Genomic DNA, 115,343 nt, shown 5'->3' with positions numbered 1-115,343 from the left:
CCGTTATCATGCTTAAAACTAAAACGCTCTACACCAACCGGATCTTCTTGTGAAGCCAAATGTTTGGCAGCAGCAATCATTTCATCCACTTTTTTATCATCTGCTTTTAAGCGATCGAACATAGAAATATCATCTCCTTTATAAGCTTCTAAATCTTTTTTGTTAATGCTGATAATGCCTGCTCTTTCTTTCTCAAGAAGTTCTGCCATTGTAAGTAAAACAGCATTTCTAGTTTCAATTGATAACAACGTATTCATTTTTTTGTATTCTTTATGGTTACAAATTTTCAGAGTAGCAAAGTTACAAAGTGAACACTCAAACTCACTTTGCAACTTTGTCGCTTTGCGCCTTTTTTTAAAACTAATTATTCCCCTAAAGCATCAACCAAAGCTTCAAAAAACTGATTGATATGCTCTTTCTTTAAAGTTAAAGGAGGTAGTATTCTTAAAAGGTTTTTATTCATAGCTCCACCTGTAAAAATATGATAGTCGTAAATTAATTTCTTACGTAAATCTCCAACCTCAAAGTCGAATTCTAAACCAAGCATTAACCCTTTTCCTTTAATATTTTTTATTTCAGGAATTGTCTTTGCAATTTTCATGAAATAGCAAGACATTTCATTTACATTGTCTATAAGGTTTTCTTCTTCAATTACCTTTAATACAGATAAACCAGCAGCACAAGCTAAGTGATTTCCTCCAAAAGTAGTCCCTAACATTCCGAATTTAGCTTCAATATCTGGGTGGATTAAAATTCCTCCAATCGGGAAACCATTTCCCATTCCTTTTGCTATAGAAATAACATCTGGAGTTACATTATAATGTTGATAAGCAAAAAACTTTCCAGATCTTCCGTATCCAGACTGAACTTCATCAGCAATAAAAAACGTGTTGTTTGCTTTACAAAGAACATCTACTTGTTCAAAAAACTCAGCAGTTGCTTGGTCTAATCCACCAACACCTTGTATAAACTCTACAATAACTGCACAAACATCACCTTTTTCTAGTTCTGTTTTTACAGCATCAATATCATTTAAATCTAAAATAGTAACCTTTTGTTGTGCGTTAATTGGTGCAATAATATTTTTATTATCTGTTGCAGCAACGGCTGCAGAAGTTCTACCATGAAAACCATTTTTAAAGGCAATAACTCTAGATTTATTGGTTTTAAAAGAAGCTAATTTTAACGCATTTTCATTTGCTTCTGCACCAGAATTACATAAAAATAATTCGTAGTCTTTACAACCTGAAAGTGCTTCTAATTTATCTGCTAATTGAACTTGTAAAGGATTCTGAATAGCATTCGAATAAAAACCTAGTTTTTCAACCTGATTAGTTATCGCTTTTACGTATTTAGGATGTGCATGACCTATAGAAATTACAGCATGTCCACCATATAAATCTAAATATTCCGTTTTGTTTTCGTCATAAACATAAACTCCTTTAGCTTTTACAGGAGTAACATTGTACAGTGGATAAACGTTAAATAATGGCATAATGATAGTTTTTAGTAACAATGGGTTTACACCCGTTGATTAGTTTTTAATTTGGTTAATTTTATCAAAAGATTTGTTGATTCCTTTAATTAAAGAAGAGCTTAAACCTTGGTGTTCCATTTCGTTTAATCCTTCAATTGTACAACCACCAGGAGTGGTAACTCTGTCTATTTCTGCTTCTGGATGATTGCCTGATTCTTTTAATAAACTAGCCGCACCAAAACAAGTTTGCATGGCTAATTTATGTGCTTCATCGGCTTCAAAACCTAACTGAATTGCGCCTTGTGTAGTGGCACGAATTAAGCGCATCCAAAAAGCAATTCCGCTTGCACAAATAACTGTTGCCGCTTGTAATTGTTCTTCCGGAATTTCCATAGACTGACCTAAGCTATTAAAAATAGTTTTGGCTAATTCCACTTTTTCTTTTCCTTTAGTATTTGGTGAAAGACAAGTCATAGATTGGCCAACAGCAGCTGCAGTATTTGGCATAGAGCGAATAATAAATTTATCGGCTCCAATAATAGCTTCTATTTTTTCTATAGAAAAACCTGTAATTACTGTAATGATCACATGGTTTTCTTTTAAAAGAGGTTTTAAATCTTTTAAAATCTTATCTAAATGTCTTGGTTGAACGGCAAATATTAGAATGTCAGAATTTTTAACAGCTTCTTCATTATCAGTAGTTAAAACTACTTCATTATAGGTATTAAAACTTGCTATTGAATTTGTATTTCGTTTTGTTAAATACAAAGAACTCACCACCTTGTTTTTTAATAAACCTTTGGCAATAGACTGTCCTAAACTTCCTGCTCCAATAATTGCTGCTTTCATAATTAATATTTTTTTGCGTTCCTAAAGGTTGCGCTTTACACTATATCTTATTTTGTTCTCGATACAAATTTTTTCAAACTGACACCAAAAAAGATGGAGCTTGTCTTGAGCGCAGTCGAAAGGTTTCAATTGCTAACGCAAGCTAGTGACTACTAGAAATAATTCGCTTTTAAATTTAAACCTAATGTTTCTTCATAACCATGCATTAAGTTTAAATTCTGAATTGCTGCACCAGAAGCACCTTTTAATAGATTATCAATAGTGGTAGTAATTAACAACTTATTGCCGTGTTTTTCCAATTGTACCAAACATTTGTTGGTGTTTACGACTTGTTTCATAAAAATGCTTTCATCAGAAACGAATGTAAAAGCTGCATCTTTATAAAACGCTTTATACATTTCTTTTGCTTCTTCAAGAGTGCCATCATACTTTGTGTACGTAGTTGCAAAAATTCCTCTAGAAAAATCACCACGATTTGGCATAAAATTAATTTCAGAATTAAAACTAGGTTGTAATTGGTTCACCGTTTGGTTGTATTCTCCTAAATGTTGGTGATTAAACGCTTTATAGTGAGAAAAGTTATTATCTCTCCAAGTAAAATGTGTGGTTGCAGATAAAGAAGTTCCTGCACCAGTTGCACCTGTTACTGCATTAATATGTACATCATCTTTTAACAAACCATTTGCTGCTAAAGGCAAAATAGCCAACTGTATTGCAGTTGCAAAACAACCAGGGTTTGCAATGTATTTTGCTGTTTTTATACTTTCTTTATCTAATTCTGGTAAACCATATACAAAATCTTTACCTTCAAAATTCTTGTCTGCAAGTAATCTAAAATCGTTACTTAGATCAATAATTTTCGTGTTATCAGAAAAACTGTTTTTTTGTAAAAAGGCAGTTGAATTTCCGTGTCCTAAGCATAAAAATAAAACATCTACATCAGCATTTATTTCACTAGTAAAAGATATTTCTGTATCACCAATTAAATCTTGATGCACTTTATACAATTTGTTACCAGCATTAGAAGTACTGTACACAAAATTGATATTTGTCTTTGGATGATTTAATAATAATCTAATTAATTCACCAGCAGTATAACCAGCTCCTCCTATAATTCCTACTTCTAATTTTTTCATACTTTTGAAAATGTTTAACTGTGTAATTGTTTAATCGTGTAATTGTTACGTTGTGTAATCGTTGTGAAAATTACCACTTAAACAATTACAAGGTTAAAAAAGTGTAACTGTTTAATTATTTAATCGTGTAAACTCAGTTACACATTTAAACAATTACACGATTCAACATTATTTGTTATTTACTTGTCTGTATATTTTATTCTGATTTCCTAAAATTTTAATAAATCCTTTTGCGTCATCTGCTGTCCAAGCTTTATTTTCTTCACCATAGGTGCTAAATGCGCTAGACATTAAATCATGGTCAGAAATAATTCCGTCTAAAGAAAAATGATAAGGCTTTAAAGAAACCACAACATTACCAGAAACCATTTTTTGAGAACTTTGTAAAAAAGCTTCTGTATCTCTCATTACAGGATCTAAATACTGACCTTCGTGTAAATGCATTCCGTAGAAACTAGATAAATACTCTTTGTGTTGTAATTGCCATTTTGTTAAGTTGTGTTTCTCTAACAAATGGTGTGCTTTTACGGTAATTAAAGCCGCTGCAGCTTCAAAACCAACTCTTCCTTTTGTACCAACAATAGTATCTCCTACATGAATATCTCTACCAATTGCATACGCAGAAGCGATGTCGTTTAATTTTTCGATATTTACTTCTGGTGCATTTTCTTGTCCATTTAAAGCAACAAATTCACCATTTTTAAAAGTTAGGGTTACTTTTTCTTCGCCTTCTTTTTCTAATTGAGAAGGATATGCTTCACTAGGTAAAGGCAATTCAGATTTTAAAGTCTCAACACCACCAACACTAGTTCCCCAAAGACCTTTGTTTACAGAGTATTTAGATTTCTCCCAAGGCATATCAATACCTTCAGATTTTAAATAATCGATTTCTTCTTGTCTTGTTAATTTTTGGTCTCTAATTGGCGTAATAATTTTGATGCCAGGAGCCAAGGTTTGAAAAATCATATCAAAACGAACTTGGTCATTTCCTGCACCTGTACTTCCGTGTGCAATATATTCTGCGCCAATACTCTTTGCATATTCTACAATTTCTATTGCCTGAATAATTCTTTCTGCACTTACAGATAAAGGATATGTAGCGTTTTTTAATACGTTACCAAAAATTAAATACTTTACTACTTTGTTGTAGAATGTAGCAACTGCATCAATATTTTTGTATGTAGAAACTCCCATTTTATAGGCGTTACTTTCAATGTGTTTTATCTCTTCTGTTGTAAATCCGCCTGTGTTAACACTTACGGCGTGTACATCATATTCTTTAGATAAACTAACTGCACAATAAGATGTGTCTAAACCTCCACTATAAGCTATTACTAATTTTTTCATAATATTATTCTTTATTTTTTTTAAGAAACAATGCTTGTTTTATTCGTTTTAATCTTTGAAATGTTTTTTCTTTAAAAGGAGTTTTCTCTTCTTTTTTTATTTTTGCAGGATCAAAAAGCATCCCCGTACACAAACACATTTTTCTGTCTGTTCTTGTTAAAACATCATAGTTTCTACAAGTTTGGCAGCCATCCCAAAAGGATTGATCGTCTGTTAACTCAGAAAAAGGTACAGGTTTGTAGCCTAAATCGCTATTTAATTTCATTACAGCAAAACCCGTTGTAATACTAAAAACTTTTGCATCTGGAAATTTAGTTCTAGAATGCTCAAATATTTTTTGTTTTATTTTTTTTGATAACCCAATATTTCTATAATTAGGGTGTACAATTAAACCAGAGTTGGCAACAAATTTTCCATGTCCCCATTGTTCTATATAGCAAAACCCTGCAAATTCACCATTTTCTAGGGCAATTACAGCATTACCGTTTTCCATTTTAGTGGCAACGTATTCTGGTTTTCTTTTTGCGATACCAGTACCTCTTACTTGTGCAGCATCTTCTATAGTTTTGCAGATAATTTCTGCGTAAACAATATGTGACTTGTTAGCAATTACAATTTCCATTGCATTGTGTTTTTTATTTGATTAAAGTTGTTGTTTGTTCTTTTTGAATGTAGAATCGGACTCACCTAAACTCTATAATTATCTAAACACCCAAAGGGCGAAAAGAAAAACTACGTCGTAAATTGTTATTGTTTAAAATAACGAAATATTGTAAGTAAGTTTTGTAAGAATTGTTCACGATAAAATAAATAAATGGATAAATACTATAATAAGTAGACTTGTAGCTAAAGTAGAATATTAGCGACGGCGGTTGCGCAAGCGCAAGCTGGGACTTATTGTAGTACATAAATTATTTATTCTTGTAGTAATCATACTGCTAAAGTAAATATTTTTTAAAAAGTATGGTCAAAAATGTAGCGCTTTTTTATCAGTTTTATCAAATTTAAACAAATTTATAGTTTGCGTTAAAAATTAATCAACAGATATCTTAAAAAATCTTTTTTTCATAATTTTTATGGTATTTAAATTAGTGCTTTTTATTTATTACTTATTATTTTATGTGAAAACTACAATTCATCCTTAAAAAATTACAACTCGGTATTCTTAAATTTATAGAACTAGGGTTGTGTTGCATCTTTGTATCATAATTAACCACTTAAACAACTTATTATGAAACTTATCTTAAGAATTTTAACAACGGCAATGTTATGTGTTACAAACTTCGTAACCGCTCAAAACAAAACAATTACAGCAACTGTTGTAAATATAACCTCAGATTCTGGTAAAGTTGGTTTTGCTTTATATGACAAAACTAATTTTAGATTGAAATCTATACAAAGTACTAATGCTACAATTGAAGCAGGGAAAAGTACAGTGATCTTTGAAGACGTAGAAGCAGGCGAATATGCAATTATTTGTTATCATGATAAAAATGATAATGATAAAATGGATTTTAAAGCGAATGGAATGCCTTTAGAAGATTATGGTGCTTCTAACAATAACATGACTTTTGGTCCGCCAAGATTTGAAGATGCAAAATTTAAGGTTAACGATAAAAATGTATCTTTAGAAATTAAATTTTAGTACGTATTTTTTACAAGAACAATTTCCCAAAATGAAGACACCTACCAACCATATTTATAATAAAATTAAAAATGATTTTATACTTTGTACAAAACTGACCATAGTTATAGGGATCGTTTTTATAATTATAAATCAACAATTTAGTTTTAAAGGTGCAGGTATAACCTTTTTAATTTCGGGAATGTATTCTTTTACTTTAGGGCTTGGAAATGGAATTATTAATGAATACTTAAATACCAAATGGGATTGGGTTAAAGAAACCAACAAAAGAGTTTGGGCAGGAATTATAACTACCGTAATTTATACAATACTTGCCGTTTTAATCATTCATTTTATACAATATGTATTACTTTTTGGGTATAAAGTAGAAAACTTCTTTCAAGGATATTTAGTTTGGGTCCATTTATTTGCAATCATATTTTCATTAGGAGTCGCTGCTTTTTTTCACGCCAAAGGTTTTATGGTGAACTGGAAATCTGCCATGACCCAAGAGACAACCAAACAAGAAATTGTTGCAAAAACAGAAACAGCAAAATTTGAGTCTTTAAAAAATCAATTAGACCCACATTTTTTATTCAATAGTTTAAATGTGTTAACTAGTTTGATTGGCGAAAATCCTGCGCAAGCAGAAAAATTTACAACTAAATTATCTAAGGTATACAGATATGTTTTAGAGCAAAGAAACAAAGATTTAGTGCCTATTGAAGAAGAATTGAAATTTGCAAAAACGTATATGCAATTGTTAGAAATGCGTTTTGAAGATGCCGTGAAATTTAATATTCCGGATACCATAAGTAATAACGACTTAAAAATCGTGCCACTGTCTTTGCAACTTTTGTTAGAAAATGCGGTAAAACACAATGTGGTTTCATCTTCTAAACCTTTAACAGTTAGTATTTATGAAGAAGATACTTATTTAATTATAGAAAATAATGTAAATCCTAAAGAGGCAATAGGGAAAAGTACCAAAGTTGGGTTGCAGAATATTGCGGATAGATATGGATTGATCACTCAAAAAGGAGTGAAAATAGAAAACAATAACAAAACTTTTAAGGTGAGTTTACCTCTCTTATATAAAATGAACGACATTATGTACAACGACGATTTAGAAAACAGCAGATATGTAAAAGCAGTAGAACGAGTAGAAAAATTAAAAGAATTTTATCAGAATTTAGCAGCTTACTGTATTGTAATTCCTTTTTTAATTTTTATCAATTTAAGGTTCTCTTCAGGATTTCACTGGTTTTGGTTTCCAATTTTTGGATGGGGAATGGGATTGGCGTTTCACTTTTTAGAAGTAAATAACTACAATATTTTCTTAGGGAATAATTGGGAGGAAAGAAAGATAAAAGAAATGATGGAAAAGGAGAATCAGCATAAAAACAGAAGATAATGGAAAAGGACCTTACACAAGAACAAAAATATATTTTAGCAAAGAAAAGAGTTGAAAAGATTAGTAAATTCTATAAACACCTGGCGACTTATGTTATTGTAAACAGCTTTTTAAGTGCTATTTTTATAGTTGGAGACATGAATGATGGAGACACGTTTATGGAAGCTTTTTCTAATTATTATAATTATAAAATTTGGTTTTTTTGGGGAATCGGAATTGCTTTTCAGGCTTTGAATACTTTTGGATTGAGTTTGTTTATGAATAAAGATTGGGAACAAAAGAAGATTCAGAAGTATATGGATGAACAAAATTATAGAAGATAATTATGGGTACAGATACTACGCAAAAACAACAATACATTAGAGCCCAGAAAAGAGTAAAAAAGATAAAAGGGTTTTACACACATTTAAGTATTTATTGTATTGTGATACCGATTATCATTTTTGTGAATTTAAAATTCGAACCTCATTTTCATTGGTTTTGGTTCTCTTTATGTGGCTGGGGAACAGGACTTTTCTTTCACTGGTTGTCCGTTTTTGGACTAAAGCTATTAGGTTTGGGAAATGATCGGGAAGAAAAGAAAATTAAAGAATTTATGAACCAAAAATAACTGTTATGGAAAGAGATTTTACAAAAGAACAAAATTATATTAAAGCTAAAAAACGTGTAAAAGCTATTAAAGGTTTTTATGTTCACTTAATGGTATTTGTTATTGTTAACATTTTTATAAGTGGAGTTGTTATATTTGGGCTGTTACAAAGTGATTATTCTTTTTATGATGCAATTACTAATTTTGGCGTGTATTCTACTTGGCTTTTCTGGGGAATCGGAATGTTTTTTCATTGGATGGGAGTTTTTGGATTCAAATCGATTGGGTTTGGTAAAGATTGGGAAGAGAAGAAAATTAAAGAATTTATGGAAAAGTAATGTTGTTACACAGAGATTCATGGAGAAAAAGAAGGGTTTCGCAGACTTTTTTGGCACAGAAGTTTTTGCTTTACACTCTTTGCGAAAATACTTTGTATTAATCTTTTTTCATATAATAAACCACAAACCACTAACTACAATTTTATGAACGTATTAATAATTGAAGACGAAAAGCCGGCAGCAAGAAGGTTAAACAGAATGTTGGCAGTATTAGGTTTAGAAGTTCAGCAAATGTTGCACTCGGTAGAAGAGTCTTTAAATTGGTTACAAAACAATGAACATCCAGATTTAATTTTTTTAGATATTCAGCTTTCAGACGGATTATCATTTGAGATTTTTGAAGAAATTGAAGTGAAATCTGCTATTATTTTTACTACTGCCTATGATGAATATGCGTTAAAAGCATTCAAATTAAATAGTATTGATTATTTGCTAAAGCCATTAGATGAAGACGAACTGAAAGTTGCCGTAGATAAGTTTAAAAAATATCAACCAAAACAAATAGATGTTCAAGTAAACTTAGATGATATCCGTAAATTATTAGTAAATCCGGTAGATCGGAAGTTTAAAAAACGCCTGACAATTAAAGTTGGTCAGCATATAAAAATTATAAATATTGATGAGGTTGAGTGTTTTTATAGTGAGAATAAATCTACTTATATTCATACTAAAGAAAACCGAAATTACTTGCTAGATAATTCTTTAGAAACTTGGCAAGAACAATTAAATCCAGAACATTTTTTTAGAGTCAACCGAACTTTTATTGTGCACATAAATGCGATAAAAGATATTATTGCCTATTCTAATTCTCGTTTAAAATTGATTTTACATTCTTATTCTGATAGTGAAATTATTGTGAGTAGGGATAGGGTTAAGGATTTTAAGAGTTGGATAGATTAGTCTTAATTATAAAGTAAGTAAAATATGTAACTGGACTGTTTTCTGAGTGATGAAGAAAACTAGTACTTTGCTAACTTAAGAATACAAAAACATTTTAAATTCTGATTTTAGAAAAATATTTGGATTAAAAAATACAATTTGCCATTAATACACATGAAAAACAATCATCAAAATGAGTCGACTGATAAAAAGAATCAAACAAACCAACTTTTAGATACAGAGTCCAATCCCCAAGAGAATGAAGAATTGGCTGAAGAGAAAACACTTAAACGAAAAAGAAGAAAAGCCACTGAAGAACAATTAAACAATCCGTTTCATGGAGTGAAACTAGTCCAGGTTTTAGAGCGTTTGGTTGCTCATTATGGTTGGGAATATCTAGGGGAACGTGTAAATATTCGTTGTTTCAAAAATAACCCTACTATGAAATCAAGTCTCGGATTTTTAAGAAGAACAACTTGGGCTCGAGAACATGTTGAGGACGTTTATTTGGAGATGCTAGAAGAGAAAAAGAACCAAATTGAATAGTGAAAAAGTAAAAGGGTTTTAAATGTAAAAAAAAACTATAAAAGATATTATTGTATATTCTAATTCTCATTTAAAGTTGATTTTAAATTCTTATAACGAAACTTAAATTATTGTGAGTAGAGAACGTGTAAAAGACTTTAAGAACTGGATTGATTGATGCAGTTACTTTTGGTATTTCAAAGGCGTAATGTTCTTACGATTATTATTCCGAACGAAGAATGAGGAGGGATTACACTCTCAGTTATTTTGATGAGATTTCTCAATCGCTGAAAAAGCTCATTTCGAAATGACAATTGTTAATGTTTCACTTAGCTGAAATAACAATTTATCTTGCTTTTTTTCATTATTGATGAATGTTAACACTTGTCATTCCGAACGAAGAATGAGAAGGAGTCTCATAATCTGTTTATTTGATAAGATTTCTCAATCTCTGAAAAAGTTCTTTTCGAAATGACAATTGACATATTATTAAGTTTTTACCTCGTAAAGAAAATTGCACATTAAGGAAATTAAACATATATTTGCAATCGAAATGAAAAAATTGAACAACATATTACGCCTTCCTTTTTTCAGCACTTATTATTATCAAATAATAACTGCTCGGAATGGCTATGTATATACTTCAAGTAAAATCTGATAATAAATAATAATATAACATAACTTATAAAGCCCGAGCATTTGCTCGGGCTTTTTTTATTTAAAAAAAAATGGAAACAATCAATAAGTTAAAAGAAAATGTAGAAATTATTCTTCCTCAAAACGGACTGGAAGAAAAATTAGAATTAGCAAAAAAAGAGAACCGAAAGCTAATAATTAAGCTTGGTTTTGATCCGACAGCACCAGACTTACATTTGGGTCATGCTGTTGTTTTAAAGAAGTTAAAAGAGTTTCAAGATCTAGGTCACCAAATTGTAATTTTGGTTGGAAATTTTACTGCTCGAATAGGGGATCCTACAGGGAAAAATAAAAGTAGAAAACCTTTATCTTTAGAAGAGGTGCAGCACAATGCAGAAACCTACATTAATCAATTATCTAAAGTTATAGATGTTGATAAAGTTAAAATCGTTTTTAACTCAGAATGGTTAGACAAACTATCATTTACAGAGGTTATTCAGATTTTATCTAAAGTTACCGTTGCTCAGTTAATGCATAGAAACGACTTTAATAAAAGGTTTACGGAAAATACGCCAATTGCAATGCATGAATTAGTATACCCGATACTTCAAGGATTTGACTCTGTAGAAATTAAAGCGGACATAGAAATGGGTGGTACAGATCAACTTTTTAATTGTACTATGGGGAGAAAGTTACAAGAAACTTTTGAAATGAGTCCGCAAATAGTAATGTGTATGCCATTACTAAAAGGTCTAGATGGTAAAGAGAAAATGAGTAAATCTCTGCACAATATTATAGGAATTACAGATGAACCTAACGAAATGTTTGGAAAAACAATGTCTATTCCAGATAGTTTGATAGAAGAGTTTTTACAATTAACAACAGATTTTTCTTTAAGTGAAAAAGAAGTTATTCAAAATAAGTTAGCTAGCGGAGAAAATCCGATGGAGATAAAAAAGCTAATTGCTAAAAACATCATTACCCAATACCATAGTAGCAATCAAGCAGAAGAAGCAGAAGAGTACTTTGTCAATCAATTTCAAAGTAAAAAATTAGAAGAAAAAGAATTTGAATCTGTTTTGATTAAAGAGATTCAACATAAGGAGAATACAATTAGTTTAATAGACTTATGTGTTCATCTTAAAAAAGGACTTTCTAAATCTGCTTTACGAAGGTTAATTGAAAGTGGAGCTGTACAAATTGATAGCGTAAAAAATAAAGAGGTTTATGCTGAAATTGTTATCAAGGACGGTATGAAAGTAAAAATAGGGAAAAGAGCATTTTATGAATTAAAAGAATAAGATTGTTAAATATTAAAGAGCTAAATTAATTATTGTTTTGGGTTATGTTTAAAAGTAGACTAGTATTTTTACAACTAGTTTAAAACAATAATTACTTTATAGATATGAAAAGAACCTTATTAATACTTTTATTTCTATGCTCAAATATAAGTTTTGCGCAAAATAAATCAGTTTATAGTAAAAAATTATCTGCAGAAGAAGTGAATGCTATTTTTTCTGAAGACCTTAAAAATGACCTTAAAATAGAATATTCTATAAATAGAGTTTATGAGTTTAATGATAATTTAGGAAAACACTATTTAGTCTTAACGGTAAAAGAAACAAAATGTGGTAATGAGTATGTTAATTGTAATAAGGCTATAAAAGCATATTGTATAGATTATAAAAATAATAATTATCATTTAAAATGGAATTTAAATGATTTTATACTTCCAAATGGAAATGAAGTGTCAGATGAGTTTTCAATTTCATTTTGGACCAAATTTCTTAATTTAAGTGATGTTGATGCTAATGGAATTATTGATCCGATAATTGTGTACGGTACAAAAGGCTTAAATGATTTTAGTGATGGTAGAATAAAAATAGTAGTTTATAATAGAGGCAAAAAGGATGTAATTAGACATCAAAATGGAATTTCAGATTATGAAAGAACTGCAAAAGTAGATGCTAGTTTTTATAAGTTACCTTATAAAATTCAATTAAAAGTAAAAGAAATAATGAATAATATAGAGGAAAATAATTTTGGGATTTTCCCTTATAAATGGCAAAGTAACATGAAGAGTAAGAAACTAATACTTGATGAATCTTAGTGCAAATTTTTAAAATAGAATAAAAAGTAATGTATTTATAATAAAAACTAGATTCGTTTTTACGCTCCACAATAATAAACTTAACTTTACAGCTTCTTAAAAAGATACAATTGCGATTATAAATGGCAATTACAAAAACACACTACATGAATATTTATAAAGAAATAGAAGCAGAAATTTTAGCTGCTTCAAATATTGTTATTACTGCACACAAATCTGCAGACGGAGACTCAATTGGTTCATCTTTAGGTTTGCTTTATTTTATAGAAAAATTAGGTAAAAAGGCTGTGGTTTGTCATCCAGATAAAGCACCAGATTTTTTATATTGGTTAGATACTTCTGCTATTATTTTAATGGAAGAAAATCCAGAAGAAGTAACAGCACAAATGCAAAATGCAGATTTAATTTTCTGTTTAGATTACAATGCAACCAATAGAGTAGGACCAGAAATGCAAGAACTGTTAGAAGCAGCAACTTGCAAGAAAATAATGATAGATCATCATTTAAATCCGGAAGAGTTTCCTGCAATTACAGTTTCAGAAACTACAGCATCATCAACATCACAATTAATTGTAGATTTAATTGAAGAGTCTGGTCATTTAGAATTGTTAGACGAAAAAATAGGAACTCCTTTATATTTAGGGATTTTAACAGATACAGGGAGTTTTAGATTTAATTCTGTAAAACCAAGAACACATGAGGTTTTGTCGAAGATATTAGCAGCAGGAGTAGAACATCATTTAATTCACGAAAAATTAAGTGATAATAATACAGAAACTCGTTTGCGTTTGCAAGGATATGCAATGAGCGAAAAGTTAGAGATTTTGTACGATTATAATGTTGCTATCATTTCTTTATCTAAAGAAGAATTAGCAAAATATCACTATAAAAAAGGAGATACAGATAGTTTGGCAAACTTGGTTCTATCAATCAAAGGGATGAAAGCAGCTATTGTATTTACAGAAAGAGATGGGATTATGAAAATTTCTTTCCGTTCTAAAGGAGCAGAAAATCCGGTTAATATGTTAGCAAAAGAACATTTTAATGGAGGAGGACATGCAAATGCTTCTGGAGGAATGAGTGATTTAACTGTTGATGAAACTTTAGAAAAGTTAAAAGGATTAATTCCTCAGTATTTTCAAAAACAGTAAGAATAGTCTTGTAAAATAGATTAAAAATAAATACAAGACTCTGCATGAAAGAAACACTTTCTCCAATAGAAGCCCAAAAGATAGTCTTGCTTTCTCAACGTGTTTTTCCTGGTAAGTTAAAAGGTACATCATTAGCTAATACACTTGCCAGTATTGAACATCTTGGTTATTTGCAGATAGATACTATTTCGGTTATTCAACGTGCTCATCATCATACGTTATGGAATAGAAATCCGGAATATCAACTTTCTCATATTGATACATTAATTGAAACCAAACAGATTTTCGAATATTGGTCGCACGCGGCAGCATATCTGCCAATTCGAGACTATAAATATTCACTTCCCCGTAAACATGCCATTCTAAAGAATGAACAAAATCATTGGTTTCAGAAAGATGCGAAACTCATGGATGCTATACTAAAACGGATAGATAACGAAGGTCCTTTAATGGCAAAGGATTTTGCTCATACAGCTAAAGTTGGGGAATGGGAAAGTAAACCGGCAAAACAAGCTTTAGAGAATTTGTTTATGCAAGGAGATTTGATGATTTCTAGTCGTAAGAATTTTCATAAAGTATATGACCTTACGGAGCGCGTTTTACCAGATAATATTGATGCGAAATGCCCTACTGCACAAGAGCATATTCGGTTTTTAATTACAAGTTATCTAAGAGCTAATGGTATTGGTCAAGCAGGTGAAATGGCCTATTTACTTAAAAATACCAAAGCACTTGTTACTGCTGTATTGAAGGAGATGTATTTTAATAAAGAATTACTAGAAGTGCATGTTAGCGGACAAATATATTACGCCTTGCCTAATGCTTTGAGTTTGTTAAGTAAGCCAATGAATAGTCAACTGAAAATTCTTTCTCCTTTTGATAATTTATTGATTCAGCGTAAACGCATGCAGCATTTATTTAATTTTGATTACAAAATAGAATGTTATACTCCAGCTGTAAAACGGAAGTATGGTTATTTTTCATTACCAATTCTTTGGGATGGTAAATTAGTAGCAAGAATGGATTGTAAGGCAGATAAAAAAAGTGCTACGCTTCATATTCATCATTTATTTTTTGAAGAAAACTTTTCTTTTAACGAATCTTTTAAAGCAGCTTTTATTAAAGAGATAGAGGCGTTCAAAAGTTTTAATAATTGTTCAGGTGTAGAAGTACATAAAACAACACCAAGCTCATTATTAAATACCATTAAATCCATTTTTTAGCAAATATCAACGATTATTTTCTTGAGGTTGATTTTAATCTTTTTCAAAACTAGTTCAAAGAATTATTTACGTTCAATAAAACTTTGATTATTTTTATCAAAAATTAGATAAACATGATACAACATTACGAGTTTGTTAATAGAAAAGGCATAACAAAAAGAATTTTTAATCTGTTAGTAGTGGTTTCTTTTCTAACCATATTATTTTCTTGTAATAGTACCGATGATGATTTATTTAACGAGGAAGAAATTATACAAAAAGATGCTAAAATAGAAGATTTAGCGGGTGCTTGGTCTATTTATAAAGTAGCATCTAATGGAAATGAAGCTTCTGTACCTGCAACAACTGAAGAGTGTGGTAGAGATTTTTTTATTTACAATAGTTCTGGTACTTATGAAGAATTTCTGTATCAAGAATCTTTTACTTGTCAGCCCGTACAAAATAAATTAAAATGGACTTTAAATAACGGCATAATTACGTTAAGTACTATCGATAATAGCAATTCGGATATTATAAAAATTGTAAACTTAAGCAAAGATAATTTTGTTTTCATTGCCAGTGTAGACACAGATGGAGACGCTATTAAAGAGGAATTTACTTTTACAGCTTACAGGTATTTACCTCCAAATGAAATGGACTTATATACAAGTACTTTTCAAAAAAAGGAAGAGGCGCCATTTGAAAATCACATAGAATTTGGTTGGGACGCTTATGACGGATACAATACGTTTGAAAAGTACGAGATTTATAGAAGTGGTAAAGATTGTAATATAGATTCAGCTACTTTATTAAAGACAATTACAGATGGTAATTTAAATACTTTTATAGATGAAGATCCTTTGCCTAATAGCGAAGCGTGTTATTTCTTAAAAATTTACACAAACAAAGGTCTTTTGGGAGAAAGTGATCCTAGATATATAAACCCTGAATTTATATTTCCAGAAAATGTTCTTTTTAAAAATGCCGAAGTAATTGAAAATGAGATTTCTTTATCTTGGGAAAAATATTCTGGTTATTATTTTTCTCATTATGAGATAAGAGTGCAAGATCAGAATGAAAATTCGGCACCTAACATAGAAAGCGTTAAAATTATTACAGATATCAATACCACCACTTTTACAGATACGAATCCACCGTATGTAAATAATCCTATTTACTCCATTTATGTGTACAATATATTCGGGAATATTAGTAACTTAAATGATGAGAAATCTGTTGTAGAAACAGCTTTTACAAGACCAGAATTGTTAGACGCTGATTATATTAAATATTTAAGTTTTGATGCTGAAGATCAATCTTTTTTCTTTTATTTAAGAAATACCAAAAACGAGCCGCGATTGGTAAAATATGATTATATCAAGCAAGAAATAACTGCAGAAGCTTTTAAACTACCAACGTCGTACACGGAAGTGGAAATGAAATTAATTAATTCAGAAAATGGAAAAGAACTAGTTTTTTCTCAAAGTGATGACCTTTTTATTTACGACGCAGAAACCTTAAATTATAAATATTCTTTAGCTGCATCCTATAGGGCAATGGGTAGTTTTGATTATTTTGATGATAATATCTGGGTTTTATCTGACAGTGATGATGTTTTTACTTACAAAAGAGATGGAGATCAATTTGTACAAATTGATAAAAAACCACATTTCCCCGATCATCAAGGAGGTCAGAATTATGAAATTACAAAATTAGATAAAAACAACTTCTTTTTAAGTCATAATAACGAGGGTAGAGCAATACATTACAGCATTAGTGATGCCGGAGAAATTACGAATAATGGAATAAAAGAAATTCCTTTAAAATTCAAGTATAATAGTGATGTATCAGTAAATACAAGAAGTTCTTATTTACTAAACAAAAAAAGAAATACGGTTTATTCTTTAGATGACTTTTCTAAAACGGTAACTTATTCTACTCCAATAGTTACATCAAATTTTAGTAAAAATGGCACTGAAATTTACGGGACAAATAATGATCCAGAAGTTTATGATAATCATAAAAATTTCAAAAAAGAAATTATAGTGTATAGCATTTTAAATAAAAATTTTAGAACAATTGCCACGAAAGGATTTCCGCTATATGTTACAGAAGATAATTTTGGAAACATCATTAGTCTGTCTTCTGGTTTTCCTAGAGATTCTTATTATGATGGTTATAATGGCAATGTAGCAGATATGTTTGTAGAAATTATCAAATAAGTAAAACAAACTCTTTAAATAATTTTTAAACTCTTAAACTTTGATTATTTTTATCGAAATTTAGTTTTAAATGAGTCAGAAAGAAGAGTTTTTCGAGTACATAAATAATGGTTACAAAACAAAAGGTGATTTTATAGCATTAGGTGCCGCCATGTTAGGTGAAGAAACCATTACAGATGCCATTGTAAAAGTACCTTTAAAAACTTTAAATAGACACGGTTTAATTGCTGGAGCTACAGGAACAGGAAAAACTAAAACATTACAAATTTTAGCTGAAAACTTATCTGAAAAAGGAGTTCCGGTTTTGTTAATGGATATTAAAGGTGATTTATCAGGATTGGCACAACCAGGTGCAGATCATCCAAAGATAGACGAACGTCATGCAAAAATTGGTTTTCCGTTTACTTCACAAAAATTTCCTATAGAAGTTTTAACCATTTCTGAACAAGACGGAACAAGAATGCGTGCCACGATTTCAGAATTCGGGCCTGTTTTATTATCAAGAATTTTAGACTTAACAGAAACTCAAAGCGGAATTGTTGCCATCATTTTTAAATATTGTGATGACAATAAATTTGCACTTTTAGATATTAAAGATTTCAAAAAAGTTTTACAATATGTTACCAATGAAGGTAAAGAAGAAATTCAAGCAGAATATGGGCGAATCTCATCATCTTCTACAGGAGCAATTTTACGTAAAATTGTAGAAATAGAACAACAAGGTGGAGATTTATTCTTCGGTGAAAAATCTTTTGAAGTAGAAGATTTAACACGAGTAGATGAAGACGGAAAAGGAATTATTTCTGTATTGCGTTTAACAGATATTCAAGACAAACCAAAGTTGTTTTCAACATTTATGTTACAATTATTAGCTGAGGTATATGAAACTTTCCCAGAGCAAGGAGATAGCGACAAACCAGAGTTAATTATTTTTATTGACGAAGCACATTTGGTGTTTGAAGAAGCTTCTAAGGCTTTATTAAATCAGATAGAAAGTATTGTAAAGTTAATTCGTTCTAAAGGAATTGGGTTGTATTTTGTTACGCAAAACCCTAAAGATGTGCCAGAAGATATTTTAGCACAATTAGGTTTAAAAATTCAACATGCCTTAAGAGCTTTTACAGCAAAAGATAGAAAAGCAATTAAGTTGGCAGCAGAAAATTATCCTTCTTCAGATTATTATGATACTAAAGAAGTGTTGACGCAATTAGGAATTGGAGAGGCATTTGTATCCGTTTTAAACGAAAAAGGAATTCCAACTCCTTTGGCAAGAACCATGTTACGCGCACCAATGAGTAGAATGGATGTTTTAACTGATAAAGAGTTAAAAAACGTAATTAACAACTCACGTCTTTTCTATAAATATAATGAAAATTTAGACAGAGAAAGTGCATACGAATTGTTGAATGAAAAGATAGAAAAGGTTAATATTGCAGAAGCAAAAGCTATACAAGCAGAAGCCGATGAAAAGGAAAGAGTAAAAATAGCAAAAGCAAGAGAGAAGGAAAGAATAAGAGAAGAAAGAGCAGCTAGAAGTACTACCAGACGCAGAAGTACGGCACAAAACCCGTTAATAAAAGTTTTAACAAGTGCCACTTTTATTAGAGCGGCATTTGGGATTTTAAAAAAAGTATTAAAATAAGAAATAAATAAAAAGAACATTTAAATAACAAACATACTATAATGATTAAAAAAAATATCCTTCCAATTATTGCAATCGCATTTTCACTATTTGTAATTAGCTGTGATAATACTAGTAAATTTAAAATAGAAAAAGGTAAAGTTGGAGCGCTTACAACCACAACTACAATAAAAGAATTAAGTACTATTTTTAAAAACGATTCTATTGTTAAAAATTTAAGTGAAGGTGCACAAGGAGATAATTATTTTCAAGAAGACGATGAATATTTTATTTTTGAAAAAGGAGGAAAGTTGTTACTTACAATTTTGCCAAAACAACAATTAGATTCTACCTCTACCATAAAAAGTATAGAAATTAATGATGTGCGTTATACAACTGCATCTGGAATTAATTTAAATTCTAGTTTCTCAGAAATAAATGCCAATAACAATATTAACAGAATAGAGACTACTTTAACGTCTGCAACGCTTTTTTTAAACGACTTAAATGCAACAGTTGCTATAGATAAAGAAGAGTTAGGTCTAAAAGAATTGATTACTCAAAAAGTAACAAAAGAGCAAATTCCAGATTTAGCAAAAATGAAATCTTTTATCGTTTGGTTTAATTAAATTTTAGGGCAAATTTTGTCGCTTTATTTTTTTAACAAAACCGCGCTTGAAATTTATCTTGAGCGAAGTCGAAAGGCTATATCTTTTTATGTAGAAATAAATTGATATTTTAAAAACTCCTATTTAATAAATAATATTTTGTTATATTTATTAAATAGGAGTTTTTACATAAAAAGGATGCCGTTTCAATCGCTTTCGCAAAACCAATATTTATGAAGAAAAAATATACCATTCAAAAAGCACCCTTTGTGGTTCCAACCACAGACGGTAAAGTAATAGAAGAACATTTCGGACAAGCAACCGATGGAAATTCTCAAATAAGTATTGCGCATATGATTGCGCCTTCTGGTTGGAATGAACCTTTTCAAACGCCAGAATTTGAAGAATACACATATATTATCAAAGGAAAAAAACAATTTATAATAGACGGGGAAACCATTATTTTATCTGCAGGAGAATCTATTAAAATAGAAAAAAATACGAGAGTTCAATATTCAAACCCTTTTATAGAACCATGTGAGTATATGGCTGTTTGTTTGCCTGCTTTTTCTATAGATTTGGTACATAGAGAAGAGGTTTAAATTACATTTGTGTTAATTTCTAAATTGATTGTTATAATATTAACATTACATTATTCCTAAATTGCGATAAACTACTAACTATGAAAGATACTATTGCACCAAGAATAATAAGACAAATATTTGTTTTATTACTTATTTTATTTATTTTAATTCTAATTTTCAAGGAGTTAATCCCATACTTATCAGGTGTTTTAGGGGCAATAACTATTTTTGTTTTATTAAGAAAAGCAATGCTTTTTTTGGTTAATAAAAATTGGAAACCAAATATTGCCGCAGCTTTTTTAATCGTAGTTTCCTTTATAGGTATACTTTTACCAATTTCGGGTATTTTATTAATGTTGGCAAATAAAGTGCGTGATGTAGTTGGAAATTCAGAAGAGGTTGTATCAAAGTTTAAAACACAAATGACTTCTTTAGAAAGTAAAGTAGGTTATAATTTTACAGATAGTATAGACGCGGAAGAAGTGTCTAGTTGGATAACAGATAACTTACAAGGTTTTGTAGGTAGTACCTTTAATATATTTATATCCATTGGTTTAATGTACTTCTTATTATACTTTATGTTGGTAAATGAAAAAATCTTAAGACAATCTTTATACAAATATCTACCAATAAACGAAGTGAATTTAAAGATAATAGGATCTGAAGCGAAGTCTATGGTTCGTTCTAATACCATAGGAATTCCTTTAGTAGCTATTGCACAAGGTATTATTGCCTTAATAGGTTTTCTAATTTTCGATATAAATAACCCATTTTTTTGGTTTACAATTGTTACAGTAGGTTCTATGATTCCTTTTATAGGAACCTTTGTAGGTATATTACCTGTTTTTATTTTAACGTTAGCTTCTGGAGACAGTGTTGCTGCTTGGGGAATCTTAATTTATGGGATAGTTGTAGTTGGTTCTACAGATAATATTATTAGGCTTTTGGTATTAAAAAAATTAGATGATGTACACCCTTTAATTACCTTAATTGGTGTTATTGTTGGGGTACCTTTATTTGGGTTTATTGGTTTAATTTTCGGACCATTATTAATCAGTTTATTTTTAGTAATTGTAAAAATTTACAGAAAAGAATTTGCCGAAAATAATATTTAATCAATACATTTTTAAGCAAAAAAAAGCGATGCATTTAATGCATCGCTTTTTTTTATACCTTATAAAAAATTAGCTTTTTCTTTGGCAAGCTAATAATGTGTTTTTTAATAACATGGCAATAGTCATTGGACCAACTCCACCAGGAACAGGAGTAATAAAATCAGATTTTTTAGAAACTTCATCAAAAGCGACATCACCAACTAATTTATATCCGCTTTTTTTAGTAGCATCTTCTAAACGAGTAATACCAACATCTATTACAGTAACATGGTCTTTTACCATATCAGCTTTTAAAAACTCTGGAATACCAATTGCAGCAATAATAATATCTGCCTGTAAGGTTATTTCTTTTAAGTTTTTAGTTCTACTATGGCACATCGTTACGGTTGCATTACCAACCTTTCTTTTTTGCGATAACAAAATACTCATTGGGCTACCAACAATATGACTTCTACCTAAAACAACTACGTGTTTTCCTGAAGTTTCAACCTTGTATCTTTCTAGTAATTCTAAAATTCCGAAAGGTGTTGCTGAAATAAAAGTAGGTAAGTTTAAAGCCATTTTTCCAACGTTTGTTGGATGAAACCCGTCTACATCCTTGTCAGGATCTATAGCCATTAATATTTTTTGCTCATCTATGTGTTTTGGTAACGGAAGTTGAACAATAAAACCATCAATATCTTTATCAATATTTAAAATAGCAATTTCATTTAATAAATCTTCTTCGGTAGTATCATCTGGTAATCTAATTAAAGTAGATTCGAAACCAACAAGCTCACAGGCTTTTACTTTTGCATTCACATAAGTGATACTTGCACCGTCATCTCCAACGATTATCGCTGCTAAATGAGGCGTATCAGCTCCTTTACTTTTTAAATCTCTTACTTCTAAAGCAATTTCTTCTTTAATGTCTGCAGATGTTTTTTTTCCGTCTAATAAAATCATATTTTCAGTATTCAGTCGCAGTTTTCAGTCACAGTTTGTACGCTGTAAATTTAACGGCAAATATTTATTTTCTTTAATTTAATTAATTTCAACTCCAAATTTACCTGGATTATTAATCATATAATTTATTAATTTCCCAATCTCTTTACTTTGATTAGAAAAATTATTGTGATCATTATCGGAAATATATTTACAAGCTAATGCAAAATCTAACCAAGTATTTGTTTCTGAATTTTCACCATCAGAATCTGTCAGTTTACTTATAAAATGTTTCGGATATCTTCTTTTTCTATAGGCTTCAGCAATATTTGCACAAACAGAGCGTGAACTTCTTCTTACTTGATCTGTTAATGAATATTTTTCTTCTTTTGGAAAAGATTTAGACAATTCAAAGATTTTCATTGATAAATCAAATGCCTTTTTATAAGCCAATAATTCTTTAAAATCCATAATTTTACTGTGAACTGTTACTGAAAACTGAGACTAAAAAAATTACTTCATTCCTTTCATCATTTGCATCATCTTTTTGCCGCCGCCGCCTTGCATCATCTTCATCATTTTACTCATTTGGTTAAATTGCTTCATTAATTGATTAACTTCATTAACCGAAGTTCCAGAACCTTTTGCAATTCTCTTTTTTCTACTGGCATTTATTGTTGTTGGTGTACTTCTTTCTTCTGGCGTCATAGAATGAATAATAGCTTCGATACCTTTAAAAGCATCATCATCTATATCTACATCTTTCATTGCTTTACCAGCACCAGGAATCATACCAACTAAATCTTTCATGCTACCCATTTTTTTGATTTGTTGAATCTGACTTAAAAAGTCATCAAAACCAAATTGATTTTTAGCAATCTTTTTCTGTAATTTTCTAGCTTCTTCTTCATCGTATTGGTCTTGTGCTCTTTCTACTAAAGAAACAACATCTCCCATCCCTAAAATACGATCTGCCATTCTATCTGGATGGAATACATCTATTGCATCCATTTTTTCTCCAGTACCAATAAACTTAATAGGTTTATCAACAACAGATTTAATAGACAATGCAGCTCCACCACGAGTATCTCCATCTAATTTTGTAAGAACAACTCCATCAAAATTTAAGATATCATTAAAAGCTTTTGCAGTATTTACTGCATCTTGCCCTGTCATAGAATCTACTACAAATAAAGTTTCTTGTGGACTTACAGCTTTATGAATGTTAGAAATTTCATTCATCATTTCTGTATCCACAGCTAAACGACCAGCAGTATCAATAATAACTACGTTTTTACCGTTTGCTTTTGCATGTTTTATTGCGTTTTGTGAAATTTCAACAGGATTGTTATTTCCAACTTCTGCATATACCTCAACACCAATTTGTTCTCCAACAACTTGTAATTGATTTATTGCAGCAGGTCTATAAACATCACAACCAACTAATAAAACTTGTTTAGATTTTTTATCTTTAAGAAAGTTAGCTAATTTTCCTGAAAAAGTAGTTTTACCAGAACCTTGTAAACCAGACATTAAAATTACAGTTGGCGAACCACCTAAATTAACACCTACAGTTTCTCCACCCATTAATTCTGTTAGTTCATCTTTAACTAACTTTACCATTAATTGCCCTGGGTTTAACGTAGTTAAAACGTCTTGCCCTAATGCTTTGGTTTGAACTCTTTTAGTAAATTCTTTGGCTATTTTAAAGTTAACATCGGCGTCTAACAACGCTCTTCTAACTTCTTTTAATGTTTCTGCAACATTTACCTCTGTAATTTTACCATGACCTTTTAAGGTGTGTAAAGCTTTATCTAATTTATCGCTTAAATTATTAAACATAATTCGTCTTCTTTTTTAGGAAACACAAATATATGAATTAGAATAGTTTTTTATTGAATCAGAATTAGAAAATATGTGGTTAAAGATATTTATTAATTGATTTGAGATCAATTAAAGGTAAATAAGTTAAGTAAAAACGAAGTTTCTTATTAAAATCTTGAATAATATGAATTTAAAACTTGTGATTTTATTTTTATCACGAAGTGAAGTTGAATTTTTTAAATCCTAATAAGGTTAGCAATAAGTCTCTTCACCATAATTCATTATTAATATTTTGGTATGATGTTCTGTGTGATATGCTGTCCACATAATAATTTCTCTAATAGTCATTTTACCCATTAAAGGATGCGGAAGTACCAACGTGTCTAAATTAACATCACTAATTTTTTTGATTTTAAATTGTAGTTTTTTACTCTGTATTTGCAGTTTTGTTAATAGACGTTCTCTATCTTTCAGTAATGGTTTTTTTAACTTTTGATTGTATTTCTTTGTTTTATCTTTATTGTCAACTAATTCTTGACAGTACTTACTTACAATCGTTTTGTAATCTCTAGGTTCTCTATTACACAACCCAAATTTGTATTTTAAAAAAAAGCGAGGATAACTTAAAGCGTTATTTAAAAGTTGTAAGCTGTTTACTAAATGCAATATTTGTTGTCCTACAGTCCATTTTCCATCGGGGCCTTTTTCCCAGTTTTCATTTGGTTGATCTTCTAACCATTTAAATAAAGTATTGTGATTTTCTTCTAATAAATCTGCAATTTCCTCTTTTTCCATCAATAATAAATTATGTAAGTAAGATACAAAAAAATACGTTATAAACTGTTGAGGCTTAATATGACTTTTAGTGTTTTTTAAGTGTGAATGGTTGTATATTTTAGCGAATACTCTCTCGTATTCTACAATAATAGATATCCTGAAAACTGTAAATGATTATAGCCAAATTAGCAAGTAAAATCGCTTTATAAAAGGATAAAGTGTTTCGTTTTCTTCTTAATTAATTTTTTCAATAGTTAACATAGTTCCTTCAGGGAGTATGCTTAAACTATCTGGAGTTCCACGATCACTTTCGTAAACTCTACCTTCAACTCCAATTTTATCATTTACAATTAAGTCTAAAATTTTTACCATTGTTACAGTACTTTTATTTACCAAACTACTTGTTTGATAGCTATAAGCTCTTGTATTATTTACCGATATCGTATTTTTTGTGAGCTGAAATTCTCCTCCAACTCGAACATTATTTATTGCTTCGGATGTAATTCTGTAAGTAATTTTATAACGTCCCGCTTTAAGTACAATAATTCCGTTAGAAGTATTGGTGTAATCTGAATTATTAGGCGTGAAGTCTTGAGATTGAAAGTTGATGGTTGTAAAATTGGAAGATTCTGCAATTGTTTGTATTGCATTTGGGTAGCGCTCGCTTACTGTAGGTGTAAAAGTTTTTTTAGGTATATATTGAGATGAAGTATTATCATAAACTAAAGTTTGTCCGTCTGTTGGAGATATGTACGAAACATCTATGTTTTGTATTCTTTCAACGGTTGTTGAAGCTAAGGTTCCTGAAACATCACCTGTAATTTTTAATGCTGATAAATCTGTTTGTTTTGTTGTTTCTCCATCATTTTCTAATGAGATTTCTAAATTTTTACCATCTGCATTTAAAGTATAAATATTAATTTTTTGAGTATCTGTATTTATAGCAGAAGTATCTATCCAAATTGTTCCAGTATTGGTTGCTGATAAAATTTGTCCATAAGTGCCTGCTGAATTATTTTCATCTAGAATATGACCATCTAATTTTAATGTTTGTTTTATTGTTACAGTTGTATTATTAGATATTTCATCTATGTTTAGAGCTTCAATACCACCAACTGAAAAGCTAATTTCATCTGCGACAGGGCTGTACATTCCAGTATCTGTATCATTTTTAAATCTGTATGATGGTCGGCCTATAGTACCATCAGAGTTTAAAATGCCTTCCGTTCTCATGGCTCCCGTAACATGAAACTTATTTGTAGGAGAACTTGTTCCTATACCCAATCTATTATTGGTGCTATCCCAGAATAATTGAGTATTGTCTTCTGTAGGTATCCCAGTAGCACCTGCAAAAAATACAGATCCTTCCGTAGCTGTTGGCGATAATTTTTCCCAAGAAGTACCATTATAAATTTTAATAGTAGTGGGTGAGGAAGAAGTATCAAACCAAATATCGTTTTCTACTGGATTTGAATTGCTCGTGTTAGCAGTTGTAACTGTATTATTTCTTATGTTAAGTATAGTTCCTTTGTTATTGATAACGCTAACTTCTTGCGCATATATACTAGTCACTAATAGTAGTAAAAAAGAGATAATATGTTGCTTTAGAAAGTGCTGCATTTTTTATTTATAAAATAGAGTTATAAAGTTAAAAAGTTAAGAAAGTTGATTTTGAAAATAAGAGAGTTTTATTTTAAGACAAGGACAAGTAAAATTATGGCTTGTAATTTTACAAACCATAATTTATAAAGATGCTATTTTTACTTAATAAAGTGTACTTCAAAAACATCTCCAGTATAAGCAGTACCGCCTAATGAAGCAACAACTATGTTCACTTCATTAACGGTTGTAATTGTATAGTCTGTACCAGATCTTAATTTTGCTCCATTTCTATACACAGATACACGATTAACGTTTGTAGTTGCTAAGATACCAACGGCATCCACAGTAAAGTCAGTTGTTACATCTGCAGTTAATTCTGTTTCATCCCATAGAACATCAATGAAATTAGTCATTAAAAGTTTTTTTGTTTCACCAGTAGCTTCATCCCTAACTAATAATGAATATCCTGTAGTGTCAAAAGCTGTGGCAGCAGAGTTTTCAGCATCTCCAGCGGTTGAGTCAATTCCATCAATTCCTGTAATAGCAAAAATAGCTCCGGATGCGTCTATATATGTGTCATCTGTTAAAGTACCACCTAATTGCCAGGTTGTAATTACACCTCCATCGGGTGCAGTATCAGTAAACATTGTTACACCATTATTAGATTGTAAATACTTAATTGTACCCTTATTATCAATCACTTTAATAGAGCCGCCGGCCTCACCTAAAACAGTATTTGCTTGTTTTGTGAAATCGGTTGCAGCATTAGTTGAGGTCTCTGTTCTTTGGGCATTCATGGCGCTACCTACCATAATCATAATTCCTAATACTGTTAATTTTAAATAATTCGTTTTCATAGTTTTCATTTTTAATTAATTTAATTGTTATTTTTCTTTTTTAATTGTTTTTATTCATAGGCTTTTCAGTTTTTTATGAGTGATGTATTAATATAGTTGGACTATTCTAACTTTATCATCTTGGTAACATTTCGCTTCTTGTTCTAGTTTTATAGTAGTATTGTTAATTGCAACAAAATTGATACGAACACCGTTTCTAAATACATCTATTTTATCAGAATTTGTAATGTTTAGGGGAGTGGTAAATTCTAATTGACCATCAGAAGCAATAATAATTACTTGTTTTTTTTGATGGAGAGTAGAACTAGCTTTTTGCCTTAAAACACCTGTACTTTTATCCATAACGACTATTTGATCTTCAGTATTTGTGCTTTCTTGCAAACCTGCAAAGGCAAATGTGTTTGTTGAGCTTGTGGTAATTAAAGTCGGTTCAATTAAAATACCACCTAGTTTTACTTTGTTGTCACTTATGTAAAGACCATTTTGTGCTTTCATGTTTTTAAATGAAACCCAATGAGTACCATTGTATATTTCTATACAGTTACAAGTCTGATTCCAAACTTGATCTCCAATATCAGGACTTTCAAATTGAGTAGCTCTAATATTTTCGTTTGCTACTACTATAAGTCCAAATTCATTAGTAGGATCAAAATCTGCATTTACAGGAAGCCAACCTGTATTATCCCAAATCATTAATGATGGGTTGTTATTTATACCATATTCTGTGAGCCAAATGATATCTCCTAATTGATAAGGAGGAGATAGGTCTCCTAAAGAATTCACTATTTTTATGTTTCCATTACCGTTTCCACTACCAGGTTGAGGTATGTATAATATTTTTTGACTGTCTAAAAAGACAAAACCGTCGTTATCATTTAGAATATTTAGTTCAACATTTAAATGTTTTAACTTTCCATCCCAATTAATATCATAAAATGTATTACTTATGGGAGTACCTTCGCCTACAATAAGGGAAACCATTCCGTTTTCATCTGTACTAATTGCATGTTCTTCTATGTATTCTACAGCGGTTTCATTTGTTATAGTAAAACGTAGGGTAATTTCCTCTAGACCTAAAGGAACTTTATTTTCTAACACGTTTGTTCCAGGAATCTGAATTTCTTCGTTATTTAAAATTAACGCCTGATAATTAAAACCAGGTGTTTGACCAAACAGAAACGTGTTTGTTAGTAAAAATAAAAAGAGCTGTATTTTATGTGAAAATTTCATATTTATTTTTTAGAACCTTCTGTTATTTAATCTTAAAATATAGAATAACAATCCAAATGAAAATGCCTTGGTGTGAAATGAATATGATTCTTCTATATTACTGTCTTGGCTTTTTTCTTTAAAACTATCGGCTACATTATATTTTATATAGGTAGATAGATTATCATGAATAACATATTCTACACTTATTCCTCTGTGTATTCTGATTAAATTTTTGTCAAAAGTATTTTCCTTGTATAAATTTACTATTTTGTCTTTATATGTTCTTGTGCCTGCAATAAGCCTATCGTAAGAAATATGTGTGTGTACCTGCATTTTTAACCGCCTTTCATTAACAATTGCAAAGTTAATTCCTGGTTTTAAGGTTACATAACTTAAATTATAGGTTGTAGGTATGCTAATATTACCAGAATAGAAACCAGTATTAATTTTATACTTGTTGTATCCAAGGCCTATGTCCCAAGTAAAACGTTCTTCATCTAATTTAAATCTAAAACCGCTTTCAATAAAAAATTCTTGTGCTTTTGAGTAACTTAAATCTAAAGTGTTATTTCCTAAATTATTTACATAATCTTTAAAGTAGGCGTTTTCAAAACCAGTTTCTAAATAGGCCTGTTGTGCTTTTGTTGTATTATTTATCAAAATAAATACAACAGTTATAATTATAATATTTGAGATATTTTTCCACATCTCTTATTCTGTTTTTAGTATTTTTTCTGTAAACGTATTATTACCACTTTGTATGCGTATAATATAGGTACCTATACTATAATTTTTCAGGGGAATTAGTAAATTGTCTGTGGTGGAGTATTCTTTTTTAAAGATGATTTTCCTATTAATATCATATATGTGTATATGAATTTTATGCTTAGTCTCTTTGGAGAAATTAAGTGTTAGATATTCTATAAAAGGATTTGGAGAAATGACAATGCTAAGAGATTCATCAATAATATCTTTGTTCGAATTATTGATACTAAATTCTTTAATATTATTTAAAAAACCTTGTTGTACATTTCTTTTAGTAGTAATTTTTGTGCCAATAATACTAGATTGACCAATGCTTTGTAAAACTGTATACCTTATTTTATTGCTAGAAATAGGGTATACAGATGTACTACCTACTGTAGATATTGTAGATTTTAAAAGAGTTTGTTTTGTTTGTTGAGAATGCGTTTCAATTACAAGCAAAACAAGTATTATTAAAAGTAGTTCTTTAATCAATGAAAATTTCTTTTTAATTATAATGCAGTTTTTTCTTAAATATATGCATTTTTAACAAGAAATTAACTTTAATTTGGTTTTTTGTTTATGATTGTTGCTTATTTGGTTGTGAATTTTAAGGCGTCTCCATTAATACAATGACGTTTTCCAGTAGTGTTTTTAGGACCATCATCAAAAGAATGCCCTAAGTGACCTCCACAAGTATTGCATTTTAATTCTGTTCTTGCATATCCAATTTTATAATCAACATCTAACTCTACATTTTTCTTTATTGCTCGGTCAAAAGAAGGCCAACCAGAACCAGAATCATATTTGTATTCAGATTTATAAAGTGGTGTTTCACAAGCAGCGCAAACGTAAGTTCCTTTTGTTTTGTTTGTATTAAAAGAACTAGAAAAAGGTTTTTCTGTACCTGCTTCTCGTAATATATAATACTGTTTAGCTGTCAATTCTTTTTTCCATTCAGCATTTGTTTTTTCAATGGTGTATGTTTTTTTTTCTTTGGATGATGTCTGAGCTATACCATTACAGCTAATCATTAAAATAACAACTAGTAAAGAGAAAATATTTTTCATAAATTTTAAATGTTTTTAAGTTAGACGAAAACTTTGTGACATAATTACATATTTAACTTTCGTCAATAAATTGTTTTTTTGATTAAGATAGAATATGTAATTTTATAGAATTGTAAACAATCAACCAATAGTGACAATTTAGAAATAGATGTGTCTTATTAATTAGTGATCATAAAAAATAAATAGATGAAAAAAATAGCAGTTTTAGTTTTAACGGTTTTACTTTTTGTAGAGTGTAGTACAGTACCAATTACGGGTAGAAGCCGTGTCAATTTTGTGAGTGATGCGCAAGTTTTACCTACTAGTTTTGCCCAATACAGTACTTTTTTAGAAGAAAATAAATTATCTACAAATACTGCAATGTCTAATCAAATTAAAAATGTTGGTAAAAATATTTCTGCAGCTGTAGATCGTTTTATGCGAGCAAACAATATGAGCTCAGAAGCAGATTCTTATAGATGGGAATTTAATTTAGTAGATGATGAAACCGTAAATGCTTGGTGTATGCCAGGAGGGAAAGTTGTTTTTTACACTGGTATTATGCCAATTTGTGCTAATGAAAATGGAGTTGCAGCAGTAATGGGGCACGAAGTTGCACATGCTTTTGCTAAACACGGACAAGAAAGAATGTCTCAAGGACAATTACAACAATTAGGTGGTGTTGCCGTAGCATTGGGTACTTCTGGTAAAAGTGAAGAATCTCAACAATTATGGAATACTGCATTTGGTGTTACTACTGGTTTAGGAATGTTAAAATTTAGTAGAGTTCATGAGCAGGAAGCAGATAGGTTAGGTTTGGTTTTTATGATTATGGCTGGGTATGATGGTACTGAAGCTGCTGAGGTTTGGGTAAGAATGAGTAATTTATCTAACGGAAGTTCTCAACCAGAAATTTTAAGTACTCACCCTTCTAATGAATCTAGAATACAAGATTTAAGAAATTATTTACCAACGGCTAAAAAATATGCTGCAGAGTATAATGCAAAGTAAAAGCTATAAATAAAAAATAAGGAAACAAATAGATTTCCTATATTGTAACCGTTCAAAAAAAGATGTTTTTTTGAACGGTTTTTTTATAAAATAGATTTTATGTTAAAAATTGGAGATAAAAAATTAATCAATGCTTGGGCTTTTTATGATTGGGCAAACTCAGTATATTCTTTAGTAATTAGTACCGCTGTTTTTCCTATTTATTATGCCGGCTTAACGGCTTCGGAAGGTTTTGCAAATGCAGAAGGAAAAATCACCTTTTTAGGCACACTTTGGAATCCGACAACCTTGTATAATTATGCAATGGCATTTTCTTTTTTAGTAGTGGCTTTTATATCACCTATGCTTTCTGGTATTGCAGATTATGCTGGTAATAAAAAGAAGTTTTTAAAAGGTTTCTGTTTATTAGGTGCGCTCTCTGTAATGAGTTTATATTTTTTTACAGGAAAGGAAACGCTTTGGGTGGGAATCCTTTTTACCATTTTAGCGAGTATAGGTTTTTGGGGAAGTATCGTGTTTTATAATGCTTATTTGCCAGAAGTTGCTTTACCAGAACAACAAGACAATGCAAGTGCAAAAGGGTTTATGTTAGGGTATTTAGGCTCTATTTTATTATTGCTTTTGTGTTTAGTTTTAATAGAAACTGAAGTTTTTGGTTTTTATGATAAACAATTTGGCTCACAATTATCTTTTGTCTTAGTCGGTTTGTGGTGGCTTGGTTTTGCACAAATAACCTATGCTAAATTACCTAATGAAGAGAAAAAAGAAATCCCTAAAGACAATTATTTTGCGAAAGGATTAAAAGAAATAAAAAAAGTTGCTAAAGAATTATTTGCTTATAGAGAATTAAAAATATTTTTAATTTCATTCTTTTTATGGAGTATCGGCGTGCAGACTATTATTTTAATGGCAGGTATTTTTGGTACTATTTTAGGCTTAGAAACTTTAAACTTAATTGCAACAATTTTATTAGTTCAGTTTGTAGGAATTATTGGCGCTTTTTTGTTTTCTAGATTGTCAAATAAAATAGGGAATATAAAAACATTAAAAATTACCATTGCTATTTGGGGATTGGTTTGTTTTATAGGTTTTAACTTAACTAAAGACACTCCGAATATAGAAATGTACTTTTATATTTTAGGAGCCTTAATAGGTTTGGTAATGGGGGCTATACAGTCTTTAGCAAGATCTACGTACTCGAAAATGCTACCAAAAACAGAAGATAATGCGTCCTATTTTAGCTTTTTTGATGTGACAGAAAAAATAGCCTTAGTTGTAGGTATGGTAACTTTCGGAATTTTAAATTCTATGATATCTATACAATCTAGTGTATTGGCTTTAGCTGTTTTCTTTTTAGCAGCTTTTATTTCTTTAAGTTTTATTAAGAAAACAAAATACGTGAAATAAAAAAAAGTGCTGAGTTTTATAACTCAGCACTTTTTTTTAATTTCTTTGTACTCTTTTATATACTAAAATTAATCCCTAAGATTATATTTCTTCCTTGATTTAAAATTTCATCAGATTTTAATCTAGACAAATGGTTTATATATTTTGTGTCTAATAGGTTGTTTACAGATAAACTTGTAGAAAACTTAATATCATTTAAAGTGATGTCTCCACCAAGACCAAAATTGATTAGGTTATAGCTAGGTGAGTAGGTTTCAAATGGACCAATGTTATTTTGAGAAAATGTACTTTTTAAAGTTACTGAAGCGTAACCTTGTTGCATCCAGTTTTTTATGTCAAACTCAGTTCTTAACGTGTTTTTCCAAGAATTGGCTGGAATTAAAGGTAGGTAATCTCCATTATCTTGTTCGCCAATTACGGTTTCAAAAGAACTTTCTAAATGCAACCAATCTAAAGGGTGAGGGTGTAAGTGAAAACCAAATTCACCACCATATAATTTTGCATCTTCTTGTAAGTAACTATAAACAGGCTCTCCGTCTTCAACTTCTCCTGTTGGAGAAATAAAAATATAATCGTTTAATAAATTATAGAATCCGTTTGCAAACAACTCAAAATGTTCTGTTTTATACTCTAAAGAAAGATCAAACTGAGTATTTTTCTCATTGGTAAGATTGTTGTTTCCTTTTTCAAATCTATTGGTACCATGATGCACTCCGTTAGAAGATAATTCTGCTAAAGTTGGTGCTCTAAAACCAGTTGCTATATTTATTCTTGCTACAAAATTGTCTGTTATAGAGGTTTTAAAACCTAATGAAGATGTAAAACTATTATAAGATTTATCAACTGCTTCAAAAATATGGATTTCCTCTTCATGTGCAACTTCGTGTCTTTCTGTTTCTATATTTCTATTATCATAACGCACTCCTGCTTGTAATGTATTTCTATTCCAAGAATAGTAAGCCGTGGTAAAAACTCCGAAATCGTTTATAGTCGCATCAGGAATTAATATCTCTTCTCCAAAGTTGGTATTTGTTTGATGTAATCCTTGTACTCCGGTTAAAATTTCAACATTTCCTATTTTAGGAAAATGATATTTAGCATTATAACTAAATGTTTTTAATTTCATTCTTAAAGCAGCTTCTTCATGTTCTTCTTCTCCATGATCATGATCATGATCATCTTCATGTTCATCATGATGCTCTTCAAATTCTTGTCTATCATTAAAAGTATACCCTAAGTCTAAATCTATTTTAGAATCGCCCAAAAAGAAATGATTATGAGAGCTTATAATATGATTGTCTATTGCTTGATAAGGTTCTAAAAGCGTTCTACTGGTAGATTGTTCTGCAACACCTTCTTCTGGCAAGCCTAATTTAGATCGGTTAAAATTATAACGAACCTCTGATGTAAAATTATTTTTAGAATAAGCAATTCCTGTTTTAAAATCTTTTTCGTTAAAACGGGTGTTGGTAACTCTTTCATCCGTAGGGATTTTATAATCTACATGATTTGCATACGTTCCTCTTGCTAAAAATTTCCAGCTTTCTGAAGATAATTTAGCACCAACAGATGTATTTGTTCCTAATGTATTACCAAAAAAACGATGACTAACATTTAGTTCTTTAGAGTTTTCTGCCGCAAATTTTTCTGGAATTAGATATAAAACACCACCTAGTGCATCGGATCCATAAAGTAGAGATGCAGGTCCTTTTATTACCTCAATATTACTTATTCCAGCATCGTTAATACCTAAGCCGTGTTCACCACCAAATTGCTGATTTTCTAAACGAATACCTTGCGTATAGACTAAAACTCTATTACCGCTTAAACCTCTAATTACAGGTTTTCCTATAGAACCTCCCGTAGATATTTGCGAAACTCCAGGGATATTTGTAATTCCTTCTACAAGGGAAGTAGCGCCAGATTTAATAATAGATTTAGCAGAAAGGCTTTCTATTTTCATTACATTTTCTGACTGTAATTTATTAAAAGGAGCAGATATTACAACTTCATCCATGTGAAATGGACTTTCTTGTAATTGAATGTCTAGAGTTATGTTTTCTTTGTTAAATTCAATTATTTTATAAAATGTTTTAAACCCTAAATAGCTAAAAGTTATTTTTATTTTCCCCTTCGGAATGTTTCTTAAAATATAGCTTCCGTCTTCTTTGGTTGTGGTTCCTTTATGCAATTCTTGTGCATAAATTTGTACTTGTTCTAATGGGGTATTGTTGCTATCTGTAATAGTTCCTGAAATGCTGTTTTGTGCATTCACAGAAAACCCTGCTACTAAAAGTAGCAATTTTATAAATGTTTTCATTGATGTTATTTTACTATTAAAATTAATTTAGACCCTTAGGTATTTTTAACACAAAGGGTTTTAATACAGTACACTGCAAAAGGGAAATAATAGATGTTTTCAATTTTTTCTCTTTCACAATGATATATTTAAATAGTAAAGTAGGGAGGGCCTCTAGGAGGTTTTATAGATCGATAAACCTTTTTAATTCTCTGTGGTTTATCAATAAAAGTTGAAGCGTAAAAGTGTTTGGGAATTACATCATAATTAGATGTAAAGTCCATAGAGAATATGGTTAATTGCTTGTGGAATTCAGCACAGTCTAAATGCTGTTTATGTATGTGATGATCTGTAATAGAGGTACAAACAGCATGCTCATGATTTGCTAAATCATGCAGTATTTCTATTGAAGTTGGTATCATCAATAAAATAAGGAAAAAAATGCTGAGTATTCTTTTAAACAAGAGTTTTTGTTTTCTATTTCACCTTATAAATAGTACCATCTGTAGCAAATTTACTAAAGCCAATTTTTGCAGAAAAACTAAAAGAACTATCTGTTACTTTCGTAATTTGAACATAGATAGGTTCTTTATCAATTTCCTTTTTTGGAGATTTCATTTTTAAAGTATAGAAGAAATTATTTTTCCATTTGATATATAATGTATCAATATGTTTTATCTTTTTTTCTCCATAAGTACTATCATTAGAGATGCTTATGATTTTATCATACTCTTCAATTTGAAGACTATCTTTTCTAGTGATCGTTGTTTTACTATATCCATCTCCTGCAGGAATCTCAAAAACCCCTTTTTTAAAGCGATCTGAGTTATCTTTTATATCTGACTGACAAGAGAAAAATATAATACTGAATAAAACCAAGAAACAAGATACAAGAGGATACTGTTTTTTAGCATCCTTTTGTCTTGATTCTTGATTCTTGTTTCTTGGTTCTGTTTTTAACATAGCTTAAATACCTGTATAATTACTTGGTGTAATTGCTTTTAATTCTTCTTTAATTTCTGATGAAACTTCTAAAGTATCAATAAAGTCTGCAATAGATTTTTGGTTGATTTTAGCATTCGTTCTCGTCAATCCTTTTAATGCTTCATAAGGATTTGGATATGCCTCACGTCTTAAAATTGTTTGAATTGCTTCTGCAACAACCGCCCAATTGTTTTCTAAATCTTGCGCAAACTTTTCTTTGTTTAACAATAATTTATTCAATCCTTTTAAGGTAGATGTAAATGCAATAATTGTATGACCAAATGGTACACCAACGTTACGTAAAACAGTACTATCCGTTAAATCACGTTGTAAACGAGATACTGGTAATTTAGCTGAAAGGTGTTCGAAAATTGCATTTGCTAAACCTAAGTTTCCTTCTGAATTTTCAAAATCAATAGGATTTACTTTATGTGGCATTGCAGAAGAACCAACTTCACCTGCTTTAATTTTTTGTTTAAAATAATCTGTAGAAACGTATGTCCAGAAATCTCTATCTAAATCTAAAATAATAGTGTTTATACGTTTTAAATTATCAAATAAAGCAGCTAAATGATCGTAGTGTTCTATTTGAGTTGTAGGAAAAGAATGGTGTAGACCTAATTTTCCTTGTACAAAAGTACTTCCAAATTCTTTCCAGTCTATACTTGGGTATGCAACTTTGTGTGCGTTGTAATTACCTGTTGCTCCACCAAATTTTGCAGCACTTGGTATGTCATTTAATAATTCGAATTGCGCTTTTAAACGCACCACAAAAACTTCTATTTCTTTTCCTAATCTTGTTGGAGATGCTGGCTGACCATGTGTTCTTGCCAACATAGAAATGTCTTTCCACTCAATAACTAATTCTTGTAATTTTTCTAAAAGCTCAGTATAATGAGGTACATAAACATCGTTCATAGCCTCTTTAATAGAAAGCGGAACAGCGGTGTTGTTGATATCTTGAGAAGTCAATCCAAAATGGATAAACTCTTTATGTTTTTGTAAACCTAAAGCGTCAAATTTTTCTTTGATAAAATATTCAACAGCTTTTACATCGTGGTTTGTAATGCTTTCAATATCTTTTATTTTCTGAGCGTCTTCTGTAGTAAAATCAATATAAATTTTACGTAAATCGTCAAATAAATCGTTGTTAAAATCTACTAATTGCGGTAAAGGAATTTCACACAAAGCAATAAAATATTCAATTTCTACTCGAACTCTGTATTTTATTAAAGCTTCTTCCGAAAAATAATCTGATAATTTTGATATTTTACCTCTATAGCGACCATCAATAGGAGAGATGGCATTTAATTGTGTTAATTCCATTTTTTCGTTATGTTGTTAAATGCAAAAATAGTGAATTTAGCAGATTTATGATGTTTTTTGTACACGAATTTCAAGGATTAACACAAATAGATAGTTGAATTTTTAAAACTTAACAGCCCTTAATTCACTGTTTTTTTATTTTTAATTCTGTTGGTGCTATTTTTTTAATTCAAAACAAATATTTTATGATTATTCAGTATCAACCAAAATAATTAAAACGCAATTGTTAACAATCAAATTTGTGGAATCTGTGAAATTCGTGTCTTTTTAACCTCTTTTTTCTATCAATTCTAAAATGATTCTTCCACGTGCTTTACAACCTTTACTTTCATGGATAATTTTAGTTTCTATTAAATGTTTTAATTCTGGATGAATCCATTCTTTTTCCAATCCAAAAAAATACAAAGTATTCATTGTATAGGCTCTTACTGCAATTTTTTGTGGTGTTATTAACCAATCGAAACCTGTTTCTATTATCTTGTCTATGTGGTTATTTGTAAGTTTCTTTTGTACAGTATTTTCTTTTTTAGAATAATAAGCAGTAGCTAAATGTTCGCAAATTTTAGCACATGGTCTAATAGCACTATCAAATTTTAAGGTTTTAATTTTTAGAGTGAATTCATCTAAATGAGGTAAAATCCATTCTAAATGATGGTGTGTACAAATCCATTCTAAAACCCAAGCAGCCTTTATAGATACTTTATTTTCGGTATCAAACGTAATAGTAACCAGTTCTTTAAATAATTGTGGATTTTCTAAAATAATATTAGCAACTCTTTGTCGGTTTTCCCTTTTAGGGTTTTCCATGTTGTGGAGTTCTTCGGTAACGAAAAGAAGATTTGTTTTTGGCACTATTAATGTATCTTTGTTTTAAAATTATATTTGAATGATAAAGATAAAAAGACTGTTTTTTATTTTACTATTTTTTGCTTGTTTTTTTACAAGTGAAAATTTTAATGCACAAAAAATTAATCAAGTAAATGCTAACAATGAAAAGGTAGGTGTTTGGAAAAAATATTATCCAAATAAACGAATTCGTTATGTTGGTCAATTTAAAAATGGAAAAGAAGTAGGTGTTTTTAAGTTTTATGACATTACAACATCTAAACATCCAGTAGTTATAAAAACTTTTTTTGATAATTCAGATTCTTTATATGTTCAGTTTTTCACTCTAAAAGGAAAAATAGAAACTGAAGGTGTTATAAAAGGTAGAAAACGAGTTGGTAATTGGAAATATTTTTATCCTGATGGTATAATTATGTCGGAAGAAAATTATAAAAATGGAAAATTAGATGGATCGCAAATAATTTATTATCAAGATGGTCAAGTTACAGAGTTTGCTGCCTACAAAAACGGATTGTTAAACGGTACTGTTAGTAAATATTCTAATAAAGGAGTCTTAATTGAAGAGGTTACGTATGAAAACGGGGCTTTAAATGGATTGGCAAAATATTTTGAATTAGACGGTGTTTTAAAAGAAACTGGAAATTATAAAAATGGATTAAGAGTAGGTAATTGGGAGTATTATATGGATGGAGAAGTGGCTTCAGAAAAAGAAATTAGAAAGAAAAACACATTTTCTCGTAAAAAAGAAGATTAATTCTCGGTTTGTTACGTGTATTGTTAAAAAGAACTTGTTATATAAAACAAAACAATGGCTTTATCAATTCTTTCAATCTGTTAAAACCATTTCTAATGTGTACCTTTGCATCCTCAAAAATTAAAAATGAAACGAGTAGTTGTTGGTCTTTCGGGTGGTGTAGATAGTAGTGTTACTGCACATTTATTAAAGGAACAAGGGTATGATGTAATTGGGCTATTTATGAAAAATTGGCACGATGATTCTGTTACTATTTCTAATGAATGTCCTTGGTTAGAAGATTCTAATGATGCAATGATTGTTGCAGAAAAATTAGGAATTCCTTTTCAGGTAGTAGATTTAAGTGAGCAATATAAAGAACGTATTGTAGATTATATGTTCGATGAATATTCTAAAGGTAGAACGCCAAACCCAGATGTACTTTGTAACCGAGAAATTAAGTTTGATGTTTTTATGGACATCGCTTTAAAGTTAGGTGCAGATTATGTTGCTACAGGTCATTATTGTAGAAAAGGTGAAGAAATTATAGACGGAAAACCAGTTTATAAATTATTGGCTGGTAAGGATAATAATAAAGATCAATCTTATTTTTTATGTCAATTATCTCAACAACAATTGGTAAAAGCATTATTTCCAATAGGTGAATTAACAAAACCAGAAGTTAGGGAAATAGCGAAAGAAGCAGATTTAATTACGGCAGAAAAGAAAGATTCTCAAGGTTTATGTTTTATTGGTAAAGTTCGTTTGCCTGAATTTTTACAACAAAAATTACAACCTAAAGAAGGGGTAATTGTAACGATTCCTACGGATTTTGAGCAATACACAAAACAAACTCCTACTTTTGAAAACAAAGAAGAAGAATTAAAATATTACGCTACCAAATTTACTTACAATAAAGAAGATGGTAAAGTGGTTGGTAAGCATCAAGGAGCACACTATTTTACAAAAGGACAACGTAAAGGTTTAAATGTTGGTGGTACAAAAGAAGGTTTATATGTGATAGAAACCAATGTTGTAGAAAACGTAATTTATACCGGAGAAGGCAAAAATCACCCAGGACTGTATAGAAATGTATTGTTTGTTTCTAATGAAGAAATGCACTGGATTCGTGAAGACTTAACTTTAAAAGTTGGAGAAACCATGCAAGTAGATGCAAGAATTAGATACAGACAACCTTTAGAAAATGCTGTTTTACACAAAGTAGCATCTGGTTTGTATGTTGAATTCGAGAACAAACAATCTGCCATACAAGAAGGGCAATTTGTCGCTTGGTATAAAGAGGAAGAATTATTAGGCTCTGGAGTTATCTCTTAAAACATTTATAAAATCATAAAAAAGTAGTAATTTCGGAATATGAAGAAATTACTACTTTTTTTATGTCTAATTTTTTGTTTTCAAGTTTCAGCACAAGAAGATGTTTGGGTTTTTATAAAAGATAAACCTCAAGAAACTAGTTTTTTAAGTAATCCTACTTTAATGCTTACTCAAAGAGCATTAGATAGAAGGTCTAAACTCAATATTCCTTTAGATTCTAAAGATGTTCCTGTTGATGAAGCGTATTATAATCAACTTAATAATGATAAAACGGTTACTGTTTTAGGGAAATCTAAATGGTTAAACGCTGTTCATGTTCAAGGAGAAGTAGCAGCTATTAATACTTTAATGTCTAATTATAGTTTTATAGCATCTATAGAATTTGCCAATAAATCGTTGAATCTAAACGGTAAATCAAAAGGAAAAACAATAACTCCAAATCATTATAATAAGTTGAATGAAACCCTAACTGATTTTAATTATGGTGCAACCGATAATCAAATTAAAATGTTAAAAGGAGATTATTTGCATCAACAAGAATTAACTGGGGAAGGGCAAATAATAGCAATTATAGATGCGGGGTTTCCTAATGTAAATACCTTAGATGCTTTTAGTAGAATTAGAGATAATAATCAAATTTTAGGAGGTTATAACTTTGCTGATAGAAATGATAATTTCTACACAAGAAATAGTCACGGAACCCATGTTTTGTCTTCAATTGCTGCGTATATTAAGGATGAATATGTTGGTACGGCTCCAGATGCAAAATTTTATTTATTTATATCAGAAATTTCAGAAACAGAAACAGTTTTAGAAGAGACACTTTGGGTAGAAGCGGCAGAACGAGCAGATAGTTTGGGAGTTGACGTAATAAACACTTCTTTAGGATATACTACGTATGACAATCCTAATCACAACCATACCTATGCAGATATGGATGGTAAAACTACTTTTATTTCTAGAGGAGCAGAAATTGGTGCTTCACGTGGTTTGCTTTTGGTAAATGCCGTTGGTAATGATGGGACTCAGTCATGGAAGTATATGGGAGCACCTGCAGATGCAGCTTCTGTGATTTCGGTTGGAGCGGTAAATTCTTCTGGAAATATTGCAAGTTTTAGTTCTTTCGGACCAACATCCGATGGAAGAGTAAAACCAGAAATTTTAGGTCAAGGACAAAACCCAGCATTGATAGATTATAGTTCAGGAGAAATCACAACTTCATCTAGCGGAACGTCTTTTTCATCGCCCATAATGGCAGGTTTAATTGCTTGTTTAAATCAGAATGAAGGATTTCTTTTAAAAGCATCCTTAAAAAAATCTGGTGAAAATTATAATGATTATCTAAAAACTGCTATTTACGAATCTGCGGATAAATTTAAGAATCCAACAGACCAACACGGTTATGGAATTCCGAATTTTGAAACAGCACTGAATAGTTATATTGCTAGTTTATCTTTAATACAAGATGAACTTATCAATTTTAAGATATCTCCAAACCCTGTTCAAGATCGTTTTACCATTTCTACGGATGATTTTGAGGATGTGTCAATTCAAATTTATACGATTTTAGGAAAAAAAGTATTTGAAAAAGCAGTAGTAACTTCCAAAAATATTGATATTTCGTTTTTGAATACAGGTATTTATATGTTGAAAATATCAAAAGGAAATCAGCAAAAAAATATTAAAATTATAAAGCAATAATGATAAATAAAATAACAACTCTTTTCAATATAAAATATCCCATTGTTCAAGGAGGTATGATTTGGGTTTCTGGATGGAAGTTAGCCTCAGCGGTTTCTAATGCCGGTGGTTTAGGTTTAATTGGTGCAGGTTCTATGTATCCAGATGTTTTAAGAAAACACATTATTAAATGTAAAAAAGCAACCTCCAAGCCTTTTGGAATAAATGTGCCAATGCTGTATCCAGATATTGAAAAAATAATGGATATTATTGTAGAAGAAGGCGTAAAGATTGTTTTTACTTCTGCAGGAAATCCAAAAACTTGGACGTCCTTTTTAAAGGAGAAAGGAATTAAGGTTGTACATGTTGTAAGTTCGGTTAAGTTTGCTTTAAAAGCAGAAGCGGCAGGTGTAGATGCTGTTGTTTGTGAAGGTTTTGAGGCAGGCGGACACAATGGGAGGGAAGAAACAACCACTTTTACTTTAATTCCCATGGTAAAGGAGCAAGTTAAAATTCCTGTAATTGCTGCTGGAGGCATTGGAACCGGAAGAGGCATGTTGGCGGCTATGGTTTTAGGTGCAGACGGTGTACAGATAGGAAGTCGATTTGTAGCTACAGTAGAATCTTCTGCTCATATTAATTTTAAAAATACCATTGTTGCTGTTAAAGATGGAGATACACAGTTAACGTTAAAAGAATTAGCGCCAGTTCGTTTGGTGAAAAATAAGTTTTATAATGATGTACAAGAATTATATAAACAAAACCCAACAAAAGAAAATTTAATAGAATTACTAGGTAGAGCAAGATCTAAAAAAGGAATGTTTGAGGGAGATTTAGATGAAGGTGAGTTAGAAATTGGTCAAATTGCTGGTTTAATTCATGAAATAAAACCAGTAAAAGACGTTCTAAGAGAGATTATTGATGAATTTAATGCAGTTAAGTTGCTGGTAATTAATACTTAGTGTTGTCCTTCTCAAAATAACTTAATTATTTTGATAGGTTTGTTAATTTTTGGCATTACATTTGCAATTCAATAAACGTTGTTAGGAATTAATTTAACAACACAATATTTTTTTATTATGAATAAAGGTACCGTAAAATTTTTCAACGAATCTAAAGGATTTGGATTTATCACTGAAGAAGGATCAAACAAAGAACATTTTGTACATGTTTCAGGATTAATCGATGAAATTCGTGAAAACGATGAAGTTGAATTCGACTTACAAGATGGAAAAAAAGGATTAAACGCAGTAAACGTAAGAGTATTATAATATATATTTATTACTAGTTAATTTTTTATCTAAAAGCCTATCAATTTATTGATAGGCTTTTTTTATGTTGTTATAATTCAGAATAAATAAAGTATCATAAAAATTTGCTCCGTTATTCAAATTTTGGCATTACATTTGTTATTATATAAATGTTGTTAGTAATTAAATTGACAACAAATAATTTTTATTATGAATAAAGGAACAGTAAAATTTTTCAATGAATCTAAAGGATTTGGATTTATCACTGAAGAAGGATCAAACAAAGAACATTTTGTACATGTATCAGGATTAATCGATGAAATTCGTGAAAACGATGAAGTTGAATTCGACTTACAAGATGGAAAAAAAGGATTAAACGCAGTAAACGTAAGAGTATTATAATATATATTTATTACTAGTTAATTTTTTATCTAAAAGCCTATCAATATTGATAGGCTTTTTTTATTTTAGTATTTTAAAACTGTATTTATGATAGACGGAAGACAAAGAAAAAATGTTAAGATTGGCTTATTTGTAGAAATTATTCAAAAACCGCATCAACGAAGTGGAGAATTAACAGAAGGTGTTATAGCAAAAATTCTAACTAAAGCTCAAAACCATCCGTATGGTATTAAAGTTCAGTTAGAATCTGGTTTGGTAGGTAGAATTAAAAATATTATTGAATAATAACTATTTTAGTTAATAGGTACTTTAATCTCGTACACTTTTCTACTTTTATTGTTTAGTTTATTTTCTCTTAACCAAGGGTTATGAATTTTAAACTCTTTATAATTCATTCCAAATTTTTTGGCAAAATGCGTAATGTTAGATATTGCTGTATCAACTTTTATAGTTCTTGTTTCTGGTAAGGTATATAAGTCTTCATTTTCAAAGACAAAACCATATTTTTTTGGATTGCTTATTACTTCTTTTAAAGCAATAATTCTTAATACATATCTTTCGGTTTCATCTGGTAATTTAGCATCGTAATAATTAGTTACTTCTTGCTCATCTAATCTTCTACTAACACCATAGTTTCCTGCATTATATGCAGCGGCAGCTAAAGTCCAAGAATTAAAACGTTTTTGAGATTTTTTTAAGTATTCAGCAGCTACTTTTGTCGATTTTTCAATATCGTAACGCTCGTCTACATTACTATTAATCTCTAATCCGTATTCTTTACCTGTTGCTTTCATAAAATGCCACATACCTGCTGCACCTACGTTAGACGTTTCGTCTATGAAAGCACTTTCTGCCAAGGCTAAAAATTTAAAATCGTCTGGTAAACCATATTTTTTAAGCAATGGCTCTAGAATAGGGAAGTACTTATTAGCTCTCTTTATCAATAATAACCCATTAGATTGCCAATAAGTATTAACTAACAGCTCTCTCTCCATTCTTTCTTTAACATCAGGAATTTCTAAAGGAACCCTTTCACCTGCAAGATTTAAATTGTTAGGTAGTTTTAACGCTTTTATTTTATAAGTTGCATGCGTGCTTGTTTGTGGGTCGGTTTCATTTTTATTAATGCCATTATAAAATAAAAAAGCAATAATTAAGATGCTAAGTAGTGAAAGAAAACGGAGTGATTTATTCATGAGATTGCAATTTTTTTATGATTTAAAAATAAGGAATACCTTTGTTTTAACTAGTTAAAGTATCGTTAATGATTTTAGTTAATTTTTTGGCTTTAGTGATAATCATAATATGGCTACCACCTTCTATTTGTATACAATTGTTTATGTTTTTTATAGGAAATACATGGTCACTTGTGCCATGAATATGAGTAATGTTTTGGTCTTTTTTTGTTTGTTCCCATCTAATAATGGTGCCAATAGACCAGTTTAAATACAGTTCACTTCTAACAGAAAGGTACTTTTTGTAAATATCGGCTCTCTTCTTTAACGATTTTCCTAAAAAATATTGCGCATAATCTTCAAAATTTGAAACAACTTTTGTTGGAAAGAATTTGTAAGCTTTTGTAAATTTTACAAATTCAAATCTCTTAGGAAGTTCTTTATGGTGTTTTACACTAGATATAATAATAACTTTTTTAACATCTAAATATTTACTCATTTCTTGTACCATAATTCCGCCAAAAGAAACACCTACTAAAACAGGGTTTTCTTCTTTTACTTCTTCGCTCATTCTCATGGCGTAATTAGCAATAGACTCTTCTTGTGCTATGGGTGTTATCCATTCTAAATAATGAACGTCATATTTATCTTTTGATAATTCTAAGTTTTCAAAAATTTCTGGTCCAGCTGCTAAACCAGGCACCAAGTATATTGGAATCTTTTTCATATCTATTTATTTTAATGTAGCAATTACATTTTAAATTGTAACGCTATTGTTTTCAAAATTAAACCTTACCAGACCATCTTCATCAATTTCAGTAAGTGTAATAGTATGTAACGTATTTACTAACTCTGGGTTCCAAGGTGTTTTAACTTTAACGTAATTTTCTGTAAAACCGTTTATATACCCCTCTTTATTTTCGTTTTCAAATAAAACGGTTAGGGTGTTTCCTAACTGACTTTCATAAAAAGCACGTCTTTTTTTAGCGGATAAACCACGCAACATTTTACTACGTTTTGCACGTACCTTTTTAGACACGACACCTTCTAGATGCACTGCTTCTGTATTCGGTCTTTCAGAATAGGTGAAAACATGTAAATAAGAAATGTCCATCTCGTTTAAATAGTTGTACGTTTCTAAAAACAGCTCTTCTGTTTCTCCAGGAAAACCAACTATAACGTCTACACCAATACAGGCGTTAGGCATTACTTCTTTAATTCTTGTTACTCTGTTTGTATATGTATTGGTTAAATACCTACGCTTCATTTTTTTTAGTAACTCATCGCTACCAGATTGCAAAGGAATATGAAAATGAGGTACAAAAGAATCTGATTTTGATACAAATTCTATCGTTTCATCTCTTAGTAAATTAGGTTCTATAGATGAAATTCGTAAGCGATGTATACCGTCTACTTTATCTAATTCCTTTACGAGTTCTAAGAACGTATGTTCGTGCTTTTTGTTACCAAATTCACCTTTACCATAATCGCCAATATTAACACCTGTTAAAACAATTTCTTTAATTCCTTTTGAGGATATTTCTTTGGCGTTTTCAAGAACATTTTCTAAAGTATCACTTCTAGAAATTCCACGTGCTAAAGGTATTGTACAATAGGTACATTTATAATCGCAACCATCTTGTACTTTTAAAAATGCACGCGTTCTATCTCCAATAGAATAAGAACCTACATAAAAATCTGCATCAGAAATTTCACATGAGTGAACTTCACCAACATTATTTTTAGTTAAATCGTTTATATAACTGGTAACATTAAACTTTTCTGTAGCTCCTAAAACTAAATCTACACCATCTACTGCAGCTAATTCTTCTGGTTTTAATTGCGCATAACAACCAACTGCTATTAAAAAAGCATCTTCGTTTTTCTTTAAAGCATTTTTTACAATGGTTTTAAAGCGTTTATCGGCATTATCTGTAACAGAACAGGTATTTATAACATACACGTCTGCTTTTTCTTCAAAATCGACACGATTAAAACCTTCGCTCACAAAATTACGAGCAATAGTAGACGTTTCTGAAAAATTTAATTTGCATCCTAAAGTGTAAAAGGCAACTTTTTTTTCTGCATTCATTCTAATAAGTGTGTTTAACTAAAAAAACAAAACTTTAAAAAAGGATTTATTTCTTAAAGTTCAAATTGTATATTTACAAATACTGTATAAAACAGTTTAGAAGAGCAAAAGTACGATATTATTGATGATTTTTGAAACGGAAAGGTTAATTATTAGAAGGCTGTGTGTAGAGGATATAGATGCATTTCATAAACTAGAAAGTAATGCGAATGTTTTAAAATATGCTACCGGAAACCCAAAGAGCTATATTGAAAATGAAACTGAGTTAAAAACGTTAATTTTAAAATATAATACCTCTAAAAACAACTTTTGGATTTACGCTATTATCAGAAAATTAGACAATCAATTTATAGGAACATTAGCCTTAGTTAAAGACAATCTAGACGATGAAATTGGTTATCGATTTTTAGAAGAATTTTGGAAACTAGGCTATGGCGCAGAAGCTTGTGTAGGTCTAATTGCCTACTGTAAGAAACTTAAAATGGATAAAATTGTAGGCTATGTGGTAGATGAAAATATCGCTTCTGCAAAGATTTTAAAAAACAATAATTTTAAAATAAAAAATACTTTTATAAATGATGAAGGTATGGCAGAAACTAAATACGAATTGTATTTATAATTAGAAAACCATTTTGGCTTGCATTACTATATTGGGTTTGGTCTGTATTTTTATTTAAAATAACTTCTCTTTAATTTTAGCTTTTAATTTTTCTGAAACATTTGTTGGAAACGGTTTATCTCCATGTAAAATGTCTACCATTAAATCGCTAAAATGCTGCCCGTATTTTTTTAGTATATAATTTCTAACCGGATTGTTATTATAAAAGAATTTAGACAAAGTGGCTCCGGAGTTTAATTCCGGTAACAACTTAATATTTAATTTTTCTATATACAGTTTTTCAGCTAAAGATTTCTCTAATTTACTTTCAATAAGTGCTTCTGCAACATATTTTCCGCTTAAAATAGCGTTCGATATTCCTTCTGCAGTTATTGGTTCTGCAAAACCAGCAGCATCTCCAATTAAGAAAACATTATTTTTAACAAAACCATCTGTTCTTGGAGCAATCGGAATTTTAAAACCGTGAGCATCTTCTTTTATTACTTCATTAATACCCAAAGTTTTTAAGTATTCTCTGTAGTATTCTTTTAAGTTTATTTTACCTTTTTTAGTGGTTAACACACCTAATGATAAATGATTTTTCTTAGGAAAACTCCATGCGTAGCCATAAGGAACTGCATCAATATCAAAACGTACACTTGTAGATAATCGTTTAAAATCTTCTTCATAAACTTCTACTTCGTACTCTAAAGCAGGTATTAGTTTTCTAGTGTCTTCTTTCCAACCAGCCATTTTTGCTGTCTGACTTAAAACACCGTCTGCAGCAATTACAAAATTTGCAGTAATTTCTCCTTTAGAAGTATGTAATATAGATTTGTTATCTTTAAAATCAATACTTTTTAATGTATGGTTTTCTAATAAAGTAACGCCAAATTCTTTTGCTTTTTCTACAATTAAATTATCAAAAGCATCTCTCATAATCATTGTTATGATTGGCTTTTCTTTAGAAGATTGGTAATAAATTTCACCCTCATTAAAATAACTGTCAACAGTAAAGAACTCACTTTCAATAACTTCATTAATCTCAAAAGGCATGTCTTTTCTTCCTCTATTAACAAAACCACCACCACACGTTTTGTAACGTGGTAAAGTTTCTTTTTCTATGATAACGGTAGAGATACCTTGTTTACCTAAATAAAAAGCGGTTGAAGCTCCAGAAGGTCCGCTTCCAATAATCGCTACATCAAAATGTTTCATAGAATTAGATAATTTAATTTTATAAGTACGAATATAGAAAAACTTACCAGTTAATTTTTGCCATAACAGGAAAATGGTCTGAGTACTTTTCTGTATAGGTAGTAAACTTGTTGCTAATGGCGTTATTGTCGGTTAAAATGAAATCTATTCTCATTGGAAACCAATAATTGTAGGTCTTACCAAAACCTTTACCAGATTCTATATAAGTATCTTTTTTATCTTTTGCAATTTGGTTGTATACCCATGAGTAACTAGTATTATTAAAGTCTCCACAAACAATTTTTTTTCCTTTCCACTGTTGCTCATGCGCTAAAAATTGAACGGTTTGCTCTGCTTGTTCTTTAAAAGAATTAGAAACTCTTTCTATTAATTTTTCTGAATTTTCTTCGCCAAAATTCTCTTCATTTGGCTTTATTCTTAAAGATTCTAGATGGATATTATAAATTCTGATGGTATCCTTTTTCTTTAATATATCAGCAAAAATAATATTATTACCAGTACTTTTTAAATCTAAAGATCCAGAATTAATAATCTTATGTTTAGAGTAAATCGCCATTCCGTATTTTTTACTATTCGGACGAAGTTTTACGTATTTGTATGGAAAAGAGAAGTTGTTTTTATTTGACTTATAGTATTCTTGTATGCTAATAATGTCTGGGTCTTTTTCAGTGATAAATTCGTACCCATCTTGTACTATTGAGTCCTTTTTTTTATGAAAAAGATCGAAGCTTTTTACATTATAACTCATTACTTTTAAATCGCTGTTTAAAGAAGAGCTGTTCCCTGAAATTTTGAAAAAAGGAGAGGAGAAAAAGACTCCAATAATAAAAACAGTAACAGATAATAAAAATTGTTTTTTTAACTTAATTAACCAGTAAATAGCAAAAAGCAGGTTAATTATCATTAAGAAAGGTACAAATAGGCTTATAATTGCAACAAATGGTATGGTAATGGGAGATATAAAATGTAGTATATAAGATAACAATAATAGGGTTGCTAATATTGAATTTAGAAAAAATAAAACCTTATCTATGGGGGACAAATTTTTCATACTATTACCTTCCTTGTTTAAATAAGAATTCTTTTTCTTCTTTTGTTAAAGTATCATAACCAGACTTGCTAATTTTATCTAAAATAGCATCTATTTGTTGTTGGTTTATAGAAGTGCCTTTATTTGTTTTCACTGTTTTTTTTGGCGATTTATAAACTGTTTTTAAAGGTTTCTTTTTTGTTGAAAATAGGGCTGCTATTTTATCGAAAATAAGTATTTCTTTATTGGCTGCTTTCTGAACATATAAAAAGCCAAATAATGCACCTCCTAAATGTGCAAAATGTCCACCAGCATTTCCTCCAGACAATGCTAATATATCTAAACCTACCCAAATAGCGCCCAAATACCATAGTTTAACAAAACCAATAAAACGTATTTTTAATTGATAGTTTGGTATGTACGTGGTAATTCCTATAAAAATAGCTGAAATTCCTGCAGAAGCTCCTACTAATATAGAAGATTGATCTTGAAATAAAGGAAAGTAGTTGTGGCTTAAAATAAATAATGCGCCACCAAAAAAAGTACCTAATAGGTAGAACGTTAATAGTTGCTTTTGTGTGAAATACTCGATGAATAAGTTACCTACAAAGTATAAAGTTATTAGGTTTAAAAGAATGTGTAGAAAGTCGGCATGTAAAAAACCATAAGTAATAATAGTCCAAGGTTTGGTGAGTAAAGATGTAAAATTATCATCCAAAGAAAACCAGGTTACTACCCAATTTATTTCGCCTTTATATAAATCTTGAAAAACAGATGTTAACAAGGTAAATACAAAGATAGCAAGGTTTATGTAGATTAATTTTTCTACAATATTTCCGCTTTTATAGCGGTTTTTTATGTCGTCTATAAAACTCATTAATATGTTTTAAATTCATTCTTTTTCCAGTACCAAGCTATAATAAAACCTATTAGAGCTCCACCAACGTGTGCAAAATGAGCTATGTTTCCAATAGAATATTTAGTCATTCCAAAGAATAAATCTCCTAGAATCATTACAGGTATAAAGTATTTTGCAGCAATAGGAACAGGGAAAAATATCAATGCTAATTTTGCATCTTTAAAATAAAGACCAAAAGCTACTAAAACACCATATACAGCTCCAGAGGCTCCAACAGCAGGAGTATTGTATAAAGAGGTTATTTGATTAAATTGATCTTGCGTAATGGCTCCTATAATACGAGCATCATTGGTGCTACCAGATTTTAAGATAGATAAAACTTCAGAATTATTTAAACCTGCATTTATAAAAAGTTCGTAGATACCATTAAATTGATAATAATTGACCAATGTGTAAATTACTCCAGCTCCAATACCTGCAGAAAAATAGAAAAATATAAATTTCTTTTTTCCCCATATTTGTTCTAAAGGAGTACCAAAAGCCCATAAACCGTACATGTTAAACAATATATGACTAAAACCACCGTGCATAAACATGTGTGTTACGTACTGCCAAATTCCGAAATGTTCATTTTCAGGAAAATGTAAAGCCAAGATATTTGTAAAATCTAACTTTAAGAGTTGTGGTGCAACAAATAAAATTACATTTATAATAATTATATGTTTTATGGCATCTGTAAGTTTTGTATTCATTTTTAACTGTTAAATAGATTGTCTATTTCGTTTAATGTTAATGTTTTAAAAATTGGTTTTCCGAAAGGAGATACCGTTGGTTCTTTACAAGAAAATAAATCATTTACCAATCCTTCTTGTTCTCGTTCAGAAAGTTGTGTGCCTGTTTTTATAGACAATGTTTTTGCAAACGATTTTGCCATGACATCAAAATGACTAAAACTAGCATCTGGTACTTCTAAATCTATATCGCTTAATAACTCTTCTAATATAATCGTTATTTTACTTTCTGTAACCGAAACCGGAATTCCTTTTATAGTAACACTGTCTTTTGTAAATTCATCAAAAGAAAAACCAGCATTTTCTAATTCGGTTTTAATCGTGTAAATCATTTCTATTTCTGCAGATGTATAAGAAATTTTAACAGGAAACAATAATTGCTGACTGTTGGCTTCTTTTACAGTAATACTTTCTAAGAAATCTTCGTATAAAATACGCTGATGCGCTAAAGATTGATTGATTAAAACCACACCAGATTTTATAGAACTTAGTAAATACTTTCGCTGAATTTGAAATGTTTTCTGTGTTTTTATTTCTTGTTGATTGTCAAATAATTCCGATTGTATCTCTTCTTCTGTATCTGCAATAGTAGGAGTATATAAAGACTCCCAACTTTCTGTTTTTGGTTCGCTTTTAAACGGTGTATGTATTTCTCTGCTTGCTTCTTCTTTAAACGGATTAAAATCTGGATCTACAGATATTTTAGGAGTAGAAGTAGATTTTGGTTTGGAATTAAAATGATACGGTGTATCTAAATTTGCATCTCTATTAAAGTCTAAAACAGGCGCTACATTGTATTGGCCTAAACTGTGTTTTACAGTAGCTCTTAACATGGCATACAAAGCTTTTTCATTATCAAACTTTATCTCTGTTTTAGTAGGATGAATGTTAATGTCAATAGTATTTGCAGGCACTGTTAAATATAGAAAATAGGAGGGATGTGACCCTGATTCTAACAAACCATCATAAGCATTTACCACTGCATGATTTAAGTATGAGCTTTTTATAAAACGATCATTCACAAAAAAGAATTGTTCTCCTCTTTTTCTTTTAGAAAATTCTGGTTTCGCAACAAAACCTTCTATACCTACAATATCAGTATACTCGTTTATAGGAACTAATTTTTCATTCATTTTAGTGCCAAAAACACTCACAATTCGTTTTCTTAAATTACTGCTTTTTAAATGATAAACTTCATTATCATTATGATGCATTAAAAAAGCAATATTTGGATGCGCTAAAGCAACTCTTTGAAATTCATCTATAATATGACGCGTTTCTACGGTATCCGACTTTAAAAAATTTCTTCTTGCAGGAATATTGTAAAACAAGTTTTTTACAGCAATACTGGTTCCTTTACTAGTAGAAACAAAATCTTGTGATACAATTTTACTTCCTTCAATTTTTATGCAAGTACCTAGCTCTTCGTCGTCTTGTTTTGTTTTTAATTCTACATGCGCAATGGCAGCAATAGATGCTAAAGCTTCTCCTCTAAAACCTTTGGTGTTCAGGTTAAATAAATCTTCGGCTTTTTGTATTTTAGAAGTTGCATGACGTTCAAAACTCATTCTAGCGTCTGTGGTACTCATTCCTTTTCCGTTATCAATTACTTGAATTAACGTTTTACCAGCATCCTTTAATAAAAGTTTTATGTTATTTGATCCAGCATCAATGGCGTTTTCTAGCAACTCTTTTACAACAGAAGCAGGGCGTTGAACGACTTCTCCTGCAGCAATTTGGTTAGCAACATGATCTGGTAATAATTGAATAATATCCGACATTAATTTTTATTGAAAAATGGATAAATCGAAATCTATGATGTACAAAAAGATAAGTACCAAAATTGCGATAATATAAAAAAGTGTTTTGTTTACGCTTCTGTCTGAATTTTTTAAATCATCAAAAGCATCACTAAATTTACCTTTAATTCCTTTATTTTTACCAGTGGTTGTTCTAAACTGATCTAATTTGTGTTCTATTTTAAAAGGGCTACCTTCTCCTTTGTAAAAACGAGGTTGGTAATCAAATTTTTTATTAGTACGTTTTAAAAATCCCATAGTTTTAGTATTATTGGTTTATAAATTCTAGAATAAATCAAGGATTATACCAACTTATATAAGTGTTTCAAATTTACAGAATTAAAAGGAATTCTTCAAACAAAGATGTTAAAAGAGTTCTTAATTTTTCTTGCAAACTTTTTAAAAAGGGTGTAGAGAGAACTTTAGGGGAAATAAAAGAATACCTACAAGGTTAGAGAAACCTTGTAGGAAAATGGTTATCATTAATAACCAATACTTTCTGAAGTAGCATCAATATTTTTAAGTGCAGCCATTTTTATAGCTGCTACGGCACATTCGGTTCCCTTGTTACCTAATTTACCACCAGATCTGTCTAGAGATTGTTGTTTTGTATTATCTGTTAAGACACAGAAAATTACAGGAACATCGTATTTTACATTTAAATCTACAATACCTTGGGTAACACCTTCACAAACAAAATCGAAATGTTTAGTTTCTCCTTGTATTACGTTTCCTATGGCAATAATTGCATCAACTTGTTGCGTTGCAATCATTTTCTTGCAACCATAAACTAATTCAAAACTTCCAGGAACATCCCAAGAAATAATGTTTTCTTTAGTTGCACCGCAATCTAATAAAGTTTCAATTGCACCTTTTTGTAAATTTCCTGTAATTTCAGGATTCCATTCTGAAACAACAATCCCAAATCGAAAAGATTTCGCATTTGGGATTGTTGTTTTATCGTAAACTGATAAATTGGTTGTAGCCATGTTTTTAGTTTTCAGTCTGCAGTTATCAGTTTTCAGTTAGTTATTTACTGCCAACTGTACTGTTTTACTGCGAACTATTTTAGTTAGCGTATTTAGCTGCTGCTATATATTTTTCTATATCTCTACCTTGGTCAGATTTAGAATAGTTTTCTTTAATTTTTGTAAATAATGTTTCTGCTTTACCAAAATCCTTTAATTCCATAGCAATTTGACCTGCTTTAAATAAGTATAATGGAGTTGTAAAATCATTACTTTTTTTGTTTGCTGCTTTTTCGTAGTAACTTAAAGCATCTTCTGATTGATTGATGTCTGCAAAAGCATCTCCAATAGCTCCAATAGAAACTGGCCCTAATAACTCATCATCAGAATCAAATTTACTTAAGTGCTCAATTGCTTTATCGTATTTCTTCATTTGTAAATAAGAAACACCTGCATAATAGTTTGCTAAATTTCCAGCATCCGTTCCGCTAAAAGAATCTGCAATGTCTAAGAAACCATAATTACCATCTGCACCTTCTAAACCTAAAGTTAATAAAGAATCTATTCCAGAACCTGCAACTGATGCTTCGTTAAAATATTTTCTAGGAAAAGCTAACTCGTTAGAAGCTTTTGTTTCATTTGGCTCCACTACATATTTAGTGTACCCCATATAAGCTAAAAACAATACTACTACTGCTATTAAAGCTAAAAACAATGGTTTGTTGTTTTTCTCAATCCATTGCTCAGATTTAGACGCTGTTTCGTCTAAAGTATTTAATACTCCAGCTGTTTCAAATTCAGATTCATCAATTTGATTTTCTACTTGTTTACTTTCTGCCTTGTATTTTTTCTTGTATGTAGCCATTGTTTCCTTAAAAATTAGTGGCGACAAAAATAGTTTTTTTAATTGGATTTTAAAAGCGGATAATTCGCTAAATTTTCAATAATTTGCAAAACGTTTTCAATATCAAAATTTATCCATGTATTTACAGAAAATTTCTTTACTTAATTTTAAAAATATTGAGTCGCAAACTTTTGATTTTCAGAAGAAAATAAATTGTTTTGTGGGTAATAATGGTATTGGAAAAACCAATGTTCTAGATGCTATTTATTACCTGTCTTTTACAAAAAGTTACTTTAATTCTGTCGCTTTGCAGAATATTAGACATGGAGAAGGTTTTTTTATGATAGAGGGAGACTATCTTTTAAACGATAGAAATGAAAAAATTGTTTGTAGTTTAAAAAAAGGTCAAAAAAAGGTTTTAAAACGAAACGGAAAAAGTTACGAGAAGTTTTCTGAACATATTGGTCAGTTGCCATTGGTTATTATTTCTCCTGCGGATAGAGATTTGGTTACCGAAGGGAGTGATACAAGAAGAAAGTTTATTGATGGCGTAATTTCTCAACAAAACAAAACCTACTTAAAGGATTTGTTGTCTTATAATAAAGTGTTGAGTCAGAGAAATGCGTTGTTAAAATATTTTGCAGCAAATAGAACTTTTGATGCTTTAAATTTAAGTGTTTATGACGAGCAACTTTCTGAATTTGGAACCCGTATTTATGAAGTTAGAAAACAATTCTTAGAAGGCTTTATTCCAATTTTTAATGAGAAATATCAAATAATTTCTGGTGATAAAGAGCTTGTGAATTTAGGTTATAAAAGTCAGTTACACGATTTTTCAATGAAGCATTTATTAGAAAAATCATTAACAAAAGATAAAATTATACAATACACTACTTCTGGTATACATAAAGATGATTTAAGTTTTGATATTGGTGATTATCCTATTAAAAAATTTGGTTCTCAAGGGCAACAAAAATCATATTTAATCGCTTTAAAATTGGCGCAGTTTGAGTTTATTAAGCAACAATCTAAAGTGACTCCTATTTTATTGTTAGATGATATTTTTGATAAGTTAGATGAAAATAGAGTGTCTCAAATTATAGATTTGGTAAACAATGACGAATTCGGACAGATATTTATTACAGATACGCATTTTGAAAGAACAGAGAATATATTAAAGCAAGGGAGTAAAGAATATCAGATTTTTAAATTGTAATATTAGTTTTAAAGTTTCAAAAAATCCAATAATCTAATAATCTATTATATAATGGCAAAAAGAGAAAATGATTCCTTTTCTATTGAAGATTTAATGAAAAGTTTTATCAAGGAAAATAACTTGAGTAAAGGAATGCAAAAAATTAAAATAGAAGAAACTTGGAATAAAATGATGGGACCAGGTGTTGCTAATCATACCACTTCTGTTAAGCTGCAGAACAAAACATTAGTTATTCAGTTAACGTCTTCTGTTTTACGTGAAGAATTAAGTTACGGTAAAGATAAGATTGTAAAAATGATGAATGAAGAAATTGGTGATGATGTGATTTCTAAATTATTGTTAGTGTAGCGTTTTATTAACGATCTAAATAATAAAGTAAAGCAAAATATAGTGATTATATTTTGCTTTTTTATTTTCTAAAAAAAAACAGAAGTTTATAAATTGTTTTTAAAAATAATAGGATGACATTTTTCGATAAACAAGTCCACTTCTTTTAAAGAGATATTATCTGGATATGACATTAGTAGAAGTTCTACGGCAGGTTGCTTTTTTCTTAAAGGAGGCATTTTATACGGGTGCTGATTTAATTTAAACCCCACATTCTCATAAAATTGTATTCTCCGTTTATTTAGGTCGCAAATAGGTAGTTCTACTTCTAGAATAATTGGTTTGCTATTGCTTTCTATAAAATTATTTAGAATTGCTTTTCCGAGACCTTTGTTTCTCTGTGCTACAGCGGTTGCAAAGTGGTCTATGTATCTATTTGTGTCAAAATCCCACCATAATATAAATCCTATAAACTGGTTATTATCTATGATAACATCAAAATGATATTGCTCGTTTTGTAAGACCAAAGATTGATCTTCTAATAACCTTCGCTCTTCAATAGGGAACGCATCTTCGTACAATTGCCATGCTTCCGAGAAATAGGTGTCTGAAGTATTTTTAATCCTTAAAAGTTTCATTGGGTGTTGTGATCTGTGTTTTTGTAATTAATTTGGTGTTGCTTTTTCATATTTGTGCTAACGATTTTGTATGTGTTTCGTTATGTATAAATTAGCGGTTTATCTTGGTGAAGCGCGAGTCGATTTTTTTTAACTTCGACTGTTCAACTAATTAGATAAGAGGTTTATGTGGTTTTGTGTGCAGGCATTTTATTCCTCATAGTTCTTTAGATATTCCATTATTTTCGGATAGAAATCGGTAATTGATTTATATTTATTCCTGTTTAAACTGTAATTCTCAAAAAAAGCATATAATGGCTTTGCTAATTTATAACGTCGAGATTGATTTTCTATTTCTTCTAGCCCTTTTTCTTTCCCAAATTTCTGTTCTAATATTTTAGCTGTGCAAACTCTTACTATTAACTCGTCCAATTCATTTTCCCATTCCGATTCATTAAGTTTTTCTCCTCTACTTGTCGTTAGAAAAATATTTTTGATTTCAGACAAGTCTTTTTTGTTGTCTTTTAAAAAATCTTGCACAAAAAGATGGCTAATCTCGTGTGTAACTACATTTAAATATGGTGTAAAAAATACAGGACTTTCATCGATTAGATTTTTACTTACATCATTCAAATATGCAAGTCGAAACATTCTATTGCCGTTGAATTTAATATTATTTGAAGGAATTGCATTGTTCCCCATATTATTTAATAAATCTACATAGATTATAAATTTACCGGCCGTGGGTTTTCGATAAAATCCTTGAATTTCTTTCAGAATTCCAGAGTATTTAACAGATTTTTTTGCAGTTTTACAAACCGATTTGTATAGTTTTTTATGCTTTTCAATGAACTCTTTTACTTTACAGTCTTTGTAAAATTCATTGAAATGAAATAAGAAAGTGTCTTTAGAGGAACTTCTGATGTAGTTAACTTTAGGTTTTATTTTTATTTCAAACGGATAATTTTCAGATAAGAAAAGACCTAATGAAGTAATATCATATCCATCCCAAGATTCTAAATTTCTATACCAATTTAATGATTTATGATTTTTATAAGGCTTGAAGTGTGTTTTGAAATCTTTGTAATAAATTGATGGTGTTGGTTTTATGTCCATTGTGTCAACAGTTGCCAGCGTGTAAAAAATGCTCAAAGCTTCCATTCTTTGATCAACTTTTACACTTAAGTTTTCCTGAGCTTTTGTGCTATTATAGATAATAACAAATATTCCAAATATGATAAATTTTAATTTCATAGACGTTTTTTGCTTGCGTTCGTTGTTGTGTAAGCTTTGTTACGTTGTTTAATTAGTGAATTTACTAAATAAAGTACGAACGTCGAAATTCTGGAGGAATTTCCCAGGTGAGACGTAAATAGCAATAAAGTTTATACTTTGTTGTGCGTAGGCTTTGTTAAAATGGTAAATCTGAATTTGAATTATCCACTTTATTTCTTCTTTTAATTCCTTTTGGTAATTCTTCTGAATTCATTAATTCAGTGTACGATTTTAAATATTTGTCAGAAAGTTTTTTAGTCAATCGGTCGGGTTTTGGATTAAGAACATTTTCAGTTACACTGATATATTCAAAATTTAAATCTGCAAATTTAACCATCATATATTCAAAAACCATACATTGAAAATCAAGAATTTTTAATAAGACAAATGCAGATTGAAATGATTGAGAAACTGACTTATAATTCACATAATATTCTTGAGTATCTTCTTCAAGTTCTATGTATTCACCTACTTGATTATAATCTAAATGTGCAACTTCACTTAAATATGAATAGAAACTGCCTAATTCAGCGTTTGGAAATAACTTTTTCAAGTTATTAATATTCGTAGATTTTAATTTTTTTCTAATATTGTTCTTTGTTAAATCTGAAAAATCACTATTTTTCATTAATGATAAATTATAACAATAGTTTATTTGTTCAAATATCATTCTGCTAATAGAAATACTTTCAAAGAAAAATTGATTTTTTATTAGAAATAAACAAGATTCGTAACTGTTTTCAAGTCGCATTAAATTAGTTACTATTCCTAAAGTTATATTTGATTTATTCTCTATTATTAAATTGTCTAACCTTTTACTCAACTGTTCAGAAATATTCCAAATGTCGCTTGTAAAATCTTCAAGTAGTTTATAATATAATCCATTTTCAGGAATTTTGTTTATGCCATATTTCTTTTTTGTGTAATCGACAGACTTTAAACCTATAAAATTTTTCGCAAAACAAGCCCTAATATCTGTTTGTATTTCTTCATCATAATTATCTGGCACTAAAGCGAAATAATGGTTAAAGGAAATGGTTTTTAGATTATAAATTCGTTTTTCAATTTGGATTTTCAATTTGTTTTTTTTCAGTTTAAGTTCAATATTTTTAGATATAAATTCTTTCGTTATTCCCTCGGTTTTTAGAGTTGTCTAATTTCTGTTTTCCTAATTTTTAAATTTTAACGCTCTGGTTTTTAGCTTACACACAACGTTTTTGTATAAGCTTTGTTGCGTTTTTAAACACTAAAGTTAGTAAATAAATTACAGATAGAAAGTCCGCGAGGACTTTCGTAAATTGGCTAAAACCAGCAATTAATTTTACACGGTGTTGTAGCACGTTATTTTTTTATCAAAGCGTTTTCAATTTCTTTTTCAGCTGCAATTGAAGGTTCGTTAATATTCGAGTTAATTATTTTTCCATCTTTTCCAATAAGAATATATCTCGGAATTGATTTAATATTATAATTATTTCCGAATTCGGTTCCTATACCGTTTTTTATAAATAGATTTTTACCAAATTCTTGATTTTCCTTATCTAAAAACGATAACCATTTGTCTTTTGAAGAATCTACAGAAATAAGTAAAATTTCTACATCACCGTTGTCTTTATATTTTTTAGCAAATTCAATAACTTTTGGTCTATGACTTAAACAAGGTCCGCACCAAGTAGCCCAAGTATCAATAAAAATGACCTTTCCAATTAAATTTTCTAAATTAAATTGATTTCCAAATTTATCTTCTGCCTGAAATAAATATGCTTTTTCTCCATTTTGTGAGGAGTAAAAAGACGAAGATGGTTGTTCTATTAAACTGTAATAAATATTAGTTTTTTCAGAATTTAAAGTTTGAGTTAAAACTTCTGTATTGAATAGTTTTTCGTGTTTTTCCCAATATGAAGGATCTTCTATCAATGATTTGATGTAGTTTGCTTTCAAATAATCTGCTAAATCTTTACTGTTTGTCTTTTTTTCAATAAACCGTAAAAAATCAGTGATACTTTCTAAGGATTTATTTTTCCTTAAATACTCTACTTCGTATTTATAAAGATAGATATCGGGAAGAGATTTTAATGTTTTAGAAGCTTTTGGAATCTTCTCGATAAAATCAAAATAATTATCATTAGGTTTTAAGCCTTTCGAAATTCTACCAAAGAAAAACAAAAAAGAATAAATACGAGCATCATTTTGAAAATCAAGCACTTCTAGTGTTTTTGAACTGAATTGGTCTTTGAATTTGTTAATTTCGGTTTCTCTTTTTACTCTAAATCTTTCAAACAAAATAGGTATAGAATCTGTATTTTGAGTTGTAAATATGAATGAACTATTTTCTTGGATGAATTTTAAGTTACTTTTCCAGAGGTAATTAACTAAAGAGTCGCTTTTGTCATTTGTTGTTAGTGTAGAATCCTTTAGAACAGAAATGTTCAGATTTTTATTTTGCTCCAGTATTGTAAGGTATATTTTGTCATTTTTTTTTGTGTGTATTCTCGCTACTGTTGGATAATCTAATGGAATGTTTTTTATTTCTTTATTCTCGTAAATTTTAGTAATTGGTTTTCTAGTAATCAATTCTGAAATATAGATTGTATCTAATTCAATTTCTGAATTGAGACTAATATTAAATCCAGTACTTTTTTCTTTGCAGCTATGGAACAGGCATAAAGTTGTAAATAATAATATGTATTTTGATTTCATTTAGTAGTTTTTTTTAATCTGCTACAACTAGTTATATAGTAACTTTTATTAGTCATATCCGTAAAATTATCTAGATATAGTGTCAATATATATTACTGTTATCTTGTAAAGATAATTTATTTATTGAATTATCTAAAAATTCGTTTAGATGCAAACTAAAAGTTTCAAACAAAAAAAACTCGTAACAATTACGTTACGAGTTTCTTTAAAATATTTGATTAAGAATTTTGTAAATCCTTAAAATTGCTCTCTTCCAGAAAAGTGAAAGTTTCCTTCAATTTGTGCATTTTCATCAGAATCAGAACCATGTACAGCATTTTCTCCCATAGAAGTTGCGTATAATTTTCTAATAGTTCCTTCTGCAGCATCAGCAGGATTTGTAGCACCAATTAAGGTTCTAAAATCTTCTACAGCGTTGTCTTTTTCTAAGATTGCAGCTACAATTGGTCCACGTGTCATGAACTCTACTAACTCACCAAAAAACGGACGCTCATTATGCACAGCATAAAAAGTTTCAGCATCTGCTTGTGTCATTTGAGTTTTCTTTAAAGCTACAATTCTAAATCCAGCAGCGTTAATTTTGTCTAAAATTGCTCCAGTATGTCCGTTTTCTACAGCATCTGGTTTAAGCATTGTAAATGTTCTATTTGTTGCCATTCTATTTTTTATATTTTTGCAAAAGTACATTATTTAATGTTAACTGCAAGTTAAGGGTAAACTTGTGTGAATTCTTGTTGTAATTTATTGTTTTTACTCCGCATTTCTAGGGCGATTTCTTTTTTAAAAAATTCAATTTTAAAAGTCTAAAACTAATTTATGAAACTACATTTTTACAATCTGTGTTTGTCCGTTTTTTTAGTGAAATTACTGTATGGATTTATAAGTTGGTTAGAAGTGAAAGCATTGGAGTTATTGTGGTAAGTTTCTTTAGAAGGTGCCCAATATTATAAATAAAAAGGACTAAAAGGTAGATTTCAAATGTTAAATTTTAAGACTAAATGGGTTTATTTTAACAGAAATGTAAAAGAAAATATATTTTGAACAATGTTATTAAATTGTATCTTCGCATCTTATGATTTTAAAAGGATTTGAAGAGTTAAAAAGCTTTCTTGACACATCGAGAAATATTGTAATTGTAGGGCATAGAAATCCAGATGGGGATGCTATGGGATCTACATTAGCTTTAAAACATTATTTAGGTAAAAAAGGACACAATGCAACTGTTGTTGTGCCTAATGAATATCCAGAGTTTTTACATTGGTTACCAGGTTCAGAAACTACCTATCGTTTCGATTGGCAAAATAATCAATCTCAAAAAGCTATAAAATCATCAGATATTATTTTTCTTTTAGATTTTAATACGTTGCATAGAGTAGGTACTGACATGCAAAAGACGTTAGAGAAATATCCCAACGATTTTGCGATGATAGACCATCATCAACAACCAGATGATGTAAAATATATGTATTCTGATGTTACTATTTGCTCTACAAGCCAAATGGTGTATCAATTTATAGAAATGAATGCCGATTTAGATTTAATTGATGCAGATATTGCTACGTGTTTATATACAGGTATTATGACAGATACTGGATCTTTTCGTTTTAGGTCTACCACAAGTACTACGCACAGAATTATTGCCGCTTTAATAGATAAAGGTGCAAAAAATGATAAAATACATAATAATGTATACGATGCCAATTCTTATAACAGATTGTTGTTATTAGGACAAGCGTTAAGTAATTTACAAATTTTACCAATGTACAATACTGCGTATATTACATTGTCTTCGGAAGAAAAAAAGAGATTCGATTTTCAGAAAGGAGATACAGAAGGTGTTGTAAACTATGCACTTTCTTTAAAAGGAATTATTTTTGCAGCAATTTTTATAGAAGATAGTGAGCAAGGGATGGTAAAAATATCTTTCCGTTCTAAAGGAACTTTTTCTGTAAATCAGTTTTCAAGAAATCATTTTTCTGGAGGCGGACATGACAATGCAGCAGGAGGAAGGTCTGATACTTCCATGGCAGATACCGTGACCAAATTTGTTAGTTTATTACCACAATATCAAAAAGAATTAGAAGCTTCTTATGAAAATTAAAATTTTAGTTCTTGCATCAATCTTATGTATAGGTTGCTCTAAAGTAGCGCCTAGAAAACCGATTAATCCTAAAGCCTCTACAACGGTATTAAAGGAAACTATTAAGGAGTCTATAAAGTTAAATGCTATAGAAGAAGCTAAGATTTTAGACGTAATTAAAAAAGATTCTGTAAATACATTTCAAGTTTCTCCTAATGGATTTTGGTATGCCTACATCAACAAAATAGAAGAAAACGCTCCAACTCCAAAAGAAGGAGATGTTGCAGTGATATCGTATAATGTTTCTGATTTACAAGGGAATATAATTTATAGTAAGGAAGAATTAGGTGTAAAAAATTACAGAGTAGATAAAGAAGATTTTATTTCTGCACTTCAAGTAGGAATAAAGTTGATGAAAGTTGGAGAAACCATTACATTTGTGATTCCGTCTTATAGTGCTTATGGCATTTCTGGAGATGGAAATAAAATAGGAATTAATCAATCAATTAAGAGTACAGTAACATTAATCAATATAAATAATTAAAAATGAAAGTAGTAAAAAGTGTATTAGCATTAGCAGTTGTTGCATCTATGGTATCTTGTGATAGCAAAGTAAAAGAAGTAAAATCTTTAGAAACAGAAATAGACTCTGTTAGTTATGCAATTGGTTTAAGTATGTCTGGTCAATTAAGATCTGGTTTTAAAGATGTAAATAAAGACATTCTTACACAAGCTATTAGAAATGGTTTAGATTCTACTAATTTATTAATAGATATTAAAGATATTCAGAGTGTAATTAGCCCTTATTTTCAAAAGAAACAAGCAGAAGAAATGCAAGCGCAGCAAGCAAAAGCAGCTAGTGAAGCAGAAGCTAAGTTTGGAGAAAATAAAAAAGCAGGAATTGACTTTTTAGCAGAAAACAAAACAAAAGAAGGTGTAATTACTACAGATAGTGGTTTACAGTACATTGTTTTAAAAGAAGGTAACGGAGACAAGCCAGAAGGACCAACTACAAAAGTTAAAGTTCATTATCATGGAACTAACATAGAAGGAAAAGTTTTTGATAGCTCTGTAGATAGAGGTACGCCAGCAGAATTTGGATTAAACCAAGTAATTAAAGGTTGGACAGAAGGTGTGCAATTAATGAATGTTGGTTCTAAATATAAATTTTTCATACCGCAAGAATTAGCTTACGGAGCACAACAAAAAGGTGCAGATATTAAGCCATTTTCTACATTAATTTTTGAAGTAGAATTATTAGAAATTACAAAATAATATCCTTGATGAAGAATTTAAAATACTTAATTGCATTTGTTGTTTTATTAACTGCATGCAGCACTACACCAGAAAAGTACAAAGGACTTGATGATGGAGTTTATGCTGAAATTTTAACCAATAAAGGGGAGATTTTAGTAGAATTATATGCAGAAGATGTACCAATGACAGTTGCAAATTTTGTTTCTCTTGTAGAAGGAACAAATAGCAAGTTAGTAGATTCTTTAAAAGGTAAAGACTTTTATGAAGGTGTTATTTTTCATAGAGTGGTAGATAACTTTGTAATTCAGGGTGGTGGTTTTACTGCTAGTGGAAGAAAAGATGCAGGTTATGTTTTTGGTGACGAATTTCCGAAGAGTGAAGATGGAGATTTAATGTACAGACATAATGATAAAGGGATTCTTTCTATGGCAAATGCAGGACCAACAACCAACAATACTCAGTTTTTTATTACTCATAAACCAATTCCGCATTTAGATGGTAAACATGCTGTGTTTGGTAAAACAATAATAAACGCACTTCAATTAAAAGAATTAAAAAGTAAAATTAAAGATTCTTTACAGTTAAATAAAGCAATAGATTCTATAAGAATGTCTGTTGTAAATAGTATTGTACAAAAAGATACTATTTTATCTGTAAAGATTCTTAAACTTGGCGCTGAAGCAAATAGCTTTAATGCTGCAGAAGTTTTTGATACTCAATTAGGAGATTTCGCAAATTTAGAAAACGATAAAAAGAAAGCTGAAGATGAAGTTGAAAAAGCAAGATATGCTAACTATTTAGTAGAAAAAGAAGCTTTTTTAGCGGAAATGGATGAAGCTAAAGCAGAAAAAACATCTTCTGGACTTCGCATTTTAAAATTAAAAGAAACTTCTGGAAAAAAAATAGTTGATAACAAACCTTTAACTATTAATTATACCTTGTATACTGCAGATGGTAAAAAAATTCAATCTACAGCAGAAACTAGTGGAGCACCTTTTGTTTGTCAGTTAAATGATACTCAAAGACCTATGATTGCAGGTTTTAAAGAAGGTGTCTTAACGATGAAAGAAGGAGAAAAAGTACGTTTATTTATCCCTTATTATTTAGGGTACGGTGAAGAAAAATATGGTCCTTTCCCTGCAAAATCTGATTTAGTTTTTGAAGTTGAAGTATTAAAAATTGGAAAATAATTTGTTAGAAAATATTATACATTTAGATAAAGAATTATTAATTTTTCTAAACAGTTTAGGGAGTGAGCAATGGGATCCGTTTTGGTTGGTAATTACCAATCAACTTTATTGGAGCCCATTGTTTATTCTTATCTTTTATTTAACCATTAAAGCTTATGGTTGGAAACAAGGTGGATTTATGATTCTTACCATGATTTTATTGGTGGCATTTTCAGACCAATTTACCAACCTAATAAAAAATTCTGTTCAACGTTTACGTCCTAATAACGATCCAGAAATAAAGCACTTATTAAGAACGCTAATTACGCCTCAGAGTTTTAGTTTTACCTCTGGTCATGCTTCTACATCAACATTTTTCTCTGTTTTTGTAGTATTACTTTTAAGAGATAAATACAAGTACATTTACTTTGTTTTATTTTGGCCATTAATTTTCGCTTATAGTAGGTTGTATTTAGGAGTACACTTTCCTCTAGATATTATTGTAGGCGCTTTAGTAGGTGTCACTTTTGCTAATATTTATTACTACTTTTTTAAGAAGGTTGATCAAAAAATATTTCAATAAAATTAGACAACATCTTTACTTTATTTTTCGATAATTATCGGATTAAAATACATGTAATAAATTCTTCAATTTAAAATATTACAAACCAGTTTTGTAAATACATAATTAGTGATGTAATTAAGTTATTCTAACTTTTTTCACGCACTAATTTTTTGTTTTTAATAAAAAAATGTAATCAAAATACATTTAAACTTTAGAAGTAGCATTTTTTTTTAATTACAGATCTTAAACTAAAAAAAGAGGCTACAATTGGTGCTCTTCAGAAATAAAATATTTGCTAGAAAGTAGTTGATAATTCTGTGTTTTCTACAACATTATTCAGATTTAAAGACGCATCATAATTTATTTTAGAAATATTAAAAATAAACTTGCTTTTTAGAATTAAAAAGGATGATAAAAAGTAGATTTTAAGTAAATTTGCAGTTAACAAACCCGGAAAAAAATAATATGAAAATATCATACAATTGGTTACAACAATTTTTGCAGATAGATTGGGAGCCTGTTAAAACAGGAGAATTGTTAACTGATTTAGGTTTAGAGGTGGAAGGAATTGACACCAAAGAATCTATAAAAGGAAGTTTAAAAGGAATTGTTGTTGGTAAGGTTTTAACTTGTATACAGCATCCTAACGCAGATCGTTTAAAAGTAACTACCGTAGATTTAGGTCTAGAAAATCCCGTACAAATTGTGTGTGGTGCCCCTAATGTTGCTGCAGGACAAAAAGTACCAGTTGCAACTATTGGAACTACTTTATATGACGAGAAGGGTGACGGCTTTAAAATAAAAAAAGGTAAGATAAGAGGAGAGGAGAGTCATGGAATGATTTGTGCTGAAGACGAATTAGGTTTAGGTAAAGGTCATGACGGAATTTTAGTCTTAGATAAAAAACTAAAAGCGGGTACACCAGTTGCAGAAGTTTTTAAAATAGAAACAGATCATGTTTTCGAAATAGGCTTAACACCTAATAGATCTGATGCAATGAGCCATTTTGGTGTTGCAAGAGATTTACGTGCAGGTTTAATTCAACAAGATATTAAATTAGAATTGATATCTCCTTCTGTAAGTAATTTTCATGTAGATGAAAGAACGTTACGTGTAGATGTAGAAGTAGAAAGCAAAGAAGCGACTCCTCGTTATTGTGGTATTACGATTACAGATATAGAAGTTAAAGATTCGCCAGAATGGATTCAAAATAGGTTAAAGGCAATTGGCTTAACACCTAAAAACAATATTGTAGATATTACAAATTACGTTTTACATGAATTAGGGCAGCCTTTACACGCCTTTGATGCGCAGAAAATAAAAGGAAATAAAATTCTTGTAAAAACATTAGAAGAAGGGACAAAGTTTACCACTTTAGATGAAGTTGAAAGAGAATTATCATCCGAAGATATCATGATTTGTGATGGAGATTCTAATCCGCTTTGTATTGCAGGTGTTTTTGGAGGTTTACATTCTGGAGTTACAAAATATACAAAATCTATATTTTTAGAAAGTGCTTATTTTAATCCGGTTAGTGTTCGTAAAACAGCCAAAAGACATGCATTAAATACAGATGCATCTTTCCGTTTTGAGCGTGGTATAGATATAAATACAACAGAATACGCTTTAAAAAGAGCAGCATTGTTAATTGAAGAATATGCAGGTGGTAAATTAGCTTCAGATGTTTCTGATTTTTATCCTGTTAAGATAGAAGATTTTCAAGTATTTTTGTCTTTTGAACATGTGTATAGATTAATAGGACAAGAGATTCCGAAAGAAACCATTAAAAATATTTTAGCTTCTTTAGAAATTAAAATAAACAGTGTAACTAATGGTGGTCTTGGTTTAACGATACCTTCTTACAGAACAGATGTACAGCGTGAAGCAGATATTATTGAAGAAATTTTAAGAGTATACGGTTACAATAATATTGAGTTTTCTCACAAACTAAATACTTCAATTTCTTTTGATTCTAATAAAGAAACTAAGATAGAAAACGTTATTGCAAACCAATTAAGTGCTTTAGGTTTTAACGAAACTATGGCAAATTCTTTAACAAAGCCAGAGTACAGCACTTTGTCTGAGAATATTAGTGAAGAGGCAAATGTAGAAATGTTAAATCCGTTAAGTAACGATTTAAAAGTGCTACGTCAATCTTTATTGTTTAGTGGTTTAGAATCTGTTGCATATAATATCAATAGAAAAAACAACTCATTACAGTTTTATGAGTTTGGTAAAACATATCATAAGTACAACGAGAAATACGAAGAAAACAAACATTTAACGCTTTTTGTTACTGGTAACAGAACTAAAGAAAGTTGGAGTGTTGCTAGTAAATCAACTGATTTCTTTTACTTAAAAGGTGTTATTACTTCTTTATTAAGTAGATTAGGAATAGATAAAGTAAAATCGTCACCATCTAAACAAGATGTTTTTTCTGAAGGAATTTCTTTTGGTTTAGGAAAAATAAAATTAGTAGAATTTGGAGTTGTGAAAGCTTCTTTATTAAAAGAATTCGGAATTAAGCAAGAGGTTTTATTTGCTGATTTTAATTGGGATACTATTTTAAAATTAGTAGGAAATAAGAATATTAAAGTAAGTGAGTTATCTAAATTCCCAATTGTAAAACGTGATTTAGCCTTATTATTAGATTCTAAAGTTTCTTTTAACGAAGTATACAATTTAGCTTTTCAAGCTGAAAAAAAGCTACTAAAAGAGGTTGATTTATTTGATGTTTACGAAGGTGATAAATTACCAGAAGGAAAAAAATCGTATGCAGTTAGTTTCTTATTACAAGATGAAACAAAAACTTTAGCAGACAAACAAATAGATAAAATAATGCAAAAATTACAGCAATCATTCGAAAAGAATTTAGAAGCTGTATTAAGGTAATTTAAAAATTACTTTTATTAATTTTCATAAAAAAACCATCTCATTTGAGATGGTTTTTTTTACTTACTAATTCAAATATTTATCTCAAAAACAGTTTACAAAGTTGCTTTCAATAGTGCTTTTTCAAACACGGTGCAAAAATAGTATATTATTTGAGAATATGTTAATTAAATCTAATTTTTATATTAATTTAATAAAAAAACGACTCTCAATTGAGAATCGTTAAATTTTATTCGTTTTTGATGTAAAAATATAAGTGTTTATGATAATCTATTATCAACTTAAAAATATTTATACAGCGTGTTTATGTGCCTTGTAAGAAGAACGCACTAAAGCACCGCTTTCTACATACATAAAGCCCATTTCTAAACCTAATGTTTCGTATTTTTTAAACTGATCTGGAGTGATAAATTCTTTAACCGGTAAATGCTTTTTTGTAGGTTGTAAATACTGACCAATCGTAATAATATCACAATTTACTGCACGTAAATCTTTCATGGTTTGTATAACTTCTTCTTCCTTTTCTCCTAAACCTAGCATTAAACCAGTTTTAGTTCGCATTCCGTTTTCTTTTAAGTATTTTAAAACACCTAAACTTCTATCGTATTTTGCTTGTATTCTAACTTCACGAGTCAACCTTCTAACGGTTTCCATATTATGAGAAACTACTTCTGGGTGTACTTCTATAACTCTGTCTAACTGTTTTGTGTTTCCTTGAAAATCTGGAATTAAAGTTTCTAAAGTTGTATTTGGGTTTGCTCTACGGATTGCATCCACAGTTTCTGCCCAAATAATAGAACCACCATCTTTTAAATCGTCTCTATCTACAGAAGTAATTACGGCGTGTTTAATGCTCATTAATTTTATAGAACGTGCCACTTTTTCTGGTTCATCCCATTCTACAGTATCTGGTCTTCCGGTTTTTACACCACAAAAACCACAAGAACGCGTACAAGTATTTCCTAAAATCATAAATGTAGCAGTTCCTTCTCCCCAACATTCTCCCATGTTTGGGCAGCTTCCACTAGTACAAATAGTATTCAGTTTATATTTATCTACCAAAGTTCTTAGCTCCGTGTATTTTTTACCAACAGGTAATTTTACACGTAACCATTTTGGTTTTTTAACTTTCTCAGGAAGTATTACAGATTCTATTGCCATTTTCTATTGAATTTGAAAAACAAAGATACAAAGGAAAAAATAAAAAAGTAGGGTTCTAAATTGAAGTATTAAACTTGTTTTATAAGAAATAATGAGATGTTGAATTTTCTTCTAAAAATGCCCGGTTAAACCCGCCTTAAAATGTTCCCAATCAGAAATTATAGCTTTAAAAATAATAAAAGAAACTACAGCAATTAAAGTAGTTATTCTTAAGTTATTCTTGTCTTTTTTAGAGATGGAGTTCTTTTTCTGTTTTGTTGTCATTACAAGTTTTTTTATAAAAATAAAGAATTAATTACAAAAACATTGGTATATAGTTTAAGATTTTTTAATAATCTCTGCTAACAATTTTTTAGCTCTTAACAACTTTACTTTTACGTTATTCATAGGTTCGTTAATTTGCTCGGAAATTTCTTTATATGATAATTCCTGAAAATAACGTAACTGAATTACTTCTTGATATTTAGGTTTTAATTTTTTAATGTCCCTCAACAACTTCGCTAAGTTTTGTTCTGTAATAATTTTATCTTCAGGAGTAGGGCTTTCATCGACTACTAAATACGCTTTTTCTTCTTGTTCTTTAGAGGTATTTGTAGCGATAGAAATATTTTTCTTTCGTAGTAAATCGATATGAACATTCTTAGAAATGGTTATTAACCAAGTCTTAAAAACATACTGTTCATCAAAAGTATTAATTTTATCAAAAGCTTTAGAAAACGTTTGTATAGTAATGTCTTCTGCTTCGTTTTCGCTTTGTGTTCTCTTTAATTGATAATTATAAACAGCAGACCAATAGGTATCCAATAAGAATCTAAATGCAGATTGATTTCCGCTTTTAGCCTTTGTAATATTGATTGCAAGTTTAGTATTGTCTATTTCCAATGATTTGGTTTTGACGACAAATTAGTGATAAATATTGAAAAGTGAAATATTAGTAGCCCTATTTCTAAAAATGGCAATACATAAGTAATGGTTGGTTCTTTTAATTTTTTAGCAGAAAAACCGATAACAATGAATTGCACTATATAATACGTTAAAAATATTGCTAAAACAGGTTCCCAGGAATAAAGGAAAAATAATGGAATAGCCAAAAGATAAAACAATACTTTAGAAACAAAGAATAAGCCTAAAAAGAATTTATGTTTTGGTTTATAGTATTTAGCTGTAGATATATGTCTTCTTTTTTGTTGAAACCATTCTTTAAAACTTTTGGGAGCAATAGATTCTGTAAAACTTTTCTTAGAGATAGAAAAGGTAGTATTTTCTTTGTTTGCAGCATCTTGAATAAATAAATCATCATCACCAGATTTTATATGGATATGATTTATAAACCCTTTTACATTAAAAAACTCAGATCTATGATATGCTAAATTACGACCAACTCCCATATATGGAGATCCCAGTTTTGCATAACTAAAATATTGAATAGCCGTTAATAAAGTTTCAAATCGTACAAATAAGTTTACTAATAATTTTTCTTTCTTGTATTTTCCATACCCTAAAACAATGGTTTTTTCTTCATTGAAATTTTGAGCCATTTCAGAAATCCAATGTTTAGATACTGGTTTACAATCAGCATCTGTAAACAAGAGATGATCATTTTTTGCACCTTTTATTCCTAGTGTTAACGCGTATTTTTTATTTCCCCAAAAAGCCTCTATGTTCTCAACATTAATTAATTTAATATTAGAATGTTCTTTTTCAAAAGATTCCATTACCTCTAATGTTTCGTCTGAAGAAGCATCGTTTATTAAAACAATATCAAAATTTGAATAATCTTGATTTAATATAGATGGTAAAAAATCTTGTAAGTTTTTAGCTTCATTTTTGGCACATACAATTACAGTTATAGGAATATCTAAGGCATTTTTTCTGTCCGTTTTTTTTTTGAATAAAAAAGAAGAAAAAATGAGATAATAAATAATTTGTATTGCTGTAAATACTACAAAAGAGTAGAAGAGTACAGATAATATCATTTAAAAAAGAGAGTTAGTTATGTTCGGTGTCTTCACAAGTATCAAATTGGTCTGGAGTTTTTCCACAAAAACCACAAGACTCTCCTGATTTGTTTAACATTGGGTTTTGGCTTGCACAAGTACCTGCAAATTTACCATCTTTTTTTGCCCATATTTTTATAGCGATTCCTGCCACTGCAAGTGCTAATAAACCTAAAGTAAGAAATAATAATTTCATAATAAAAATTTGATCTACAAAGATACGAATTCTTAACCGGTCTTAAAAAACAATATAGAATATTTATATAGTGACTTTCTAAGAAATTAGGTGTCATAATTTTGAATATAATTAACAACTTTAACATAAAATTATGGATACAATTACACAATCTTTACAAAACTTTTACAATACAATTTCTGCTGGTTTAGGAAATTGGGGACTTCAATTAATTGGTGCTTTTGCAGCATTAATAATTGGTCTTTGGATTATTCGAATGATTATGAAAGGAGTTTCTAAAGGGTTTGAAAAAACAAAACTTGATGAAACTTTACAACCTTTTTTATTAACCAGTATTGGTTTTATTTTAAAATTACTATTAATTATCTCTATTGCAGGTATTGTTGGTTTACCAATGGCCTCTTTTGCAGCATTAATGGCAGGTGTAGGTTTGGCAATTGGTGCTGCTTTTAATGGTTCTTTAGGGCATATAGCTTCAGGTATTATGTTACTTGTTTTTAAGCCTTTTAAAGTAGGAGATTTAATTAAAACAAACGGAGCTTTTGGTTTTGTAAAAGAAATATCTGTGTTTGTTACCGTTATAGAAACGTTTCAGAATGAAACTGAAATTATACCAAATTCTGCCATAACTTCTAATAAGATTACCAATTTAACTAAAATAGGAAATTTACGTATCGATATGCCTTTTGCAATTAGATATGGATCGGATATTGAGAAGGCAAAACAAATTGTATTGGATGTTCTTTTAAAAGACAACCATGTTTTACAAGAAGGCGCAAGTGCTCCAAGAGTTGCTGTTAATAATTTAGGACAAAATAGTGTTGAGTTATTGGCTTTACCATATGCGAATTGCGAGAATTATTGGGAGGTTTTTTGGGATACTAGACAGAGAATTGTAGAAGCTTTAGGAAATGCAGGTTACGAAGCTCCGTTACCACAACGTGTTGTTACCATGACCAAATAATTTATAATTACATATATTTAGAAAAGACTGTTTTAAAAAGCAGTCTTTTTTTGTATGTTTACTTTTTATTTAATTACTCCTTGAGCGAAGAAAACTTTATAAACCAATTACAAGCCGGAAAACAAGCAGCTTTTAGTCAACTTTTAGATGATTATCAGCAGAAAGTTTTTGGTACCTGTATCTCCTTTATTCCTAATAGAGAGGATGCAGAAGATGTTGCTCAAGAAGTTTTTTTAGAAGTTTTTAAGTCGGTATCTAAATTTAAGGGAGATTCTAAACTATCTACCTGGATTTATAAGGTAGCCACAAATAAGTGTCTAGAATTTATCCGAAAAAAGAATACAAAAAAGAGATTTGCATTTATGCAAACAATCTTAGGTAATGAAATTCCTTTAGATAAGACAAGTTATTTTACAGAAGTAAATCATCCGGGAATTTTATTAGAGAATAAAGAAAAATCAGCAATTATTTTTAAGGCGATAAACACTTTGCCAGAAGCACAAAGAGTCGTTTTTACATTGGCAAAGATAGATGATAAAAGCTATCAAGAAATTGTAGATATTACAGGTAAAAGCTTGTCTTCTGTAGAATCTTTAATGTTTAGAGCTAAAAAAGGATTGCAGGAAAAATTAGAAAATTTTTATAAAAATGAAAGCTCTTAACTATAAGTTATAACGGTAAATTGAGGTTTATAATTAACGGATTAATCACTCTAAAATTATCGAGAAAAAAAAGCCTAAGGCTTCGCAAGTTTTTATAAATTATTGCATCTAAATAGATAGTGATTGTTTAAAGATTAAAAAAAATGAAAAGTACAAAACACATAAATCAAGAGGTAGAAGACACTTTTAAAGTATTAAATACGATCGAAAAAGTAGAAGTAAATCACTTTTTTAAGCATAAAGTATTGCAAAAATTAAATGCAGAAAAAGAAGAAAAGAAACCTATTTTTGCTTGGTTTACACCTCAGTTACAATTAGCAACTTTAAGTATTGTCTTGTTGTTAAATTTCGGAACTATCTTTTACGCTTTTAACAATTCAGGTGAAAGTGATAGCTCAACATCAGATATAGAGGTTTTTGCACAAGAATATTCTTTACAATCAGACAGTAGTTCTATTTTAAATTAAAAAAGATGAAATCAAAATTACTTCCTATTTTTCTGTTTTTATTAATTATTTTGAATGGAGTATTAATATTTATGTTGGTAAAAAAACCACATGAAAACCTAAGAAACAATCCTAGTAATAATTTCTTAACGGAGCAATTACAATTTTCAGAGGATCAAAAAGAAGCATTTCAAGTCTTAGATGAAGAACATAGAAATTTAATGATTCATTTTGAAGAAACGATCAAAGATCAAAAAGATATTTTGTTTAGTTCTTTTAATAATGAAGACTTTAATATAGATTCATTAACTGTTAAAATAGGACTTTTAGAAGCTAAAAAAGATGCTCAAGTTTTTTCTTTTTTTAAAAAAGTAAGAAGACTATGTACGGTAGAACAAGCTAAAAAGTTTGATAAAATTATTAAGCAAGCAATAAGAGGTGGAGAAAGAAGACCTCCAAATGATGGAAGAATGCCTCCTCCAAGAAATGAAGGCATGCCACCACCACCAAGATAATATGTATTCGCTATTTATTAAAACCTTATTTCTTCTAGAAATAAGGTTTTTTGTTAAAGTAAAGTTAACGTGCGCAAGTTTTAAAAAAGAGTAGCATCTAAACTTTTATAAACTTAATAAATACATTTATCATGAGAAAATCAACAAATAAAATTTTAGCAGTACTAATTGTTTCTTTAGGGCTATCAGCGTCAACTTTTGCACAAGGAAATAATTCTGATGACAAACCAAAAGGTCCTCCAACCTTTAAGCAACTCTTAAAAGAATTAGATACAAATGAAGATGGTAAAATTTCTTTAAAAGAAGTTAAAGGACCATTGGCTAAAGATTTCAAAAAAATAGATACAGACGAAGATGGTTTTTTATCAGAAAAAGAAATAAAAAATGCTCCAAAACCAGAGAGAAAAGAAAGACCAAGAAACTAATACGAGAAAAATAAACAGATAATTATGAAAAATTATAAAACCCAACTACTTTCACTATGTATGTTATTCATTATTTTTTCGTGTACTAGTGATGATATTTCAGATGTCGCTACAGTTGAAGACGAAGATGAAGAAGTTGCAGTAGTAATAGACGATACAGATTTTGAAGCAATAGATTGGACCAGCGATACGCATAGTAAAGATGCAGATCCAGATTTTGATGAAGTTTTTGAAGACAATGCAATAAAAAGATTAGACTTTGTAATTTCTGAAGAACGTTGGCAAACCATGTTAACAGATATGACAAATCTTTATGGAACTTTTGGAGGAACATCAAACGGACCCGGTGGAGGAGGATTTGGTGGAACTACAGTGGATATAGATGAAGATCCTATTTTTGTGCCAGGAGAAGTTTTTTATGAAGGCAAAGAATGGTATCGTGTAGGATTGCGTTTTAAAGGAAATTCTAGTTTAAAATCTAGCTGGGAGTCAGGTATTTTAAAGCTTTCATTCAAATTAGATTTTGATGAGTTTGAAGATGATTATCCTCAAATAAAGAATCAACGTTTTTATGGATTTAAAAAATTAAGTCTTAAAAATAATTATAATGATAAATCTATGTTGAGAGAAAAGGTAGCCACAGATGTCTTTAGAAGCGCTGGTTTGGCAGCGTCTCATACGGCCTTTTATGCACTTTATGTAGATCATGGAGACGGGCCAGAATATTTCGGAGTTTATACCTTAGTTGAAGAAGTTGATGATACGGTTTTAGAGGATCAATTTTCTTCGGATGAAGGAAACTTATACAAACCAGATGGTGATGCAGCTTCTTTTGCAAATGGTACTTTTGATGAAGATGAATATGTGAAGAAAAATAATGAAGATGAAGCAGATTTTTCTGATGTACAGAGTCTATTAACCATTTTACATGACGGAACTAGAACTACTGATGCGGCAACTTGGAGAACAAATTTAGAAGCCGTTTTAGATACCGATGTCTTTTTAAAATATTTAGCGGTAAATACCGTAATTCAGAATTGGGATACATACGGTAGAATGACGCATAATTATTTCTTGTACAACAATCCAGATACTAATAAATTAACTTGGATTCCTTGGGACAATAACGAAGCGTTGCAAACAGGAAATCAACAAGGAGCTTTGTCTTTAAACTTCTCTGGATTAATTGCATCTAGTTGGCCTTTAATTGGGTATTTATATCAAGATGATGTTTATAAAGCAAAATACGATGCGTATGTAAAAGAAGCAGCGGAAGGAGCATTTAATGAAACTACAATGCAAGCATTGTATACAAGTTATGCTTCTTTAATCGAAGATTATGCAACTACAGAAATTGATGGTTATAGTTTTTTAAATAGTGGTTCAGATTTTCAACCAGCTGTTAACACATTAAAAACTCATGTAACTTCAAGAAATGCAGCTGTATCAAGTTATTTAGGTGAATAAAAATAGTTTTTGAATTTGATTAATTAATAGCCTCGTAAGAAATTTCGGGGCTTTTTAATAGAATTTAAATTACGAACACAAGTTTTTAAAATTAAACACATCTAAACTTTTATAAAACATTATAATAATGATAACTAGATATTTTATACCAATTATAGCGACTTTACTTTTAATAGGATGTAAAAGTAAATCCAATTCGCATAGCCATACACATATTGGGAAAACAGAAGCACATACACATTCTAATACCAATTATTTTGATTCCTATAGTCTAGAAGATGCAGATTACGGAACAAAAACTATAGTAACCGTTCATGCAGAAGAGAGAAAAATGGTTACAAATGCGTTGCCAAATCATAAAACAGGAGATTTTCCAAGAAAGGGAAATCCGAATACAATTTCTGCACAAAACAGAACCTACACATTTTCTACAATACCTAAATATACAGGAACACCTACTTGGGTTAGAGAACCTGGAGTTGCTTTAAATGGTGTAAAATTTGAACCAGGAACTGCAGAAGTTGTAGTTTGTGAAACAGGAGAAAATTATAGAGTAGAAGCTTTTCAAGATATTATAGATTTAGGTCTAGATTTTAATCATGCGCACGTACAGCCAAATGGAGCGTATCATTATCATGGCACACCCACTTCTGTTATTGAAAAATTTGATACTGGAAAAGACTTAGTGCATGTTGGTTTTGCTCACGATGGTTTTCCTATGTATTATTCTAAAAGCAACGCTTATAAACCGAGTTATAAATTATTAGATGGTACACGAGATGGAGAAGACTGTGTGTATGAAAATCCAATAGAAACCATAGAAATTAGGGTTAATGACAATCATGATGGAGCTTTTGGTTCTGACTTTGAATATGTTGCAGAATCTGGAGATTTAGATGAATGTAATGGTATTACAATAGAAGGAAAATATATGTATTTAGTTACAAATGAATTCCCTTATGTAAGCAGATGTTTAATGGGAGAGGTAGTGCAAGAAGAGCGCAGAGGAGCACCTAGAGATGGAAATAACGTAGGAAATGGTGGCGCACGAAAAAACTTTAGTGAATTATTAGAAATGATGGATACAGACAAAGACGGTAAATTATCTAAAACCGAAGTAAAAGGTCCATTAAAAGAACAGTTTTCTAAAAGAGACATCAATAAAGATGGCTTTATTTCTAAAGACGAATTAGAGAGTTTACCAAAACGCAATAGAAGATAATTTAAAATAATAAGCTGAAACCGCAAGTTTTTTTTAGAAACCACATCTAAAGATTATATAAACTAAAATATAACCCAATAAAAAATGAAAAACCAATTTATCAAAACCACATCACTTATAGTACTATTTTTTTCAGTATTTATTTCTTGTACGTCTGATAGTGAATCAGATTTAAGTACAGACACTGACGTAGATGATGTTGTTATAACAGAATTACATGCAGCGTATGCGGAGTTTAATACCGATGCAACCGATATTTATTTATCTAATGGAGGTACAACGGTAACTATAGAAACCACAGGTTTACCAAACCATGAAAGCGTATATTGGGGAGAAGATAGCGATTTATATCTGGAAGAATCTGAGGTAGCTACAACTCCTTCTATAATGTCTAGTAATAATAATGCAGTTACCATTACTGTAGATGCTACTCCAAATTTAACGGGTAGTACGGTAAGTACACAATTAAATACGATTGGTGTTGCGGTAAGTGGTGCATCTATTTTTAATGATCAAGAAGGAAATGGGGCATTGGATGAAGCTGCTGCAAGTTTAGATTGGACAGGAGCACATATTGGACCTGGAGTATATCATTATCATTTAGAACCAAAAGCATTTACAAACGATGATAAAAATCTAGTAGGTATTTTATTAGATGGTGTATTCTTATATGGAAGAAAATGTAATTCAACAGATACTTATCCAACGGATTTAGATACTTCTGGCGGACATACTTCTGTAACTCAACATTCTGATGGAATAGAAGAATATCATTATCATATAATAAACGAATTGTATTCTACAACAGGTTCTTATATTGCTTTTACAGGTCCTTATCAAGGTTACTAATATGAAATTAACAACATTCTTTTTTTTCCTTTTTTCAATTTTTATTATTGGTTGTAATTCTTCAGCCAATAATAAAAAGAAAAATACAGCTATTAAAATTAGAACTATTGATAGTACTGTTACAGTTCATAAAGACAGTTTGGTGTTAAATGGTAACGAAGGGAATTGGTATTATAAAAACAAACTTTTTAATGGGTTTGCAGTTAAATATCATTCCAATGATTCCTTAAAGGAAAAGACAGGTTTTTATAATGGTAAAAAAGAAGGCGTTTATAACGTTTGGTTTAAAAACGGAGTTTTAAAAGTAACATCGCATTACAACCAAAATGTTATGGAGGACAGTTATAAATCTTGGTGGTTAAACAGTACTTTGGCTTATGAGGCAACCTACAAAAAAGGGAAATTAGAAGGAATAGAGCGACAATGGTATGCTGATGGAGCAATGTCTAAAGAAAGAAATTTGTTAAAAGGAAATGAAAATGGTTTGCAAAGAGCTTGGTTACAAAACGGTAAGATCTATGTAAATTATGAAGCTAAAAATGGCAGAACTTTTGGGATGAAGCGTGCAAATTTATGTTATCAATTAAAAGATGAAAAAATTGAAGAAAATAAAGAATTATAGTTTTTTACTAATAGGTATATGTCTTTTGTTAAGTTGTAAAAAAACAGATCATAAAGAAATTGCAAGTAAAGTTGGTGTATTGCCTTATTATAATGAAGCATCTTTTACTCCTAAATGGATCGATGCTAAAAGCGATGCTTTAAAGACTTTTCATACCATTCCAGATTTTAGTTTAACAAATCAGGATGGGGAGACTATCAGTCAACAAACATTTGAGAATAAAATTTATGTAACAGATTTTTTCTTTACAACGTGTCCTGGTATTTGTCCGATGATGACCGATAACATGATTCTTGTTCAGGAGGCTTTTAAAAATGATGATGAAGTTTTAATGCTTTCGCATTCCGTAACACCTTCTATAGATTCTGTAGCTCAGTTAAAAAAATATGCCTTAGATAAAAATGTAGGTCAAAATTGGCATTTGGTGAATGGTGATAAAAAAGAAATTTACGATTTAGGAAGAAAGTCTTATTTTGTGGAGGAAGATTTAGGTAAACCAAAAGGAATTGATGATTTTCTACACACAGAAAATTTTATTCTTATCGATAAGAATAAACACATTAGAGGTATTTATAATGGCTTGAATAAAAATTCTGTAAAACAATTAATTGCTGATATTAAGATCTTAAAATTAGAAAGTTAAAATAAAATAAGCTTTTAACAAATAGTGTTTCTCTAAAAAGAAATAATTCTTGTCATGCTGAACTTGTTTCAGCATCTGCACTTACTGAAATTAAATATTCATAAGAATCTGAAATAAATTCAGATTGACAAAAAATCTACTTTTTAGGCAACTTCTTTTTATGTAATAATACCAATTTAATTTTATTATGACGCTAGAACAATTGAAAATCTAAATGTCTTCCTGAGCCTGCCTTCCGCAGGCAGGCTTGTCGAAGGACATTCAGTAACCAAAATAAAACCTTAGACAAAGCTTTTGCTGAGCAATTACAAAGTGCTCAGGCAAACATGTCGTTTTAATAATTTTTTTAGTAAGCCAATAAGTTTATAGCAAAAAAAAGTCTGAAGTTATTTTATATAAACTTCAGACTTTTTTTTTAAAAAATTACTTACTAGTAAGTCTCATTAAATTGAGCTATCAATTCTTTTACCTTTTCTGGGTTTTCAGCGGCAATATTCACCGTTTCATTTGGATCGTTTTTGTGGTCATAAAGTTCTATAAATAAAGGTGTTTCTTTAGGTTTTCTTCTGTCTTTCCATATTACAATTCTATAATCGTCTGTTCTCATGGCATAGCCCATAACAAACTGCTCGTAGGTTCTTCTATTCCATTTAACACCCATTTGAGCTTTAATTTTATTTTCAATTTTTAAGATTAAAGGCTTAAAAAAAGTAGTTCTAAAAGGCGGAGTAAAAGGTCTTGCTGCCCACTCTCTTAATGCTGGAGTAGGAAACAAACTAAAGGCAGGTTTTTGAGATTTCATACTAGGATTTTGTAAAATAGGCACTAAACTTTTACCTTCTAAATTACTAGGTGTTTCTAAACCAGCTAAATCACATAAAGTAGGATATAAATCTAATAACTCTACCAATGCGTCTGCTTTTTGCCCTTTCGTTTTATCCGTAATTCCAGGAGCAGCAATAATAAAAGGCACTCTGGTTGCTATTTCATAGTTGGTTGCTTTTCCCCAATATCCCATTTCTCCAAGGTTAAAACCGTGATCAGACCAAAATACTATAATTGTATTTTCATATTCTCCAGAATCCTTTAAAGCCTGAATCATTTTACCAACTTGAGCATCTATATAACTAATACATGCATAATATCCATGACGTAATTTTTGTTGTAATTCCGTATTAAATTCACCTGTTTTAGGCATGTCTGCAGAAACACGTAACTCTAAAGATTCAGACAAGCCCATTGCAGCACCGTCCTTTGGTGGATTTACCTGCGTTGCAATTGGTATTTTTGTTTCATCATATAAATCCCAATATTTTTTTGGAGCAATCCAATCTAAATGTGGCTTTTTAAAACCTAAAGCAAGAAACCAAGGTTTGTCATTTTTCGCAACCATTTCATTTAAGGTAGCAATGGCAGAAAGCGTATTATATCCGTCCTCATAAGTCTCATCTGGTACATTTGCAGATTCTAAAGCAGGACCTTTGTCTAACCAGTTTTCACGAATCAGTTTTTCTCCGTATTTATCCTCTAAAGCCTTTTTGTTTTCTTGATACATTAATTGGCTTTCGGCAAGTGCATATCCACCAGCTGTTTTTGGCACATTTGCGTTTAATTTTACTTTCACAGGTTTTCTAGTCCAAGACATTTCATTGTCTGTATATTGTCCATGAAACACTTTACCGGCATACACCGTTTCGTATCCATTTTCTTTAAAATGCTGAGGTAGCGTAACAATACTTGGTCTATTGGCTCTAAAATCTTGAAACAAATCGATAACGTTAATGGTTTCTGGTCTAGAACCGGTTAGAATACTTGCACGAGAAGGTCCGCAAATAGCTTGTTGTACGTATGCTTTATTAAACTGAACGCCAACACTTGCCAACTTATCTATATTAGGCGATAATACTACTTCAGAACCATAGGTTCCTAATTCTGCCCTTAAATCATCAACAGCAATAAATAAAACATTGGGTTGCTTTTTCTTTTGAGCAAACCCCGAAAAGGAGAGCATCAAAGAACCTAAAAAAATACTTAATAAAAGTTTTGTTTTCATCTTGAAAATATTTGAATAATTCATCGTATAAATTAGAATGCTAATTAGCGTATAAATTTTCAAAAAAAAGGTGACAAATACTTCTTTAATATTACCTTAAAAGATGGCTGTTTTACCCAAAAATTAATTAGGTAAAAGCCCATAAAAAATAACTTCATTTCTATTTTAAAGATTCTTATTTCCGCTAATGCGGGAATTTAAAATAAATGAAGATTGTTAAAAATCCTTTTTTTGATACAAGATGTTTCGTTTACATCTATTTTGGGTAGACATCAGTAGTATATAGTAGCGCTGTTTTTAAATAATATTCACTTCAATTTCTAAAGGAATTCCGAATTTATTAAAGATGGTTTCTTTTATTTTTTCAGCAAGCTGATAAATTTCGTTCCCAGTAGCATTGCCGTAATTTACCAAGACCAAAGCCTGTTTTTCATGCACTCCGTAATTACCAAAACGTTTCCCTTTAAAACCAGCTTGTTCTATTAACCAACCAGCAGGAACCTTCACTTTGGTATCAGATATTTTATAACTTGGTATGGTTGGAAAGTCTTTTTGTAACTCTAAAAATTGAGAGGTAGCAATTACAGGGTTTTTAAAAAAACTACCGCTATTTCCTATTTCTTTGGGATCTGGAAGCTTCGATTTTCGAATGGCAATTACAGCCTCAGAAATATCTTTTAAAGAAGGTTTTGTAATTTTTTTAGACGTTAACTCTGTATTAATAGCGCCATAAGAAGAGTTTAAATGATGGTTGGTTTTTGTCAGCTTAAAACTCACCGAAGTAATAATGTATTTTCCTTTTACTTCATTCTTAAAAATAGAATTTCTGTATCCAAAATTACAGTCTTCATTAGAAAACTGAATCAATTTACCCGTTTGAATATCTAGTGCTTCTACTTTTGTAATAGTGTCTTTTACTTCTACACCATAAGCACCAATATTCTGAATAGGGCAGGTGCCCACATTACCCGGAATCAAAGACAAGTTTTCTATTCCTCCATAATTTTCAGAAACACACCACAATACAAAATCGTGCCAGTTTTCGCCAGCATTTACAGTAATATAAGCAGCGTTTTCATCTTCGTTATCAATAGAAATACCTTTAATATCTATGTGTACCACTAATTTTTCAATATCTTTTGTCAGCAACATATTGCTTCCACCAGAAATTAAAAAAAGGTCTTTTTCAACTTTTAAAAGTTGTTGTAATTGATATACAGAATCAATAGAAATAAAACGTTTGGCATTTACAGAAATGCCAAACGTATTATAATTTTTTAGGGATGTGTTTTCTAGAATATTCATTTATTTTCTGTAAAGTCTAACTTGCTATTGCTCGTTACAAACGAGTACAAGTATTGCTGGTTATTTCATTCTGGTACTCGTTACAAACGAGCGCTATCAGTGATAACAAATATAGTTTTTTATCTATAATCTTTATACCGAATTAATAGACAATAATATTTTAGTATTATGTTTTTTTCTTAGTTAGTGAAGTGAGATTACACGTTTTTACTTCAGTTTTCGTTTCCGTAAACTTACTTAGTCCTGATTTATGATTTATTAGCTGTTATTTTTTGTTCTCTACCAATTAAGAAATATAAAATAGCACCAAAAAAGTTAGCAAATAAAACGACGAGTACCCAAACAATTTTATTATTTCCTGTAAATTCACTCTTTAAAATATCTACAAGAGCTATTATTGTTGGTATAATTCCAAGAAGTACGATAAATATTATAATTAGTTGCCAAGCTCCAATAAATAAAAAATAGTTCATAGTTTTTGTTTTAAATTTTAATCAGTATTAAAGCTGACGTTGTTGTGTTATGGTTTGTTGCGTGTATCAAGCAACTAATTTAGTAAATAATAACTAAATAAAAAGCCCTCACAAACTTTCGTAAATAGGTGAGGACTTAGCTATAAATTATATATGGTGTTGGCGGTAGTTTTTATTTATGCATCTACAAAAATTACTTGACCCGTAATAAATACATCAACCGAACGTTCAAAAGCTTTACCTACTAACTTTCCAGGAACTGGCTCAAAACCTGGCATCATTTCACCATAAACATCCCAAGCCTCTTCTAAAACAGTTGGGTTTATTGAGTTTACTCGGATTCCTCTTGGCATTTCAAAAGCAACACATTTAACAAATGTATCAATAGCGCCACTTGTAGTAGCATCAGCAATTGCAAAAGGTATAGGCTTCGTATTTAAAATTCCTGTTATTAAAGTAAATGACCCTTTATCTGCAATATATTCTTGACCAATACGTACAATGTTTATTTGTCCCATCATTTTACTTAAAATGGTACTCATCCATTGTTCTTCGGTCATTTCAGTAAAATTTGCATATTCACAAACACCAACAGTGTTTACAACAGCATCAAAATGACCAACATCTTCGTATAATTTCCTTAATGATGCTTCGCTTGTAATATCTACTTGAAAGTCATAGCTATCAGCAGAACGTCCAGCAGTTATAATTTTGTGTTTTCCTAGACCTGTAAGAGCAGCTTGTCCCATTTTTCCGTTTGCTCCAATTAAAATTATTGTTTTCATATAATATTTGTTTTTAAATTATATGCAAATTTATGAAGCACTAAAGATTTAAGAAGAGGACATTTGTCTAATACGTAATATTAGCTCTTATTCGACTTAGGTGACGTTGTGTAACGCCTAGGTAAGAAGCTATATAATGTAGTGGAATCTCTTTGATATATTCCGGTTGCGTTGTAATTAAATCTAAATAGCGTTGTTGAGCCTTATCTTTTTGATGATTAAATATCCATTTCTCTAATTCAACATATTCCTTTTCGGCAATAATTTTCAAAAAACGCAACCAATTACTATTTGATTTCGCTAAATCTTCTAAAGTTGCTTTTGGTATTGAAATTATTTCAGCATCTGTCAGAGCTTGAATATTTTCTTCAGATTTTTTTTGTGAAATAAATGAAGAATAAGCCATTAATAATTTATTTGGAAAAGTGAAACAATATGTGATTTCATCGTCATTATTTGAATAATAATAGGAACGAAAAATTCCACTTTTGACAAAAGCTATAGAGTCGCAAATTTCATTATTATTAATATATAAATCGCCTTTTTTTAATAAAATAGTTTGAGATAAATTCAAAAAATCATTAATCTCTATGTCGGTAAATAAATTAAATGATTTTAAATATTCGTTCATTTCTTTCTTTGATGTTTTGTATGCTCAAATTACCGCCAACGTTGTTGTATCAGCTTTGTTGCGTTGTTTAACGCAGTGAATTTAGTAAATAAAGTACGAACGACGAAATTCCGGAGGAATTTCCCAAGTGAGCCAAAACCAGCAATAAAGTTTATACGGTGTTGTATGCTGCCTTTTTATATTTCTATTTTAGGTAATTCAAATTTTTTTTCTTCCGCTTTTTGTCTTATAAAGAGTAAATCCTTTTCCTTTAAAGTGTATACTAATTCCTTTTTATTAAAACAGTTACCATTAGATAAATCTAATTTTATTCCACTTTCAATTAAATGTGCGTGAGGATTAGAAGGAAATGGATCTGCATCATATTTGTGAATTATCCAAATTAGTCCTTTCGATTTAATTCGAACTTTATAGTTCATTAATAAATCTTTTGGTATTATTTCTCCTGAAGTTTCAATTGTACTTTTTAGTGTCTTAAAATCGAAATCTGATAATAATTTTAGAGCTTTTTTATATTCAATTGTTAGACTCCAAAAATCTAAGGGGTGTTCCCAATTTTTTTCCTCTTTTAGAACAAGATATAAAGAATCAAATATTTCTTCACGTGAAATATCTTCATTTCTTAATTTAGAATAATATTCTGAGAGATTATTTAAAATAGAATCTAATTCACTAATCTTATTCAATGAATCTTCAGTTTCTTTTTCACTTTTTTGCATTTTGTTCCTTTTGGTTGCTTACGTTGTTGTATATGGTTTGTTGCGTGTTTCAAGCAACTAATTTATTAAATAATTACCGACCAAGAAAGTCCGCGAGAAGCCAGCAATAAATTATATACGGTGTTGTAAACTGACTTTTATAGATTCTTGATTATTAATTCATACTTTTCTTTGGTCAGATAAGGATAATTTACTTTAATCCACTTTTCTATTTGTCGAGTTCTCTTATCTGAAATTGTTTGATTATAAATTATTTTAAATTCTTTATTTCTTAAAAAATCGATCTTCAAATTACTGAATTCAATATTTGATATTCCTTTATGAAAATATTCATCAACAAGTCTAATACACTTAATTGTTATTGTTATCAGGGTAGAAGTGTCCTTGAGAGTAATTTTCTTTTCTTTAAAATTAGTTAAGGCTTGTTCAATATCAAAATGATGAAATTTTTCATAAATATCATCTTTTTCAGATTTGAGAATTTGTTTCTTGTTACTTGAAATATCTGCATTTGATATTGAAAGATGTACGATTCTATTTCTCCAATGACATAATAGTTCGCATAGAATAGCCATTGGTTTTGTGATTTTCGGAATTTGAGACAGAAAATTATAGGTTTTAATAGCTTTCTTTTGTTCTCCAAGAAAATTAATGTCTTTGTATGTCCAAAGAGGATTTTTAGAAATTTGTTCTAAATATTCAAAGAGACTTTCAGCAGAATAAACATAAGATGCAGACTCTGCATAATGTCTAGCTTTTAGCTTTGAAGTATTAAGGTTTTTTGGCTTCCAAGATATTTCAAGACCTTTGGGTGGTGTTTTTGTCTTATTCGGTAATAGTGAAAGTGCTACTGCAATTGTATTCATCGAATGAACAGACTCTCCAACATCTCGTAAAAAATTTTTTAATTCTAATGATTCCATATTTATATAGTAGTGCTGTTAGGATTCGAACCTACGTTTTCCGAGATAAGTTTATATTCATTTTAGGATCGGATGTCTTGCCAGTTAGACGATAGCACTGTTTTTTTAGCTTGTTTACAAATAAATTATATAGTAACTTTTAGTACTATTATCCCGTAAATACGTTAGGATAATAGTACTTTATATAACAGTTATAACTAATCCTTATAAACCTTTAAAGCTTCACCTAAAATCTCTACAGATCTAATTAAGTCTTCTTTGTTTAAAACGTATGCCATTCTAATTTGATTTTTTCCTTCACCCTCAGTTGAATAAAAACCACTTGCAGGAGCAACCATAACGGTTTCATTGTTTAAGTTAAAGTCTTCTAATAACCATTTTGCAAAATGATCTGAATCTTTAACAGGCAATTGAGCAACACAGTAAAAAGCACCTTTTGGGTTGGCTACTTTTACACCTTCAATTTTGTTTAATTCTGCAATTAAAGTATTTCTTCTGTCTACGTATTCTTCTTTTACATCATCAAAATATTGTTGTGGCGTATCTAAAGCAGCTTCACTAGCAATTAATGCGTAAGTTGGCGGACTTAAACGTGCTTGTGCAAATTTAATAGCTGTTTTTATAAAGTCTTCATTTTTAGAAACAATACAACCAATTCTAGCACCACACATACTGTATCGCTTAGAAACAGAATCTATAACTATAGAGTTTTGCTCTAAACCATCTAAAGCCATTACAGAGGTATGTTGTAAACCATCGTAGGTAAACTCTCTATATACTTCATCAGCAATTAAAAATAAATCGTGTTTTAAAACAATCTCTTTTAATTTCTGAATCTCTTCTTTAGAATATAAGTATCCAGTAGGATTCCCTGGGTTACAAATTAATATTGCTTTGGTGTTCTTTGTAATTAACTTCTCAAAATCTTCAATTTTAGGCAATGCAAAATTGTCTTCAATTTTAGAAATAACAGGTACTACGGTAACTCCAGAAGCGGTAGAAAATCCGTTGTAGTTTGCGTAAAAAGGCTCAGGAATAATAATTTCATCTCCCGGATCTGTAATACTACCAATGGTAAAAAGCAATGCTTCAGAACCACCTGTGGTAATAACAATATTGTTTGCAGTTACGTTAACTTGATGTTTTTTATAATAACTAACTAGTTTGTTTCTATATTCTTCAGAACCTTCAGAACGTGCATAAGACAATGTTGTAATCTCATTGTTTTTTACAGCGTCTAAGGCAACTTGTGGTGTTTTTATATCTGGTTGACCTATATTTAAATGGAATACTTTAACACCTCTTTTTTTAGCGTCTTCAGCATACGGTACCAATTTTCTAATTGGTGATTCTGGCATTTTTAATCCTTTCTTAGATATTGCAGGCATAATTATGTTTTAAATATTTGTAATTGCGAATTTCCGAAATATATTTTATTTAAAAGAGTATATTAAAGAAACTTTGCAGGTGTTTTACTGTCAAACAAGTATGTGATATATTTTAGTTGAAATTTAAGAAATTCTTTAATTGTCTTGTTTTGTTGTATCTTGTATAGGTTCTAAAAACAATTAGTTTGATAAAATCATATGCACTTATCATAATCTCATTTTTATTTTCATTGATAGTATATTCTCAACCAGGATTTACTTTTAATGAAAAAAATAAGCATAGTCAACAAGTTAGTTTTAGATTGATTAACAATTTAATTGTGATTCCTTTAGAAATTAACGGTAAAGAATTGTCCTTTATTCTTGATACGGGAGTTAATAAAACTATTTTATTTAATTTATCAGAAAAAGATAGTATAGAGTTGTTAAATACTACCCGAGTAAGGTTGCGCGGTTTAGGTAGCGGTGATGCGGTAGATGCAATTATTTCTAAAGAGAATATTTTTAAAGTAAAGAATTTAATAAGTAAGAATGAAACAGTTTATGTTATTTTAAAAGATTATTTCGATTTATCTAGTAAAATGGGCACAACCATACACGGAATTATAGGGTATAATTTATTGAAAAATGTAATTGTAAAGATTAACTATAAAACAAAAAAAATAAATTTTTACAATCCTAAAACCTTCACCTATAAAAAATGCAGAAAGTGCGAAACCTTCCCATTTCAGTTTTATCGGAAAAAACCATTTATAGATGCTTCGGTAAGTTTAGATACTGTTGGTAATGCGTTTATTGACGTAAAATTGTTAGTAGATTTAGGCGGGAGTGATGCTATGTGGCTTTTCGAAAACTCTAAAAAATCGATTAGAACACCAAAACGTTTTTTTAATGATCTTTTAGGCGAAGGGTTAAGCGGATCTATTTATGGAAATAGAAGTAGAGTATCTAAATTTAAAATGGGACGTTTTGTTATTGAAAGTCCTACTATTTCTTTTTTAGATTCCCTTTCGACGCACAATGCAAGAAAATTTAAAGAAAGAAATGGTAGTGTTGGTGGCGGTATTTTAAGTCGATTTAAAGTTTGGATTGATTATCCTCATAAAAAAATCACCTTAAAAAAGAATGGTTCTCTTAGTGCAGGGTTTAATTATAATATGAGTGGTTTAGATGTCGTGTATAATGGAAAGCAATTGGTAAAAGAAGAGATCGTTGATAAGTACAAAAATGCCTATAACAACCAAATGCCTAATAAAAACTCGATTAGTTTTGTTACTAGGTATTCCTTTAATTTTAAACCATCGTTTATTATTCGTCGTGTTGTTAAAAACTCAGCAGCAGAAAAAGCAGGTTTGTTAAAAGATGATGTTATTCTAAGAATCAATGGAAAACATGCTCATGAATTAAAGATAGAAGATATTGTCTATAAATTTCAAGAAAGGGATAAAAAGAAAATTCGAATTACAGTTGAACGCAATGGCGTACAAATGAAATTCGAATTTCGTTTGATAAAAAAATTATAGATTAAATATCTGTTAAGATACTTTTCTCTTTTTCTAAAGAAAGCTCTTTAGTTACTACTCCTTTAATTCTAATTATTTTATTTCCTTCTTTTGCATTTGAAAAAACGGTTATAGATTTAGAAAAACCACCAATTCTGTTCGTATCATAAGATACTTTAATTTCTCCTTTTTCTCCTGGCATTATTGGTGCTTCTGGTTTTTTAGGAATTGTACAACCACAAGAAGATTGAATTCTACTAATAACTATTGGTTCATCACCAACATTAGAAAATACAAAGACTCTTTCTTTATCAGATCCTTTTTCAATTTTTCCGTAGTTAATAGTTTCTTCTTCAAATTTAAACTCTTGTGCGTTTATTGAAAAAGAAATAAAGAATACGACTAATAATGTTCCGAAAGTTTTCATGGTTAAATGTTTTATACCGTAAATTTAATACTAATAATTTGTTTTAAAAAATCAACTACTAATTTTCTCGACAAATTAGAGTTTCGTATTTTTGCAAACTATATATCAAAAACGATACCAAAGTATGACAATTCCATCTAAATATGATGCAAGCCAAGTAGAAGGTAAATGGTACGACTACTGGATGAAAAACAACTATTTTCATTCTACGCCAGACGAAAGAGAGCCTTATACAATTGTAATTCCGCCACCAAACGTAACAGGCGTTTTACACATGGGGCACATGTTAAATAATACAATTCAAGATGTATTAATAAGACGTGCGCGTTTATTAGGTAAAAATGCATGTTGGGTTCCTGGTACAGATCATGCCTCTATTGCTACAGAAGCAAAAGTGGTTGCGAAGTTAAAAGAGCAAGGAATTAAAAAAAGCGATTTAACTCGTGAAGAATTTTTACAACACGCTTTTGATTGGAAAGATGAATACGGAGGTATTATTTTAGAACAATTAAAAAAATTAGGTGCTTCTTGCGATTGGGAAAGAACTGCTTTTACAATGGATCCGGAAATGTCTGAATCTGTAATTAAGGTTTTTGTTGATTTATACAATAAAGGTTTAATTTATAGAGGGTACAGAATGGTAAACTGGGATCCGGAAGCTAAAACAACACTTTCTGATGAAGAAGTAATTCATGAAGAAAGACAAGGAAACTTGTACTATTTAGAATATAAAATTGAAGGATCAGACGATACTTTAACCATTGCAACAACAAGACCAGAAACTATTTTTGGTGATACTGCAATTTGTATCAACCCAAATGATGAACGTTTTACGCATTTAAAAGGGAAGAAAGCAATTGTACCACTTTGTGGAAGAGTTATTCCTATTATAGAGGATGAATATGTAGATTTAGAATTTGGTACAGGTTGTTTAAAAGTGACGCCTGCACACGATGAGAATGATAAGAATTTAGGTGATAAGCACAAATTAGAAGTTATCGATATTTTTAATGATGATGCTTCTTTAAACTCTTTCGGATTACATTACCAAGGTAAAGACCGTTTTGTAGTTCGTAAAGAAATTGCACAAGAATTAGAAGAAAAAGGAATTTTAGTGAAGACTGAAGTTCATACCAATAAAGTAGGAACCTCAGAAAGAACAAAAGCCGTTATAGAACCAAGATTATCTGATCAATGGTTTTTAAAGATGAAAGATCTTGCACAACCTGCAATTGATGCAGTTTTGGGTGAAGATGCAGAAATCAATTTATATCCAAAGAAATTTGAAAACACGTACCGTCATTGGATGGAAAATGTGCGTGATTGGAATATCTCTCGTCAGCTTTGGTGGGGACAACAAATTCCTGCTTTTTTCTACGGAGATGGAAAAGAAGATTTTGTAGTAGCTGAGACAAGAGAAAAAGCTTACGAATTAGCAATTTCTAAAAAGGTTGTTGATGCTTCATTTAAAATAGAAGACCTTCGACAAGATGAAGATGCATTAGATACTTGGTTTTCTTCTTGGTTGTGGCCAATGTCTGTTTTTGATGGAATTAGAAATCCAGAAAACGAAGAAATTAAATATTATTACCCAACAAACGATTTAGTTACCGGACCAGATATTTTATTTTTCTGGGTAGCAAGAATGATTGTTGCAGGTTATGAATATAAAGACGAAAAACCTTTTAATAATGTTTATTTAACTGGTTTGGTTAGAGATAAACAAAGACGTAAAATGTCTAAATCTTTAGGGAACTCGCCAGATGCTTTAAAATTAATTTCTGATTATGGAGCAGATGGAGTAAGAGTTGGGCTTTTATTAAGTTCTGCAGCCGGAAACGATTTAATGTTTGATGAAGATTTATGTCAGCAAGGAAAAGGATTTGCAAATAAAATTTGGAATGCTTTCCGTTTGATAAAAGGTTGGGAAGTTGATGCAACTTTGCCGCAACCAGAAACCTCTAAAATTGGTTTAGAATGGTACGAAGCTAAGTTTCAAAAAACGTTGGCAGAAATAGAAGATCATTTCTCTAAATACCGTTTGTCTGATGCTTTAATGGCAATTTACAAGTTAATTAACGATGATTTTTCTTCATGGTTATTAGAAATTGTAAAACCTGCTTACCAGCAACCAATAGATAAAACTACGTTTGATGCTATTATAGCTGTTTTAGAAAACAACTTAAAAGTATTGCATCCGTTTATGCCTTTTTTATCAGAAGAAATTTGGCAATATATTGCAGACAGAACTCCAGAAGAGGCTTTAGTAATAGCTAAATACCCTGTAATTAAAGATTTCGATGCAAAAATTATAGAAGATTTTGAATTTGCAACCGGAGTTGTATCAGGAATTAGAACGATCAGAAAAGATAAGAACATTTCTTTTAAAGATGCAGTAGAATTATATGTTATTGATAATGATAAAAGCACAAAAGAATTTGATGCTGTTATTCAGAAATTAACAAATACAGAAACTATAAACTATGTTTCAGAGAAAGTAGAAGGAGCTTCTTTTAGAGTGAAATCTAACGAATACTTTGTACCTATTTCTATTGAAAACATAGATGTTGAAGCAGAGATTAAGAAATTAGAAGGTGAGCTTAAAAGAGCAGAAGGTTTCTTATTTGGTATTACAAAGAAGTTGTCTAACGAGCGTTTTGTATCTAATGCACCAGATAAAGTGTTGGCTTTAGAACGTAAAAAAGAAGCAGATACAGTAGCAAAAATTGAAACTATTAAAAGTAGTTTGAGTTCGCTACAATAAAATTTTATTTTTTTTTAATATTATAAGCCCATGAAAATTAAGTTTTTATGGGCTTTTTTTATTTTTATAAAAAAAAATGAATTTTTAAGGTAGGGTATTTATAAACTGAGTTGTTTAACTAATAGAAGTAACATTAAATAACTAAATAACCGCCATAGGTTATATCATTTAAACTAATTAATTATGAAAAAATTTATTATACCTGTTGTAGCAATATCATTAATGGCAACATCTTGTGTTTCTAAAAAAAAGTATGTAACGCTAGAAAATCAGTATATTAATACAAAAGGGACGCTTCAAAAAACTACCTTAGAAAAAGAAGCACTAGAGGGGAAATTTGCTAAAATTGAAAGTAGAGTAGCGGACTATAATGAGAAAATTAATTCATTAAAAAGTGATAATTCAAGCTTACAAGATGCTAATGACGTAAAGTTAGATATGGTTGGTAAGACTGCTGTAATTTCTAATAATACAAGAGAAAGAATGAGAGAAACTTTATCAAAAGTAGATCCAGCAGAGTTAGCAAAAGCTAAAACTTTAAAAGATTCTTTAAATCTTGCCATTTCTTATAATTTAAAAAATAAGTTTGATAATTCTGATTTAACAGATTCTGATGATTTAAATATAGACATTGATCAAACGGTAGTAATGATTTCTGTTTCTGATAAATTATTATTTAACAACGCAAGTTATAGAGTTAAAAATGGTGCTTATGGTTTAATTGAAAAATTAGCAGCAGTTATAAAATCTGAACCAAGTATGGATGTTATGATTGAGGGACATACAGATTCCAGAACCATTAATAATGCAGTTGTACAAGATAACTGGGATTTAAGTGTAAAGAGAGCAACTTCTATTGTACGTCTTTTAGAAAATAAATATAATATTGATGGAAGTAGATTAATTGCTGCAGGTAGAGGTTCTACAATGCCGTTAGTAGAAAATACTACTAATGATAATAGAGCAAAAAATAGAAGAACAAGAATTGTAATTCTACCTAATTTAGATAAATTCTTTGCTTTACTTTCAGATGATCAATTAAAAGAATAGTAAAAATTATATGAAAAAGGAAGAGTTTAGGAAAAGGAAGAGTATAGTATGAAAAGTGAAAAGCTCCTTGTTAAAGGAGCTTTTTTTTATATAGTAAATTATCCACTTTAGTTCGTAGATAAAAAAAAAGAGTCCTTTAGATTTATGAAACATGTAGGAACTTTTTTAATTTATTTTAAGTTAAAATAGCATTAATTCTAGCCAATTCTTCTTCAGAAAAAGTAGTGTTTTCAGTAGCTTTTATACTGTCTAAAATTTGCTCAGTTTTGCTAGCTCCAATTAAAACAGATGTAATTCTATCATCTTTTAAAATCCAAGAAATTGCCATTTGTGCTAAATTCTGATTTCTGCTTTTAGCAACTTCGTTTAAAGCTTTAATTTTTGGAAGCATTTCCATCACTTGATCCGTTTTTAAATAACGACCATCTTTTACAGCTCTAGAATCTTTTGGCAAACCGTTAATATATTTATCCGTTAACATCCCTTGTGCTAATGGAGAAAAGCAAATGGCTCCAACTCCAGAATTCCCTAATAAATCAATTAAACCATCTTCAATCCAACGGTCAAATAAACTATATCTTGGTTGATGAATTAAACACGGGGTACCTAATTCTTTTAATATTTTAAAAGCTTTTTCTGCTTCTTTAGGTTGATAATTAGACAAACCAACGTACAATGCTTTTCCTTGTCTTACCATTAAATCTAAAGCACCCATAGTTTCTTCTAAAGGAGTGTCATAATCTGGCCTGTGATGATAAAAAATATCTACATATTCTAAATCCATTCTTTGCAAACTTTGGTCTAAACTAGAAATTAAGTATTTTTTAGAACCAAAATTCCCATAAGGACCTTCCCACATATCATAACCCGCCTTTGATGAAATAATTAATTCATCTCTATACTTTTTGAAATCTTTTTTTAAGATTTTTCCAAAAGTTTTTTCAGCAGAACCATAAGGAGGTCCGTAGTTATTGGCCAAATCAAAATGTGTAATTCCGTTATCAAATGCACATTTTAATAAGTTTCTTGCATTTTCAAAATCATCATTTTCACCAAAGTTATGCCATAAACCTAAAGAAAGTTCTGGTAACAGCAAACCGCTATTTCCTGTTCTTCTGTAGTTCATTTTATTATACCTTTCTGAATCTGCTTTGTATTTTTCCATGATTATTTTTAAATTAATCTCGTAGAATAATTATTAATATTTAGAGTCGAATTCTATTTCAAAGTAACAAAAAAGCAACGATTTTACAATCATTGCTTTTCATATATTTCCGTTAAATATCTTTTAGAAGTTTGCTTAATTTCTTTGGGTCTTCTTTGTTCCGCCAAAACAATAACAATTCTATTCTTGATTTTTCTTTATTAATATCAAAATATAATGTGGTTTGTTTAGAAATAACAAAAGAATTAATTTTAGTACTTTTTGATATTTTACCTTGTAATAAGTTAGTGCTTAAATTGTAAATGATTTTATCGACTAAAATGATAAAATTTTCAACTTCTTTACTTGAATGAAGTTTATAAATTCTGTCTAATTCATCAAAGTAAGATTGTTTTGCTTTTTCACCCCATATAATTTCCATCATAATTTATGAAATATTATACTTAGTTTTAGCTTCATTTAAAATACTTTCATGTGTATAGGTTTTCCCTTTTTTAATATCTTCTCTACTTTTTTGTAAAAGTTCTTGAATATCACTCGGAATTTCATCAAAAAAATCAGTTTCTTCTTTCATGTATGATGTATGTAAAGCATCTATTAATCGCAAAAAACGCTCATCTACATTAACAATTTCTTTTTTCCATTTATTTCTTAATTCTATAGTTCCCATAATATAACTGATTACTAATTATTTATACAAATATAACGAATTCAATTTGTAATATTTTAATAGGCTTTTTTACTGCCAACTGAAACTGGAAACTGAATACTAAATAAGTGCTTCTCTCAACAATGTAACTGGGTGTTTTGCGATGCGTTTTGTTCCATCAAAAATTTGATGTCTACAACTTGTTCCTGCAGCAGCAATTTCTGTATCGGAACTACAATTTCTAATTTTAGGAAACAAAGTGTCTTCACCAACTTGCATAGAAACTTTATAATGTTCTTTTTCATAACCAAAAGAACCTGCCATTCCGCAACAACCAGAACTAATAATTGTTACTTTATAGTTTTTTGGAATGTTTAAAATTTGAAAACTAGCCTGTGTGCTAGACAATGATTTTTGATGACAATGTCCGTGTATTTTTAAAGTCTTAGACTCCTTTGTAAATAAAGAAGTATCAATATTTCCTTTTTCTAATTCTTTGGCTAAAAACTCTTCAAACGTAAAACTATTTTTTGCAATTTTTTCTGCAGATGCTTTATCATCAGCTAGACGAATGTACTCATCTCTAAAACCTAAAATAGCAGAAGGTTCTATTCCTACTAAAGGAGTTTCATCTGTAATTATATCTTTAAAAATAGCAACATTATTATTACAAATTGCTTTGGCTTCTTTTAAAAATCCTTTAGAAATATGACTTCTTCCACTTTCATCATGCTTTACGGTTTTTACTTCGTAGCCTAATTTTTCTAATACAATAACAGCATCTTGTCCAATTTCTGAATCGTAAAAATTGGTGAATTCATCATTAAATAAATAAAGTGCCTTTTTAGATGTTTTTGGATGATGTTTCTTTAACCAACTTTCTAAAGTCTGATTTGCTAATTTAGGAACAGAGCGTTCTACGGCAACTCCTAAAATTTTTTTTGCAATTGTAGAATTGGTAAAAAAGTTAGTAATTGAAGGAAAAGCACTTCCTAATTTATTGTATTTAGCATTATTAGCAAACATTCTATTTCTAAAAGAATAGCCATTTGCTTCTTGATATTGATATAAAAACTCAGCTTTCATTGTTGCAATGTCTACATTACTTGGACATTCTGAAGCACAGGCTTTACAGCTTAAACAAAGGTCGAAAACTTGTTTTAATTCTTTATGATTAAATTTATTTGCTTGGTTGGAATTTGTTAAAAATTCACGCAATGTATTTGCTCTTGCTCTTGTAGTATCTTTTTCATCTTTTGTAGCCCTATAACTTGGGCACATCGTTCCGCCAGCTTCTACAGGTTTTCTACAATCTCCAGTTCCGTTACATTTTTCTGCGAGTTTTAAAATTCCTTCGTCATCAGAAAAATCTTGAATGGTTTTTATTTCTGGTTCGGTTCTATCAACTTCATAACGTAAGCTTTCATCCATTGCAAAAGCATCCGTTATTTTACCTTGGTTAAAAACATTATTTGGGTCAAACGCTTTTTTAATTCTTCTTAATAATTGGTAGTTTTTATCACCAATCATCAACGGAATAAATTCTGCACGCACAATTCCGTCTCCATGTTCACCAGAAAAAGAACCTTTATATTTTTTTACTAACTCAGCCGTTTCAGTTGTAATTTTTCTAAATAAAACAACGTCTTCTTTTTTCTTGATATTCAAAATCGGACGTAAATGTAATTCACCAGCACCAGCATGTGCATAATACACAGCGTTTTGCTGATATTTAGCCATAATTTGAGTGAATTCCTCAATGTAATTTGGTAAATCTTCTAAAGCAACTGCAGTATCTTCTATACAAGCAACTGCTTTTTTATCGCCAACAATATTTGCTAAAGCACCCAAACCTGCTTTACGTAAATAATGCACTTTTGCAATATCTGCTCCGTAAACTTTTGGGTGATAGTATCCAAAGTTGTTTTTTTCTAAATCTGCAATTAATTTATCTGCTAAAATTTCTGTTTCTTCAATTGAGTTAGAAGATACTTCTAACATTAAAATAGCTCCTGGGTCTCCTTGTAAAAAGAAACGATTTTTTGCTAATTCTCTATTGTTTTTAGTACAATCTAAAATTGTTTTGTCCATCAATTCACAATTATATAAATTGTGATTCATAGCAATTACTGTAGCATTTAAACTTTCGTTTATGGTTTTAAAATGAGTACAAACCATAATACTCTGCGTAGGAGGTAGCACGTCTAATTGTAAAGTAATAGCCGTAGAAAAAGCCAAAGTACCTTCACTTCCTGCTAATAATTTTGCAATATTTACGGTTGGTAAAGTTCCTCCAAATAAATCTGATGTTAATAACTCATCAACCGCATAACCGGTACATCTTCTATGAATACTTTCTTTAGGGAATTCATTCTTTATTTCTTCTTGATTTTCTGTAATAGAAAGTTCGTCAAAAAGTTGTTTGTATATTTTTCCTTCTTGGGTATTCTCTTTTGTTTTTTTGATGAAATCTTTCGAAGAAATTTCTTTAAAAATAGCGGTGCTTCCATCACTTAAAATTGCATCGATTTCTAAAACTTTATCACGAGTAACTCCGTATTTTATAGAAGTACTACCAGATGAGTTGTTACCAACCATTCCGCCCATCATACAACGGTTAGATGTTGAGGTATTTGGACCAAAAAACAAACCAAAAGGTTTTAAATACACATTTAAAGAATCTCTTACAATACCAGGTTGTAACGTAATTGTTTTTGCTTTCTCATCAAAAGAAATAATATTGGTAAAATGTTTAGAAACATCTACCACAAGTCCATCTCCAACACATTGTCCTGCTAAAGAAGTTCCAGCTGTTCTTGGTATTAAAGTAATATTGTTTTTAGTAGCAAAGGCAATTAAGGTTTTTAAATCTTTTTCATCCTTTGGAAAAGCAACCGCTAAAGGAATTTTCCTATAAACCGAAGCGTCTGTTGCATATAAAGTTTTATGTAAATTATCAAAAAGAACATCACCAGAAAGTGAGTTGTTTAAATTGGCTAAAGTAGTATTGTCTATCATTATTTACTGTTGAAGAAGTAAGAATCAGTAACAAATATGCGAATAAAAAACTCATTATTTCTATCTCAAAAAACTTCTTTGATTATTTTTATTGATTCTTTAAAAAATGATTTAAAAAACTGATAATTTAGAAGCCTAAAAAAGTGTTGTTTTTAATTTTTTGCTATTTCTATGAATCGTATTTATACTAGGTTTTAAAAAGTATCTTTGCAAAATAGTATTTAGCAAAGATTTGAATACAGATTGTTGCTAAATTCTATTTCTAATACTATTTTTAATACCAAGAATTGCAAACATTAATAATTTGCAATTCTATATAATACCATATAAATTAATGAGTTCAGCGCTAAAAATAAACAAACCAACACCAATTCACCCAGGTGATGATCTAATAAAATTCGATAGTAATACAGATGTAAGAGAAACGCTTTATGCGATGAGGGAAGGCCAATCTGTTTTAATTACTGAGTTTTATAGCAACGGAATGTTGCTTTTAAAAGAGTTGCAAAAACATTTAAAAATCCGTTTGCCAAATAAAACAATTAAAGAGCAACATGCATTTCGTGCAGAATACCATAAGCTTTCTAATCAAATATTATTACAAATTAAAAATCAAAAATTGGTTGTAGATAAAGCTCCAAAAATTGGTTGGTTTGCTAAATTGTTTGCAAATAAAAATAATTTTTTATTAACTTTTCCAGAAGTTCAAAGACTAAACAGTGCTTGGCAAAAATATAACAAAGGAATTAAAGTACCTGTTTTAAGAAACAAAGTACATCCTTATTTAGGGACATATTTTCCAACACGTTTCGATCACTTAACGTTGTTTGATAATTGGTTAAAACGTTACGAAGGTCCTAAGAAATCTGCTATAGATGTTGGTATTGGTAGTGGTGTTTTATCTTTTCAGATGGTGCAACATGGTTTTCAGAAAGTATTTGGTACAGATACAAACCCAAATGCAATTTTTGGTTTAAAAGAATTTATGGGCGAGACCAAATTGTCTCGTAAAGTGGAATTAGACTACGGAAACCTTTTTGGGAAATGGGAAAAAGAAACGGAATTAATAGTTTTCAATCCGCCTTGGTTGCCTGCTATTTCTAGTGAAGAAAATATAGATGAAGCTGTTTATTATAATAAAAACTTATTTTCTAAGTTTTTTGCTGAAGCAAATAATAGATTGTCTGAAGATGGAAAATTAGTAATTTTATTTTCTAATGCAGCTCAAATAAAAAAGCTTACAAAAGAAAATCCGATAGAAAAAGAATTGGCAAAAGGGATTCGTTTTAAACTAGAAAAATGTTTAAAGAAAACAATTAAACCTGCGGTTGATAAAACAAAACGTAACAAAAAAGAAGCTGCTTTAGAAGAAGTACAGCTTTGGGTTTTAACTAAAGTTTAGAAGGTTTTAGAATATATATAAAAGGGTAGCAATTAGTTTTGCTATCCTTTTTTAGTTTGAATAAATGAGATTATTTAAGTTTATGAATTAACTTTTTTTCTAGAAAAAGTAAATAAACCTAAAATAGGACCAATTGCTAACAGCATAAAAATAGCATTAGAATCTGTACTATCTTTGTAACCACTAATTAATTGTATACTAACAATAGTAATTGCAAAACCAATACAATTAACAATAGTTAATGCAGTTCCTTTGTTTTTAGCATCTACATTTTGTGCTACTAAAGTAGAAAATAACGGAGAGTCTGCAACCACAACCATTCCCCAGAAAAGTAGAAAAGCAATAAATAGATTTTCATTTTTTAGTTGAAACATCAAAGGAGAAATTAAACAACAAATACAAGAGAAAAGTAAAGCTAAATATGCAATGTTTTTTGGACTATATTTTTCAGATAAATAGCCTCCTAAAACACAAGCTAAACTTCCTGTTCCTATAATTATAAATGATAATAAAGGAATATTAAAAGACACATCTGAATGCGAATTTTCATAGATTTTTAATAGAATAGGCACAAATGTCCAAAAAGCGTATAACTCCCACATGTGACCGAAATAACCAAAAGCTGCTTTTCTAAATTTATTGTTTTTAAATATTGAAAAACAAATGGTAATATCTAGTTTTTTCCCCGCAGTTCTATAAGGTCCGTTAGGTACAAAAAGCAACATTAGTAATCCGCCAAAAGCGGCTAAAACAGTAATGGAAATTATAATTGTTTTCCAAGAAAAACCTTGCATTAAGTCTTTTAGTAAATGTGGTAAAGCAGTACCTAAAACCAAGGCTCCAACTAAATATCCTAAAGATTTACCTAAGCCTTTGTTATAATAATCTGTAGCAATTTTCATTCCTACAGGGTAAATTCCAGCTAAGAAAAACCCTGTTAAAAAACGCATACCTATTAATGTTAAAAAAGTTTGATTTTCAAAAACAAGTCTCAAGTTAAAAAATGCACCTAAAACTGCACAAACAAAAAAGACCTTAGAGGGCGAAAATCGATCTGCAATGGTTAACAAAGCAAATAATAAAGTTCCTATAATAAAGCCAAATTGCACTGAAGAGGTTAAGTAACTTAACGCAATTTCATCTAAGTTAAAACTTGTGATTAAATCTGTCATTACTCCGTTGCTTGCAAACCATAAAGAAGTACAACAAAATTGAGAAATAATGATTATTGGAAGAATGTATTTTGATTTGCTCATATATAAAGGCGAAAGTACCAAAAAGCATGCAATAATCAATTAAAAAATGTTTTGCCACTTCAATAGAATATCTATCTTTGATATTGATGAAAAAAGTAAAAATCATAGAATGTCCGCGTGACGCGATGCAAGGAATAAAGAGCCATTTTATTTCTACAGAACAAAAAGCATTGTATATAAACTCATTATTAAAAGTGGGTTTTGATACCATTGATTTTGGCAGCTTTGTTTCACCAAAAGCAATTCCGCAAATGCGAGATACTGCAGCTGTTTTATCTAAATTAGATTTGTCTAGAACTCAAAGTAAATTGTTGGCTATTATTGCCAATGTAAGGGGCGCTAATGATGCTTCTGTATTTGAAGAAATTGATTATTTAGGATATCCTTTTTCTATTTCAGAAAACTTTCAAATGCGTAATACGCATAAAACCATACAAGAATCTATAGAAACGTTAGAAGAAATTTTAAACATTGCAGACAAGACTAATAAAGAAGTAGTTGCTTATTTATCGATGGGCTTTGGTAATCCTTATGGTGATCCTTGGAATGTAGAAATAGTAGGCGAGTGGACCGAAAAATTATCTAAAATGGGCGTAAAGATTTTATCCCTTTCGGACACTGTAGGAAGTTCTACACCAGATGTGATTTCATATTTATTTTCTAATTTAATTCCGCAATATCCATCTATAGAATTTGGCGCACATTTACATACAACCCCAGACAAATGGCACGAAAAAGTAGATGCCGCTTTTAAAGCGGGTTGCAATCGATTTGATGGAGCTATAAAAGGCTACGGTGGTTGCCCAATGGCAAAAGATGAGTTGACTGGCAATATGCCGACAGAAAAATTATTGAGTTATTTTACAGCTCAAAAAGCAGATATTAATTTAAAACCAATGAGTTTTGAAAGTGCTTATAACAAGGCTTTAGAGACTTTTATTCAAGCTGCAAAGTAAAAACTTGTCAAACTGAATCTGTTTCAGCTTCTCATCATATCTTAAAGTATAAACGTTTACAAATTAACAGACGTATTATCTAGCTATCAAAACCATTCATAATGAAATTCATAAAATTACTTCCAATTTTTCTATCAATTATTGTTTTATCTTCTTGTTCTAAAGACGATGGTAAAATAGATTTTACTTTTTTACAATTGAATGATGTTTATGAAATTGCGCCAATACAAGGAGGCGAGTTTGGTGGAATGGCAAGAGTAGAAACTGTACATAAAGAACTATTAGTAGAAAATAAAAATACGATGCTTTTTATGGCTGGCGATTTTTTAAATCCGTCTTTAATAGGTACCGTAAAAGTTGATGGAGAAAGAGTTCGAGGAAAACAAATGGTGGAGGTAATGAATGCTATGAATTTCGATTTAGTGGCATTTGGTAACCATGAGTTTGATATTCCGCAAGAAGATCTTCAAAAAAGATTAAATGAAAGTAATTTTCCTTGGATTTCAGCCAATGTAAAATTAAAGACCAAAGAAGCAGCAATTCCTTTTTATAAAGAAGTTAACGGACATAAAAAACATGTAGGTGAAACGTATACAAAAGTACTTGTAGATGAGGATGGTACAAAAATAAAAGTGGGTTTTATAAGTGTTTGTATTCCCTCTAACCCTAAAGATTTTGTAGAATATGGTAGTGTATTTGTAAAAGCAAGAGCCTCTTATGCCGCTATAAAAGATTCGGTAGATGTTGTTTTTGGGTTAACTCATTTAGATTTAGAGAGTGATAAAAGAATTGCAAAGATAATTCCAGGTTTAGCTTTAATTATGGGCGGACATGAGCATGCTAATAGCAATGATTTTGTGGGAGATGTTCAAATTTCTAAAGCAGATGCAAATGCAAAAACGGTGTATATTCATAGAATTACGTATGATAAAAAAACAAAGAAAGCTGTTGTAACATCAGAATTAAAAGAAATAAACTCAACAATTAAAGCTGATGAAAACGTAGCTAAAATTGTAAATAAATGGCAAACCATTTTAAATTCAAAAATAAAAGAAGTTATAACTAACCCAGAAGAAATAATTTTTGAAGCAAAAACTCCATTAGACGGAAGAGATTCGAAAATTAGAGGTGTACAAACCAATTTAGGAGAAATCATTACAAAAGCCATGTCATTTTCTTTTAATGATGAGGTAGATTGTGCGTTGGTAAATGGTGGTTCTGTAAGAATTGATGATCAATTATCTGGAAACATAACACCTGTAGATATCTTTAGAGTATTGCCTTATGGAGGAGCCGTTTTAAAGGTGGAAATTAAAGGAAGTTTATTAAAAGGTGTTTTAGATTATGGTTTAAAAGCATCCGGCACAGGTGCTTATTTGCAACGATTTAATGCCGAAAAAGAAGGGGAGAAGTGGCTTGTTAAAAAGCAAGAATTAAATATAGATAAAACATATACCGTAGCTTTTTCTGATTATTTATTAAAAGGATTAGACATTCCTTTTTTATCGAACGATAATAAAGAAGTGCTTTCTGTTTATGTACCTAAAGAATCAGAAGTTTCTTATGATATTAGAAAAGCAGTAGTTGCCTATTTAGAATCTTTGTAAGCTGAATTTCAGAGGGGAGTTTAAAAAAAAAGCTTAGTTCTAATAAAATCTAACATTCATTTAACGTTAAAATTCATATATAATTTGTAAATTTGCACGCAATTATACCTTAATTGCAACATGACAGCACACGACAACAAAATTTTAGGAGAAGGATTAACATATGACGACGTTCTTTTAGTCCCAGCCTTTTCCGATGTACTTCCAAGAGAAGTAAGTATTCAAACAAAATTTACAAGAAATATTACTATAAACGTTCCTATTGCATCTGCTGCAATGGATACTGTTACAGAATCTGCATTGGCAATTGCCATTGCTAGAGAAGGCGGTATTGGTGTTTTACATAAAAACATGTCTATAGAACAGCAAGCTAAAGAAGTTAGAAAAGTAAAACGTGCCGAAAGCGGTATGATTTTAGACCCTGTTACATTGCCTTTAACGGCTGTGGTTGCTGAAGCAAAAGCAAACATGAAAGAACACGGTATTGGAGGAATTCCTATTGTTGATGACAATGGCATCTTAAAAGGAATTGTTACTAATAGAGATTTACGTTTTGAGCATGATAGCCAAAGACCAATTGTAGAAGTAATGACTAGCGAAAATCTAGTAACTGCAGATGTTGGAACTTCTTTAAGTGATGCCGAAAAAATTCTTCAGAATTATAAAATAGAAAAACTTTTAATTGTTGATGAAAATTATAAATTAAAAGGATTAATTACTTTTAGAGATATCACCAAAGTAACTCAGAAACCAATTGCTAATAAAGATTCTTTTGGTAGATTAAGAGTCGCAGCGGCATTAGGAGTTACAGGAGATGCTGTAGATAGAGCAGAAGCATTAGTGAATGCTGGTGTAGATGCTGTAATTATAGATACAGCTCACGGACACACTAAAGGAGTAGTTGCAGTTTTAAAAGCTGTAAAAGCAAAGTTTCCAGAATTAGATGTAGTGGTTGGTAATATAGCAACAGGAGCTGCGGCTAAATATTTGGTAGAAGCAGGAGCAGATGCTGTAAAAGTAGGTATTGGTCCAGGTTCTATTTGTACTACAAGAGTAGTTGCAGGAGTAGGCTTTCCTCAGTTTTCTGCAGTTTTAGAAGTTGCAGCGGCTATTAAAGGTAGTGGAGTTCCAGTAATTGCAGATGGAGGAATTCGTTATACAGGAGATATTCCTAAAGCAATTGCAGCAGGAGCAGATTCTGTAATGTTAGGTTCTCTTTTAGCGGGTACAAAAGAATCGCCAGGAGAAACTATTATTTACGAAGGAAGAAAATTTAAATCTTATAGAGGTATGGGATCTGTAGAAGCTATGAAACAAGGTTCTAAAGATAGATACTTTCAAGATGTAGAAGATGATATTAAAAAATTAGTACCAGAAGGTATTGTAGGTCGTGTTCCTTATAAAGGAGAACTTGCAGAAAGTATCCACCAATTTATTGGAGGTTTACGAGCTGGAATGGGATATTGTGGTGCAAAAGATGTAGAAACATTAAAAGAAACTGGTAGATTTGTAAGAATTACAGCAAGTGGAATTAATGAAAGTCATCCGCATGATGTAGCAATTACTAAAGAATCTCCTAATTACAGTAGAAGATAATTAGAGTTTTTAAAATATTAAAAAACCGAGTAAAATTAATTTTACTCGGTTTTTTTTATTTTTGTAATAAAAAAGCACTATGAACGCTTTATATAGTTTTCTTAACGCTTAAACCTAGGTATTTGGAAAGGTTTTGTTTCTTGTATCTTTTAGCGCAGCGGTCTTATTTCCTTTTATAAATCTTATTTTAAGTCAATTTTTGCATTGCTTTCCTCTAATAAATGAATATACTCATCAACTTTAAAAACTTTACTATGAAAACGAGAAGTTCTATTTCTTCCTTCACTTTGTCTCGTAATACTTCTTGCAAAACGTCTAACTTCGTCTTTAGTAGTTAAGATAATACCAGGAACAGGCGTACTTTTTCCATCATCATCTTTTGCAACCATTGTAAAATAAGAAGAATTACAATGTTTTGTTTCTCCGGTTCTAATGTTTTCAGAATCTACACGTAAACCAACTACCATAGAGGTTCTACCTGTAAAATTAATAGAAGCTTTCATGGTTACTAATTCGCCAACTTCAATAGGATTTAAAAAATCAACCTTATTTACAGAAGCCGTAACGCAGTAATTTCCAGAATGTTTAGAAGCGCAAGCAAATGCAATTTGATCCATCAAATTTAAAATATAACCTCCATGAATTTTACCGCTAAAATTAGAGTTGGATGGTTTCATCAACTCCATAATTTTTACTTGTGATTCCTTAATATGTTTAAATTGTTTAATCATAATTTAGTTTTATGCTTATCTGTAATAGGCTTTCTATAACTTAAATATTATCGTTACCCATTTTTTTATAAAAAGCGAAATTATCATTTTATTTACGCTATTAAATAAAAAAGAGTACTTATTATATATTATTAGGTATTTCTTAGTGAAATTAAATAATTATTATGGATTATTTATTTTAAATGTATAAAATTATATGATTACTTGTGGTGTCATTCTAATTTTAAAGAATTTTTTAAATACATATCCCCGTTATTTTTGATAAAAAATGCTGAGAAAACTGATTTTGAAGTTAAAATATACTTGAATTTATAGAATTACATAAAAATGCAGTACCTAAATTTTATGATATGTTAATGTCTGAAGAAATAAAGTTTTAGAATAGTATAAAAAAAGTGCTGTTTTATTTGAGACTTGATAAAAACGAATTGTAATTAATAGAATTCGTATTTTTTATGCTCATTTTAAAGTAAATTTGTGGCACTTTTAAAAAGAAAAAATGAATTATATTCTATTTGATGGAGATGTTAGAAACGCTCTATTACCTTTTACATATACAAAACCAGTTGCAGACATTAGAATAGGAATATTAACCATTCGAGAAAAATGGGAGAAATATTTAGGATTAACAACCACGACTATTACACAGGAATATTTAGAAGAAAAATATCCGATGGTAGAAATGGAAGAGAATATATTAATCAATTCTTCTTTTTGTCCGACTGAAAACTTGATTGAGAAAGTAAAGAATTTATCAAAAAATGAGGCTATTTTTAAAGGTGATGATGTCATTGCTTTTTTTACTTCAGATTCTCAGGAAGAAGTAAATTTTGATGAATATACTCAAATTGAATTTGATGAAGACCTTATTCAAGTAAAAAACACGTGGGATATTTTTTCTTTAAACGACAAGGCTATTCAGCAAGATTTCGATTTAATTACAGAAGGAAGAGAATCTGAACCAATACCAGAAGGGACAAGGTATTTGAATAAGGAAAATATTTTTATAGAAGAAGGCGCAGAAATTACTTTTGCAACTTTAAACGCATCTACAGGGCCCATTTATATTGGTAAAGATGCTGTTATAATGGAAAACTCTGCAATTAGAGGTCCTTTTGCAATGTGTGAAAATGCTGTTGTAAAATTAGGAACAAAAATATTTGGTGCTACTACTTTAGGTCCTTATTGTAAAGTAGGAGGTGAGATCAGTAACGCTGTTTTATTTGCATATTCAAGCAAAGGTCATGATGGTTATTTAGGGAATTCTGTAATAGGAGAATGGTGTAATTTAGGTGCAGATACAAATAACTCTAACCTTAAAAATAATTATGCCCAAGTTAAATTATGGAATTATGAGACAGGTCGTTTTGCAAAAACAGGCTTACAGTTTTGTGGTTTAATGATGGGAGATCACTCTAAATGCGGAATCAATACCATGTTTAACACCGGTACCGTAGTTGGTGTAAGTGCTAATATTTTTGGAAGCGGATTTCCAAGGAATTTTATTCCGTCTTTTAGTTGGGGAGGAGCTTCTGGATTTACAGAATATAAAACTGATAAAGTTTTTGAAGTAGCAGAAGTTGTTATGAAACGTAAAGATTTGGTTTTTGAAGAAATTGATAAAAGAATTCTAGAACACGTTTTTGAAGAGACGAAACAATATAGAAATTATTAAAAAAGGGTACAGTTTTCAGTAACAACTGACGGTTAATTTTTATTGAAAAAAATTACCAATTGGTTTTTTTTTTCACGAGCGGTACGCTCGCGCTAGCGAAGAAGAGTTATTTTCTAACCAGAAATTACAACTGTAAACTGAGACTGAATATTGCGCACTAATTTAATACGCATCCACATCCGTAATAAATCGGATTGGTCTAAAATCTTTAACAGCTTCAAAAGTATCTTTAATCTTTTGAAGTTGTTTTTTTGTTTGTGCTAAATTCTGTTTTGGCGGAATTTTAATGACAATATTTTTAATATATTGATTTCGAACTCTAGAAACAGCTGGTGCTGTTGGACCTAAAACGTTTTCACCAAAAGAACTGTATAAAGCTTTAAAAAGCCAATTTACACCACTATCAACTTTGTTATAATCTTTGTGTTTTAGGGTGATTTTTATCAACCTGTAATAAGGTGGATATTTATATTGCCAACGTTCTTGCAATTGTTCTTTATACATTTCTGCATAATTTGTGGTAGAAACTTGTTGTAATATTTGATGATGCGGATTATAGGTTTGTATGGCTACATTTCCTTGTTTTTTACTTCTACCTGCTCTTCCTGAAACTTGTACCATCATATCATACGCACGCTCATGTGCTCTAAAATCTGGGAAATTTAGCATAGAATCTGCATTTATGATTCCAACTAAAGTTACATTTTCAAAATCTAACCCTTTAGAAAGCATTTGTGTTCCTACTAAAACATCTATCTCCTTAGCTTCGAAAGCTCCAATTATTTTCTGATAACCATATTTTCCACGAGTGGTGTCTAAATCCATTCTTCCGATTTTAAAATCGGGAAATAAAGTTGTCAGTTCTAATTCAATTTGCTCGGTACCAAAACCTTTATTGTCTAAAGTATTACTTCCGCAGGCACCACAGCTATTTGGCATGGATCTTTGATAGTTACAATAATGGCAACGCAATTCGTTCCTGAATTTATGGTAGGTTAAACTAACATCACAATTTGGGCATTCTGGTGATACTCCACATGTATTACATTCTACAACTGGCGAAAATCCACGTCTATTTTGAAACAAGATTACTTGCTCTTTTAAGTCTAAAGCTTCCTGAATCAGTTTTAGCAATCTATCAGAAAAATGACCTTTCATTTCCTTTTTTCGCTGCTTTTCCTTTACGTCTATCAATTCAATTTTTGGCAGTTGCACATTTCCATGACGACGATTTAATGCTACAAAACCATATTTATTTTGTTGTGCATTAAAATAAGTTTCTAAGGATGGAGTAGCAGAACCCAATAAGATTTTAGCATTATGAAGTTTCGCTAAAACAATAGCGCAATCTCGTGCATTATATCTTGGAGAAGGTTCAAATTGTTTGTAAGAAGTTTCGTGTTCTTCATCAACCACAATTAAACCTAAATTAGAAAAAGGTAAAAATATAGAAGAACGAGCACCTAAAATAATACGAGCTTTTGGTTTGTTTTCTAAAACATTATTCCAAACTTCTACACGCTCATTCATAGAATATTTAGAGTGAAAAACAGAAATTTGTTCTCCAAAATAAAACTGTAAACGTGTAATTATTTGTGTGGTTAAGGCAATTTCGGGTAATAAGAATACTACTTGTTTCCCTTGGTCTAATACTTCCTGAATTAACTTTGTATAGACTTCCGTTTTTCCAGAACTTGTAATTCCGTGTAAAAGTGTAACGTCTTTTTCTTTAAAGGTTTCTTTGATTTCTGTAAGTGCTTTTTCTTGAAATTCATTCAGTACTTTTAAATCATTTGTATCTCCATTAAACTCAATTCTATCTGTTTGAATGTGGTAAAATTCAAAGATATTTTTATCAACTAAAGATTTTAAAATGGAAGCAGAAACACTTGCTTTTTCCTCTAGATCTTTTGCTTTTATAGGTTTTTTAGAAGTTGATAATTGAAAAAATCCTAAAACCGCTTCACGTTGTTTTTTTGCTCTAGATAATTCTTCTAATAGTTTTCCTAAAGAATCATCCGAAGAATAATCGGAGTGTAAACGAACGTACTTTACTAGTTTTGGTTTGTATTGTTCGTAAATTTCTTCCTTAATTATAATTGCCTCTTTTTTGATTAAAGAGTTTATAATAGGCATTACTTTTTGCTTTCCTAAAATAGCAATTACTTGATGAATGGTTAATTGAGATTGATGTTGTAAAGCTTCAAAAATTAAAAACTCATCATCGGCTAAAATAGCATCATCAGAAAAATCTTCATTTTTATTGATAATGGTTTCACTTTCTAACAAAAAAGCAGAAGGCAAAGCAGCTCTATAGACATCACCTAAAGAACACATGTAATAATTAGAAATCCATTGCCAATGTTTTAGTTGTAATTCATTTACCAATGGAACTTCATCTAAAATCTGATGAATATCTTTGGCTTCGTACAAAACTGGTTTTGTTTGATGGATGTTTAAAACCAGGGCAGAATACATCTTAGATTTACCAAAAGAAACAGCAACACGCATTCCTTTTTTTAGAAAGTTAGCTTCTTCTTCTGTAACAGAATACGTAAAAGTTTTCTGGATAGGAATGGGTAGTATGACGTCTATAAAATGTAGCAAAAATTTGATTTTTAAGTGCTTGTCGTTTTAATGATAAGAAAAATGTTTTTTTCTATCCTATTAAGATTTAAAAGTTACAATAAATTCAAAATTACATAAAATTAAAAATATAATAGTGTTTTTTCTAAGAGAGATTGCTGTGTTTTTATGGGCTATAATTACTTTTTATCTTTCTTTGAAAAAACTAACTCTTTTCAAGTCCATATTCTCCTGATACAGATTTGATAATTCTATCATTAGAACGCAGTCTCATTGAAAGTAATGCTATATCCATTACGACATCATTATTAGAGTACTTAAATATTTTTTCTTGTGCATTTTTTGAACGCTTATAATTTGCTGAAAACCTATTTTTCCATTCAGTTTCATATTCGCTTAAAAAATCAATATTTTCTTCTTTTAAAGACTTATCTATAGCCTTGCTAGCCATTATAGCAGCTTCAAAAATAAACTTGTAACCTTCTCCAACAATAGGGTTTACCTGAGAAACACAATCTCCAACACAAACTAAGTTATTAATTACAAATTTTTCTAAGACGGGAGTAATTGGTACGCTACCACCTTCTACCTTATCATTATCTTTTTTAACTAATTTTTTAATTAATGGTAGTTTTAAAACCTCATTTAATCTAGGTTTTAAATTTTTAATAATGGCTTCGTTAAAAGTACCAAATCCTATGATTGCTCTTTTATTTTTTAAAGGAAAAATCCACCCATAACCACCTTGATAATCTTTACCACTTAAAAGATACATTTTGTTTGGTTCTCCTAAATATTCCACATTATACTCAACACCAGTTGCTAGTTGCCCTTTTTTTTCTCTTAAGCCTATTTTTTTACTTATAATTCCATTGGTACCAGATGCATCAACAATAATTTTTCCAAAATAGTTGTTTTCGTTTTTATCAGTAACGCCAGTAAAAAGACCAGCTTCATCTTTTAAAACATCTTTGATATGAACTTCCGTTTTTATGGTTACGTAGTTTTGGTCTAGAGAATTGATAAGTTCTTCATGTAGTTTCTTTTTGTCTAAAACGTACATATTGAGGTTTCTTATTTCTCTTTTTACTCTTTTAGATTGAAAAACGAGTGTGTCTATTTCTTGTGCAATAACCTTTTTAGATAAATTGAAATCTTCTAAATTTATAAAACTACCAAGTGTGTTAAAAGAAAACTCTAATAAATTATCCTTTCTATCTAAAATAAGTGTTTTTTGTTTAAAATTACCTAGCTCTCTTGCAAGCATTAAACCAGCAGTACCACCGCCAACAATAACAACATCAAAATTATTCATAGTCTTTAAATATTGGTGTAAAATAATTCTATTTTAATGATAATAAAAGTAAAAATAGCTAAAATAAGAGTTTTGAAATTTGTGATTTATTAGCTGCTAGTTTACTTGTTCTTAATGTGATAATAGTTTTGTTACGATTGGAGCAGTGGAGGTTTTTTTATAAAATTAGTTTTTTGAACCGATTAAAAAAGTGGGTGTTTTGTGCTTAATAGTAAGCCGAAAATCATACAAAATCCTATGATTTTACTTTAGCCTCCAAACAAGTTTAGCCCTGATTGAAGCAATTGCTTGAGCTCTTTTTATTCTTTTTCAGAATAAAAAATCGAGTGTACCTCGACTTGGCTCAAGATAAACTTCAAGCAGGAAATAGCTTCAAAAAAGAATGTTTAATATAAGGCATATTCAATTTCTTCTTCCTTGACTACTGGAAATAATTTTTCTGCTTCTGCTAAATCTTGAATGTTGTCTACTTCGTACCAAGGTTTTTTATCGAAAGAAACTGCTTCGAAATGTAGTTGTTGCTTATCTACTAAATCAGAAAATACAGTTTCGTAATAAGAGTTTACGCTTCCTTCTTCAATATATTGATTCAGTTTTTTAGTAATTTTTTGCCAAGACTCTAAGGAGAAACTATAAATATTTACAGTCTTATAGCGGGTTTCAGAATAAGTTTCTGTAGTACCTGGTTGAAACTGCATCACTTTATTTTGAGCGTTAATAGTTACGGTAGTTCCGTTTAGCCAAGGTTGCATTTTTGCGACTGCCATTCTATCTGGATACACCATATTGCTTAGTAATGAGGTCTCTAAAACCAAGTCGCTTTCTATAAGTACAAAAGGTTCTTTTATACTATTTCTTGCCATCCAAAGAGAATAAATGTTGTTGGTGGTTTTGTATAACGGACTGTGTACATACTCGATACTTATTCCTTCTTTTTCATTGCCTAAAAAGTCTACAATACACTCTTGTTTGTAACCTGTTACAATGATAAGACGTGTAAAGCCTTGTGCTGCTAAATTAGTTACAAGACGCTCTAACATAGGTTTTTCACTGACTAAAGTTAAGCATTTAGGAGCATCTTTTGTTATTGGAAAAAGACGACTTCCGGTTCCGGCAGCCAATAATAATGCAGTAGTAATTCTATTGTTATTTGTATGTTTTTCTGAAGTAATGGTCATGTAATATTAATTTGGGGGCACTATCAAAAAAAAACATAAAAGCAATTTTAAGCGCTTTTATGTTTACTAAATTGAATGTTTTAATATGTTGTTTATGGATAGTTTAAATAATTTTTATAAAGTCGATTAATATGATAATTGGCTTATAAAATTAGTCTTGTAAAATACATTTTTGACAAATTTACTGTGCTAAAGTGGAATGTGCTATTTATATTTAACAATTTATTATCAGTAGTGTTTTCTAAACAGACTTAAGTAACAAGACTTTTTCAATTAACTGTTTTTAAGTGTTTCGTATATGAAAAGATAGTTCGCAATAAAGCATAAAAAAACCTCTAATTACCGATTGATTATCAGTGAAATAGAGGTTTATTTAAACTAAATATGTAACTATACTAATTTCTTAGCATTCTTTACTTTTTGCTTTGTAAGTGCAATTTCTATTACTTCTTTCATTTCAGAAACATAATGGAAAGTCATCCCTTTTAAGTAGCTTTCTTTTATTTCTAAAATGTCTTTTTCGTTTTCTTTACACAGAATAATTTCCTTAATATTGGCTCTTTTAGCAGCTAATATTTTTTCTTTAATTCCGCCAACTGGTAACACTTTTCCACGTAACGTAATCTCACCTGTCATGGCTAATTTGTTTTTAATTTTACGTTGTGTAAAAGAAGAAACTAAAGATGTTAACATGGTAATACCTGCACTTGGTCCGTCTTTTGGCGTTGCGCCTTCTGGTACGTGAATGTGTACATTATATTTTTCTAGAATTTCTTGCTTAATACCTAATTCTTCTGCATTCGACTTTATGTATTGTAAAGCAATCGTTGCAGATTCTTTCATTACGTTCCCTAAATTACCCGTAATAGAAAGGTTTCCTTTTCCTTTAGATAAAATAGATTCAATAAATAAAATATCTCCACCAACACTTGTCCAAGCTAAACCTGTAACTACACCGGCAACTTCATTATTTTCGAATTTATCTCTAAACCTTGGTGTTCCTAAGATTTTTTCTATTTTTTCTGAAGAAATAGCAATGTCATACTCTTCTTCTAAAGCAATCGATTTTGCTGCGAAACGAACCACTTTTGCAATTTTCTTTTCTAAACCACGTACTCCAGATTCTCTTGTATACCCCTCTACAATTTGCTCTAATTGTTTTTTACCTAACTTTAAATGTGCAGTTGTTAAACCATGCTCTTTTAATTGCTTTGGTAATAAATGTCTTTTAGCAATTTCTATTTTCTCTTCAATAGTATATCCAGTAACATTTATAATTTCCATTCTATCACGCAACGCCCAAGGAATTTGACCTAAGTTGTTTGCAGTAGCAATAAAAAGTATTTTAGATAAATCGTAACCAACCTCTAAATAATTATCATAAAACGATTCGTTTTGTTCAGGGTCTAAAACTTCTAACATTGCAGAAGAAGGATCTCCTTGATGACTATTGCTTAGTTTATCAATTTCATCTAAAACAAAAACAGGATTCGAAGTTCCAGCTTTTTTTAAATTCTGAATTAAACGCCCTGGCATAGCACCAATATACGTTTTTCTGTGTCCTCTAATTTCTGCTTCATCACGCAAACCACCTAAAGACATACGTATATATTTACGGCCTAATGCTTCTGCTACAGATTTTCCTAAAGAAGTTTTACCAACTCCCGGAGGTCCGTATAAACAGATAATTGGCGATTTCATATCTCCTCTTAACTTTAAAACCGCTAAGTGTTCTATAATTCTATCTTTTACTTCTTCTAAACCAAAATGATCTCTATCTAAAACTTTGGTAGCAAATTTTAAGTCGAATTTATCTTCAGAGTAAATTCCCCAAGGTAGCTCTAGTAACAATTCTAGGTAGC

Annotated in this window: 113 protein-coding genes and 1 tRNA gene (2 of these 114 running past the window's edge); 52 read left to right on the top strand and 62 right to left on the bottom strand. The window is 30.1% G+C overall.

The annotated features are described in order from the left end of the window. From GQS57_RS13790 to GQS57_RS13765, 6 genes are all read right to left on the bottom strand, one after another. Nucleotides 1–257: the 5' portion of a glutamate-5-semialdehyde dehydrogenase gene (locus GQS57_RS13790; protein WP_165733439.1), read on the bottom strand. Its footprint begins 940 nt before the window's first position; only the first 257 of its 1,197 coding nucleotides appear in the window; it begins with the start codon at nt 255–257; its stop codon lies off the left edge, out of view. A gap of 107 nt (nt 258–364) precedes the next feature. Then, nucleotides 365–1,495, bottom strand: coding sequence for an aspartate aminotransferase family protein (locus GQS57_RS13785; protein WP_165733438.1), 1,131 nt, complete (start codon nt 1,493–1,495; stop codon nt 365–367). Between the two features lie 39 nt (nt 1,496–1,534). Beyond that, nucleotides 1,535–2,326 (bottom strand): pyrroline-5-carboxylate reductase, encoded by a 792-nt coding sequence (proC, locus tag GQS57_RS13780; protein ID WP_165733437.1) that lies wholly within the window; start codon nt 2,324–2,326, stop codon nt 1,535–1,537. A gap of 152 nt (nt 2,327–2,478) precedes the next feature. Continuing rightward, nucleotides 2,479–3,462 carry an N-acetyl-gamma-glutamyl-phosphate reductase gene (gene argC, locus GQS57_RS13775; RefSeq protein WP_165733436.1) on the bottom strand — a complete coding sequence of 328 codons (984 nt, stop codon included), beginning with the start codon at nt 3,460–3,462 and terminating at the stop codon, nt 2,479–2,481. A 168-nt stretch (nt 3,463–3,630) separates the two neighbouring features. Further along, the gene (locus GQS57_RS13770) at nt 3,631–4,809 is read right to left on the bottom strand and encodes an argininosuccinate synthase (RefSeq protein WP_165733435.1); all 1,179 of its coding nucleotides are present in this window, start codon (nt 4,807–4,809) and stop codon (nt 3,631–3,633) included. A 4-nt stretch (nt 4,810–4,813) separates the two neighbouring features. After that, nucleotides 4,814–5,431 (bottom strand): GNAT family N-acetyltransferase, encoded by a 618-nt coding sequence (locus GQS57_RS13765; RefSeq protein ID WP_165733434.1) that lies wholly within the window; start codon nt 5,429–5,431, stop codon nt 4,814–4,816. A gap of 609 nt (nt 5,432–6,040) precedes the next feature. Here GQS57_RS13765 and GQS57_RS13760 point away from each other — a divergent pair. The 16 genes from GQS57_RS13760 (at nt 6,041) to GQS57_RS13685 (ending at nt 21,427) form a co-directional block, all read left to right on the top strand. Then, complete coding sequence (locus GQS57_RS13760; RefSeq protein ID WP_165733433.1) at nt 6,041–6,454, top strand: DUF2141 domain-containing protein; 414 nt, start codon at nt 6,041–6,043, stop codon at nt 6,452–6,454. 31 nt (nt 6,455–6,485) lie between these two features. Then, a complete protein-coding gene (locus tag GQS57_RS13755) occupies nt 6,486–7,847 on the top strand; it encodes a 2TM domain-containing protein (RefSeq protein WP_165733432.1) in 1,362 nt (453 codons plus the stop codon). Beyond that, nucleotides 7,847–8,170, top strand: coding sequence for a 2TM domain-containing protein (locus GQS57_RS13750; protein WP_165733431.1), 324 nt, complete (start codon nt 7,847–7,849; stop codon nt 8,168–8,170). Before GQS57_RS13755 ends, GQS57_RS13750 begins: the two co-directional genes overlap by 1 nt. A gap of 2 nt (nt 8,171–8,172) precedes the next feature. After that, nucleotides 8,173–8,457 (top strand): 2TM domain-containing protein, encoded by a 285-nt coding sequence (locus GQS57_RS13745; protein WP_165733430.1) that lies wholly within the window; start codon nt 8,173–8,175, stop codon nt 8,455–8,457. 5 nt (nt 8,458–8,462) lie between these two features. Further along, nucleotides 8,463–8,774, top strand: a complete 312-nt coding sequence (locus tag GQS57_RS13740) for a 2TM domain-containing protein (RefSeq protein WP_165733429.1) — start codon at nt 8,463–8,465, stop codon at nt 8,772–8,774. A 144-nt stretch (nt 8,775–8,918) separates the two neighbouring features. Further along, on the top strand, nt 8,919–9,674 hold the full coding sequence (locus tag GQS57_RS13735) for a LytTR family DNA-binding domain-containing protein (protein WP_165733428.1): 756 nt from the start codon (nt 8,919–8,921) through the stop codon (nt 9,672–9,674). Between the two features lie 153 nt (nt 9,675–9,827). After that, nucleotides 9,828–10,199: a VF530 family DNA-binding protein gene (locus GQS57_RS13730; protein ID WP_165733427.1), complete on the top strand. Its 372-nt coding sequence runs from the start codon at nt 9,828–9,830 to the stop codon at nt 10,197–10,199. A gap of 707 nt (nt 10,200–10,906) precedes the next feature. Next, entirely contained in the window at nt 10,907–12,115 is a 1,209-nt protein-coding gene (gene tyrS / locus GQS57_RS13725) for a tyrosine--tRNA ligase (protein ID WP_165733426.1), read from the top strand. A 104-nt stretch (nt 12,116–12,219) separates the two neighbouring features. Then, complete coding sequence (locus tag GQS57_RS13720) at nt 12,220–12,924, top strand: M949_RS01915 family surface polysaccharide biosynthesis protein (RefSeq protein ID WP_165733425.1); 705 nt, start codon at nt 12,220–12,222, stop codon at nt 12,922–12,924. A gap of 146 nt (nt 12,925–13,070) precedes the next feature. Beyond that, on the top strand, nt 13,071–14,075 hold the full coding sequence (locus tag GQS57_RS13715) for a bifunctional oligoribonuclease/PAP phosphatase NrnA (RefSeq protein WP_165733424.1): 1,005 nt from the start codon (nt 13,071–13,073) through the stop codon (nt 14,073–14,075). 44 nt (nt 14,076–14,119) lie between these two features. After that, complete coding sequence (locus GQS57_RS13710; protein ID WP_165733423.1) at nt 14,120–15,298, top strand: winged helix-turn-helix domain-containing protein; 1,179 nt, start codon at nt 14,120–14,122, stop codon at nt 15,296–15,298. 113 nt (nt 15,299–15,411) lie between these two features. Further along, nucleotides 15,412–17,499 (top strand): lipocalin family protein, encoded by a 2,088-nt coding sequence (locus GQS57_RS13705; protein ID WP_165733422.1) that lies wholly within the window; start codon nt 15,412–15,414, stop codon nt 17,497–17,499. A 70-nt stretch (nt 17,500–17,569) separates the two neighbouring features. Continuing rightward, the gene (locus GQS57_RS13700; RefSeq protein ID WP_165733421.1) at nt 17,570–19,141 is read left to right on the top strand and encodes a helicase HerA-like domain-containing protein; all 1,572 of its coding nucleotides are present in this window, start codon (nt 17,570–17,572) and stop codon (nt 19,139–19,141) included. Between the two features lie 41 nt (nt 19,142–19,182). Further along, entirely contained in the window at nt 19,183–19,749 is a 567-nt protein-coding gene (locus GQS57_RS13695; RefSeq protein WP_165733420.1) for a hypothetical protein, read from the top strand. Between the two features lie 212 nt (nt 19,750–19,961). Continuing rightward, the gene (locus tag GQS57_RS13690) at nt 19,962–20,330 is read left to right on the top strand and encodes a cupin domain-containing protein (RefSeq protein ID WP_165733419.1); all 369 of its coding nucleotides are present in this window, start codon (nt 19,962–19,964) and stop codon (nt 20,328–20,330) included. Between the two features lie 80 nt (nt 20,331–20,410). After that, nucleotides 20,411–21,427 carry an AI-2E family transporter gene (locus GQS57_RS13685; protein ID WP_165733418.1) on the top strand — a complete coding sequence of 339 codons (1,017 nt, stop codon included), beginning with the start codon at nt 20,411–20,413 and terminating at the stop codon, nt 21,425–21,427. 69 nt (nt 21,428–21,496) lie between these two features. Here GQS57_RS13685 and folD read toward each other — a convergent pair whose 3' ends face one another. The 10 genes from folD to msrB form a co-directional block, all read right to left on the bottom strand. Next, a complete protein-coding gene (gene folD / locus GQS57_RS13680) occupies nt 21,497–22,372 on the bottom strand; it encodes a bifunctional methylenetetrahydrofolate dehydrogenase/methenyltetrahydrofolate cyclohydrolase FolD (protein ID WP_165733417.1) in 876 nt (291 codons plus the stop codon). 78 nt (nt 22,373–22,450) lie between these two features. Further along, a complete protein-coding gene (locus GQS57_RS13675) occupies nt 22,451–22,822 on the bottom strand; it encodes a four helix bundle protein (RefSeq protein ID WP_165733416.1) in 372 nt (123 codons plus the stop codon). Nucleotides 22,823–22,864: 42 nt separating this feature from the next. Continuing rightward, nucleotides 22,865–24,193, bottom strand: a complete 1,329-nt coding sequence (gene ffh, locus GQS57_RS13670) for a signal recognition particle protein (protein WP_165733415.1) — start codon at nt 24,191–24,193, stop codon at nt 22,865–22,867. Between the two features lie 234 nt (nt 24,194–24,427). Then, nucleotides 24,428–24,970, bottom strand: a complete 543-nt coding sequence (locus tag GQS57_RS13665; protein WP_165733414.1) for a DinB family protein — start codon at nt 24,968–24,970, stop codon at nt 24,428–24,430. A gap of 216 nt (nt 24,971–25,186) precedes the next feature. Beyond that, nucleotides 25,187–26,572: a hypothetical protein gene (locus GQS57_RS13660; RefSeq protein WP_165733413.1), complete on the bottom strand. Its 1,386-nt coding sequence runs from the start codon at nt 26,570–26,572 to the stop codon at nt 25,187–25,189. Between the two features lie 140 nt (nt 26,573–26,712). Further along, the gene (locus GQS57_RS13655; protein ID WP_165733412.1) at nt 26,713–27,411 is read right to left on the bottom strand and encodes a hypothetical protein; all 699 of its coding nucleotides are present in this window, start codon (nt 27,409–27,411) and stop codon (nt 26,713–26,715) included. Nucleotides 27,412–27,498: 87 nt separating this feature from the next. Continuing rightward, complete coding sequence (locus GQS57_RS13650; RefSeq protein ID WP_165733411.1) at nt 27,499–28,641, bottom strand: hypothetical protein; 1,143 nt, start codon at nt 28,639–28,641, stop codon at nt 27,499–27,501. Between the two features lie 9 nt (nt 28,642–28,650). Continuing rightward, nucleotides 28,651–29,331, bottom strand: coding sequence for a hypothetical protein (locus GQS57_RS13645; protein ID WP_165733410.1), 681 nt, complete (start codon nt 29,329–29,331; stop codon nt 28,651–28,653). A gap of 3 nt (nt 29,332–29,334) precedes the next feature. Then, nucleotides 29,335–29,862, bottom strand: coding sequence for a T9SS type A sorting domain-containing protein (locus tag GQS57_RS13640; protein WP_165733409.1), 528 nt, complete (start codon nt 29,860–29,862; stop codon nt 29,335–29,337). Nucleotides 29,863–29,960: 98 nt separating this feature from the next. Then, a complete protein-coding gene (msrB, locus tag GQS57_RS13635) occupies nt 29,961–30,437 on the bottom strand; it encodes a peptide-methionine (R)-S-oxide reductase MsrB (protein WP_165733408.1) in 477 nt (158 codons plus the stop codon). Nucleotides 30,438–30,623: 186 nt separating this feature from the next. On the opposite strand from msrB, the gene GQS57_RS13630 reads away from it, so the two are divergent. Together GQS57_RS13630 and GQS57_RS13625 are read left to right on the top strand one after the other, a co-directional pair. Continuing rightward, entirely contained in the window at nt 30,624–31,427 is an 804-nt protein-coding gene (locus GQS57_RS13630) for a M48 family metallopeptidase (RefSeq protein WP_165733407.1), read from the top strand. Between the two features lie 99 nt (nt 31,428–31,526). Then, nucleotides 31,527–32,834: an MFS transporter gene (locus GQS57_RS13625; protein WP_165733406.1), complete on the top strand. Its 1,308-nt coding sequence runs from the start codon at nt 31,527–31,529 to the stop codon at nt 32,832–32,834. Nucleotides 32,835–32,889: 55 nt separating this feature from the next. Here GQS57_RS13625 and GQS57_RS13620 read toward each other — a convergent pair whose 3' ends face one another. The 5 genes from GQS57_RS13620 to GQS57_RS13600 all read right to left on the bottom strand — a co-directional run bounded on the left by GQS57_RS13620 (nt 32,890) and on the right by GQS57_RS13600 (nt 38,250). After that, on the bottom strand, nt 32,890–35,154 hold the full coding sequence (locus GQS57_RS13620; protein ID WP_165733405.1) for a TonB-dependent receptor: 2,265 nt from the start codon (nt 35,152–35,154) through the stop codon (nt 32,890–32,892). A gap of 128 nt (nt 35,155–35,282) precedes the next feature. Continuing rightward, nucleotides 35,283–35,555 carry a hypothetical protein gene (locus tag GQS57_RS13615; RefSeq protein WP_165733404.1) on the bottom strand — a complete coding sequence of 91 codons (273 nt, stop codon included), beginning with the start codon at nt 35,553–35,555 and terminating at the stop codon, nt 35,283–35,285. Nucleotides 35,556–35,610: 55 nt separating this feature from the next. Further along, entirely contained in the window at nt 35,611–36,096 is a 486-nt protein-coding gene (locus GQS57_RS13610; protein ID WP_240915484.1) for a hypothetical protein, read from the bottom strand. A gap of 3 nt (nt 36,097–36,099) precedes the next feature. After that, the gene (gene purB / locus GQS57_RS13605; RefSeq protein ID WP_165733403.1) at nt 36,100–37,443 is read right to left on the bottom strand and encodes an adenylosuccinate lyase; all 1,344 of its coding nucleotides are present in this window, start codon (nt 37,441–37,443) and stop codon (nt 36,100–36,102) included. Between the two features lie 267 nt (nt 37,444–37,710). Continuing rightward, nucleotides 37,711–38,250 (bottom strand): adenylosuccinate lyase, encoded by a 540-nt coding sequence (locus GQS57_RS13600; protein WP_165733402.1) that lies wholly within the window; start codon nt 38,248–38,250, stop codon nt 37,711–37,713. A gap of 79 nt (nt 38,251–38,329) precedes the next feature. On the opposite strand from GQS57_RS13600, the gene GQS57_RS13595 reads away from it, so the two are divergent. The 7 genes from GQS57_RS13595 (at nt 38,330) to GQS57_RS13565 (ending at nt 43,974) form a co-directional block, all read left to right on the top strand. Next, nucleotides 38,330–39,043 carry a toxin-antitoxin system YwqK family antitoxin gene (locus tag GQS57_RS13595; protein WP_165733401.1) on the top strand — a complete coding sequence of 238 codons (714 nt, stop codon included), beginning with the start codon at nt 38,330–38,332 and terminating at the stop codon, nt 39,041–39,043. 126 nt (nt 39,044–39,169) lie between these two features. Then, the gene (gene mnmA / locus GQS57_RS13590; RefSeq protein WP_165733400.1) at nt 39,170–40,357 is read left to right on the top strand and encodes a tRNA 2-thiouridine(34) synthase MnmA; all 1,188 of its coding nucleotides are present in this window, start codon (nt 39,170–39,172) and stop codon (nt 40,355–40,357) included. Nucleotides 40,358–40,396: 39 nt separating this feature from the next. After that, entirely contained in the window at nt 40,397–42,058 is a 1,662-nt protein-coding gene (locus tag GQS57_RS13585) for a S8 family serine peptidase (protein ID WP_165733399.1), read from the top strand. Continuing rightward, nucleotides 42,058–42,999, top strand: a complete 942-nt coding sequence (locus GQS57_RS13580) for a nitronate monooxygenase family protein (RefSeq protein ID WP_165733398.1) — start codon at nt 42,058–42,060, stop codon at nt 42,997–42,999. The genes GQS57_RS13585 and GQS57_RS13580 overlap by 1 nt, the downstream gene beginning before the upstream one ends. 117 nt (nt 43,000–43,116) lie before the next feature. Next, nucleotides 43,117–43,308 (top strand): cold-shock protein, encoded by a 192-nt coding sequence (locus tag GQS57_RS13575; RefSeq protein ID WP_018943662.1) that lies wholly within the window; start codon nt 43,117–43,119, stop codon nt 43,306–43,308. Nucleotides 43,309–43,497: 189 nt separating this feature from the next. Further along, nucleotides 43,498–43,689 carry a cold-shock protein gene (locus GQS57_RS13570; RefSeq protein WP_018943662.1) on the top strand — a complete coding sequence of 64 codons (192 nt, stop codon included), beginning with the start codon at nt 43,498–43,500 and terminating at the stop codon, nt 43,687–43,689. Between the two features lie 87 nt (nt 43,690–43,776). Next, nucleotides 43,777–43,974: a YwbE family protein gene (locus tag GQS57_RS13565; protein WP_165733397.1), complete on the top strand. Its 198-nt coding sequence runs from the start codon at nt 43,777–43,779 to the stop codon at nt 43,972–43,974. Nucleotides 43,975–43,982: 8 nt separating this feature from the next. Here the strand turns inward: GQS57_RS13565 and GQS57_RS13560 are convergent, their stop codons facing one another. From GQS57_RS13560 to mtaB, 3 genes are read right to left on the bottom strand one after another with little or no spacing between them, the layout of a single operon-like run. After that, entirely contained in the window at nt 43,983–44,885 is a 903-nt protein-coding gene (locus tag GQS57_RS13560; protein WP_165733396.1) for a lytic transglycosylase domain-containing protein, read from the bottom strand. 46 nt (nt 44,886–44,931) lie between these two features. Then, nucleotides 44,932–45,591, bottom strand: a complete 660-nt coding sequence (locus GQS57_RS13555; RefSeq protein WP_165733395.1) for an alpha/beta hydrolase — start codon at nt 45,589–45,591, stop codon at nt 44,932–44,934. A gap of 30 nt (nt 45,592–45,621) precedes the next feature. Then, complete coding sequence (gene mtaB / locus GQS57_RS13550) at nt 45,622–46,956, bottom strand: tRNA (N(6)-L-threonylcarbamoyladenosine(37)-C(2))-methylthiotransferase MtaB (RefSeq protein ID WP_165733394.1); 1,335 nt, start codon at nt 46,954–46,956, stop codon at nt 45,622–45,624. Between the two features lie 124 nt (nt 46,957–47,080). Here mtaB and GQS57_RS13545 point away from each other — a divergent pair, with 124 nt between their 5' ends. Continuing rightward, on the top strand, nt 47,081–47,575 hold the full coding sequence (locus GQS57_RS13545) for a GNAT family N-acetyltransferase (RefSeq protein ID WP_240915489.1): 495 nt from the start codon (nt 47,081–47,083) through the stop codon (nt 47,573–47,575). Between the two features lie 54 nt (nt 47,576–47,629). On the opposite strand, the gene GQS57_RS13540 is transcribed toward GQS57_RS13545, so the two are convergent. The 8 genes from GQS57_RS13540 to GQS57_RS13505 form a co-directional block, all read right to left on the bottom strand. Continuing rightward, nucleotides 47,630–48,772, bottom strand: a complete 1,143-nt coding sequence (locus GQS57_RS13540; protein ID WP_165733392.1) for a geranylgeranyl reductase family protein — start codon at nt 48,770–48,772, stop codon at nt 47,630–47,632. Between the two features lie 43 nt (nt 48,773–48,815). After that, the gene (locus GQS57_RS13535; RefSeq protein WP_240915483.1) at nt 48,816–49,676 is read right to left on the bottom strand and encodes an endonuclease/exonuclease/phosphatase family protein; all 861 of its coding nucleotides are present in this window, start codon (nt 49,674–49,676) and stop codon (nt 48,816–48,818) included. A gap of 151 nt (nt 49,677–49,827) precedes the next feature. Beyond that, complete coding sequence (locus tag GQS57_RS13530) at nt 49,828–50,679, bottom strand: rhomboid family intramembrane serine protease (protein ID WP_165733390.1); 852 nt, start codon at nt 50,677–50,679, stop codon at nt 49,828–49,830. Then, the gene (locus GQS57_RS13525; RefSeq protein WP_165733389.1) at nt 50,679–51,413 is read right to left on the bottom strand and encodes a rhomboid family intramembrane serine protease; all 735 of its coding nucleotides are present in this window, start codon (nt 51,411–51,413) and stop codon (nt 50,679–50,681) included. Before GQS57_RS13525 ends, GQS57_RS13530 begins: the two co-directional genes overlap by 1 nt. Nucleotides 51,414–51,415: 2 nt before the next feature. Beyond that, complete coding sequence (gene mutL, locus GQS57_RS13520) at nt 51,416–53,233, bottom strand: DNA mismatch repair endonuclease MutL (RefSeq protein ID WP_165733388.1); 1,818 nt, start codon at nt 53,231–53,233, stop codon at nt 51,416–51,418. A gap of 6 nt (nt 53,234–53,239) precedes the next feature. Beyond that, nucleotides 53,240–53,509, bottom strand: coding sequence for a riboflavin synthase subunit beta (locus GQS57_RS13515; protein WP_165733387.1), 270 nt, complete (start codon nt 53,507–53,509; stop codon nt 53,240–53,242). A gap of 224 nt (nt 53,510–53,733) precedes the next feature. After that, a complete protein-coding gene (gene ribH / locus GQS57_RS13510; protein WP_165733386.1) occupies nt 53,734–54,240 on the bottom strand; it encodes a 6,7-dimethyl-8-ribityllumazine synthase in 507 nt (168 codons plus the stop codon). A 79-nt stretch (nt 54,241–54,319) separates the two neighbouring features. Then, a complete protein-coding gene (locus tag GQS57_RS13505) occupies nt 54,320–55,111 on the bottom strand; it encodes a tol-pal system YbgF family protein (RefSeq protein ID WP_240915482.1) in 792 nt (263 codons plus the stop codon). 88 nt (nt 55,112–55,199) lie between these two features. Here GQS57_RS13505 and GQS57_RS13500 point away from each other — a divergent pair, with 88 nt between their 5' ends. Together GQS57_RS13500 and GQS57_RS13495 are read left to right on the top strand one after the other, a co-directional pair. Then, nucleotides 55,200–56,279: a DNA replication/repair protein RecF gene (locus GQS57_RS13500; protein ID WP_165733385.1), complete on the top strand. Its 1,080-nt coding sequence runs from the start codon at nt 55,200–55,202 to the stop codon at nt 56,277–56,279. Nucleotides 56,280–56,330: 51 nt separating this feature from the next. Beyond that, a complete protein-coding gene (locus GQS57_RS13495; RefSeq protein WP_165733384.1) occupies nt 56,331–56,627 on the top strand; it encodes a DUF721 domain-containing protein in 297 nt (98 codons plus the stop codon). Between the two features lie 86 nt (nt 56,628–56,713). Here the strand turns inward: GQS57_RS13495 and GQS57_RS13490 are convergent, their stop codons facing one another. From GQS57_RS13490 to GQS57_RS13470, 5 genes are all read right to left on the bottom strand, one after another. Continuing rightward, complete coding sequence (locus tag GQS57_RS13490; protein WP_165733383.1) at nt 56,714–57,244, bottom strand: GNAT family N-acetyltransferase; 531 nt, start codon at nt 57,242–57,244, stop codon at nt 56,714–56,716. Between the two features lie 189 nt (nt 57,245–57,433). Further along, nucleotides 57,434–58,477 carry a DUF4932 domain-containing protein gene (locus tag GQS57_RS13485; RefSeq protein ID WP_165733382.1) on the bottom strand — a complete coding sequence of 348 codons (1,044 nt, stop codon included), beginning with the start codon at nt 58,475–58,477 and terminating at the stop codon, nt 57,434–57,436. Between the two features lie 157 nt (nt 58,478–58,634). Further along, nucleotides 58,635–59,576, bottom strand: coding sequence for a hypothetical protein (locus tag GQS57_RS13480; protein ID WP_165733381.1), 942 nt, complete (start codon nt 59,574–59,576; stop codon nt 58,635–58,637). A gap of 263 nt (nt 59,577–59,839) precedes the next feature. Further along, nucleotides 59,840–61,195, bottom strand: coding sequence for a TlpA disulfide reductase family protein (locus GQS57_RS13475; RefSeq protein ID WP_165733380.1), 1,356 nt, complete (start codon nt 61,193–61,195; stop codon nt 59,840–59,842). A 237-nt stretch (nt 61,196–61,432) separates the two neighbouring features. Next, complete coding sequence (locus tag GQS57_RS13470) at nt 61,433–61,852, bottom strand: nucleoside-diphosphate kinase (protein WP_165733379.1); 420 nt, start codon at nt 61,850–61,852, stop codon at nt 61,433–61,435. Between the two features lie 415 nt (nt 61,853–62,267). Here GQS57_RS13470 and GQS57_RS13465 point away from each other — a divergent pair, with 415 nt between their 5' ends. The 6 genes from GQS57_RS13465 to pheT all read left to right on the top strand — a co-directional run bounded on the left by GQS57_RS13465 (nt 62,268) and on the right by pheT (nt 69,158). Then, nucleotides 62,268–63,296, top strand: coding sequence for a bifunctional oligoribonuclease/PAP phosphatase NrnA (locus GQS57_RS13465; RefSeq protein WP_165733378.1), 1,029 nt, complete (start codon nt 62,268–62,270; stop codon nt 63,294–63,296). Beyond that, complete coding sequence (gene gldI / locus GQS57_RS13460; RefSeq protein ID WP_165733377.1) at nt 63,286–63,819, top strand: gliding motility-associated peptidyl-prolyl isomerase GldI; 534 nt, start codon at nt 63,286–63,288, stop codon at nt 63,817–63,819. Before GQS57_RS13465 ends, gldI begins: the two co-directional genes overlap by 11 nt. A gap of 2 nt (nt 63,820–63,821) precedes the next feature. Continuing rightward, nucleotides 63,822–64,550 carry an FKBP-type peptidyl-prolyl cis-trans isomerase gene (locus GQS57_RS13455; protein ID WP_165733376.1) on the top strand — a complete coding sequence of 243 codons (729 nt, stop codon included), beginning with the start codon at nt 63,822–63,824 and terminating at the stop codon, nt 64,548–64,550. An 8-nt stretch (nt 64,551–64,558) separates the two neighbouring features. Beyond that, nucleotides 64,559–65,722: a peptidylprolyl isomerase gene (locus GQS57_RS13450; RefSeq protein ID WP_165733375.1), complete on the top strand. Its 1,164-nt coding sequence runs from the start codon at nt 64,559–64,561 to the stop codon at nt 65,720–65,722. Next, a complete protein-coding gene (locus tag GQS57_RS13445) occupies nt 65,712–66,284 on the top strand; it encodes a phosphatase PAP2 family protein (protein WP_165733374.1) in 573 nt (190 codons plus the stop codon). Before GQS57_RS13450 ends, GQS57_RS13445 begins: the two co-directional genes overlap by 11 nt. 447 nt (nt 66,285–66,731) lie before the next feature. Next, the gene (gene pheT, locus GQS57_RS13440; RefSeq protein ID WP_165733373.1) at nt 66,732–69,158 is read left to right on the top strand and encodes a phenylalanine--tRNA ligase subunit beta; all 2,427 of its coding nucleotides are present in this window, start codon (nt 66,732–66,734) and stop codon (nt 69,156–69,158) included. Between the two features lie 291 nt (nt 69,159–69,449). Here pheT and lipA read toward each other — a convergent pair whose 3' ends face one another. From lipA to GQS57_RS13415, 5 genes are all read right to left on the bottom strand, one after another. After that, nucleotides 69,450–70,319: a lipoyl synthase gene (gene lipA / locus GQS57_RS13435; protein ID WP_165733372.1), complete on the bottom strand. Its 870-nt coding sequence runs from the start codon at nt 70,317–70,319 to the stop codon at nt 69,450–69,452. Nucleotides 70,320–70,430: 111 nt separating this feature from the next. Next, a complete protein-coding gene (locus tag GQS57_RS13430; protein WP_165733371.1) occupies nt 70,431–70,583 on the bottom strand; it encodes a hypothetical protein in 153 nt (50 codons plus the stop codon). Between the two features lie 54 nt (nt 70,584–70,637). Next, nucleotides 70,638–71,201, bottom strand: a complete 564-nt coding sequence (locus tag GQS57_RS13425; protein WP_165733370.1) for an RNA polymerase sigma factor — start codon at nt 71,199–71,201, stop codon at nt 70,638–70,640. Then, a complete protein-coding gene (locus GQS57_RS13420; RefSeq protein ID WP_205860269.1) occupies nt 71,192–72,295 on the bottom strand; it encodes a glycosyltransferase in 1,104 nt (367 codons plus the stop codon). The genes GQS57_RS13425 and GQS57_RS13420 overlap by 10 nt, the downstream gene beginning before the upstream one ends. 13 nt (nt 72,296–72,308) lie before the next feature. Next, on the bottom strand, nt 72,309–72,512 hold the full coding sequence (locus GQS57_RS13415) for a membrane or secreted protein (RefSeq protein ID WP_165733369.1): 204 nt from the start codon (nt 72,510–72,512) through the stop codon (nt 72,309–72,311). Nucleotides 72,513–72,645: 133 nt separating this feature from the next. Here GQS57_RS13415 and GQS57_RS13410 point away from each other — a divergent pair, with 133 nt between their 5' ends. The 10 genes from GQS57_RS13410 (at nt 72,646) to GQS57_RS13365 (ending at nt 80,327) form a co-directional block, all read left to right on the top strand. Beyond that, complete coding sequence (locus tag GQS57_RS13410; protein ID WP_165733368.1) at nt 72,646–73,476, top strand: mechanosensitive ion channel family protein; 831 nt, start codon at nt 72,646–72,648, stop codon at nt 73,474–73,476. 80 nt (nt 73,477–73,556) lie between these two features. Further along, nucleotides 73,557–74,138, top strand: a complete 582-nt coding sequence (locus tag GQS57_RS13405; RefSeq protein ID WP_165733367.1) for an RNA polymerase sigma factor — start codon at nt 73,557–73,559, stop codon at nt 74,136–74,138. A 143-nt stretch (nt 74,139–74,281) separates the two neighbouring features. After that, entirely contained in the window at nt 74,282–74,605 is a 324-nt protein-coding gene (locus tag GQS57_RS13400; protein WP_165733366.1) for a hypothetical protein, read from the top strand. 5 nt (nt 74,606–74,610) lie between these two features. Continuing rightward, entirely contained in the window at nt 74,611–75,099 is a 489-nt protein-coding gene (locus GQS57_RS13395; protein WP_165733365.1) for a hypothetical protein, read from the top strand. Nucleotides 75,100–75,230: 131 nt separating this feature from the next. Beyond that, a complete protein-coding gene (locus GQS57_RS13390; protein ID WP_165733364.1) occupies nt 75,231–75,524 on the top strand; it encodes an EF-hand domain-containing protein in 294 nt (97 codons plus the stop codon). A gap of 24 nt (nt 75,525–75,548) precedes the next feature. Beyond that, nucleotides 75,549–76,991 (top strand): CotH kinase family protein, encoded by a 1,443-nt coding sequence (locus GQS57_RS13385; RefSeq protein ID WP_165733363.1) that lies wholly within the window; start codon nt 75,549–75,551, stop codon nt 76,989–76,991. 127 nt (nt 76,992–77,118) lie between these two features. Then, the gene (locus tag GQS57_RS13380) at nt 77,119–78,213 is read left to right on the top strand and encodes a YHYH protein (RefSeq protein ID WP_165733362.1); all 1,095 of its coding nucleotides are present in this window, start codon (nt 77,119–77,121) and stop codon (nt 78,211–78,213) included. Nucleotides 78,214–78,297: 84 nt separating this feature from the next. Further along, nucleotides 78,298–79,062 carry a YHYH protein gene (locus tag GQS57_RS13375; RefSeq protein ID WP_165733361.1) on the top strand — a complete coding sequence of 255 codons (765 nt, stop codon included), beginning with the start codon at nt 78,298–78,300 and terminating at the stop codon, nt 79,060–79,062. Between the two features lies 1 nt (nt 79,063). After that, the gene (locus GQS57_RS13370; RefSeq protein ID WP_165733360.1) at nt 79,064–79,684 is read left to right on the top strand and encodes a toxin-antitoxin system YwqK family antitoxin; all 621 of its coding nucleotides are present in this window, start codon (nt 79,064–79,066) and stop codon (nt 79,682–79,684) included. Beyond that, on the top strand, nt 79,653–80,327 hold the full coding sequence (locus tag GQS57_RS13365; RefSeq protein WP_165733359.1) for an SCO family protein: 675 nt from the start codon (nt 79,653–79,655) through the stop codon (nt 80,325–80,327). Before GQS57_RS13370 ends, GQS57_RS13365 begins: the two co-directional genes overlap by 32 nt. 430 nt (nt 80,328–80,757) lie before the next feature. Here GQS57_RS13365 and GQS57_RS13360 read toward each other — a convergent pair whose 3' ends face one another. From GQS57_RS13360 to GQS57_RS13320, 9 genes are all read right to left on the bottom strand, one after another. Next, nucleotides 80,758–82,380: a sulfatase gene (locus GQS57_RS13360; RefSeq protein WP_165733358.1), complete on the bottom strand. Its 1,623-nt coding sequence runs from the start codon at nt 82,378–82,380 to the stop codon at nt 80,758–80,760. A gap of 297 nt (nt 82,381–82,677) precedes the next feature. Further along, complete coding sequence (gene murB / locus GQS57_RS13355; protein WP_165733357.1) at nt 82,678–83,685, bottom strand: UDP-N-acetylmuramate dehydrogenase; 1,008 nt, start codon at nt 83,683–83,685, stop codon at nt 82,678–82,680. Nucleotides 83,686–83,933: 248 nt separating this feature from the next. After that, nucleotides 83,934–84,158, bottom strand: coding sequence for a PLD nuclease N-terminal domain-containing protein (locus GQS57_RS13350; protein WP_165733356.1), 225 nt, complete (start codon nt 84,156–84,158; stop codon nt 83,934–83,936). A gap of 176 nt (nt 84,159–84,334) precedes the next feature. Beyond that, entirely contained in the window at nt 84,335–84,943 is a 609-nt protein-coding gene (locus GQS57_RS13345; RefSeq protein WP_165733355.1) for a short chain dehydrogenase, read from the bottom strand. Nucleotides 84,944–85,010: 67 nt separating this feature from the next. Beyond that, nucleotides 85,011–85,574 carry a Crp/Fnr family transcriptional regulator gene (locus GQS57_RS13340; RefSeq protein ID WP_165733354.1) on the bottom strand — a complete coding sequence of 188 codons (564 nt, stop codon included), beginning with the start codon at nt 85,572–85,574 and terminating at the stop codon, nt 85,011–85,013. A 176-nt stretch (nt 85,575–85,750) separates the two neighbouring features. Further along, entirely contained in the window at nt 85,751–86,293 is a 543-nt protein-coding gene (locus GQS57_RS13335; RefSeq protein WP_165733353.1) for a hypothetical protein, read from the bottom strand. Between the two features lie 137 nt (nt 86,294–86,430). Next, complete coding sequence (locus GQS57_RS13330; protein ID WP_165733352.1) at nt 86,431–87,216, bottom strand: hypothetical protein; 786 nt, start codon at nt 87,214–87,216, stop codon at nt 86,431–86,433. A 10-nt stretch (nt 87,217–87,226) separates the two neighbouring features. Next, nucleotides 87,227–87,315: transfer RNA gene (locus tag GQS57_RS13325), tRNA-OTHER, on the bottom strand. Nucleotides 87,316–87,413: 98 nt separating this feature from the next. After that, a complete protein-coding gene (locus GQS57_RS13320) occupies nt 87,414–88,604 on the bottom strand; it encodes a pyridoxal phosphate-dependent aminotransferase (RefSeq protein WP_165733351.1) in 1,191 nt (396 codons plus the stop codon). A 185-nt stretch (nt 88,605–88,789) separates the two neighbouring features. Here GQS57_RS13320 and GQS57_RS13315 point away from each other — a divergent pair, with 185 nt between their 5' ends. Then, the gene (locus tag GQS57_RS13315; protein ID WP_205860267.1) at nt 88,790–90,127 is read left to right on the top strand and encodes a retropepsin-like aspartic protease; all 1,338 of its coding nucleotides are present in this window, start codon (nt 88,790–88,792) and stop codon (nt 90,125–90,127) included. Nucleotide 90,128: 1 nt separating this feature from the next. Here GQS57_RS13315 and GQS57_RS13310 read toward each other — a convergent pair whose 3' ends face one another. Further along, nucleotides 90,129–90,533: a DUF1573 domain-containing protein gene (locus GQS57_RS13310; RefSeq protein ID WP_165733350.1), complete on the bottom strand. Its 405-nt coding sequence runs from the start codon at nt 90,531–90,533 to the stop codon at nt 90,129–90,131. A 124-nt stretch (nt 90,534–90,657) separates the two neighbouring features. Between GQS57_RS13310 and GQS57_RS13305 the strand changes: the two genes are divergently transcribed. Both GQS57_RS13305 and GQS57_RS13300 read left to right on the top strand, forming a co-directional pair. Next, a complete protein-coding gene (locus GQS57_RS13305; protein WP_165733349.1) occupies nt 90,658–93,297 on the top strand; it encodes a valine--tRNA ligase in 2,640 nt (879 codons plus the stop codon). A 183-nt stretch (nt 93,298–93,480) separates the two neighbouring features. Then, nucleotides 93,481–94,347, top strand: coding sequence for an OmpA family protein (locus GQS57_RS13300; protein ID WP_165733348.1), 867 nt, complete (start codon nt 93,481–93,483; stop codon nt 94,345–94,347). Nucleotides 94,348–94,522: 175 nt separating this feature from the next. Here GQS57_RS13300 and mgrA read toward each other — a convergent pair whose 3' ends face one another. From mgrA to GQS57_RS13280, 4 genes are all read right to left on the bottom strand, one after another. Beyond that, nucleotides 94,523–95,512, bottom strand: coding sequence for an L-glyceraldehyde 3-phosphate reductase (gene mgrA, locus GQS57_RS13295; protein WP_165733347.1), 990 nt, complete (start codon nt 95,510–95,512; stop codon nt 94,523–94,525). A 112-nt stretch (nt 95,513–95,624) separates the two neighbouring features. Next, complete coding sequence (locus GQS57_RS13290) at nt 95,625–95,936, bottom strand: hypothetical protein (protein WP_240915481.1); 312 nt, start codon at nt 95,934–95,936, stop codon at nt 95,625–95,627. Between the two features lie 3 nt (nt 95,937–95,939). After that, the gene (locus tag GQS57_RS13285) at nt 95,940–96,182 is read right to left on the bottom strand and encodes a hypothetical protein (RefSeq protein ID WP_165733346.1); all 243 of its coding nucleotides are present in this window, start codon (nt 96,180–96,182) and stop codon (nt 95,940–95,942) included. A 99-nt stretch (nt 96,183–96,281) separates the two neighbouring features. Further along, nucleotides 96,282–99,179, bottom strand: a complete 2,898-nt coding sequence (locus GQS57_RS13280; RefSeq protein ID WP_165733344.1) for an FAD-binding and (Fe-S)-binding domain-containing protein — start codon at nt 99,177–99,179, stop codon at nt 96,282–96,284. A 334-nt stretch (nt 99,180–99,513) separates the two neighbouring features. Here GQS57_RS13280 and GQS57_RS13275 point away from each other — a divergent pair, with 334 nt between their 5' ends. Next, nucleotides 99,514–100,581 carry a methyltransferase gene (locus tag GQS57_RS13275; RefSeq protein WP_165733343.1) on the top strand — a complete coding sequence of 356 codons (1,068 nt, stop codon included), beginning with the start codon at nt 99,514–99,516 and terminating at the stop codon, nt 100,579–100,581. An 80-nt stretch (nt 100,582–100,661) separates the two neighbouring features. Here the strand turns inward: GQS57_RS13275 and GQS57_RS13270 are convergent, their stop codons facing one another. Beyond that, a complete protein-coding gene (locus tag GQS57_RS13270; protein WP_165733342.1) occupies nt 100,662–101,837 on the bottom strand; it encodes a nitrate/nitrite transporter in 1,176 nt (391 codons plus the stop codon). 86 nt (nt 101,838–101,923) lie between these two features. On the opposite strand from GQS57_RS13270, the gene GQS57_RS13265 reads away from it, so the two are divergent. From GQS57_RS13265 to guaB, 3 genes are all read left to right on the top strand, one after another. Next, nucleotides 101,924–102,793: a hydroxymethylglutaryl-CoA lyase gene (locus GQS57_RS13265; RefSeq protein WP_165733341.1), complete on the top strand. Its 870-nt coding sequence runs from the start codon at nt 101,924–101,926 to the stop codon at nt 102,791–102,793. Nucleotides 102,794–102,894: 101 nt separating this feature from the next. Next, nucleotides 102,895–104,400: a bifunctional UDP-sugar hydrolase/5'-nucleotidase gene (locus GQS57_RS13260; protein WP_165733340.1), complete on the top strand. Its 1,506-nt coding sequence runs from the start codon at nt 102,895–102,897 to the stop codon at nt 104,398–104,400. A gap of 120 nt (nt 104,401–104,520) precedes the next feature. After that, nucleotides 104,521–105,996, top strand: coding sequence for an IMP dehydrogenase (gene guaB, locus GQS57_RS13255; protein WP_165733339.1), 1,476 nt, complete (start codon nt 104,521–104,523; stop codon nt 105,994–105,996). A 182-nt stretch (nt 105,997–106,178) separates the two neighbouring features. On the opposite strand, the gene GQS57_RS13250 is transcribed toward guaB, so the two are convergent. Beyond that, nucleotides 106,179–106,727 carry an acyl-CoA thioesterase gene (locus tag GQS57_RS13250; RefSeq protein ID WP_165733338.1) on the bottom strand — a complete coding sequence of 183 codons (549 nt, stop codon included), beginning with the start codon at nt 106,725–106,727 and terminating at the stop codon, nt 106,179–106,181. 499 nt (nt 106,728–107,226) lie between these two features. Between GQS57_RS13250 and GQS57_RS13245 the strand changes: the two genes are divergently transcribed. Further along, on the top strand, nt 107,227–108,402 hold the full coding sequence (locus tag GQS57_RS13245; RefSeq protein WP_165733337.1) for a GlmU family protein: 1,176 nt from the start codon (nt 107,227–107,229) through the stop codon (nt 108,400–108,402). 162 nt (nt 108,403–108,564) lie between these two features. On the opposite strand, the gene priA is transcribed toward GQS57_RS13245, so the two are convergent. The 4 genes from priA to lon all read right to left on the bottom strand — a co-directional run. Beyond that, nucleotides 108,565–111,009 (bottom strand): primosomal protein N', encoded by a 2,445-nt coding sequence (gene priA / locus GQS57_RS13240; RefSeq protein WP_165733336.1) that lies wholly within the window; start codon nt 111,007–111,009, stop codon nt 108,565–108,567. A gap of 184 nt (nt 111,010–111,193) precedes the next feature. After that, a complete protein-coding gene (locus GQS57_RS13235) occupies nt 111,194–112,303 on the bottom strand; it encodes an NAD(P)/FAD-dependent oxidoreductase (protein WP_165733335.1) in 1,110 nt (369 codons plus the stop codon). A gap of 386 nt (nt 112,304–112,689) precedes the next feature. Then, nucleotides 112,690–113,481: a sugar phosphate nucleotidyltransferase gene (locus GQS57_RS13230; RefSeq protein ID WP_165733334.1), complete on the bottom strand. Its 792-nt coding sequence runs from the start codon at nt 113,479–113,481 to the stop codon at nt 112,690–112,692. A gap of 390 nt (nt 113,482–113,871) precedes the next feature. Continuing rightward, nucleotides 113,872–115,343, bottom strand: the 3' portion of a protein-coding gene (gene lon / locus GQS57_RS13225; protein WP_165733333.1) for an endopeptidase La. It continues 982 nt past the right edge of the window; only the last 1,472 of its 2,454 coding nucleotides appear in the window; the start codon falls outside the window, past its right edge; it ends in the stop codon at nt 113,872–113,874.

It is taken from the genome of Polaribacter sp. 20A6 (assembly GCF_011378915.1).
Lineage (GTDB): Bacteria > Bacteroidota > Bacteroidia > Flavobacteriales > Flavobacteriaceae > Polaribacter > Polaribacter sejongensis.
The sequence above is the reverse complement of the archived record's forward strand: the minus strand, read 5'-3'. Positions and strand labels throughout refer to the sequence as shown.

Bases quoted from the DNA above. Each gene is read 5' to 3' on its own strand.
- GQS57_RS13525 (WP_165733389.1), bottom strand. From the start codon at position 51,413: ATGAATACAAAACTTACAGATGCCATAAAACATATAATTATTATAAAT.
- GQS57_RS13615 (WP_165733404.1), bottom strand. From the start codon at position 35,555: ATGATACCAACTTCAATAGAAATACTGCATGATTTAGCAAATCATGAG.
- GQS57_RS13720 (WP_165733425.1), top strand. From the start codon at position 12,220: ATGAAAAGAACCTTATTAATACTTTTATTTCTATGCTCAAATATAAGT.
- GQS57_RS13485 (WP_165733382.1), bottom strand. From the start codon at position 58,477: ATGAAATTAAAATTTATCATATTTGGAATATTTGTTATTATCTATAAT.
- ffh (WP_165733415.1), bottom strand. From the start codon at position 24,193: ATGTTTAATAATTTAAGCGATAAATTAGATAAAGCTTTACACACCTTA.
- GQS57_RS13280 (WP_165733344.1), bottom strand. From the start codon at position 99,179: ATGATAGACAATACTACTTTAGCCAATTTAAACAACTCACTTTCTGGT.
- GQS57_RS13570 (WP_018943662.1), top strand. From the start codon at position 43,498: ATGAATAAAGGAACAGTAAAATTTTTCAATGAATCTAAAGGATTTGGA.
- GQS57_RS13735 (WP_165733428.1), top strand. From the start codon at position 8,919: ATGAACGTATTAATAATTGAAGACGAAAAGCCGGCAGCAAGAAGGTTA.
- mtaB (WP_165733394.1), bottom strand. From the start codon at position 46,956: ATGAATGCAGAAAAAAAAGTTGCCTTTTACACTTTAGGATGCAAATTA.
- guaB (WP_165733339.1), top strand. From the start codon at position 104,521: ATGACAGCACACGACAACAAAATTTTAGGAGAAGGATTAACATATGAC.
- pheT (WP_165733373.1), top strand. From the start codon at position 66,732: ATGAAAATATCATACAATTGGTTACAACAATTTTTGCAGATAGATTGG.
- GQS57_RS13700 (WP_165733421.1), top strand. From the start codon at position 17,570: ATGAGTCAGAAAGAAGAGTTTTTCGAGTACATAAATAATGGTTACAAA.
- GQS57_RS13665 (WP_165733414.1), bottom strand. From the start codon at position 24,970: ATGGAAAAAGAGGAAATTGCAGATTTATTAGAAGAAAATCACAATACT.
- GQS57_RS13660 (WP_165733413.1), bottom strand. From the start codon at position 26,572: ATGCAGCACTTTCTAAAGCAACATATTATCTCTTTTTTACTACTATTA.
- GQS57_RS13285 (WP_165733346.1), bottom strand. From the start codon at position 96,182: ATGGGAACTATAGAATTAAGAAATAAATGGAAAAAAGAAATTGTTAAT.
- GQS57_RS13300 (WP_165733348.1), top strand. From the start codon at position 93,481: ATGAAAAAATTTATTATACCTGTTGTAGCAATATCATTAATGGCAACA.
- GQS57_RS13415 (WP_165733369.1), bottom strand. From the start codon at position 72,512: ATGAAATTATTATTTCTTACTTTAGGTTTATTAGCACTTGCAGTGGCA.
- GQS57_RS13360 (WP_165733358.1), bottom strand. From the start codon at position 82,380: ATGAAAACAAAACTTTTATTAAGTATTTTTTTAGGTTCTTTGATGCTC.
- GQS57_RS13545 (WP_240915489.1), top strand. From the start codon at position 47,081: ATGATTTTTGAAACGGAAAGGTTAATTATTAGAAGGCTGTGTGTAGAG.
- murB (WP_165733357.1), bottom strand. From the start codon at position 83,685: ATGAATATTCTAGAAAACACATCCCTAAAAAATTATAATACGTTTGGC.
- GQS57_RS13655 (WP_165733412.1), bottom strand. From the start codon at position 27,411: ATGAAAACGAATTATTTAAAATTAACAGTATTAGGAATTATGATTATG.
- GQS57_RS13340 (WP_165733354.1), bottom strand. From the start codon at position 85,574: ATGAACGAATATTTAAAATCATTTAATTTATTTACCGACATAGAGATT.
- mgrA (WP_165733347.1), bottom strand. From the start codon at position 95,512: ATGGAAAAATACAAAGCAGATTCAGAAAGGTATAATAAAATGAACTAC.
- GQS57_RS13515 (WP_165733387.1), bottom strand. From the start codon at position 53,509: ATGGGATTTTTAAAACGTACTAATAAAAAATTTGATTACCAACCTCGT.
- GQS57_RS13390 (WP_165733364.1), top strand. From the start codon at position 75,231: ATGAGAAAATCAACAAATAAAATTTTAGCAGTACTAATTGTTTCTTTA.
- GQS57_RS13465 (WP_165733378.1), top strand. From the start codon at position 62,268: ATGATTTTAAAAGGATTTGAAGAGTTAAAAAGCTTTCTTGACACATCG.
- GQS57_RS13470 (WP_165733379.1), bottom strand. From the start codon at position 61,852: ATGGCAACAAATAGAACATTTACAATGCTTAAACCAGATGCTGTAGAA.
- GQS57_RS13625 (WP_165733406.1), top strand. From the start codon at position 31,527: ATGTTAAAAATTGGAGATAAAAAATTAATCAATGCTTGGGCTTTTTAT.
- GQS57_RS13455 (WP_165733376.1), top strand. From the start codon at position 63,822: ATGAAAGTAGTAAAAAGTGTATTAGCATTAGCAGTTGTTGCATCTATG.
- GQS57_RS13320 (WP_165733351.1), bottom strand. From the start codon at position 88,604: ATGCCTGCAATATCTAAGAAAGGATTAAAAATGCCAGAATCACCAATT.
- GQS57_RS13785 (WP_165733438.1), bottom strand. From the start codon at position 1,495: ATGCCATTATTTAACGTTTATCCACTGTACAATGTTACTCCTGTAAAA.
- GQS57_RS13270 (WP_165733342.1), bottom strand. From the start codon at position 101,837: ATGAGCAAATCAAAATACATTCTTCCAATAATCATTATTTCTCAATTT.
- GQS57_RS13450 (WP_165733375.1), top strand. From the start codon at position 64,559: ATGAAGAATTTAAAATACTTAATTGCATTTGTTGTTTTATTAACTGCA.
- folD (WP_165733417.1), bottom strand. From the start codon at position 22,372: ATGATTTTATTAGACGGAAAAAAAACATCTGCAGACATTAAAGAAGAA.
- GQS57_RS13365 (WP_165733359.1), top strand. From the start codon at position 79,653: ATGAAAAAATTGAAGAAAATAAAGAATTATAGTTTTTTACTAATAGGT.
- tyrS (WP_165733426.1), top strand. From the start codon at position 10,907: ATGGAAACAATCAATAAGTTAAAAGAAAATGTAGAAATTATTCTTCCT.
- argC (WP_165733436.1), bottom strand. From the start codon at position 3,462: ATGAAAAAATTAGAAGTAGGAATTATAGGAGGAGCTGGTTATACTGCT.
- GQS57_RS13765 (WP_165733434.1), bottom strand. From the start codon at position 5,431: ATGGAAATTGTAATTGCTAACAAGTCACATATTGTTTACGCAGAAATT.
- GQS57_RS13250 (WP_165733338.1), bottom strand. From the start codon at position 106,727: ATGATTAAACAATTTAAACATATTAAGGAATCACAAGTAAAAATTATG.
- GQS57_RS13385 (WP_165733363.1), top strand. From the start codon at position 75,549: ATGAAAAATTATAAAACCCAACTACTTTCACTATGTATGTTATTCATT.
- GQS57_RS13540 (WP_165733392.1), bottom strand. From the start codon at position 48,772: ATGAAACATTTTGATGTAGCGATTATTGGAAGCGGACCTTCTGGAGCT.
- GQS57_RS13565 (WP_165733397.1), top strand. From the start codon at position 43,777: ATGATAGACGGAAGACAAAGAAAAAATGTTAAGATTGGCTTATTTGTA.
- GQS57_RS13585 (WP_165733399.1), top strand. From the start codon at position 40,397: ATGAAGAAATTACTACTTTTTTTATGTCTAATTTTTTGTTTTCAAGTT.
- GQS57_RS13530 (WP_165733390.1), bottom strand. From the start codon at position 50,679: ATGAGTTTTATAGACGACATAAAAAACCGCTATAAAAGCGGAAATATT.
- GQS57_RS13715 (WP_165733424.1), top strand. From the start codon at position 13,071: ATGAATATTTATAAAGAAATAGAAGCAGAAATTTTAGCTGCTTCAAAT.
- GQS57_RS13395 (WP_165733365.1), top strand. From the start codon at position 74,611: ATGAAATCAAAATTACTTCCTATTTTTCTGTTTTTATTAATTATTTTG.
- GQS57_RS13500 (WP_165733385.1), top strand. From the start codon at position 55,200: ATGTATTTACAGAAAATTTCTTTACTTAATTTTAAAAATATTGAGTCG.
- mutL (WP_165733388.1), bottom strand. From the start codon at position 53,233: ATGTCGGATATTATTCAATTATTACCAGATCATGTTGCTAACCAAATT.
- GQS57_RS13610 (WP_240915484.1), bottom strand. From the start codon at position 36,096: ATGTTAAAAACAGAACCAAGAAACAAGAATCAAGAATCAAGACAAAAG.
- GQS57_RS13345 (WP_165733355.1), bottom strand. From the start codon at position 84,943: ATGAAAACAATAATTTTAATTGGAGCAAACGGAAAAATGGGACAAGCT.
- GQS57_RS13370 (WP_165733360.1), top strand. From the start codon at position 79,064: ATGAAATTAACAACATTCTTTTTTTTCCTTTTTTCAATTTTTATTATT.
- GQS57_RS13245 (WP_165733337.1), top strand. From the start codon at position 107,227: ATGAATTATATTCTATTTGATGGAGATGTTAGAAACGCTCTATTACCT.
- GQS57_RS13740 (WP_165733429.1), top strand. From the start codon at position 8,463: ATGGAAAGAGATTTTACAAAAGAACAAAATTATATTAAAGCTAAAAAA.
- GQS57_RS13410 (WP_165733368.1), top strand. From the start codon at position 72,646: ATGGATACAATTACACAATCTTTACAAAACTTTTACAATACAATTTCT.
- GQS57_RS13350 (WP_165733356.1), bottom strand. From the start codon at position 84,158: ATGAACTATTTTTTATTTATTGGAGCTTGGCAACTAATTATAATATTT.
- GQS57_RS13620 (WP_165733405.1), bottom strand. From the start codon at position 35,154: ATGAAAACATTTATAAAATTGCTACTTTTAGTAGCAGGGTTTTCTGTG.
- GQS57_RS13595 (WP_165733401.1), top strand. From the start codon at position 38,330: ATGATAAAGATAAAAAGACTGTTTTTTATTTTACTATTTTTTGCTTGT.
- GQS57_RS13260 (WP_165733340.1), top strand. From the start codon at position 102,895: ATGAAATTCATAAAATTACTTCCAATTTTTCTATCAATTATTGTTTTA.
- GQS57_RS13690 (WP_165733419.1), top strand. From the start codon at position 19,962: ATGAAGAAAAAATATACCATTCAAAAAGCACCCTTTGTGGTTCCAACC.
- GQS57_RS13555 (WP_165733395.1), bottom strand. From the start codon at position 45,591: ATGAAAAAGATTCCAATATACTTGGTGCCTGGTTTAGCAGCTGGACCA.
- GQS57_RS13630 (WP_165733407.1), top strand. From the start codon at position 30,624: ATGAAAAAAATAGCAGTTTTAGTTTTAACGGTTTTACTTTTTGTAGAG.
- GQS57_RS13580 (WP_165733398.1), top strand. From the start codon at position 42,058: ATGATAAATAAAATAACAACTCTTTTCAATATAAAATATCCCATTGTT.
- GQS57_RS13645 (WP_165733410.1), bottom strand. From the start codon at position 29,331: ATGTGGAAAAATATCTCAAATATTATAATTATAACTGTTGTATTTATT.
- mnmA (WP_165733400.1), top strand. From the start codon at position 39,170: ATGAAACGAGTAGTTGTTGGTCTTTCGGGTGGTGTAGATAGTAGTGTT.
- GQS57_RS13420 (WP_205860269.1), bottom strand. From the start codon at position 72,295: ATGATATTATCTGTACTCTTCTACTCTTTTGTAGTATTTACAGCAATA.
- lipA (WP_165733372.1), bottom strand. From the start codon at position 70,319: ATGGCAATAGAATCTGTAATACTTCCTGAGAAAGTTAAAAAACCAAAA.
- GQS57_RS13750 (WP_165733431.1), top strand. From the start codon at position 7,847: ATGGAAAAGGACCTTACACAAGAACAAAAATATATTTTAGCAAAGAAA.
- GQS57_RS13275 (WP_165733343.1), top strand. From the start codon at position 99,514: ATGAGTTCAGCGCTAAAAATAAACAAACCAACACCAATTCACCCAGGT.
- ribH (WP_165733386.1), bottom strand. From the start codon at position 54,240: ATGGCTACAACCAATTTATCAGTTTACGATAAAACAACAATCCCAAAT.
- GQS57_RS13380 (WP_165733362.1), top strand. From the start codon at position 77,119: ATGATAACTAGATATTTTATACCAATTATAGCGACTTTACTTTTAATA.
- GQS57_RS13310 (WP_165733350.1), bottom strand. From the start codon at position 90,533: ATGAAAACTTTCGGAACATTATTAGTCGTATTCTTTATTTCTTTTTCA.
- GQS57_RS13535 (WP_240915483.1), bottom strand. From the start codon at position 49,676: ATGATAATTAACCTGCTTTTTGCTATTTACTGGTTAATTAAGTTAAAA.
- GQS57_RS13685 (WP_165733418.1), top strand. From the start codon at position 20,411: ATGAAAGATACTATTGCACCAAGAATAATAAGACAAATATTTGTTTTA.
- GQS57_RS13575 (WP_018943662.1), top strand. From the start codon at position 43,117: ATGAATAAAGGTACCGTAAAATTTTTCAACGAATCTAAAGGATTTGGA.
- GQS57_RS13675 (WP_165733416.1), bottom strand. From the start codon at position 22,822: ATGGATTTTAAAGAATTATTGGCTTATAAAAAGGCATTTGATTTATCA.
- GQS57_RS13705 (WP_165733422.1), top strand. From the start codon at position 15,412: ATGATACAACATTACGAGTTTGTTAATAGAAAAGGCATAACAAAAAGA.
- GQS57_RS13760 (WP_165733433.1), top strand. From the start codon at position 6,041: ATGAAACTTATCTTAAGAATTTTAACAACGGCAATGTTATGTGTTACA.
- GQS57_RS13330 (WP_165733352.1), bottom strand. From the start codon at position 87,216: ATGGAATCATTAGAATTAAAAAATTTTTTACGAGATGTTGGAGAGTCT.
- GQS57_RS13495 (WP_165733384.1), top strand. From the start codon at position 56,331: ATGGCAAAAAGAGAAAATGATTCCTTTTCTATTGAAGATTTAATGAAA.
- gldI (WP_165733377.1), top strand. From the start codon at position 63,286: ATGAAAATTAAAATTTTAGTTCTTGCATCAATCTTATGTATAGGTTGC.
- GQS57_RS13560 (WP_165733396.1), bottom strand. From the start codon at position 44,885: ATGAATAAATCACTCCGTTTTCTTTCACTACTTAGCATCTTAATTATT.
- GQS57_RS13650 (WP_165733411.1), bottom strand. From the start codon at position 28,641: ATGAAATTTTCACATAAAATACAGCTCTTTTTATTTTTACTAACAAAC.
- GQS57_RS13430 (WP_165733371.1), bottom strand. From the start codon at position 70,583: ATGACAACAAAACAGAAAAAGAACTCCATCTCTAAAAAAGACAAGAAT.
- GQS57_RS13375 (WP_165733361.1), top strand. From the start codon at position 78,298: ATGAAAAACCAATTTATCAAAACCACATCACTTATAGTACTATTTTTT.
- GQS57_RS13745 (WP_165733430.1), top strand. From the start codon at position 8,173: ATGGGTACAGATACTACGCAAAAACAACAATACATTAGAGCCCAGAAA.
- purB (WP_165733403.1), bottom strand. From the start codon at position 37,443: ATGGAATTAACACAATTAAATGCCATCTCTCCTATTGATGGTCGCTAT.
- GQS57_RS13335 (WP_165733353.1), bottom strand. From the start codon at position 86,293: ATGCAAAAAAGTGAAAAAGAAACTGAAGATTCATTGAATAAGATTAGT.
- msrB (WP_165733408.1), bottom strand. From the start codon at position 30,437: ATGAAAAATATTTTCTCTTTACTAGTTGTTATTTTAATGATTAGCTGT.
- GQS57_RS13695 (WP_165733420.1), top strand. From the start codon at position 19,183: ATGATTAAAAAAAATATCCTTCCAATTATTGCAATCGCATTTTCACTA.
- GQS57_RS13490 (WP_165733383.1), bottom strand. From the start codon at position 57,244: ATGAAACTTTTAAGGATTAAAAATACTTCAGACACCTATTTCTCGGAA.
- GQS57_RS13475 (WP_165733380.1), bottom strand. From the start codon at position 61,195: ATGAAATCAAAATACATATTATTATTTACAACTTTATGCCTGTTCCAT.
- GQS57_RS13710 (WP_165733423.1), top strand. From the start codon at position 14,120: ATGAAAGAAACACTTTCTCCAATAGAAGCCCAAAAGATAGTCTTGCTT.
- GQS57_RS13770 (WP_165733435.1), bottom strand. From the start codon at position 4,809: ATGAAAAAATTAGTAATAGCTTATAGTGGAGGTTTAGACACATCTTAT.
- GQS57_RS13265 (WP_165733341.1), top strand. From the start codon at position 101,924: ATGAAAAAAGTAAAAATCATAGAATGTCCGCGTGACGCGATGCAAGGA.
- GQS57_RS13230 (WP_165733334.1), bottom strand. From the start codon at position 113,481: ATGACCATTACTTCAGAAAAACATACAAATAACAATAGAATTACTACT.
- GQS57_RS13290 (WP_240915481.1), bottom strand. From the start codon at position 95,936: ATGATGGAAATTATATGGGGTGAAAAAGCAAAACAATCTTACTTTGAT.
- GQS57_RS13400 (WP_165733366.1), top strand. From the start codon at position 74,282: ATGAAAAGTACAAAACACATAAATCAAGAGGTAGAAGACACTTTTAAA.
- GQS57_RS13755 (WP_165733432.1), top strand. From the start codon at position 6,486: ATGAAGACACCTACCAACCATATTTATAATAAAATTAAAAATGATTTT.
- GQS57_RS13305 (WP_165733349.1), top strand. From the start codon at position 90,658: ATGACAATTCCATCTAAATATGATGCAAGCCAAGTAGAAGGTAAATGG.
- GQS57_RS13730 (WP_165733427.1), top strand. From the start codon at position 9,828: ATGAAAAACAATCATCAAAATGAGTCGACTGATAAAAAGAATCAAACA.
- GQS57_RS13600 (WP_165733402.1), bottom strand. From the start codon at position 38,250: ATGGAAAACCCTAAAAGGGAAAACCGACAAAGAGTTGCTAATATTATT.
- proC (WP_165733437.1), bottom strand. From the start codon at position 2,326: ATGAAAGCAGCAATTATTGGAGCAGGAAGTTTAGGACAGTCTATTGCC.
- GQS57_RS13235 (WP_165733335.1), bottom strand. From the start codon at position 112,303: ATGAATAATTTTGATGTTGTTATTGTTGGCGGTGGTACTGCTGGTTTA.